Source organism: Stieleria neptunia (assembly GCF_007754155.1).
GTDB classification, from domain to species: Bacteria; Planctomycetota; Planctomycetia; order Pirellulales; family Pirellulaceae; genus Stieleria; species Stieleria neptunia.
In genome coordinates this window covers 7438336-7553678 of sequence record NZ_CP037423.1, presented here as the reverse complement: position 1 = coordinate 7553678, position 115343 = coordinate 7438336, and the positions used below count along the sequence as shown (strand labels likewise).

86 protein-coding genes (2 of these 86 only partly in view) are annotated in these 115343 nt (G+C 58.5%); 52 read left to right on the top strand and 34 right to left on the bottom strand.

Going from position 1 to position 115343, the window contains the following annotated elements; all coding sequences use genetic code 11:
- From Enr13x_RS26275 to Enr13x_RS26255, 5 genes are all read right to left on the bottom strand, one after another.
- On the bottom strand, positions 1-593 hold the 5' portion of the coding sequence (locus Enr13x_RS26275; RefSeq protein ID WP_145389894.1) for a DUF2169 family type VI secretion system accessory protein. Its footprint begins 439 nt before the window's first position; 593 of the gene's 1032 nt are visible here — the first part of the coding sequence; it begins with the start codon at positions 591-593; the stop codon falls past the left edge of the window.
- Positions 594-601: 8 nt separating this feature from the next.
- On the bottom strand, positions 602-1084 hold the full coding sequence (locus Enr13x_RS26270) for a hypothetical protein (protein WP_145389892.1): 483 nt from the start codon (positions 1082-1084) through the stop codon (positions 602-604).
- Positions 1085-1104: 20 nt separating this feature from the next.
- A complete protein-coding gene (locus tag Enr13x_RS26265; protein WP_145389890.1) occupies positions 1105-3090 on the bottom strand; it encodes a type VI secretion system Vgr family protein in 1986 nt (661 codons plus the stop codon).
- Positions 3091-3626: 536 nt separating this feature from the next.
- Positions 3627-4109: an Hcp family type VI secretion system effector gene (locus Enr13x_RS26260; protein ID WP_145389888.1), complete on the bottom strand. Its 483-nt coding sequence runs from the start codon at positions 4107-4109 to the stop codon at positions 3627-3629.
- Positions 4110-4303: 194 nt separating this feature from the next.
- The gene (locus Enr13x_RS26255) at positions 4304-9091 is read right to left on the bottom strand and encodes a hypothetical protein (protein ID WP_145389885.1); all 4788 of its coding nucleotides are present in this window, start codon (positions 9089-9091) and stop codon (positions 4304-4306) included.
- 165 nt (positions 9092-9256) lie between these two features.
- On the opposite strand from Enr13x_RS26255, the gene tssK reads away from it, so the two are divergent.
- From tssK to Enr13x_RS39910, 27 genes are all read left to right on the top strand, one after another.
- Positions 9257-10717: a type VI secretion system baseplate subunit TssK gene (tssK, locus tag Enr13x_RS26250; protein ID WP_145389883.1), complete on the top strand. Its 1461-nt coding sequence runs from the start codon at positions 9257-9259 to the stop codon at positions 10715-10717.
- A gap of 56 nt (positions 10718-10773) precedes the next feature.
- The gene (locus Enr13x_RS26245) at positions 10774-11412 is read left to right on the top strand and encodes a DotU family type IV/VI secretion system protein (protein WP_145389881.1); all 639 of its coding nucleotides are present in this window, start codon (positions 10774-10776) and stop codon (positions 11410-11412) included.
- 22 nt (positions 11413-11434) lie between these two features.
- Positions 11435-13117, top strand: a complete 1683-nt coding sequence (locus tag Enr13x_RS26240; RefSeq protein ID WP_145389879.1) for a type VI secretion protein IcmF/TssM N-terminal domain-containing protein — start codon at positions 11435-11437, stop codon at positions 13115-13117.
- 10 nt (positions 13118-13127) lie between these two features.
- Complete coding sequence (locus Enr13x_RS26235; RefSeq protein WP_145389877.1) at positions 13128-13535, top strand: hypothetical protein; 408 nt, start codon at positions 13128-13130, stop codon at positions 13533-13535.
- The gene (locus tag Enr13x_RS26230) at positions 13532-14254 is read left to right on the top strand and encodes a sigma-70 family RNA polymerase sigma factor (protein WP_197455370.1); all 723 of its coding nucleotides are present in this window, start codon (positions 13532-13534) and stop codon (positions 14252-14254) included. Before Enr13x_RS26235 ends, Enr13x_RS26230 begins: the two co-directional genes overlap by 4 nt.
- A gap of 47 nt (positions 14255-14301) precedes the next feature.
- Positions 14302-15447 (top strand): type VI secretion system protein TssA, encoded by a 1146-nt coding sequence (gene tssA / locus Enr13x_RS26225; protein ID WP_145389873.1) that lies wholly within the window; start codon positions 14302-14304, stop codon positions 15445-15447.
- 131 nt (positions 15448-15578) lie between these two features.
- Complete coding sequence (tssB, locus tag Enr13x_RS26220) at positions 15579-16097, top strand: type VI secretion system contractile sheath small subunit (RefSeq protein ID WP_145389871.1); 519 nt, start codon at positions 15579-15581, stop codon at positions 16095-16097.
- A 67-nt stretch (positions 16098-16164) separates the two neighbouring features.
- Positions 16165-17664: a type VI secretion system contractile sheath large subunit gene (gene tssC, locus Enr13x_RS26215; RefSeq protein ID WP_145389869.1), complete on the top strand. Its 1500-nt coding sequence runs from the start codon at positions 16165-16167 to the stop codon at positions 17662-17664.
- 15 nt (positions 17665-17679) lie between these two features.
- Positions 17680-19257 carry a type VI secretion system contractile sheath large subunit gene (gene tssC / locus Enr13x_RS26210; protein WP_145389866.1) on the top strand — a complete coding sequence of 526 codons (1578 nt, stop codon included), beginning with the start codon at positions 17680-17682 and terminating at the stop codon, positions 19255-19257.
- A gap of 74 nt (positions 19258-19331) precedes the next feature.
- Positions 19332-20138, top strand: a complete 807-nt coding sequence (locus tag Enr13x_RS26205; protein WP_145389864.1) for a type VI secretion system accessory protein TagJ — start codon at positions 19332-19334, stop codon at positions 20136-20138.
- Complete coding sequence (tssE, locus tag Enr13x_RS26200) at positions 20139-20633, top strand: type VI secretion system baseplate subunit TssE (protein ID WP_095736225.1); 495 nt, start codon at positions 20139-20141, stop codon at positions 20631-20633.
- Entirely contained in the window at positions 20630-22471 is a 1842-nt protein-coding gene (gene tssF, locus Enr13x_RS26195; RefSeq protein ID WP_145389862.1) for a type VI secretion system baseplate subunit TssF, read from the top strand. Before tssE ends, tssF begins: the two co-directional genes overlap by 4 nt.
- Positions 22435-23580, top strand: a complete 1146-nt coding sequence (tssG, locus tag Enr13x_RS26190; RefSeq protein WP_145389860.1) for a type VI secretion system baseplate subunit TssG — start codon at positions 22435-22437, stop codon at positions 23578-23580. Before tssF ends, tssG begins: the two co-directional genes overlap by 37 nt.
- 45 nt (positions 23581-23625) lie before the next feature.
- Entirely contained in the window at positions 23626-26451 is a 2826-nt protein-coding gene (gene tssH / locus Enr13x_RS26185; protein ID WP_145389857.1) for a type VI secretion system ATPase TssH, read from the top strand.
- Positions 26452-27052: 601 nt separating this feature from the next.
- A complete protein-coding gene (locus Enr13x_RS26180) occupies positions 27053-28393 on the top strand; it encodes an RHS repeat-associated core domain-containing protein (protein WP_145389855.1) in 1341 nt (446 codons plus the stop codon).
- Complete coding sequence (locus Enr13x_RS26175; RefSeq protein ID WP_145389853.1) at positions 28390-28971, top strand: hypothetical protein; 582 nt, start codon at positions 28390-28392, stop codon at positions 28969-28971. Before Enr13x_RS26180 ends, Enr13x_RS26175 begins: the two co-directional genes overlap by 4 nt.
- 756 nt (positions 28972-29727) lie before the next feature.
- Entirely contained in the window at positions 29728-30165 is a 438-nt protein-coding gene (locus Enr13x_RS26170; RefSeq protein ID WP_145388785.1) for a hypothetical protein, read from the top strand.
- A gap of 608 nt (positions 30166-30773) precedes the next feature.
- Entirely contained in the window at positions 30774-31169 is a 396-nt protein-coding gene (locus tag Enr13x_RS26165) for a site-specific integrase (RefSeq protein ID WP_145388784.1), read from the top strand.
- A 510-nt stretch (positions 31170-31679) separates the two neighbouring features.
- The gene (locus Enr13x_RS26160; protein WP_145388783.1) at positions 31680-32636 is read left to right on the top strand and encodes a tyrosine-type recombinase/integrase; all 957 of its coding nucleotides are present in this window, start codon (positions 31680-31682) and stop codon (positions 32634-32636) included.
- Between the two features lie 25 nt (positions 32637-32661).
- Positions 32662-33828: an RHS repeat domain-containing protein gene (locus tag Enr13x_RS26155; protein WP_145389850.1), complete on the top strand. Its 1167-nt coding sequence runs from the start codon at positions 32662-32664 to the stop codon at positions 33826-33828.
- 1791 nt (positions 33829-35619) lie between these two features.
- Positions 35620-37686: a hypothetical protein gene (locus tag Enr13x_RS26150; RefSeq protein WP_145389848.1), complete on the top strand. Its 2067-nt coding sequence runs from the start codon at positions 35620-35622 to the stop codon at positions 37684-37686.
- Between the two features lie 282 nt (positions 37687-37968).
- Positions 37969-38949 (top strand): tyrosine-type recombinase/integrase, encoded by a 981-nt coding sequence (locus tag Enr13x_RS26145; RefSeq protein ID WP_145389846.1) that lies wholly within the window; start codon positions 37969-37971, stop codon positions 38947-38949.
- A 25-nt stretch (positions 38950-38974) separates the two neighbouring features.
- On the top strand, positions 38975-40204 hold the full coding sequence (locus Enr13x_RS39915; RefSeq protein ID WP_145389844.1) for an RHS repeat domain-containing protein: 1230 nt from the start codon (positions 38975-38977) through the stop codon (positions 40202-40204).
- Positions 40205-40206: 2 nt separating this feature from the next.
- Entirely contained in the window at positions 40207-40866 is a 660-nt protein-coding gene (locus Enr13x_RS26135) for a hypothetical protein (RefSeq protein ID WP_145389842.1), read from the top strand.
- 1306 nt (positions 40867-42172) lie between these two features.
- On the top strand, positions 42173-42568 hold the full coding sequence (locus tag Enr13x_RS26130; protein WP_145389840.1) for a site-specific integrase: 396 nt from the start codon (positions 42173-42175) through the stop codon (positions 42566-42568).
- A gap of 509 nt (positions 42569-43077) precedes the next feature.
- Entirely contained in the window at positions 43078-44025 is a 948-nt protein-coding gene (locus Enr13x_RS26125; RefSeq protein ID WP_145389839.1) for a tyrosine-type recombinase/integrase, read from the top strand.
- Positions 44026-44084: 59 nt separating this feature from the next.
- Positions 44085-45227, top strand: coding sequence for an RHS repeat domain-containing protein (locus Enr13x_RS39910; RefSeq protein WP_145389838.1), 1143 nt, complete (start codon positions 44085-44087; stop codon positions 45225-45227).
- Between the two features lie 1230 nt (positions 45228-46457).
- On the opposite strand, the gene Enr13x_RS38250 is transcribed toward Enr13x_RS39910, so the two are convergent.
- The 3 genes from Enr13x_RS38250 to istA form a co-directional block, all read right to left on the bottom strand.
- On the bottom strand, positions 46458-46610 hold the full coding sequence (locus tag Enr13x_RS38250) for a hypothetical protein (protein WP_197455367.1): 153 nt from the start codon (positions 46608-46610) through the stop codon (positions 46458-46460).
- A gap of 63 nt (positions 46611-46673) precedes the next feature.
- Positions 46674-47456, bottom strand: coding sequence for an IS21-like element helper ATPase IstB (gene istB, locus Enr13x_RS26115; RefSeq protein ID WP_197455366.1), 783 nt, complete (start codon positions 47454-47456; stop codon positions 46674-46676).
- Positions 47449-49020 (bottom strand): IS21 family transposase, encoded by a 1572-nt coding sequence (gene istA / locus Enr13x_RS26110; protein ID WP_261344153.1) that lies wholly within the window; start codon positions 49018-49020, stop codon positions 47449-47451. The genes istB and istA overlap by 8 nt, the downstream gene beginning before the upstream one ends.
- 686 nt (positions 49021-49706) lie before the next feature.
- On the opposite strand from istA, the gene Enr13x_RS26105 reads away from it, so the two are divergent.
- Positions 49707-51410 carry a polymorphic toxin-type HINT domain-containing protein gene (locus Enr13x_RS26105; RefSeq protein ID WP_197455364.1) on the top strand — a complete coding sequence of 568 codons (1704 nt, stop codon included), beginning with the start codon at positions 49707-49709 and terminating at the stop codon, positions 51408-51410.
- 228 nt (positions 51411-51638) lie between these two features.
- On the opposite strand, the gene Enr13x_RS26100 is transcribed toward Enr13x_RS26105, so the two are convergent.
- The 5 genes from Enr13x_RS26100 to Enr13x_RS26080 form a co-directional block, all read right to left on the bottom strand.
- Positions 51639-52868, bottom strand: a complete 1230-nt coding sequence (locus tag Enr13x_RS26100; RefSeq protein WP_145389835.1) for a mandelate racemase/muconate lactonizing enzyme family protein — start codon at positions 52866-52868, stop codon at positions 51639-51641.
- On the bottom strand, positions 52865-53809 hold the full coding sequence (locus Enr13x_RS26095; RefSeq protein WP_145389833.1) for a DUF6807 family protein: 945 nt from the start codon (positions 53807-53809) through the stop codon (positions 52865-52867). The genes Enr13x_RS26100 and Enr13x_RS26095 overlap by 4 nt, the downstream gene beginning before the upstream one ends.
- An 18-nt stretch (positions 53810-53827) precedes the next feature.
- Positions 53828-55162 (bottom strand): Gfo/Idh/MocA family protein, encoded by a 1335-nt coding sequence (locus Enr13x_RS26090; RefSeq protein WP_145389831.1) that lies wholly within the window; start codon positions 55160-55162, stop codon positions 53828-53830.
- A gap of 13 nt (positions 55163-55175) precedes the next feature.
- Complete coding sequence (locus Enr13x_RS26085; protein WP_145389829.1) at positions 55176-56150, bottom strand: DUF6807 domain-containing protein; 975 nt, start codon at positions 56148-56150, stop codon at positions 55176-55178.
- A gap of 322 nt (positions 56151-56472) precedes the next feature.
- On the bottom strand, positions 56473-56982 hold the full coding sequence (locus Enr13x_RS26080; RefSeq protein ID WP_197455363.1) for a response regulator: 510 nt from the start codon (positions 56980-56982) through the stop codon (positions 56473-56475).
- A 400-nt stretch (positions 56983-57382) separates the two neighbouring features.
- Between Enr13x_RS26080 and Enr13x_RS26075 the strand changes: the two genes are divergently transcribed.
- The 5 genes from Enr13x_RS26075 to Enr13x_RS26050 all read left to right on the top strand — a co-directional run bounded on the left by Enr13x_RS26075 (position 57383) and on the right by Enr13x_RS26050 (position 60974).
- Positions 57383-57949, top strand: coding sequence for a type 1 glutamine amidotransferase domain-containing protein (locus Enr13x_RS26075; protein ID WP_145389825.1), 567 nt, complete (start codon positions 57383-57385; stop codon positions 57947-57949).
- Positions 57950-58012: 63 nt separating this feature from the next.
- Entirely contained in the window at positions 58013-58495 is a 483-nt protein-coding gene (locus tag Enr13x_RS26070; protein WP_145389823.1) for a pyridoxamine 5'-phosphate oxidase family protein, read from the top strand.
- Between the two features lie 92 nt (positions 58496-58587).
- Positions 58588-59229 carry a hypothetical protein gene (locus Enr13x_RS26065; protein ID WP_145389821.1) on the top strand — a complete coding sequence of 214 codons (642 nt, stop codon included), beginning with the start codon at positions 58588-58590 and terminating at the stop codon, positions 59227-59229.
- 177 nt (positions 59230-59406) lie between these two features.
- Complete coding sequence (locus tag Enr13x_RS26055) at positions 59407-59751, top strand: DUF4235 domain-containing protein (RefSeq protein ID WP_231743791.1); 345 nt, start codon at positions 59407-59409, stop codon at positions 59749-59751.
- 86 nt (positions 59752-59837) lie between these two features.
- The gene (locus tag Enr13x_RS26050) at positions 59838-60974 is read left to right on the top strand and encodes a carboxylate-amine ligase (protein ID WP_145389817.1); all 1137 of its coding nucleotides are present in this window, start codon (positions 59838-59840) and stop codon (positions 60972-60974) included.
- Here the strand turns inward: Enr13x_RS26050 and Enr13x_RS26045 are convergent.
- Positions 60946-61644, bottom strand: a complete 699-nt coding sequence (locus tag Enr13x_RS26045) for a CAP domain-containing protein (RefSeq protein ID WP_231743790.1) — start codon at positions 61642-61644, stop codon at positions 60946-60948. The two genes, Enr13x_RS26050 and Enr13x_RS26045, sit on opposite strands and share 29 nt — an antisense overlap.
- A 403-nt stretch (positions 61645-62047) precedes the next feature.
- Between Enr13x_RS26045 and Enr13x_RS26040 the strand changes: the two genes are divergently transcribed.
- Positions 62048-63151, top strand: coding sequence for a baeRF3 domain-containing protein (locus Enr13x_RS26040; protein WP_145389813.1), 1104 nt, complete (start codon positions 62048-62050; stop codon positions 63149-63151).
- Positions 63152-63400: 249 nt separating this feature from the next.
- Here Enr13x_RS26040 and Enr13x_RS26035 read toward each other — a convergent pair whose 3' ends face one another.
- Positions 63401-64459 (bottom strand): sodium:calcium antiporter, encoded by a 1059-nt coding sequence (locus Enr13x_RS26035; protein WP_145389811.1) that lies wholly within the window; start codon positions 64457-64459, stop codon positions 63401-63403.
- A 255-nt stretch (positions 64460-64714) separates the two neighbouring features.
- Here Enr13x_RS26035 and Enr13x_RS26030 point away from each other — a divergent pair, with 255 nt between their 5' ends.
- From Enr13x_RS26030 to Enr13x_RS26010, 5 genes are all read left to right on the top strand, one after another.
- Complete coding sequence (locus Enr13x_RS26030; protein WP_145389809.1) at positions 64715-65074, top strand: hypothetical protein; 360 nt, start codon at positions 64715-64717, stop codon at positions 65072-65074.
- A 38-nt stretch (positions 65075-65112) separates the two neighbouring features.
- The gene (locus tag Enr13x_RS26025) at positions 65113-66195 is read left to right on the top strand and encodes an AI-2E family transporter (protein WP_145389808.1); all 1083 of its coding nucleotides are present in this window, start codon (positions 65113-65115) and stop codon (positions 66193-66195) included.
- Between the two features lie 100 nt (positions 66196-66295).
- On the top strand, positions 66296-67354 hold the full coding sequence (locus Enr13x_RS26020) for an NAD-dependent epimerase/dehydratase family protein (protein WP_145389806.1): 1059 nt from the start codon (positions 66296-66298) through the stop codon (positions 67352-67354).
- Positions 67355-67359: 5 nt separating this feature from the next.
- Positions 67360-67992, top strand: a complete 633-nt coding sequence (locus Enr13x_RS26015) for a vitamin K epoxide reductase family protein (protein WP_145389804.1) — start codon at positions 67360-67362, stop codon at positions 67990-67992.
- Entirely contained in the window at positions 67992-68330 is a 339-nt protein-coding gene (locus Enr13x_RS26010) for an SPW repeat domain-containing protein (RefSeq protein WP_145392700.1), read from the top strand. The genes Enr13x_RS26015 and Enr13x_RS26010 overlap by 1 nt, the downstream gene beginning before the upstream one ends.
- Before the next feature lie 13 nt (positions 68331-68343).
- Here the strand turns inward: Enr13x_RS26010 and Enr13x_RS26005 are convergent, their stop codons facing one another.
- The 3 genes from Enr13x_RS26005 to Enr13x_RS25995 all read right to left on the bottom strand — a co-directional run bounded on the left by Enr13x_RS26005 (position 68344) and on the right by Enr13x_RS25995 (position 71374).
- Positions 68344-69936 carry a glycoside hydrolase family protein gene (locus Enr13x_RS26005; protein ID WP_145389802.1) on the bottom strand — a complete coding sequence of 531 codons (1593 nt, stop codon included), beginning with the start codon at positions 69934-69936 and terminating at the stop codon, positions 68344-68346.
- A gap of 282 nt (positions 69937-70218) precedes the next feature.
- On the bottom strand, positions 70219-71181 hold the full coding sequence (locus tag Enr13x_RS26000) for a diacylglycerol/lipid kinase family protein (RefSeq protein WP_145389800.1): 963 nt from the start codon (positions 71179-71181) through the stop codon (positions 70219-70221).
- Between the two features lie 7 nt (positions 71182-71188).
- A complete protein-coding gene (locus Enr13x_RS25995; protein ID WP_145389798.1) occupies positions 71189-71374 on the bottom strand; it encodes a hypothetical protein in 186 nt (61 codons plus the stop codon).
- Between the two features lie 322 nt (positions 71375-71696).
- Between Enr13x_RS25995 and Enr13x_RS25990 the strand changes: the two genes are divergently transcribed.
- The 3 genes from Enr13x_RS25990 (at position 71697) to Enr13x_RS25980 (ending at position 73955) form a co-directional block, all read left to right on the top strand.
- On the top strand, positions 71697-72455 hold the full coding sequence (locus Enr13x_RS25990; protein ID WP_145389796.1) for a phosphatase PAP2 family protein: 759 nt from the start codon (positions 71697-71699) through the stop codon (positions 72453-72455).
- 30 nt (positions 72456-72485) lie between these two features.
- Positions 72486-73403 carry a YihY/virulence factor BrkB family protein gene (locus Enr13x_RS25985; protein ID WP_145389794.1) on the top strand — a complete coding sequence of 306 codons (918 nt, stop codon included), beginning with the start codon at positions 72486-72488 and terminating at the stop codon, positions 73401-73403.
- A 63-nt stretch (positions 73404-73466) separates the two neighbouring features.
- Positions 73467-73955: a DUF1269 domain-containing protein gene (locus Enr13x_RS25980; RefSeq protein WP_145389786.1), complete on the top strand. Its 489-nt coding sequence runs from the start codon at positions 73467-73469 to the stop codon at positions 73953-73955.
- On the opposite strand, the gene Enr13x_RS25975 is transcribed toward Enr13x_RS25980, so the two are convergent.
- The gene (locus tag Enr13x_RS25975; RefSeq protein WP_145389784.1) at positions 73946-79174 is read right to left on the bottom strand and encodes a chemotaxis protein CheB; all 5229 of its coding nucleotides are present in this window, start codon (positions 79172-79174) and stop codon (positions 73946-73948) included. The two genes, Enr13x_RS25980 and Enr13x_RS25975, sit on opposite strands and share 10 nt — an antisense overlap.
- On the opposite strand from Enr13x_RS25975, the gene Enr13x_RS39480 reads away from it, so the two are divergent.
- From Enr13x_RS39480 to Enr13x_RS25965, 3 genes are all read left to right on the top strand, one after another.
- Positions 79173-79295, top strand: coding sequence for a hypothetical protein (locus Enr13x_RS39480; RefSeq protein WP_261344152.1), 123 nt, complete (start codon positions 79173-79175; stop codon positions 79293-79295). The two genes, Enr13x_RS25975 and Enr13x_RS39480, sit on opposite strands and share 2 nt — an antisense overlap.
- Positions 79296-79513: 218 nt before the next feature.
- Positions 79514-87826 carry a tetratricopeptide repeat protein gene (locus tag Enr13x_RS25970; protein ID WP_145389782.1) on the top strand — a complete coding sequence of 2771 codons (8313 nt, stop codon included), beginning with the start codon at positions 79514-79516 and terminating at the stop codon, positions 87824-87826.
- Positions 87827-88354: 528 nt separating this feature from the next.
- Complete coding sequence (locus Enr13x_RS25965) at positions 88355-89542, top strand: Na+/H+ antiporter NhaA (RefSeq protein WP_145389780.1); 1188 nt, start codon at positions 88355-88357, stop codon at positions 89540-89542.
- Between the two features lie 258 nt (positions 89543-89800).
- On the opposite strand, the gene flhB is transcribed toward Enr13x_RS25965, so the two are convergent.
- From flhB to Enr13x_RS25905, 12 genes are all read right to left on the bottom strand, one after another.
- Positions 89801-90868: a flagellar biosynthesis protein FlhB gene (flhB, locus tag Enr13x_RS25960; protein WP_145389778.1), complete on the bottom strand. Its 1068-nt coding sequence runs from the start codon at positions 90866-90868 to the stop codon at positions 89801-89803.
- A 3-nt stretch (positions 90869-90871) separates the two neighbouring features.
- Positions 90872-91642, bottom strand: a complete 771-nt coding sequence (locus Enr13x_RS25955; RefSeq protein WP_145389776.1) for a flagellar biosynthetic protein FliR — start codon at positions 91640-91642, stop codon at positions 90872-90874.
- On the bottom strand, positions 91639-91908 hold the full coding sequence (locus Enr13x_RS25950) for a flagellar biosynthetic protein FliQ (protein ID WP_145389774.1): 270 nt from the start codon (positions 91906-91908) through the stop codon (positions 91639-91641). The genes Enr13x_RS25955 and Enr13x_RS25950 overlap by 4 nt, the downstream gene beginning before the upstream one ends.
- A gap of 15 nt (positions 91909-91923) precedes the next feature.
- A complete protein-coding gene (locus Enr13x_RS25945; protein WP_145389772.1) occupies positions 91924-92649 on the bottom strand; it encodes a MotE family protein in 726 nt (241 codons plus the stop codon).
- A gap of 3 nt (positions 92650-92652) precedes the next feature.
- On the bottom strand, positions 92653-93087 hold the full coding sequence (locus Enr13x_RS25940; RefSeq protein ID WP_145389770.1) for a flagellar FliJ family protein: 435 nt from the start codon (positions 93085-93087) through the stop codon (positions 92653-92655).
- Positions 93084-94385 carry a FliI/YscN family ATPase gene (locus tag Enr13x_RS25935; protein WP_145389768.1) on the bottom strand — a complete coding sequence of 434 codons (1302 nt, stop codon included), beginning with the start codon at positions 94383-94385 and terminating at the stop codon, positions 93084-93086. Before Enr13x_RS25935 ends, Enr13x_RS25940 begins: the two co-directional genes overlap by 4 nt.
- Before the next feature lies 1 nt (position 94386).
- The gene (locus tag Enr13x_RS25930) at positions 94387-95001 is read right to left on the bottom strand and encodes a FliH/SctL family protein (protein WP_145389766.1); all 615 of its coding nucleotides are present in this window, start codon (positions 94999-95001) and stop codon (positions 94387-94389) included.
- 1 nt (position 95002) lies between these two features.
- The gene (locus tag Enr13x_RS25925; RefSeq protein ID WP_145389765.1) at positions 95003-96016 is read right to left on the bottom strand and encodes a FliG C-terminal domain-containing protein; all 1014 of its coding nucleotides are present in this window, start codon (positions 96014-96016) and stop codon (positions 95003-95005) included.
- Positions 96017-96036: 20 nt separating this feature from the next.
- Positions 96037-97569, bottom strand: a complete 1533-nt coding sequence (fliF, locus tag Enr13x_RS25920) for a flagellar basal-body MS-ring/collar protein FliF (RefSeq protein ID WP_145389763.1) — start codon at positions 97567-97569, stop codon at positions 96037-96039.
- 156 nt (positions 97570-97725) lie between these two features.
- On the bottom strand, positions 97726-98049 hold the full coding sequence (gene fliE / locus Enr13x_RS25915) for a flagellar hook-basal body complex protein FliE (protein WP_145389761.1): 324 nt from the start codon (positions 98047-98049) through the stop codon (positions 97726-97728).
- Positions 98049-98480, bottom strand: a complete 432-nt coding sequence (flgC, locus tag Enr13x_RS25910; RefSeq protein ID WP_145389758.1) for a flagellar basal body rod protein FlgC — start codon at positions 98478-98480, stop codon at positions 98049-98051. Before flgC ends, fliE begins: the two co-directional genes overlap by 1 nt.
- Positions 98481-98535: 55 nt before the next feature.
- Entirely contained in the window at positions 98536-98889 is a 354-nt protein-coding gene (locus tag Enr13x_RS25905; protein ID WP_145389756.1) for a flagellar basal body rod protein FlgB, read from the bottom strand.
- A 285-nt stretch (positions 98890-99174) separates the two neighbouring features.
- On the opposite strand from Enr13x_RS25905, the gene Enr13x_RS25900 reads away from it, so the two are divergent.
- From Enr13x_RS25900 to Enr13x_RS25890, 3 genes are read left to right on the top strand one after another with little or no spacing between them, the layout of a single operon-like run.
- Positions 99175-99948: a motility protein A gene (locus tag Enr13x_RS25900; RefSeq protein ID WP_197455362.1), complete on the top strand. Its 774-nt coding sequence runs from the start codon at positions 99175-99177 to the stop codon at positions 99946-99948.
- Positions 99949-99952: 4 nt separating this feature from the next.
- Positions 99953-100606: a flagellar motor protein MotB gene (locus Enr13x_RS25895; RefSeq protein WP_145389752.1), complete on the top strand. Its 654-nt coding sequence runs from the start codon at positions 99953-99955 to the stop codon at positions 100604-100606.
- Positions 100603-101346, top strand: coding sequence for a flagellar motor protein MotB (locus Enr13x_RS25890; RefSeq protein ID WP_145389750.1), 744 nt, complete (start codon positions 100603-100605; stop codon positions 101344-101346). The genes Enr13x_RS25895 and Enr13x_RS25890 overlap by 4 nt, the downstream gene beginning before the upstream one ends.
- A gap of 4 nt (positions 101347-101350) precedes the next feature.
- On the opposite strand, the gene Enr13x_RS25885 is transcribed toward Enr13x_RS25890, so the two are convergent.
- Positions 101351-104665 carry a dockerin type I domain-containing protein gene (locus Enr13x_RS25885; protein ID WP_145389748.1) on the bottom strand — a complete coding sequence of 1105 codons (3315 nt, stop codon included), beginning with the start codon at positions 104663-104665 and terminating at the stop codon, positions 101351-101353.
- Between the two features lie 381 nt (positions 104666-105046).
- Between Enr13x_RS25885 and Enr13x_RS25880 the strand changes: the two genes are divergently transcribed.
- On the top strand, positions 105047-106774 hold the full coding sequence (locus Enr13x_RS25880) for a hypothetical protein (protein WP_145389746.1): 1728 nt from the start codon (positions 105047-105049) through the stop codon (positions 106772-106774).
- 112 nt (positions 106775-106886) lie between these two features.
- On the opposite strand, the gene Enr13x_RS25875 is transcribed toward Enr13x_RS25880, so the two are convergent.
- Both Enr13x_RS25875 and Enr13x_RS25870 read right to left on the bottom strand, forming a co-directional pair.
- Complete coding sequence (locus tag Enr13x_RS25875; RefSeq protein ID WP_145389744.1) at positions 106887-108926, bottom strand: M13 family metallopeptidase; 2040 nt, start codon at positions 108924-108926, stop codon at positions 106887-106889.
- A gap of 278 nt (positions 108927-109204) precedes the next feature.
- Complete coding sequence (locus Enr13x_RS25870) at positions 109205-110632, bottom strand: sulfatase family protein (protein WP_145389742.1); 1428 nt, start codon at positions 110630-110632, stop codon at positions 109205-109207.
- A 371-nt stretch (positions 110633-111003) separates the two neighbouring features.
- Between Enr13x_RS25870 and Enr13x_RS25865 the strand changes: the two genes are divergently transcribed.
- The 3 genes from Enr13x_RS25865 to Enr13x_RS25855 form a co-directional block, all read left to right on the top strand.
- Positions 111004-112830 (top strand): peptidylprolyl isomerase, encoded by a 1827-nt coding sequence (locus Enr13x_RS25865; protein WP_145389681.1) that lies wholly within the window; start codon positions 111004-111006, stop codon positions 112828-112830.
- Positions 112831-113321: 491 nt separating this feature from the next.
- Positions 113322-114317: an IS110 family RNA-guided transposase gene (locus tag Enr13x_RS25860; RefSeq protein WP_145385181.1), complete on the top strand. Its 996-nt coding sequence runs from the start codon at positions 113322-113324 to the stop codon at positions 114315-114317.
- 356 nt (positions 114318-114673) lie between these two features.
- A protein-coding gene (locus Enr13x_RS25855; RefSeq protein ID WP_231743788.1) for an aldehyde dehydrogenase family protein crosses the window boundary here: on the top strand, positions 114674-115343 show its start. 851 nt of this gene lie beyond the right edge of the window; only the first 670 of its 1521 coding nucleotides appear in the window; its start codon is at positions 114674-114676; its stop codon lies beyond the right edge, outside the window.

Here is a 115343-nt window from a genome sequence, read left to right as displayed (position 1 = left end):
GTGCCGGTCGCGACCGGTTCGGGTTGGTCCTCCCAGTTGGTGATCGGGGTGGCGGGATCTTCTAAATTGGGCAGCGGCGACCCGACCGCGCTGTCGCGCGAAAGATAATAGCCGCAACCGTCGGGGTTGTCGGGAAACGGGATGTCCAGTTCATCCCAGACGTCCTTTCCGCCGTAGGCCCGGTTCAGTTCCAGCGGCATCGATTGGAACGGCTCTGGATCACTGGGGACCAGTTCGTCCTGTTGCTCGATCCAGACACGATCACCAAACACCGCCACCGCGGATTGAAACGCATCTCCGACACGGACGACCACCTGGCCTCGCGTCGGATCGTTGCCGAAGGCGGATGCCTGGCCGAAGACCAGGACGTCCACGCCGCCCCGATAGAACACTTCGTCGGAATCCATCGGCCCGCCATGGGGCCCTTCCCAGGGTTCGGCGGAAACGATCCAAGGTTGCTCGTCGGACAGCACCAACCCCTGGGGCGTCAGGTCGTACGTCGCACGACACGTCACCGACGCGCAGAATCGATCTTCGTCGATGGCGCCGCGAAACAACAGCGCCGGAAACCGAGTTGAGTTTTCTAGTTGCATGGGATCATCTAACAATTCACTCGCACGCGTTCACCCGTCAGCCGCACATCATCATTGGCCGTCACTTGAACATCCCCACGCTGTGATTCGATGCATTGGGTGTGACCGCTGGAATGCATCTTGCCGGCACTCTTGAGGCTTAAATCCCCGTCGGTCGACAACGACAGCGAATCGCGGCCATGAATCGCAACGTGGCCGGCATCGAAGGCCAATGGTCCCTCGACGGAGACCTGCAGTCCGGCGCCGCCCAACATCAGCACCGGCCCGGCCTCGGTGATCTGGATTTCCAGCCGGCACTTGCCGTCGACCGACATCAAGTGCAACGTCTGTCGGTCGTCGACGGTTTGCACTTGAATCGACTGGCCGTGCCGCAGCGGCAGGGTCGTTGAATCGGTGGCAGACGCTTGTGCCTCAGGTGCTGCTGGTGCCTCAGACGCTGGCTTGACGGCTGCTCGCTTCGTCGGCGCTGGCTTGGTGGACGTCTGTGTCATCAATTTCGATGCCTGTAATCTTAGGAGTTGACCTTCACGACGGCGCCGGTGATGGTGACCGGGCCGGCGCCCGTGACGTCCACCATCGGCCCGGAGATTTTGATTCCACCCGGTCCGATCTCGATTGCCGACCCGCCGACGATCAGCCTGATCGCGGATCCGGCATTGATTTCCAGCGCCGCTCCGACGTTCAGCGTGTCGGAGGCACCGACGGAGGTCGATCGACTGGTGCCGGTGTTGTTTTCTTGCGACCCACTGACATTCAACGTCCGATTGCCCCCGACGGTGGTGTCGCGATTCGACCCCACGCTGAGCGATGAGTTTGCCCCGATGGAAACCTCTTGGTTGGCCCCCACATTCACGGTGCGGTCGGCGCCGACGTTGATTTCCTGGTTGCTGCCGATGCTGACCGCTTCATCCACCGAGACATCGCGGGTGCGGTTGTTGAGCACATGCTCGCGGAGGTCGTTTTCGATGGTTGAATCTTTATCGAATTGGCCGTGTTCGCGGATCAATTCGTTGCCCTTGGTGTCGTCCATGACGTACTCGTTGTAACCGCCACCGCCCTTGGTGCTGTTTGATTTCAGCCCGCTGATATTCTTGGAATCGGGCAGCCCGTAGGGCGGCATGTTCTGGGCGTGATAAACGCGACCGGTGACCAGCGGTCGATCGGGATCGCCTTCGAGGAAACTGACGACGACTTCCTCGTCGATGCGTGGAATGCTGATGCCTCCGAACCCCGAACCGGCGTGGACCTGTGAGACACGGATCCAGCAGCTGCTCTTGTCGTCATGCTGGCCGTAACGGTCCCAGTGAAACTGGCATTTCACTCGGCCGAATTCGTCCGGATAAATCTCTTCGCCGGGCGGACCGGTGACGATTGCCGTTTGCACGCCGCTGATGATCGGTTTGGCGGTGCTCCGTGGCGTTCGGAAGACGCGTGAGGAGGGCAGACAGGTGATCGAGTTGCGATAGGCCAAACCGCCGTCGCCGCCGGTCTCATAAGCCATTGGCTCGCTGGCGGAGTGCTGGATCGCGGTGATCACCACTTCGGCGCCCTGTTCCTCGCTGTCGCGATGTTGATCGACGGTGAAACGCCCGCCGGCCTGGAACGTCTTGCACAGGCTGGTCGCCGAAACGATGTCGTGACGCGTCTCCTCGGCCTCGATCCGCAACCGGGTTTCGCCGCCGCCGACGCCCTTGTCGGGGTATTCGCCGGGATAGTCGTACATCTCGTAATTGCCGACTTCCGGCAGGTCGACGACCGTGCCCGTGTCGGTGATCAAATCATCGCTGGGGGTTTTAAAGTTGTAGTCGCGCTGCACCCATTTCCCGGGCACAAATTCATACTTGCGTTCCCAGCTCGTCAAGTGGTCGTCGATCGCACGCGAGCCGATGTCGTCGGGGAAATCGACGTCGGCCTCCGGCAGCGTGTAGTAACCATCCTTGTGGTCGGTGATCACCATTTGGTGAGCACCTTCGGAGTGTTTGAAGTAATAAAAGATCCCTTCTTGTTCCATCAATCGCGACAAGAAATTGAAATCGGTCTCGCGATACTGGACGCAATACTCCCATTCTTTATGGTCGAGCAAAAAGTCCGGCTTGTAATCGGCAAAGCTGTACTCGCCGAGCACTTCATCGAGGATGTCGGGCACCTTGGTGTCTTGAAAGATTTTGCAGTCGCTGGTCTGGGTCAGGAACCACAACCAAGGGACGACTTCGACGCGATAGTTGCGCCGGTCCTGTCCGTCGACGTCGCCGCGTGAAAGGCTTTTGACGAAACCGTGCCAGTGCCGCCGCGAGTTGTCGGCCAATTCGATGCTCCAGCCGATCGCCGTGCCGACGATGTCTTGGGGCTTGATGCCGGGGTCGTCGCTGATCATTTCCAGTTGGTAACGAAACAGCCGTCCCATTTCTTCGCTGCCGGTGAATGACGTGAGCAACAGCACATCGTCACCGAGAACCGTGTTGAGATTCAGGAGCCGATTCTGCTGTTGAAGTGCCATGGCTCGGTCAAGGTGTGGTGTGTGATCAGGATTCTGAGGCGACTTGTCAGATCTTGTTCCCAGGCTCCGCCTGGGAACACACGGTCTTGGAGGCTCCGCCTCCAGGGTTCGCCGCGCGAGGATGGCAAGCAGGATGCTTACCCCACTTTACCTTCGCCGGCGGAGCCGGCGAGGGTGGCAAGCAGGATGCTTACCCCACTTTACCTTCGCCGGAGGAGCCGGTGAGGGTGGCAAGCAGGATGCTTACCCCACTTTACCTTCGCCGGCGGAGCCGGCGAGGGTGGCAAGCAGGATGCTTACCCCACTTTACCTTCGCCGGCGGAGCCGGTGAGGGTGGCAAGCAGGATGCTTACCCCACTTTACCTTCGCCGGCGGAGCCGGCGAGGGTGGCAAGCAGGATGCTTACCCCACTTTACCTTCGTCGGCGGAGCCGGCGAGGGTGGCAAGCAGGATGCTTACCCCACTTTACCTTCGCCGGCGGAGCCGGCGAGGATGGCAAGCAGGATGCTTACCCCACTTCCATTCGGGGAGAGCGATCAAGACTCGCCTTCTTCGACCTTCCACGAGTACTCGACGTTGCCCTTCTTCTTGCCCTTGGAATCGTTCTCGGTGTAGGTCACCTTGATCTCTTCGAAGTTCAAGGAGAAGTCTTCGGTCGGCACCGATTCGCTTTGACCGGCACCGCCGATGTTGTAACTGGTCACGAGGACGTTGGTCAGCTCATAGCGGTAGTAGGTCACGCGTCCTGCATCGGTATACGACGCGGTGACGTCGATTTCGACCTTCGGGTAGACCTTGCCCTTGCACACCGATTCGGCGATTTTCGGGCTCGATTTGTCCAGTTCCTTGGTGCACGAGATGTCTTCCATGATGACGTCGCCGCGACGCCGTGTCGCACCGGTGGCCGAGCCGCCGGGTTGATGGACCGCTTGGCTGAACGACAGCAAGTCGCTCCAGCCCTTGTGGTCCTTGTCTTTGCATTCGCCGTCAACGCCATCAAACTTAATGTAAGCAGCCATGGTCAGTTCCTTACGTGGAGAGGATGGAAACCGGAAGTGTTTTGCGTGGGCGAATTGTTTCGCCACGATGCACACTACCGTTCTCGTGGCACCCCCGGATTTGTTGCTTGATTCCGAATTGAAATCTTGGAAATTCGAATTCGCATGTCAATCAAGACAACGCAGAGCAAGCGACGGCGCGCGTTCCGCCACGGCTATTCTGTTTCGGCCTGATCGAGACTCAGCGACAGCGGTTTGGACTTCTTGGGCGTGGTGTCGATCTCCAGATCTTTCCAAGTTAGCGTCACGCTGGTGTTTTGTTTGGTGCCCTTGAATTTCAAGCTGTACTTGCCTTCGGGCAACGGCCCGAAATCGAAACGCTTGTCTTGACCGAGAATCGTTTTCTCTTTGCTGTTCACCGGAGCCGGGGCAGGGCTGAGGAACAACGTCCCGTTCATCCCCGCACGCGTGTCGAGCACCCCGTGTAGCCAGCCCATTTTGACCTTCGGCGTGCCCGTTCCCTCGCCGCCGGGTGTGTCAGCCGGCGGCGGTTTTTTGGTGATCGTGATCGGATACCGATTGCTGCTCTCGTTGCCGGCCGCGTCGATGGCCCGGACGATGACGGCGTATTCGCCGGCGACTTGGAATTTGAACCGTGACTTGCCGGCCGGCAGAACGGCGGGCGACACCGGCGGGTCAAAGACATGATCGTCTTGTTTGGTATTTGCCTTGCCGTCCTGGGTCGTGTCGAGCCCGATTTCCAGTCGTGAAATCCCGGCCGCTTTCGACCCCAGGTCGCTGGCGGTGACGGAGAATTCCAACGTCGACCCGTCGTAGTACGGGCCGCGTTGCCGCGGCGTGATGGCGATCAGATTCTTGTCCGGCGGCGTGGAATCCAGCACCGCCGTGATCGAAGCGTTCTCCTGTTCAATGTTGTCCAATTTGAGCGTGGCGTCGATCGGAATGCGTTCATCGCGGTAGCGGCCTTGGCTGAGTTCGACCTGGATGTCACTGACCTGGGTGGTCAACGTGATCACGCCCTGGTCTGACAACGGGCTGGCAGTGGTTCGAATGAATCGATCGGTCTTGTAGCTGGTGAACCGGCGGCCTTCGACATCCAGCGCGACCTCGGGATCGCTGGTCCGCGTCAGGAAACCGAAATCGGCCTTGATCGTGGCGATCAATTGGTCTCCGTCGCCCTTGAAATAAACGTCATTCTCCGGCCAGTGGTACGACGTCGTCGGCTGCTCGGTGTTTCCCTGTGGTCGCCGGGTCAACGCGATCGAGCCGAATTTGATCTGGTTCTTGAGCTTGGCCGCACCAAGGGCACCCGGTTGGTGTTGGACGACGTGCTGAATCGCACGCGGCCAACCGTCGACATCCAGTCGGCACCAAGATTCTCGATTGCGGCGGACGACGGGCACGCGAAAGAACGCTTGTTTTCTGCCGGCTTGTGGATTGAGATCCACGAACAGGCTGCGCGGCGGATCGCTGGTTTCGGCGGTGAAGTCCGACCACTGGTCGTCCTGGACCCAACGAACGTTGACCGGCACTTTTTCCAGTTGGGGCAAGGCGTCGCGCGAAGCGTCACCGTCGATGTCAAACTCCAGCTCCACGTTGACTTCGACTTCGCCGTCATTGTAGGACACGTTGGTGGTGACGTAATCGCTTGGCGCCCACGGCTTGGCGACCAGGCAGATGATTTGATCTTTTTCAGGCATCACGTTGTCATCGGCGTCGACCAATCGACAAACCAATGCCATGCCGTGGCTGACGTCCGTTTGCGTGTCGCCGGGCGCCGCCGGGGTTGCGGGCACCGATGCGGCTGCGGGCGCCGATGCACCGTCGGTTGACGCGGCGGGGGCCTGGAAGTTCAGCGCGACGCGCTCGCCGTCGGCAGGAATCGCCAGCGTGCTGGGGCCCTTCAAGATCTGAGTGGGCAGCAAGAATTTTTCCAGGATCCGGCCCTTCTCGTCCAAGATGCCTCCCTCGGGGCTGGCGTAAAGATTGGCGGCGAAATCGGGCCAATAGGCGGCGACAGTGTCGGGCATCGGTTTGGGCAGCTTGATCAGCCAGACCTTGGCCATGCAGGCTTTGCCGGATTCGTTGAACAACTCGAATCGAAACGGCGTCTTTCGACGGTTGAACGTCCGCAACCAAAGCCCGCCCGGCAGGCTGCCGTCGTCGCTGAGCACCTCTCGAGAACAGCCGATCCCCGGCGGTGACGAAGCGACCAGTCGCAATCGGTTCTCGCGCGGCAATTCGATCGGCAGGGAGTGGATGCCGACGACGCCTTCGATCTCGTCGCTGACCCGGTCGGCGCGGATCTGCAGTTGAAGCTTCAGATCGACGCCACGCTCGGCCAGCGTCGCCGGACGAATCTCCAGCGGCAGATCGCGAGACGAATCGCCGTCGATGGTGATGGCGATCGATTCTCCCGGACGACTGTTCGCCATGCCGGGGGCTTTCCAGACGACTTCGGCGCGGGGAGGCCCAAAGTCGTTGGAGGAACTGCGCAAACTGGCGCTGACCAACAGCCGAACCGGTCGGTCGCGGCCGGGATCAATTCGCAGCGTCACGTTGCGTCGGTCTTGCATCGTTTCCAAACGCAGCACCGCCGAGTCACCCAGTTTCTGACCGCTGTCATCCAAGATCGTCACACTCGCGATGCGGACGATGGGTTTGGGCGTGATTGCATGCGAGATCGGTTGCTGGTTGGAGACGACGTTGATGCGTGGATCGATCCGCAGCGCCGCGGCGAATCGGTCGGCAAACGCGCCCGGCTGGTCCTTGCCCTGTTGCAGGATGGCTTTCCAACCGGCGGGGCCGGCCTTGTCGACGGGGCCGGCCGTGACGTCACGCGTTTTTTCATATTCCGCCAGCTCGGACCGATACTTCATCGTCACGTCTCGGCTCCGTTGCGACGGGGTGGGCCGGGCAAAGACGACGTCGCTGAAATTCACCGCACGCTCTTGGGTATCGGTCGGATCGATGCGGGCGTTCGTGATCGCCGCCCGCAGCCGTCGCCGCTGGTCGCCGGTCGGCAGCGGGCTTCGCAGCCAGGCCCAGGCGTTGCGATTCAGTTCCCAGGTGCGGGGCGGATCATCGAGGGCAAATCCGGCCAGCAATTGATTGACCGCGCCCTCGACGTTGCGGTCGAACACGTTGATCGCGGCGTGCAATCGGGACAGCTGGCGATCCAACGTCCCCTGGTCGGGCCGCTCCGATCCCTCGCCGGCGGCGAGCACCCGTTCGGCCTGCAGTGCGGCGTCGGCGATCCCCTGGTCGGGAACCGGGCCGCCGGCGATGGCCGCTTGGCATTGGAATTCCAGCCACGACCAGAGCCGTGATCGCGCGACGGCAACGGCGTGTTGCAACGCATCGGCGGCGCGGAGTCGACGATCCGGACGCGTCGACTCTCGCGTCACCCGGTGATCCAAGACCAGCCGTTTCAATCGGCTGACGATGTCATCGGAGATGTTGTCGTTGATTTCGCCGGACGGCGTTTGCCCTTTGATGACTCGCTGCAGTTCCCGCAAATCCTCAGCGACCTGCCGCGGCGTCGGCGTGGGAGACGCCGGGTCAAAATCTTTGATCTGACCGGCGAGCACCAACACCAGCAAGCGCCGCCACAGGTGCGGCGCCAGCGCGATCGGGCTGGCGTCGGGTTTGCCGTCCGAACTGGCCAGGGGAATCGATTCGAATTGGTCACGAATGTCCCAGAACGTCAACTCAGCGGGTGCGTCAACGAGACCTCCGGGGGCGTTGCTTGCCGCCGGTGCGTCGGCAGCCGTTCCGGTCGGCGACGGCGCGGCCGTTGCGGTCGGGGCGGCGGGCGCCCCGGCGTCAGCCGTCGGGGCGTCGGTCGTCTGGCCAGCGGCATCGCCCGCACTGCCCTCGGGGGGCGTCGCCTTTGCCGCTTCGCCGCCAGCGGACTGCAACACGACCGGGGTGATCGGGGCAGAGGTCGGTCGCGATTGAGAGAGTTTGTCGGCAAGGTCGTCAGCGACCGCGCCCGAATCCTCCGGCGTTTCCGCTTCGCCCTCCTCGTCCGCCGGTGGTTCGACGCGCGCGACCCAGACGTCCAAGTCGCCGCGGGACAAGGCGTTGGATTCCACCTGCCCGACACCGCCCCGCAGCAGCATCACGCGGGGGCTGTCGGTTTCGTTGTTGCGCGGCATCTGCCCGTAGCGATCCGAGAGAAAGGCGCACAGTTCATCGAGTTCGATTTTCAAATCGCGGTTCAGATCCGCGCCGCCTTGGATGCCGTCCAACAGCGTCTGTGTCGAAAGCGGCATCTGGGTCGTCGCATCCCAGCCGGCGTTTTGCATCGGTCCACGGGTTAGCAACACCCACAAGCGATCGGCAGACTGGCCGGGCAATTGCCGGATCGTTTCATCCAGTTTGGCAAACACGTCATCGTTCCATTGGCCCAGCGACGGTTGGGCGGCCAGCGGTTCGGCGTCGATCACCACCAGCCGCGTGCCACGAAACGAGCTGGACGCCACGGCGGCCAACGGTTCCAAAATCTCCGTCAGCGGCAACAAGCCGTTGGGGGATTGCGGCGACGATCCGATCGCCAAATCGCTGCACGCCAACGACGGTCGATCCTCTCCGTCGAGCATCAGGTAGCCGCGCAGCACCACCATCACGGTGTCGTCGGGGTCACTCAAGTACTTGGAGACGAGTTCGGTTTGCTGAAAGCTGCTGCGGATGACGTCACAGCTGCCACGCAAGTCATTGGCCTGAAGCTGGGATTTCAACGCCGCACGGGCATTGGCACCGAACATCGGCGGCGTGATCACATCGGTGTCGTAATCGTTGGAAACCAGAATCGTGATCAGTTGCCGGTTGGGCCCCGGCAGCAACATGTACACGAACAGCAACGTCAGGACGATCGCGACCAGAGTCAGCAAGGCTTTGATCGTTTTCCGTTTTCCTGCCTGACCGCTTTCGGCACGCCGCCACGATTGTCGCTCGCCGTATTTGCCTGAGGTGCTCATTGTGATGCGATCCAACGGAAGAAGACTGAACCCTACCGAAAAGTTTACCTAGTGGGAACGATACCCGACACCTGCTAGAGTATCATCGTCGAGTGGAATTGATGGCAACGATGCGATTACTGACGGCAGATTTCTGACAGCCCCGGTGAGGAGAACACTAACGCGATGCACAACGAGAGTGTTGCTTGGTTAGAGGGGATGTTTTTACGGCCCCATCACATGCAGGCCGCCGAACGGAGTATCGACGAGACTGCCAGACAGCACGTTGCGCTCGATCACGGGTACAACTACGGCATTCGACAGATCAGTTTCAGCCGTGAAGCGATCGCCAACGGCCAGTTCGAATTGAGCGAATGCCAGGCCCGGCTTCGCGACGGCACCGTGATCTGGATCGACTCGGCACAACAACCCGATCGTGTGGATTTGGGTAAGACAGGTGGATCTGTCAAGCGAAGTCTTTCCGATGCGTTCGATCAGGTCGAATCGATCGACGTCTTTTTGGCCGTGCCAAAATTGCGACTGGGGCGTCCCAACACGTTGGCCCAGCGCGGCGGCCAACATCGTTTCGTGGGGCTGCCCGGGACCGTCGCGGATGAAAACGCCGGTGGCAACGAGCAAGAGATTTCGTTGCGGACCTTGAACGTCCAAATCTTGCTGGGCACGGACAATCTGGCCGGTTACGAAACGCTGCCGATCGCACGGATCAAGCGTTCCGGTGCCGCCGAGGCCGCGCCGGAGCTGGACGGTGACTACATCCCGCCGGTGCTCGGCTGTGACGCCTGGCCGGAACTGGCGCGCGATTATGTGCGGGCCGTCTACGACATCATCGGCCAAAAGATCGAAGTGCTCAGCTCCCAAGTGATCACGCGGGGCATCATGCAGGGGGCGCCCGAAGCCGGTGACATGAACCGGTTGCTGATGTTGACCGCGCTCAACGCGGGCTACGGTTCGCTGCGGTCGCTGGCGTTTGCCCGTGGCGTCCACCCCCACGTCGCCTACACGGACCTCTGCCGGATCGTCGGCTCGCTTTCCATTTTCCGCTCCGATCGTCGGCCCGGCGAAATCCCGCTGTACGACCATGACGATCTGGCGCGCATTTTCGGCTGGGTGCTCGAAGAGATCCGCTCACTGATCACCGAGGTCCAGGAGTACAAATTCGAACGCCGCGACTTCATCGGTGCCGGAAAAGGCCAAGAAGTCCAGTTGGACCAAAAATGGATGAGCAAGGGTTGGGAATGGTACATTGGGGTGCAGCACGAGCGAATCACGGCGGCACAGTGTCGTGAGTTGCTGGAAATCGGTCGGCTGGATTGGAAACTGGGGAAAAGTGAAAAGGTCGATTTCATGTTCCGTTTTCGACAAGACGGACTGAAAATCACCGAGACGAAAGCTCCACGGGCCCTACCGCAAGGCGATAATTGGCTGTTCTATAGCGTCAATAAAAGCGGACCGGCCTGGGAAGACCTGCGTTCGGACGACTCGCCGCGGTTGGGCGTCCGTTTCAAGGAAGCGTTGATTGCGAACTTGGCGACGCTGCAGGGAAAGAAGGAATTACAAATCAACGTGGACGGAATCGAAGGCACGCTCAAACTGAGTTTGTTCGCCGTCCCCACCGCTGAAGACTGAGACCGTTTGCCGCCGTTACGCTTTTCTCCTTCGCCTCGGATCAACCCTTCTCCTCCATGTCGCCAGAATTCGCCGCCGCCGTTGACCCCGTCTTCATGTACGTTTCATCCGTCGTGGATGAAATCGAGGCGAATAAGAATCCGAGTCCGGAAGACACCAGCGCCAAGATCCGCGGCTTGCTCGACAACGCCGAAAACATGCTCGGACGACGGCCCGATTGGGAACTGGCCAAATACGCACTGGTCGCCTGGGTCGACGATTTGCTGATCGAAGCCGCCTGGGACGGCAGCAAGTGGTGGGAACAGAACCGCTTGGAATTTCAGATCTTCAAAAGCACCAGCGCGTTTTCGAAGTTCTACGAGCAAAGCCAAAAGGCCACCGAGTTGCCCCAGAAGGACGCCTTGGAAGTGTTTTACGTCTGCGTCGTGTTGGGGTTTCGCGGGCTTTACGCCGACCCCGAAGCGACCGCCCAACACGAACACTTCGGCGTGCCGGCCTCGCTGGACGAATGGGCGCGGCGGACCGGCATGGCGATCCAATTGGGACAAGGCCGACCGCCGATCCTGGAACAAGGACGCCCCGGCCAAGGGGCACCGCCGTTGGAAGGCAAGTATCTGTTGATCAGTTCGGTGATCTGTTGCGTGCTGTTGGCCGCGGTCGCCGTCGGGATCGGAAAAATGTTGGTGTGGCCATGAAAGAAGATCGGAGTCGATAACGATGGGCAGCGCGATACGAAGTTTCGTCGACGCGGTCTTGTACCCGTTTCGCATGTTGGCGCGGATCCCCAGCAGCGTGATCAGTTCGCCCAAGCGGATCCTCGGTCTGTCGTTGCAGGCCCGGGCCGCGTGGCTGCTGTTCTTCGGATTGTTGCTGGTCGCGATCGTCTGGGCGATTATTCGTTTTTATACCGACCAGACCGAACAGAAGGCGAGCTTCTACTGGCGTGAGTTGCCGGCGATCTTTTTGCTGGTCATCGCGATCCCGATCGTCGTTTGGTTCGCGCTCAAACTGTGGCTCGAAGGCGAACCGTCGGCGTTTCCAGACATCGATCGCGCCTGGGAGACGGCGCTGGGGGCGATGGAGGAACAATCGATCGATCCGTCCGAGACGCCGATCTTCTTGATCGCCGGGCCGGGGACGGTCGAATCGGTCAATGCCTTCATGACGACCTCCAATACGCAGTTCCCGGTCAGGGCCCCGCTGGGGCCGGCGCCGATCCATGTGTTCGCCAACCAGCAGGCGATTTATGTGGTGTGCACCGAATGTTGCCAGCTGAGCAAGTTGCTCGGTTCCCCGCGAGACGCGACGATCGTCCCCGGGCAAATGCCCGGCGCCCCCCAGCCGTTCCAGGCCGATCGGACGATGGACGTGAGCACGATGGGGCAGAATCCGGCCGCGATGCGTCCGCCCATGCCACCGGCCGGCGGCAACGCTTCGGCGTATTCGGCCGATGTCCGCAACACGATTGCCGGGCTGAACATCCCCGTGCCGCCACAAAACCAGGGCGCCGACATGCGCGGCACGATGATGGTCGGCGACGTTTCCGGCGGTCTGAAAAACCCGACCGCACCGCAGGGCGGCGGCATTGCCAGCGCGATCCTGACGCCCAGCGATGCCAGTCTGGCGACGGCGCGGTTGGCCTACCTGTGTCGTCTGTTTCGCCGCCTGCGCGATCCGCTCTGCCCGATCAATGGCGTCATCGTCTCGACGCCATTCCGTTTTCTGGCCGACGGATCGCAAGACATGGTCAACCAGATCCTGATCGCGCTGAAAGCCGATTTGGCCTGCCTCCGCGGGTCGCTGCGCGTCCGCTGCAGCGTCACCCACGTCGTCGATTCGATGGAACTGGAAACCGGGTTCCGCGAACTCGTCCGACGCGTCGGTGCCGAACGATCGTCGGTGCAACGCTTCGGCAAGGGATACGGATTGTGGAATCTGCCGACGGCGCCGCAGTTGGATGCCGTCGTCAAACATGCCTGCGGGGCGTTCGAGGATTGGTCGTACTTGCTGTTTCGCGAAGGCGACGGGCTGAGCAAACCCGGCAACCGCCACCTGTACTCGTTGCTGTGCCGGATCCGGTCAACGTTCCAGCCCCGCTTGGCGCACCTGATCAAGTCCGCCTATGCGATCAACTCGGCCGGCCCGCATCTCAGTGACGGCGAACCGCTGTTGTTCAGCGGTTGTTACTTCGTCGCGTCGGGTGCGATGCCGGATCGCCAGGCGTTTCTGGCCAGCGTGTTCAAAAAAGCCACCAACGAGGAAGAGGAGTTGGAATGGGGCAGTGAAGCGCTGGCCGAGGAGGATCGGATGCAGACCGGGGTGCGCATCCTGATGGTGATCAACGGGGCCTTGGTGGCCACGATCGTGGGGCTGTTGATTTGGTACTTTAACGCAGAGTGAATGTGGTCCGATGCCTGCCCAGCCCTCCCCGTCACGCCAAACTTACACGCGATATCGTGACGCCGGCGACGCGTCCGATGTTGCCCCGGGTGGCGGTCGATCGGCCGAAGCCGCGGGCACCGGCCAGAGCCAACGCTTGCTGCAAGAGGTGTTGGGCGAGACGCTGATTCGGCACCAAGAGAATTCGGACCAACTGTTGGAAGTGCTTCGCGATGCAAAGCTTCGGCACGTGGACGATCCCTGTGACGAGGCGCTGTTCGTGCGGATCGCCACCGCGGTGCTGCAACATCGCCTGGGGGCGCGGGCGCGGCAGTTGCCCGCCGATCTGTATGATGAAGTCGGTCGGGCGCTGTGGACCAATGACTACAGCCGCCGTCGGATCGAGGGATTTTGGAATTCATTAGGAGCGGAATCGTGAGTGCCCATCCGAGCGACGAGACCTCCGGTGACGGCGAATCGCCCGCCGACCTGATCAACGAAGCTCAGGGTTTGGTCCGTTCGCTTGCGTTGCGGGTGCACCGCTCGCTGCCGATTCCGATGGACCTGGACGACCTGATCGCGTATGGGCAACTGGGCTTGGCCGAAGCGGCTCAGAAATACGATCCCGACTGCGGCGCCCGCTTCACGACGTTCGCCTATTACCGTGTCCGCGGGGCGATCTACGACGGCGTCTCCAAGATGAATTGGACCAGCCGCGCGCGGTTGCGGCGGATGCGATTCCGCGACATGGCCGAGGATGTCTTGCAGGCGGAATCATCCAAGTCGGAAACCCGTGGCGACGGCGCCAGTTCCAACGACGATGCGGACTGGTTGGGTAAGATGGCCGAGCGGCTTGCGATCGTCTATCTGGCCAGCGGTGACGAGGATTCGGAAACGAGCGTCTTGGCACAGGCGGCCGATCAGCACGAGATTCCCAGCAAGGTCGTTGCAAACCGCGAAATGCAAACAACGCTACGCAAATTGGTCGACGACCTGCCCAATGACGCCAAACGATTGATCATCGCCATCTATTTCGAAGGTTTTTCGTTAACCGAAGCGGCCGATCGCGTTGGGATCAGCAAGAGTTGGGCGAGTCGAATTCATGCGAAGAGCCTGGACCAGATGGCCCAGAGCCTGCGTCGCAGCGGCAACGATTAAACGCATTCCCGTGAAACGTCCACCCCGTCGGACACCGAGAGTTCACCATGGCATCTGAACCGACACTTGATTTTGATCAACTGTTAGCCCCGATTTCGGACGAATCCCCGAGCGGGCAGTATCTGCGTCGCAGCGATTTTGATCGATTTCAGCGCGCCAAGGACGCCCGGGCCGAAGCGGTCAATGCGGAACGCAAGATTCGCGAATTCGCGATGTACGACGACGACGAGCTGGCGGCGTTGAGCGAACAGGGGCAGGGGGTCGAAGTGCCCAGTTCGCCCGACTGGAGAACCGTGCTGGATCAATGCGTCGACATCATCGCCCAGCATTCCAAAGACCTGTGGGTCGCGTCCTGGTTGGTCGAGGCCAACACGCGACGCAACGGGTACGCCGGGGCCCGCGACGCGTTTCGGTTGGTCAGCAAGATCTGCGAAACGTACTGGGACGGAATCTACCCGCCACATGACGAAGAGGACGGCTACCTCGATACGGTTTCGCAGCTTTCCAGCTTGAACGGCGTGGAAGGGCCGGGGACGTTGATCGCCCCGCTGGAGGAGATCCCGTTGCTGCCCGAGTACGGTGCGCTGACTTACGCGGCCTACCGCGAGGCGACCACCGGGGGCGGTGGCGGCGAGGTTTCCGAGAATGATTTCGACAATGCGGTCCGCCAGATCGATTTGGATCAATTGCGACAGCAAGAGGAAGACATTGCCGAAGCGATCGAGGCCTACATGGAGATGACCGCGGTGCTGGAATCCAAGTGCCGCGTCGAGGGTGAAGAGGACCACACGCCGCCGAGCAGCCAGATCCGACGCACGCTGGAAACGATTCAGCAGGCGTTTTCGAATCTGACGCGGAACCTGCTGTCCAGCAACGGTGACGCAGAACCCGAAGGCGACGGGGAGACCGCGGCGACGGGATTGACACCCAACGCCGGGCCCAAGGTCGATCTGGCACAGGCCCAGGTCAACAATCGCGAAGACGCGTTTCGGATGTTGATGAAGGCCAGCGAATTCTTTCGCAAGACCGAGCCGCATTCTCCGGTCAGCTACATGCTCCAACAGACCGTCGAGTTCGGACGCATGGACCTGCCGACCTTGTTGCAAAAATTAATCCAAGACTCCAGTGTGCTGAAGAACTTGTCCGAACGCACTGGGATTCCGGTCAAGGACGATGAGTACGACGATGATTGAGATACATTTTCACTAGTTTCTTGACACCCGGTCGCCTCGGAAAGCTTGCCTGGGGGGGACCGGTAACCTAAAACCGAATGATAGAGGGGCTCGTGTTCGAGCCCGCAAATCGCTCGTCTGGAGATAATGAGATGGCCGAAAGCCAACAGCAAAAGTTGAACCGTGTCCGAAAGCCTCGCGTTCACATCACCTACGAGGTGGAAACCGAAGGGGCACAGGTCGTCAAAGAGCTGCCTTTTGTGGTCGGCGTGATGGGCGATTTCTCGGGGGACCCGACGAGCAAATTAAAACCTTTGAAGGATCGAAAGTTTATCCAAATCGATCGTGACAACTTCAATGACGTGCTGCAACGCATGACGCCGGGATTGAACATGCGTGTCGAAAACACGCTGGCCGGTGACGGCAGCGAAATGTCAGTCAACTTGGACTTCAAATCGATGGACGACTTCGAACCGGCGAACATCGTCGACAAGGTCGATCCGCTGAAGAAGTTGATGGCCACGCGAAACAAGCTGCGCGATCTGGCCACCAAAATCGATCGGAGCGACGACCTGGAAAACGTGCTGGAACAAGTGCTCAAAAACAGCGATCAGCTCAAGCAGCTTTCCGGAGAGCTTGGCGTGGACACCGACGAGTCGGCAGCGGAGTAATTCCCCGCGCCCGTTCGTCCTTCAAACTATTCTGAATCAATCCCCCGATGTGAGGAGTCAACTTGCCATGAGTTCCGGTGAGACCGAAGGCCAAGCTGAACAGCAGTCAACGACCGAGACCGAAGAGAGCGTCAGTCTTTTGGAAACCGCGATCGCGGCGACCAAAAAAACCGAGCGCTCGCGTGCCGAAGAGCTGATCAAAACGCTGACCGAAGAAGCCCTGAAGGGGACCGTGACGTTTGACAAGGATGTCATGCGATCGATCAATGCCGCCATCGCCGGCATCGATGCCAAAATGAGCACCCAGCTCGCCGCGATCATGCACAACGAGAAATTCCAAAAACTGGAAGGCTCGTGGCGCGGACTGCATCACCTGGTGCAGAACAGCGAGACCGGTGACTCCTTGAAAATCCGTGTGCTCAACTGTGGCAAACGCGAGTTGTTCAAAGACATGGACCGGGCGGTCGAGTTCGACCAAAGCCAGTTGTTCAAAAAACTCTATGAAGACGAATTCGGCACCCCCGGCGGCGCCCCCTACGGCGCGCTGATCGGCGATTACGAATTCACCAACCACCCCGAAGACGTCGATCTGCTGACCAACGTCAGCGGCGTCGCCGCCTCGGCGTTCTGCCCCTTCATCTCCGCCACCGCGCCGCAACTGTTCGGCTTCGACGAGTGGACGGAACTGTCCAAGCCGCGTGATCTGGCCCGCATCTTTGATTCGGCCGAGTACACCAAGTGGAAAAGCTTCCGCGAGAGCGAAGACAGCCGGTTCTGTGTGTTGACGATGCCGCGAACCCTGGCCCGATTGCCCTACGGTGCGAACACCAAGACCATCGACGAATTCGCCTATGAAGAAGTCCCGGTGGGGAACAAAGGCGAGTCCATCCACGTCGCTCACAACGAATTCTGTTGGATGAACACGGCCTACGTGATGGGGGCGAAATTGACCGACGCCTTCGCCAAGACCGGTTTCTGCACCACGATCCGCGGTGTCGAAAACGGCGGCAAGGTCGAAGGGCTGCCCTCGTATATCTTCAAGGCCGATGACGGCGACATGGACTTGAAATGTCCGACCGAAATCGCCATCACCGATCGCCGGGAAAAAGAACTCAGCGATCTCGGGTTCCTGCCCCTGTGCCACTTCAAGAACACCGACTACTCGGTCTTCTTCGGTGCCCAAACGACCCAGAAACCCAAGCTCTACGATCGCCCCGAAGCGACCGCCAACGCGGCGATCAGCGCACGGTTGCCGTACATCATGGCCACCAGCCGTTTTTCGCACTACTTGAAGGTCCTCGGACGCGACAAGATTGGCTCCTTCATGGAAGCCAGCGATTGCGAAGCCTGGCTGGATCGTTGGATTCACAACTACGTGACCAGCGACCCCAATCCGCCGTCGGACGTCCGCGCCCGCTATCCGCTGGCCGAAGCACGCGTCGAGGTCAAGGAAATCCCGGGCAAACCCGGATCCTACAACGCCGTCGCCTGGATGAGACCCTGGCTGCAAATGGAAGAGTTGACGACCAGCATGAGAATGGTCGCCAGCATCCCCAAGCTTGGCTGATAAGAGCAAGCCACGATGCCGCCTGCCGAGTTCCGCTCCGATGGATCGTATCACACCGAAGTACTCGCGGAGTCTCTGCTTCAGCGAGTCCTGTCGGCTGCGGCGGACGCTCACGACGGCGGTTCGGCGCCGGCGTCGCAACCCGGCCGGTCGGCTGCCACGCCGCTGGCCAAATTTCTTGCCGCTGACGGTGTCGAAGAGTCGCTGGAATGTTGGTTCGGCAAAAGTTGGAGCCAAGATCGGCGGCTGAGAGACAAGCAATCGGTGCTCGCCCGCTTGGCCGCCGACATCGCCGAGATCGATCGGATGCTCAACGACCAGATCAACGCGATTTTGCATCATCCCAAGTTCCAGCGTTTGGAATCCTCCTGGCGCGGGTTGGCGTTTCTGGTCCGCAGAGCGGACATCGAAAGCGATCCGATGATCAAGGTCCGCGTGTTGTCGGCGCGTTGGAAAGAACTCGAAAAAGACTTTGAACGCAACGTCGAATTCGACCAGAGCGCCCTGTTCAAGAAAGTCTACGAAGAGGAACTGGGGATGCCCGGCGGGGAACCGTTCGGCGTCTTGGTCGGGGACTATGACATCCAGCCCCGCGTCTCGGCAGAACACCCGACCGATGACCTGTCGGTCCTGAGAGCCTTGTCGGGCGTGGCGGCCAGCTCGTTTTGCCCGGTACTGTTGGCGGCCAGCCCGGAACTGCTGGATCTGGAAAGCTTTTCCGAGTTGCAGGTGACGCGCGATCATGAATCCCGTTTGTCGCGAACGGATTATTTGAAATGGAACGCGCTGCGTGACGATGAAGACGCCCGATTCGTCGGCGTCGTGCTGCCGAGAATCCTGATGCGTGGGCCCTACGAAGACGACGGCAGCCGGATCGATCGTTTTGTTTTCCGCGAAGACGTCTTCAGCCCCGACGGAAAGGGTTATTTGTGGGGCAATCCTGGCTATGCCTACGCCGCGGTGTTGATGCGTTCGTTTGCGACCAGTGGCTGGCTGGCCGACATCCGCGGGCTGCGTCAGGACGTCGAGGGCGGCGGACTGGTCTCGGATCTGCCCGCGCTGAGTTTTCCCACCGACGCGCCCGGCGTGGTCCCGCGACCGATGACCGAAATCGCGGTCACCGATTCGCTGGAACGACAGCTCAGTGATTTGGGGCTGCTGCCGATTTGCGATTGCAAAGACACGCCGATGGCCGTATTTGCCAGCGGCCAATCGCTCCAGCGTCCCAAGAAGTACGACACCGCCGATGCCAATACCAACGCCAAAATCAGCGCCATGCTGCCGTACATGTTGACGGTCTCCCGGTTCGCCCACTACATCAAAGTGATCGGCCGAACCAAAATGGGTTCGTTCACCACCGCGGAAGAATTACAACGGCTGTTGCACGACTGGATCATCGAGTACGTCACCGCCGACCGCGAAGCGAGTGCCGATGTGAAAAGCCGCAAACCACTTCGCGAAGCCAGCATCACGGTCCAGCCCGACCCCGGTAAGCCGGGCTCGTTTTACTGTATCATGCGGTTGGCGCCGCACTACGAACTCGACGAAATGGTCGGCAGCGTTCGCTTGCAGACCCGAATCGGACGCTCGTAGGATCCGAGCCCACTCAATCACTCCCTTTCAATCAACCCCACTCGCGTTCCACCGTCTAACCGAGGCAATCAACGATGACAAACACTCCGATGGAGCTGTACGAAGCGGGGCGGCTGGACGAGGCGGTGGACGCGTCACTGGCGATGGTCAAAGCCAAACCGGCCGACGTCGGGTTGCGATTTCAACTCGCCGAACTCTCCTGCATCGCCGGAAACTTTGACCGAGCCGACAAACAGCTCGACACCGTGACCAATCAAGACCCGCAAGCGGCGATCGGTGCGGCGCTGTTGCGACAGCTGGTGCGAGCGGAATTGGCCCGGCGAGAATGTTTCTTCAAAGGCCGGGTGCCGGAATTTTTGGGTGAGCCGTCTGATAAACTCAAGGCACACCTTCAGGCGCTCACCCTGTTTCGATCCGGCGACGTCCCCGCCGCCGCCGCGGCGTTGGAACCGATGGCGGAAACCAAGAATCTGAATCAGCCGGTTGAGGTCAACGGCAACGAGGTCGACGAGATCCGAGACCTGGACGATTTGCTGTCGCCGGTCTTGGAGGTCCACACGACGACCGGAAAGTATTTCTGGGTCGACTGGAACCAGATTCTGGAGATGGAAATCCATCCGCCCAAGCGCCCCTTTGATCTGCTCTGGAGGCAAGCGTCACTGTCGATCGAGTCGGGCCCCGACGGCGAGGTCTACCTGCCGGCGATCTACTTGGAACCGGCAGAAGACGGCCCGACCGACGCCAATTTGCAACTCGGACGCGGCACCGATTGGGCCGATTCGGGCCAGGGCATCGTTCGCGGCCGCGGCCAGAAAATGCTGCTCGTGGGCGACCAAGACCTGCCGATCATGGAACTGCAAACGATCCGGCGTGGTGAGTAAATGTCTCGTGTTCCCAACGACCGCCCACTGATCCCCAGCGTGCTCGATCGGCTGATCGACTTGGAACCGCACAATCGGACCGAAGCGCCGCTGAATCGGACCCAGGTGTTGCAGCAGATGAAAGAAAGTGTGGGACGCGACCTGCAAGCGTTGCTCAACACACGCTGTCGCGCCACCAGTTGGCCGGACGATCTGAAAGAACTGGACCGATCCTTGTTTGCCTATGGCATTCCCGATTGCGTGGGCATCAACACGGGCTCGCGGGAACAACAGGAAATGCTGCGCCGGATGATGTTGCGTTCGATCGAGGCGTTTGAGCCGCGATTGATCAACGTGCACGTCCGGCTCGCTGACACCAGCGATCCGACCGATCGGGCGCTCCGCTTTCGCATCGACGGCATGTTAAAGGTCGACCCGGCGCCCGAACCGGTGATTTACGACAGCAAGTTGGACGCAACCAGCGGAGACTTTTTAGTGCGTGGAGTTCGCCGATGACGGATCGATTGCTGCCCTATTACAACCAGGAACTTCAATACCTCCGCCGCTTCGGTTCGGAGTTTGCGCAGGAGCATCCCAAGATCGCCGCGCGGCTGCGGTTGGGCGATGACCTGAGCGAAGATCCGCACGTTTCGCGGATCATCGAATCCTTCGCGCTGCTGTCCGCCCGTACCCGGCTGAAGCTGGACGATGATTTCCCCGAAATCACGCACGCCATGTTGGGCGTGCTCTATCCGCATTACCTTTCCCCGATCCCGTCGACCGCGGTGGTCCAGTTTGCGCTCGACCCGCGGCAAGCGGAATTGGTCGGCGGTTACAAGATCGCGGCCGGCGAAGGCGTGGAAACCGAGTCGACCGAAGACGGGGTCTGCCAATATCGAACCGTCTACCCGGTCACACTGTTTCCCTACAAGGTCGCCGCGGCGGCGTACAAGGGCCAGCCCTTTCAATGCCCCCCGTCGCCGCTGTTGCCCAAGGCCGAATCGGTCTTGCATGTGGAATTGCGAAGCTTTCGCGAAGCCGTCACCTTCGAAACGATGGAGATCACGTCGCTGCGGTTTTTCATCCGCGGGATCTCCCATGCCGCGATGGACTTTTACGAATTGATTCAGAACGACTCGATCGAAGTCTTACTGGCGCGTTCCCCCAGCGATCCGAAACCGATTCGTTTGTCGGCTGATTCCATCCATCCGATCGGGTTCGAGGCCGACGAGTGCATCTTTCCGTCGCAACCGAGAACGTTCAGCGGGTACCGGTTGTTGTCGGAATACTTTGCGGCGCCCGAGAAATTCATGTTCTTCGACGTCAAAGGGATCTCGCAGGAATCGCTCACGGGATTCGGCGGCTCGTTGCACCTGTACGTCTTGATGAAACGTCATGTCGGGGCGGTGGAGCAGTTTGTCGAACCGGAAACGGTTCGGATCGGATGCACTCCGATGGTGAATCTGTTCGAACAGCGTTGTGAACCGATCCGGGTCAGCCATACGATGCCGGAATACCGGGTGATTCCCGATGCCCGCCAGCCCCGGGGCTTTGAAGTTCACAGTATTTCGAGCGTCACGGCGATCGATTCGGAACGCGACGAAAAGGTCTATCACCCGTTTTATTCGGTCCGGCACGCCGGCGAGGAACGGCTGCGGCGAGGATTCTATCATTTGCATCGACGGCGTTCGGGGCAGAGCGGCGGGGCAAAGGATTTGGCGACCGAGGTCTATTTGTCATTGGTCGATTTGGATTTCCAACCCGACCAGAGTGACGGAACCGTGCTCGACGTGCGGGCGCTTTGCACGAGCCGAAATCTGCCACAACGGTTGGAGTTTGGCGGCGGCCGCCCGAAGTTGCAACTGGTTCGCGGTGGACCGCTGGAAGCCCCCAAGTGCGTCACCCAACCGCGGGTGACGTTGCGACCGCCGCTGGAAAAGGGCACGTATTGGCGGATGATCAGCCATTTGTCGCTCGGCCACGTGTCGCTGTTTGACGCCGATGAAGGGGCGACGGCGCTGCGAGAGATTTTGGGACTGTACGATTTCATCGGCAAGGGAGACTCACAACAACGGATCGATTCGATCCGTTCGGTGAAGTGCCGCCCCGGTGTGGCGCGGTGCCAAAATCCGTCCGGCGGATCAACGCTGTGTCGCGGGCTGGATCTGGACATCTTGATCGACGAAGAACGCTTGAGCAGCGGCGGTGCCTACCTGCTCGGCATGGTGCTGGAACGTTTCCTGTCCCTGTACGCTTCCATTAATTCCTTTACCCGTACCTCGTTGCGAAGTAGCCTCCGAGAACAAGAGGTTGCCCGATGGCCGGCGCGATCCGGAAGACAGACGTTTCTGTAAGCAAGCGGCTCGTCGACGAGCCCTACCAATTCAGTTTCTTTCAAGCCGTTCGGTTGCTGCTCTCCGGTGCGCTGGCCGAGATGGATCGCGAATTGTCGCTGGGGTCCAAGGCCCGTCGCGGCCGTCTGGGAACGGTCAGCAATCTCTCCGAGGAAGGCGTCCGTTTTCGATCGGAGGTCTCGTTGAGCTTTTCGCCCAGCGAGATCGTGTCGCTGCAACCGAGACGGAGAATCCGGGACGAGGAGGAGGATTCGGCCGATCAGCCTTGGGAGTTGCAGATTGCGTTTTGGGGATTGATCGGTCCGGCCGGTGCGCTGCCGAATCATTACACCCAATTGGTGATCGACCGCGTGCACAACAAAGACGTTGCGATGCGGGACTTCATGGACATCTTTTCCCATCGCCAGCTGTCGTTTTTTTATCGCGCCTGGGAAAAGTACTTTTTGCCGGCCGGTTTCGAAAACGCGATCAACGAGCGACGCCCCGAAAGCGATCTGGTGCGTGAAGCCCTGTTGTCGATCGTCGGCCGCGGGACAAAGCACGTCCGCAATCGGTTGGAATCGGCCGATGACGCCTGTGTGTATTACGGCGGCCAATTCGTCGACCGTCCGACCGCCGAATCCCTCCGTGCGATGGTGTCGGATTACTTGCAATTGCCGGCCAAAGTGCTGTCGCTGTTCGGCCAATGGCTGGTGTTACCGATCGCCGAACGATCGCGGTTGGGGCGGATCGATGGTCATTGCCGAATGGGCGTCGATACGATCATGGGAGATCGGACGTGGGACCCCAGTTCAAAATTCCGAATCCAGATCGGGCCGGTGACCTGGCAACAGTTCGAAAGCTTGATGCCGACCGGCGAAACCTTGGTACGGATCTGCCAATTCATCCGCAGCTACGTCGGGTTGGAGTTTGATTTCGATCTGCAAGTCATCCTGTTGGCGGACGAGATCCCGGTCTGTGAATTGCTCGCGGAATCCTCCTTCACCGGCCCCGGCGAATCGACCAAGGTGAAACCGCATTTGGGATGGAACACTTGGCTGTGCAGTAAACCGCCGACACGCGACAGCGACGACGCGGTTTTTCACCACGACGGTGCGCCAACACGCTAGAACTTAAGATGTCCTCTTCTCTGACCTTCGACGCTTGACCGAACCATGGCACAAATCAATCTGAAAGAACTCGTCGGGAAACTCAACGACACCTGCCGTGGCGCGCTGGAAGCGGCGGCGGGGCTATGTCTGTCCCGGACCAATTACAACATCGAGATCGAGCATTGGTTGCTGAAGTTGTTGGAGAATGACCAGTCCGACCTGACGATCGCCTGCAAAGCATCGGGCGTGGATGTCTCGCGGCTGATGTCCGATCTGAACAAAGCGATCGACAAGTTCAAAACCGGCAACGGTCGGCCGCCCGCACTCTCGCCCAACGTGGTCGACCTGATTCGTGAATCCTGGTTGTTCGCGTCGGTCGATCACGGCGTCGCCAAGGTCCGCTCGGGGCATCTGCTGGTCGCGCTGTTGACGTCCACCACACTGCGGCCGCTGGCCCGCGACGCCTCGGATCAGTTCGACGAGATCAACGGAGATGCCATCATCCAAGATTTCGGAGTGCTGCTGGCCGACAGCGAAGAAGCGCAGATTCCGATGGCGGTCGGCGGTTCCGGGCCGCGCCCCAGCGGCGATCCGACCAAGCCGACGGCGGGCCCGACCAAGACGCCGTCGCTGGATCAATTCACGATCGATCTGACCAGTCGCGCCGAAGCCGGACAAATCGATCCGGTGCTCGGACGCGATCCCGAAATCCGCCAAATCATCGACATCCTGACCCGTCGTCGACAAAACAACCCGATCCTGACCGGTGAAGCCGGTGTGGGGAAAACCGCCGTGGTGGAAGGCTTCGCGCTCCGCGTGGCCGCCGGCGATGTCCCCGAAGCGATCCGCAACGTTCGCATTCGAACCTTGGACTTGGGGCTGCTGCAAGCCGGTGCGGGCATGAAGGGCGAGTTTGAAAATCGGCTTCGCGGGGTGATCGACGAAGTCAAGGGATCTCCCACGCCGATCATCTTGTTCATCGACGAAGCCCACACGATGATCGGTGCGGGCGGCCAGGCCGGGCAAGGCGACGCCGCCAACTTGCTCAAACCCGCCCTCGCCCGCGGCGAACTGCGAACCGTGGCCGCGACGACCTGGGCCGAATACAAGAAATACTTCGAAAAGGACGCCGCGCTGGCGAGGCGGTTCCAGGTCGTCAAGGTCGACGAACCCGATGAGCCGACGGCGGTCGAGATGATGCGCGGTCTGGTCGACACCCTGGAAAACCACCACCACGTCCGCATCATGAACGACGCCGTCGTCGAAGCAGTCAAGCTTTCCAATCGTTACATCACCGGACGACAATTGCCGGATAAATCAGTCAGTCTGCTCGACACCGCGTGCGCGCGAATCCAATTGAGCCAATCGGCGACGCCGCCGGCGATCGAAGATGCGACCCGCCGCCTCGCTCAGCTGGACGTTTCGTTACGCATCCTCCGCCGCGAAGAACAAACCGGTATGGACCATGCCGATGGCATCGCGGCGGCCGAGGAGGCCAAGGTTGCGGTCGAACAGCGGCTCGAAACACTCAACGAACAATGGGAAACAGAAAAAGAGATCCTGGCAAAAATCATCGACCTGCGAAAACGGCTCGACAAAGACTCGCCCGAGCATTGGAAAGCGGAGAACAAAGAGTCGGGCGAGCAGGACGCGGCAGAGCAAAAACCGAGCGACGCGAAGGCGAAGGCTGAAAAACCAGCGGCCAAGGCAGCAGACAAGCCCGCGGACAAGGGGGATGAAAAAGCTAACGAGGAGACCGCGCCGCCGACCGAAGAGCAACTGCAAGCCTGGCGAAAGGAACTGGTCGCCGGCGAAAAGGAACTGAAAAAGGTGCAAGGCGAAACGCCGCTGCTGTTTCCCTGTGTCGATTCCAGTGCGATCGCCGAAACCGTCGCCGCCTGGACCGGTATCCCCGTCGGACGGATGGTCAGCAACGAAATCAACACCGTGCTGAACCTCAAAGACCTGATGGAAGAATCGATCGTCGGACAATCGCACGCGCTCGATCGCATCGCCCAGAGCATTCGCACCAGTCGTGCCCAGTTGCGTGACCCACGCATGCCGATCGGCGTGTTCTTGTTGGCCGGCACCAGCGGCGTCGGCAAAACCGAAACCGCAATCACATTGGCCAATCTGCTCTACGGCGGCGAGCAGAACATGACCACGATCAACATGTCGGAATTCAAAGAGGAACACAAAGTTTCGTTGTTGATGGGATCGCCTCCCGGCTACGTCGGTTACGGCGAAGGCGGCGTGTTGACCGAAGCCGTCCGCCGTAAACCGTACTCGGTGGTGCTGTTGGACGAAGTCGAAAAGGCACACCCCGGAGTGCAAGACATCTTTTACCAAGTCTTTGACAAGGGCAACATGAAAGACGGTGAAGGCCGCGATATCGATTTCAAGAACACGGTGATCATCATGACCACCAACGCGGGAACGGACCTGATCAAGAGCCTTTGCGCCGATGACGAAACGATGCCCGATCCCGATGGGTTTCTCGAAGCCGTCTTCCCCGAGTTGCTCAAAACCTTCAAGCCGGCGTTCCTGGGGCGAACGAGCGTGATTCCGTTTTACCCGCTCAGCGATGACGTGATGAGCAAAATCGTTCGGTTGAAGCTCGGCAAGGTGCAACGTCGTGTGGCCGACAGCTATGGCGCCAAGTTCACCTACACCGATGACGTCGTCGACGGGATTCGTGCGCGCTGCACCGAAGTCGACACGGGGGCGCGAAACGTCGATCACATCTTGAACAAATCGCTATTGCCCGAATTGTCATCGCAAGTGCTGTCCAGTCTGGCCACCAACGCGTCGATCACCGAAATCGCCATCGACATGAAGGACGACGAATTCGTTTACACCGTCCACAGTGAAGACCCGATCGGCGGGTGAAAGCGGCAACTCTGCGACTACCCATCATCCCGTCAACAAGACGCCCCATCCGAACGACACGGGCTCAAGCAACAGGGGGATTAGCAACGTTGGTGTCCAGCCTTCAGGCGTCCCCACTCGCTGCACAGCAGCGACACCTCCTAATCACGACAGATCGCTTCACCAACGTCTAGCATCGATTAGACTGGGGCAGCGATCGGCAATCTCCGCTACGGTGGGGACGACAACAAACACAGGTTCTTCCGCGAGTTTAGTGGGTGTTCTCGAATACTCGGGGAAGGTTTTTTGAGGGATGACTGCGATGTCCGATGGTTCTGTTCGGTAGGATGGCGAAGCGAGGTGAAGCGGAGGCGGGCTCTGCCGAGGAGCAACCCGCCAAGGAATCACCTGGTCTGCGATGCGCCGAAGGTGCTTCGTGCGCTCCGCCGGCCCCCGTGTCGGCGGAGGGTCGTTTGAACCGAGCGTTTGTCCTCGCTCTCCCCATTCGGACATCGCAGCAATGCCTCGAAAAACCTGGGTCCTGAGCGATTAGCCACTAAAATCCGCGAAGAACCACAAAAACAAGACCAGTGAGAGCGTCACGCACGATGTCAAAGGCAACATGACGGTGATCCCGGTGATTCTCCGTCCCGGCAGCGATCCGCTGACGCTCACCTGGGACTTCGACAACCGTTTGGTTTCGGCTGATGTAGATAACGACAGCACCGACGACGTCTTTTATGAATGGGACGCACTCGGTCGCCGAGTCGCGCGCGACAATGGCACGACGGTCAGCATCTATGTCCAAAATGGCCAGCAGACCGTCGCGGACTACACCTCAGGAACCGCGGCAACCAACCCCACCTACAACGACGTCTACGCCAGCTACATCGACGAACCCGTCGTACGTGACGGCACCGGCGGCCTGCGTTACTACCATCGCACCCAACAGTACAGCGTCACCGCGCTGACCGATTCGAGCGGGGCGATCAAGGAGCGCTACGCCTATGATGCGTATGGCGGGCTGTCGGTGTTCGATGGAAGTGGAACAGCGCGTACGGCGACAGCGGAAGGCAACCGCTACACTTACACGGGGCGAGAGCACGACGACGTCCTTGACCTCTATCACTATCGCGCCCGCATGTACGATCCGATCGCGGGGCGGTTCTGCTCCAGAGACCCGATTGGGTATCGAGGTGGCGGATTTAATACGTATGTTGCGTACTACGTGCCGACGCAAGTTGATCCAACGGGTTTACAGCCGTACATCGGCCCACCATATCCCATCATCTTCGAAGATCCGTGGTACATGTATTTTGGTCCAGGCAGCATGTTTGAGCACTATTTCTATGGAGAAGGCGAAGACTTTGACTTGGGTGACCACGGTTTGCTAGACAACTTCAAAAATGCTGAGCAAATTTCAGAACAAGTGAGCGATTACGAGAACTGGCTTCGGACGTACGCAAACGTAAAATCTAGCAAGCTCTGGTGCAACAAGTACCCAGGTGCGAATAATTCCCTCACCTTTTCGCACACGCAAGACTTTACCTATGAGTTCAGTGGTGATTCTTGGCCCGAAGCCCTTTGGAATGCGGGGCTTGATCCATTGTTTGCTCTTGGTGGCCCAAAGTTCGCTAATAGTTTCTCTGTAACCACAGATTGCCACATCTCACTTGATTCCTGTGGTCCATGCTGCAATTGGTTTACTGGTTTGTTTCTGTCGGATGATTGGCAATATACTTTGACTTGTTCACTTAAGTACAGACTTAGGGATGTGTTTGAACGCCCATATGACGTTTTTGATTCTGACCCTGATTCTACGGGAATGGATCCGCCGTGGTTTTGGCCGGAACCATCCGGCGCCAATCCAACTCCTTTCAACATTGTTGGAAGTTGGGAAACAAGTTTCTCGGAATTATTCTCTCGCCCTTGTCCCGGCAAAGACCGTGCGAGAAACCATTGACAACTACGAACAAAGACGAGACCTCTCCCGAAGAATTGTCGCCTTCTCCTTATAAGCCGCCAGCATTGCAGGCTGGGGAAAGACTAGAGGAGCTTGATCGGCGGACTCTTTGGCGGGGGCTTTTCTGTGGTGTAATTGCATTCGCGCCATTGCAAATCGCTTCCTGGGAATTGATCGTTTTCATTCGGCGTGTCTTGAGTTTGCCTGATTTTGTAGGCGGATTCGGATTTGCAATTCGGATCGGGATACCAACTCTCGTGAATGTCGTTGGGTCCATGGTTCTGACCATCTTGTTCGGCGGCATCGCGTGCCTTAAAGCGAAAACGCGATCGGGGGTTTTTGGCGGCTGGGCGCTCATCGCCTGTGTTAGCGGTGCTCTGCAATTTGTGTTGCTTTGGTCCGGCTTTTCATTTAAGCAATCTAGCGAGATAACTGCCATTGCATTTGGAGCGACAGTTGCTCCAGTCTTTACCACATTATTCATTTGTTACGTGTTGGCGGGAGTGCAGTCCACACCAAGACAGGTTGCCGTTCCATCGTTAGCTTGGATCCTTTTGGTGCTCTGGCTCGTGATTTGAGCGGGCGAAAACAAAGGGGACGGGGGTTTAATGCCGCGAATCAGCGGCGGACGATTGATGTGATCACAGGACCAAGTCGACTTCCGCCGCAATGCGAGGCCGCTTGGTCTTGCCACAAGACCGACCGCGCACCTTCTCGCGGTAAGAAGGCCGAAGGCACGGCGGGTAGGATGCCCGTCGACTGAAACCCGTCGGTGACAGGATGTCAGTCGGAGAACGATGGCAGGAAGCGGGAAGGCAGAGAGGGAGACAAGGAGTGGGGGAGACAAGGAGTGGTAGAGTGATGATGGTCGTGGAGTGAGGTAGCGGGCCATCGTTCGGCGACCGGAGTGAGGGAGGGATCGACCGAGCGGAGCCGACGGTTGACGGAGGTGGTGACAGCGACCGAAGGATGAGGGTAGCGCCGAGCGCGAGCGAGCAGCACCGACGCCGAGGGCGGAGCCCGATAAGAACAGTGCGAGGCAGGATGCCGAACTCCTTATCAAGAAGGGCGAAAGTGACCGCGTCCGAGCCCAAGCGAGGTAAGCCGGGAACGAGACGCTCGGTAAACCGTCATCCGACAGCTTGTCTTTTCGGCCAAAGCCCTCTGCGAATCTCCGACAGGCTCCTCGGCACTGATCCGCCAAGCCACTCGGCCGCTCTCGAACCGAGTCTCATCATCACGGCGAGACAATGGAGACCTGATGCGGTGTAAACTGATGCATCGTCTCCTATGGAACATTCAGACATTCAGTTCACGCGTGACCAAATTCAGCAATGAAACCGGCGAGATACTTCTCTGATTCAATAACCATCGGGGCGAACGAGTACTTGGTTGAAGTTCGCGAGGGCGTCGGTGAAAAGAAATATCTTTGCATTCAGAGGAACCCGTCAATGAACTCTAAAGTGGAGTCGATCGTCGTTTACGAGTCGTCTCTTCCAAAATTCCTCGATACGATCGTTCGGGCAGCTGGCGCAATCTACCATGACGTGCGTGCGCTCAACGACGCAGTCGAACAATCGAGTTACGAAGATCGAGTAAATCAGATACGCGAGCGTTACCCGAATGCCTATACAGCTTGGACCAAGGAGGAAGATCTTCACCTCAGCGAAAAACATCGTGATGGTAAGACGATCGACGAACTGGCGGTGATCTTTCAGCGTCAGCCAAACGCTATTCGATCGCGACTGAAGAAACTCGCGTCCAATGAGTAAATTCGCCTATTGGATCGCGCAAGAGACCGCGTCCGAGCCTAAGCGAGGTAAGCCGGGAACGAGCCATTCGGTAAACCGTCAACCGACAGCTTGTCTGTTCGGCCAAAGCCCTCTGCGAATCTCCGACAGGCTCCCCGGCATTCATGGGCACACCACTCCCCGGGCGTCCGGGACTTCACGTCAAAAGCCGACCGCCCACTCTTCCCAATGTTTTTTGGCTCTCGCCGAGCCGGACTGACGCCGTCACCCGTGACCCTCCGGCGATCAGGCCGAGAGAAGGCGAGAGTCAAAAAACACTCACGTGCGATCGTTAACACCAAGTGCGTTGACTTTAACGATTGATGACGAAGCGGTTTTCTACTTTCGCCGCGGTTGGCGAGTTGCTCTGTTGACAACCAGGCGGAGCTGTCGCGTCATCGAGGTGGCCCACGCTCTCGGGCTCATTGAACTTGATCACCATCGCCACCGATCAAGGCCGCCGCCATCAGTGACAACCGAGAGACACGCAGCGCAGCCGGCCGGATCGCCAAGCCCACGCGACCCCGCCGGCATGGATCTTCCCCAAGGCGTCCGCGCGATCGCAACGCACCAACACAAGGTCACCCCCGATGGCTTCGACATTACCAGCCCTGGTCCAAAGCTACGTCGAATACCTGCAACGATCGGGGCACAAACGACGCATCGTCAACATCACCAGGCAGCAACTGGACTACTTCGTCACCTGGTGTCAAACGCAATCGATCACAGCCAACGACCAAATCAGCGACACAACCGCCGCTGACTATGTTGGTCACCTGCAAAACGAAGTTGACTTAATCAATGGTGCAGCGATTGGGATCCGCATCGTTCGTGAACGCGTCACAAAGCTTCGTCGCTTGTTTGAATGGCTTGCGCGAGAGACCAATTTCTCCAGTGACATCGCAGCGACGGTTCCCCCGATCGATAAACGCGGCAAGGCGAATCTGCCAAGCAACAGCCGCTATGACCAAAAGCTTCCGGCCTAGGACGCCAACCTTCCGGGGCCTGCAGTCAACCTGCCGGGTAGCATCCGGTAGGGTTCCGGTGCCGTCCGGCCCGCTTTCGATTGACGCAAGTCGTTCCCAGTCAAGCAGCTAACAACGATCCAACCCAACCGAACTCCAAAACGTGGCAAGCCACCCCCATTCAAACGCTCAAGAAACGACAACTACAACCAAAACCTCGACCCCCTTGTTCCAGACCTCAACCCCCTGAGCAAGCAAGCTCAACCCCGGCTCTGACGCTGCTCTTCTGCAGCTTCACCCCACCTCACGCAATCAGTAAGTCGTTGTGCGTTGGAGGCTTAACCGCTCTGGCATCGAAACCGGTGCCAAAACCTCGCAAGGCCCCCTCATTAAAAGCCTTGCCATAGCTGCATCACCACGGCCGTGATGCCGCCTTCTTCGGCCGTGGTGACGTTCACCCGGTCGCCTTCACCCTGATCGAGCACGCCCGGCTACCGGTGCGCGCCGATTGCAACCCCAGGATGCAAATCCATGTCAAACCTTCCTACTCCCACCGTCCTGCTGTCTCGTTACTTCAACCACCTCAAGATGAACAACTGGTCGGCCACGACCATCTCGCGCCGCGACTACGTCTTGAACAAGTTCATCACCTGGTCAAGCGAACGCGGCATCGAGTCCGTCACCGAGATCACGCCCGAGTCACTCGCAGCCTATCGTCGTTGGCTTTATCACTACCGCAACGAACGCACCGGCAAGTCGCTCAGGTTCTGTACTCAAGCAAGTTACTTGTCAACGGTCGCACACTGGCTCGCATGGCTGACCGAACAGGGTTGGATCAACAGCGATCCATCAACCGGCATCGAACTGCCCAAAGAAGAACAGCGTCTCCCATCATCGCACCTGACGATCGACGAAATCGAAACGCTACTCAGTTCAGTCGATCTCACCACGCCAACCGGTCTTCGCGACCGCGCGATATTGGAACTCTTTTATGCCACCGGCATGCGACGCGCCGAGTTGATCGCACTGAAGCTCGACGACATCAACCACGAGTCCGGTCTTGCGATGATCCGCCAAGGCAAGGGACGCAAGGATCGCGTGGTACCGACCGGCAAACGAGCACTCGGATGGCTGATGAAATACCTTCACGATGGTCGCCCCGCACTGCTCGACGACGATACGCAAGTGATCTTCCTAACGTCCCGCGGCAACGCGTTTCATCCGGTCACACTCAGCCAACTCGTCAGGAGCTACTTGAGCGCGGCGGGTATCACCAAGCCCGGCAGTTGTCACATGCTCCGCCACACCACAGCGACGTTGATGCTCGAAGGCGGCTCGGACCTGCGCTCGATCCAAACGTTACTCGGTCACGAGCAGCTCAACACCACCCAAATCTACACGCACGTGTCGATCAAACGCCTGCGCGAAGTCCACGACAAAACGCATCCGGGAGCCAAGGACCGCCCACCGCAAAGCGACACCGAATAGCCTGTCCATCAGTTACAATGGCGGGATGCTCTGCAAGCCAACATCCCGTCGTCGAACCCTTCAACGCCGTCTCGCGCGCCGCCGCGCGGGAGGCGTCAAGTCGTGCGCCGATTCAAAACAAATCCGTAGCTGCAAAACGCTTCGTCAACCAACCTGCTCGCCCGACAAATCACGCACTGAAAGCGACAAGTCATCAATCAAGTTGGCGTTTCGCTATCACGGCACCCAACAGTACAGCATCACCGCGCTGACCGATTCGAGCGGGACGATCAAGGAACGCTACGCCTACGACGCGTATGGCAACCTGTCGATCTTTGATGGCAGCGGAACTGCACGTACGACGACGGCCGAAGGCAACCGCTACGCGTACACCGGACGCGAGTGGGATGAAGAGCTGGAACTCTACCACTTCCGGGCTCGAATGTATGATCCGGTGTGTGGACGGTTTTGCGCGAAGGATCTTCTTGGATATGTTGATGGCCAAAATGCTTACGCGAATTATTTCGCAATCTTACGCGTCGACCCTACAGGCCTTTTGTCGCAAGATTTGGTTGGAATTGACGGGCAAGGAAACTTCATTTGGAAACGAACTCCCGAAAACACGTGCTACATCCGGACTGCAACTGGTGAAGTGGATGTTAGGTGTCCGATCACGCCTCCTTCCCATCCGAACAGGATTGACTACTTGGACGGGCTTCGTGGGATCTACAACGGGATTTCGAAGTTGCAAGCCGCATGCAAGAACTGTCAGTGCGATTGTACCGAAGCCGAATGCAACACGGACTCTATTTTGCTTGTAAAGGCATGGCTGTCGGCTTGGCAAGCAAACTTCAGCAGTGTACCGGACAGAAATCCTATCAGAGTTGGTGGTTGGTACTGCTACGACTGGGCACAGATATTCGAATCCGCCTTTGATCGAGTTGGTTCAAAGTGTTTCACAAAGGAGTTGCGTGCAAGTTCACAGGGCAAGCCGCCGAAAGTCTACATTCATGTTTGGCTCACTGTCACAGTAGGATCGACTAGTGCTTCCAATTGCCAAGTATCGCTTGATAACGGATTTGGGCTGATCGAAATGACATATTCGGGCGGGCAGCCAATTGCGCATCCATTTGACCCCGACAAAGAACTTTACTGGAGTACTTGCGATGAGGACCGAGTCTTACCGTTCCCTGTATGGTCAAGCACTTACTAAAGTCTTCGCGTGCCTAATCATTTACATCCTGGCGGCACCGCCGAATGCACCTGCAGAGACTCAGGCAGTCGCCAAATCGCAAAAACTCGTGGTATGTGTGTCTGCAAAATTTGGCGATGGGATTCGCACGGAAACGCTATTGATATCGCAACGAGGTAACGAAACTCGGTGGTCGGCAATTCTTGGCGATGGGCGATTACGTCAGGAGTTAAGCGGAGCAATACAGTTTGGAGAGGGTGAATTCAGGCATTACTTGGAGAGTCTGAGGACCGACCTAGAAGCGCGCAGCGATTTGGGAGGAAGGTTGCATAGTGACGACATCGTCTTCGTTTTTTCGGCAATCGACGGAGACAATATGGCGTGGACGCTGCCTCTCAGGCTCTCCAACTTGGGGGATGGCCTCGAGTCAAGTAAGAAGATTCACGGATTGCTGCACTCGATTCATCAGGCAAAGAGCAATGGAATTGGATTCATGAATCACTTTCTATTGTCAGACTCTCCTACAGGGGCGCAAGCGACTGGTTATGCACCCGAACGTCGTGAGAGAAAGGGGAAGACGCTGAGATCAAAGAACTAGGCCGAGCACTTTGGACGAAGAAAAAGAGTCCAAAAAAATTGGTCAGGATAGATTGGCAGGATATATAATTTGATGGTCACTGTCTCTGAGCTCACGGCGGACGATTGACGTGAACGCAGGACCGAGCCAACGTCCGCCGCAATTAATGGCCGCATTGCCCTACCGATCGACCGACTGCGCACCAGGACGCGCAAAGAACGCCGAAGGCACGGCGGGTAGGATGCCCGTCGACTGAAACCCGTCGGTGACACGATGTCAGTCGGAGAACGATGGCAGGAAGCGGGAGCACAGTTTCAGGTTTCAAATTCCATGCTCCAAGTTGAAAGAGATGAACTTTGAAGTTGAACGAGGTGAGCGGGCCATCGTTCGCCGACCGGAGCGAGGGAGGGATCGACCGAGCGGAGCCGACGGTTGACGGAGGTGCTGACAGCGACCGAAGGATGAGGGCAGCGCCGAGCGCGAGCGAGCAGCACCGACGCCGAGGGCGGAGCCCGATAAGAACAGTGCGAGGCAGGAGGCCGAGCTCCATATCAAGAGGGGCGAGAGTGACCGCGTCGGAGCCTCGGCGAGGTAAGCCGGGAACGAGACGTTCGGTAAACCGTCAACCGACAGCTTGTCTGTTCGGCCAAAGCCCTCTGCGAATCTCCGACAGGCTCCCCCGGCAACCACGGCTATGGATCCAAACCGTTGGTGTCCAGCCTTCAGGCGCCTCTCCACGACGCCTTCGGCGCTCGCACGACCGGACAAGGATCGGCTAAAGCCTAGACACCAACGGCACCGAACCGACCGCCCACTCTTCCCAACGTTTTTTGGCTTTCGCCGAGCCGGACTGACGCCGTCACCCGTGACCCTCCGGCGATCAGGCCGAGAGAAGGCGAGAGACAAAAAACACTCACGTGCGATCGTTAACGCCAAGTGCGTTGACTTTAACGATTGATGGCGAAGCGGTTTTCTACTTTCGCGGCGGTTGGCTGATTCCGTCGCTTGACAGTGAGCGGAAGCTGTCGCGTCATGGAGGGCCGGCCGATCCGTGAGGCGTTGATCCACGTTTCGCCCCTGCACCTTCAAGGCTCTCGACCGCCAACGACAGCCGACAAGTGCGCAGCTTCCGCGGACCCGCTCGGCAACCGCCGACACCTCTCCCCGCCGATCTTCACAAACCACCAAGCAACGACCACGCCACCGGTCTGCTCGCAACCAACGGAGACCAAGCAATGAACGACGACTTCTTAAACGCCATCTTCGTTAACCCGATCAAGGCCATCGCCAAGTTCTACGCGACATGCTTGAACGAAAGCGAGCGAGCCATGGCGTACGTCAACGACGAACTTCATCTCACCACTGAACAGGCAGCCGAGCAACAAATCGGATTTGCCGATCGAACACTTGGCAAGCATATCCCTCAGCGCCGCATCAAACGCGGCCGCGAAGTCCGCGACGCACTCGTCGACGCCGGCCTCTACAAAGCCAACGGACGCGAAACGATGCGCGGGCGCGTCACCGTTCCGATCATTGACAACGAAGGCAACATCATTGGCATTCGTGGTTACAAGATCGATGCGCACGCAAGTGGCGAAGACGTGATCACAGTCGGGCAACCCGAACCCGCCAAAATCCCCGCGGCGCAAGTTCCGGTTGCCACGACGGAAGAACCAACCACGAAACAAACGAAGGACACGAAAACGGACGACAGTGACGAACTGATCATCGAAGACAATCAAATCATCTTCATCCGCGATGACCGACGCTATCGAATCCGCGGTCTTGAAAAGAACAAGTCGACGCTGACACTCAAGGTCAACTTGATGGCTTCGCGCGACGAACTCGTTCACATGGACACGCTTGATCTTGTGAAGGCGCGCTCTCGAATGTCGTTCATCAAAGCCGCCTCGACGGAACTCTACACCGATGCCGAAACAATCAAAAAAGACATCGGCACGTTGCTGCTCAAACTCGAAGCGTTGCAGTCCGATCGCATCGCGGCGCTGAAGCAACCGGCGCGCGTCGAAGTGCAGCTCAGCGACCAAGAGCAACGCGAAGCGTTGTCTCTGCTTCGCTCGCCCAGCTTGCTCCAGCGGATCGTTGCCGACATGGACGCTTGCGGGATCGTCGGCGAATCCACCAACAAGCTGGCGGGATACCTGGCCGCAACCAGTCGCAAGCTTGCCAAGCCGCTCGCTATTGTGATTCAATCATCATCCAGTGCCGGCAAGACATCACTGATGGACGCCGTCCTCTCGATGATGCCATCCGAGGATGTCAACCGCTTCAGTGGCATGACCGGTCAGTCGCTATTTTATCTCGACAGCGATTCAATCCGTCACAAGATCCTGGCGATCGCCGAAGACGAAGGCATCCGAAAAGCCAGCTACGCACTGAAGCTGCTTCAAAGCGAAGGCGAACTGCGTCACGCCACCGTCGGCCGCGGGGAAGACGGACGCAGCCAAACCCAAGAACACCACGTCGAAGGCCCCACGCAAATCTTCCTCACCACAACCGCCCTCGACATCGACGAAGAACTGATCAATCGATGCCTCATCTTGACCGTTGATGAATCCGATTCACAGACTGATGCAATCCAATCGAAACAACGTGAATCGTTCACGCATGACTTCACCGAACATGGTTATCTTGCCGGTCAGTTGAAACGCCTTCACCAAAACGCGCAGCGGTTGTTGCAGCCCGTCGAAGTGTTCAACCCGTTTGCGACGCAGCTGACGTTCCCCAATCACAAAACACGCATGCGACGCGATCACATCAAGTATCTGACGCTGATCAACACCATCGCGTTCCTGCACCAGCATCAGCGGACGATTCATTCGGCACAACAAGGCGACATCTCGACCGAGTTCATCAACGTCGAGCCCGGTGATATCGCGATCGCCAACGGCATCGCGGGTGAAGTCCTCGGACGCAGTCTGGATGAACTCGCGCCGCAGACGCGAAACCTGCTCGGCAGACTGCATGACTTCGTCGACTCGAACTCACGATCGATCGGGCTTCCGCGGGACGCATTCCGGTTCACCCGCCGCGATGTCAGGGAAGCGATCCACTGGAGCGATTCGCAAATCCAAAAGCATCTCGGTCGGCTTGTCGATCTGGAATACGTGCTCGTTCACCGTGGTCGCAACGGCCAACGCTACGTCTACGAACTGCTTTACGGTGGGGAGGGACGCGAAGGCCAACCGTTCCTGATGGGTCTGATCGATCCGGCGAAACTCAAGACACCTGCAACTACAACCAAAACCTCGACCCCCTTGGTCGAAACCTCAACCCCCTGAGCAAGCAAGCTCAACCCCGGCTCTGTCGCCGCTCTGCGGTCGCTTCACCCCACCTCGCACACCCAATAAGTCGTTGCGCCGCAACGACCTAACCGCTCTAGCATCAAACCCGGTGCCAAAACCTTGCAAGGCCCCCTCATTGAAAGCCTTGCCATAGCTGCATCGCCGTGATCGGTGATGCGGTCTTCTTCGGCCGTGGTGACGTTCACCCGGCCGCCTTCACCCTGATCGAGCACGCCCGGCTACCGCTGCGCGCCGATCACACCCCCAGGATGCAAATCCATGTCAATCGTTCCCGCTCCCACAGTCTTACTGTCTCGCTACTTCAGCCACCTCAAGATGAACAACTGGTCGGCAACGACCATCTCGCGCCGCGACTACGTCTTGAACAAGTTCATCACGAGGTCAAGTGAGCGAGGTATCGAGTCCGTCACCGAGATCACCGCCGAGTCACTTGCCGCCTATCGCCGTTGGCTCTATCACTACCGCAACGAACGCACCGGCAAGCCTCTCAAGTTCTGCACCCAGGCCAGCTACCTCTCAACGGTTGGTCACTGGCTCACATGGCTGACCGAACAAGGTTGGATCGACAGCGATCCGTCAACCGGTATCGAACTCCCCAAGGAAGAACGGCGTCTTCCATCTTCGCACCTGACGATCGATGAAATTGAAACGCTACTCAGTTCCGTCGATCTCACAACGGCAACCGGTCTTCGGGACCGCGCGATATTGGAACTCTTTTATGCCACCGGGATGCGACGCGCCGAGTTGATCGCGTTGAAGCTCGACGACATCAACCACGAGTCCGGGCTTGCGATGATCCGTCAAGGCAAAGGCCGCAAGGATCGAGTCGTGCCGACCGGCAAGCGAGCCCTTGGATGGCTGATGAAATACCTTCACGATGGTCGCCCCGCACTGCTCGACGAAGACACCGACGTGATCTTCCTGACGTCCCGCGGCAACGCCTTCCATCCTGTCACACTCAGCCAACTCGTCAGAAGCTACTTGACTGCAGCGGGCATCACCAAGCCTGGCAGTTGTCACATGCTCCGCCACACCACAGCGACGTTGATGCTCGAAGGCGGCGCGGACCTGCGCTCGATCCAAACGCTACTCGGTCACGAGCAGCTCAACACGACGCAGATCTACACGCACGTGTCGATCAAACGCCTCCGTGAAGTCCACGACAAAACGCATCCGGGCGCCAAGGACCGCCCACCGCAATCTGATCCCAACAAGCCCGAAGACAAACCCACCGAGTAGCCGATCGATCCACTACAATATCGGGATGCTCTGCCATCGATCATTCCGCCGCCAAACCCTTCAACGCCGTCTCGCGCGCCGCCGCGCGGGAGGCGTTAAGTCGTGCGCAAACTCAAAACAAATCCGTAGCTGCAAAACGCTTCGTCAACCAACCTGCTTGCCCGACAAATCACTGACTGAAAACGATGCGCCAACTATCAAGTTGGCGGTTCGCTATCACGGCACCCAACAGTACAGTGTCAACGCGCTGACGGATTCGAGCGGAACGATCAAGGAACGCTACGCGTATGATGCGTACGGCAATTTGTCGATCTTCGATGGAAGCGGAACCGCGCGTACATCAACGGCGGAAGGCAACCGATACACGTACACCGGTCGTGAGTACGATGACGGCCTCGACTTGTATCACTACCGCGCCCGCATGTACGACTCGATCGCCGGCCGGTTCTGCTCCAGAGACCCGATCGGATACTGGGATGGGCCAGCGATCTACAGGGGCGTTAGGGCACTAACCGGACTGGACCCAGTCGGGCTGGCGGAAGTTATCGGGGTCAGACCGGATGGACGTCCAATCTATCGGCGAGAGCAGGGCGACCCACCAGGCGTGCGAGGACTTGACTGCTACTACGTTTCGGCACGTGGTCCGTCTTGGATACGCTGTCCAAACCTTCCGCCGAACGACCTTGAGGGCCCCGACTATCTGGTTGGGCTACAGAACATCCGGTCTGGGCTAGCAATGCTGGAATCAATATGTGACCAATGCTGTTCTGGAAACTGTTCGAATACGCAATGCAAGAATGATGCGCAAAGAATCGTTCAGTCCTTTATGCTCGGGTGGCAAAACAACTATTTCCAGTGTCCGGAAGACGATACGGATTGGCCTCACACGCATCCGGATTGCGTGGCCGGTCAGTACTGCTTCACTTGGGCGGAAATCTTTATGGATGCATTCAACAAAGCAATTGGCGAATCCAGTTGTTTCACTGGTGCAATGAGGCATTCAGTATTAGAGGCTGATATCGCCGAGCCCAAACGTCGGAACGGGAGGCGATTTTGGCACGTCCATTGGTATCTTACTATCGAGGTTGCTGGTGGTGGTAATGATTGCTCGATGTCGATTGACGACGGATTCGCTGTTCCCAACACGTGCATTCACAAGAACGTCCCGCATCAGCCCGGGTACATTCCGTTTAGGCCTGGTCAAGGTCCAGGGCGAGGCTATGACGATCATCCCTTTAACCCACTAAACTGGTAGATATGTTTGTTTCGCGAACTCTCCAGGTCGTTGCAGTAGTCGCAATGATCGGAAACTGCGGTGCGGCTTCTGAAACCGACGACATACAAGTATCCATGATTGAAGTAGTTCAATCTGGATTGGAATCGCGTTGCACCACCTTTGCAATTAATTTCTCGCCCTCGAATAGTGTGAGATGGATCTATAACTCTGACACATCCGCACAGGAGTCATTGACCAACACGCTGTCTTTTCCATTTGCAACGGCAAAGGTCTACTACTCCACTTTGCTACACAGCGTAAGACAGACAAGGTTCGCCGAAGGAAAGCTGCTACTCGTGCCAGGGGCAAATTCGGAAATCGACTATACGGGCATTCACAAAGTCACTTCCGTGACGATCGCAGTCTTCCGTATCGGTAACAAAATAGAGGATATCATTCCGATTGAACGTAGCCGCCTAATTGAAGCCTTTGGACCGAATGAGAAAATCAAACCTATTCTGCATGATGTCGCGCGGAGACACCGACAAAAATTCACTGGGCTCGCTTGGTTTCTTTCCTCCCGGCATTTTGAATCAAGTTTACCGCTAGGGTTTGACCCTGATGACAACGAATCTACGAAAGCAGACGATTCAGGCCCCTCGAAATCAAAGGGGGCGGAAAGTAACAGTTTAGTTGAATGATCTGGGGACGGTGGTGTCGGACCACCGCTCGAACTGCGGATCGCCGAAGAATTGGATTCAGCTCTCCCCGCTGTCCGTCATTGGACTTACCGACTGGTTGGCCCATCTGCGCAGCATTGAATAGAAAAGTATAAGAGAAAAAGGGTCAGGAACCGTACCAAACTGGAAGCATAGGCAACCTAGCAATTACGGCCTTTGTGCTCGCGGCGGACGATTGAATTGATCACAGGACCGAGTTGACTTCCGCCGCAATGGATGGCCGCTTGGTTTTGTCACACGACCGACCGCGCACCCTGACGCGCAGAGAACGCCGAAGGCACGGCGGGTAGGATGCCCGTCGACTGAAACCCGTCGGTGACAGGATGTCAGTCGGAGAACGATGGCAGGGAAGCGGGGGAGCGGTTCCATGTTTCAAGTTCCAGGTTCCAAGTTGAAAGAGAAGAGTTGGAAGTTGGGAAGACCGAGCGGGCCATCGTTCGGCGACCGGAGTGAGGGAGGGATCGACCGAGCGGAGCCGACGGTTGACGGAGGTGCTGACAGCGACCGAAGGATGAGGGTAGCGCCGAGCGCGAGCGGCACCGACGCCGAGGGCGGAGCCCGATCAGAACAGTGCGAGGCAGGATGCCGAGCTCCTTATCAAGAAGGGCGAGAGTGACCGCGTCCGAGCCCAAGCGAGGTAAGCCGGGAACGAGACGCTCGGTAAACCCTCATCCGACAGCTTGTCTGTTCGGCCAAAGCCCTCTGCGAATCTCCGACAGGCTCCCCGGCATTCATGGCTATGGATCCAAACCGTTGGTGTCCAGCCTTCAGGCGCCTCTCCACGACGCCTTCGGCGCTCGCACGACCGGACAAAGATCGGCTAAAGCCTAGACACCAACGCCACCGAACCGCCCTCCCACTCTTCCCTACGTTTTTTGGCTTTCGCCGAGCCGGACTGACGCCGTCACCCGTGACCCTCCGGCGATCAGGCCGAGAGAAGGCGAGAGACAAAAAACACTCACGCGTTGGTTAACAGAGCGTGCGTAAACTTTAACGATTGATGACGAAGCGGTTTTCTACTTTCCCGGCGGTTGGCGAATTGCTCTGTTGACAACCAGGCGGAGCTGTCGCGTCATCGAGGTGGTCCACGCTCTCGGGCTCATTGAACTTGATCACCATCGCCACCGATCAAGGCCGCCGCCATCAGTGACAACCGAGAGACACGCAGCGCAGCCGGCCGGATCGCCAACCCCGCGCGACCCCGCCGGCATGGATCGTCTCCAAAGCGTCCGTGCGATCGCAATGCACCAACACAAGGTCACCCCCGATGGCTTCGACATTACCAGCTCTGGTCCAAGGCTACGTCGAATACCTGCAACGATCGGGGCACAAACGACGCATCGTCAACATCACCAAGCAGCAACTGGACTACTTCGTCACCTGGTGTCAAACGCAATCGATCACAGCCAGCGACCAAATCAGCGACACAACCGCCGCAGACTATGTTGGTCACCTGCAAAACGAAGTTGACTTAATCAATGGTGCAGCGATTGGGATCCGCATCGTTCGTGAACGCGTCACAAAACTTCGTCGTTTGTTTGAATGGCTTGCGCGAGACACCAATTTGTCCAGTGACATCGCAGCAACGGTTCCCACGATCGATAAGCGCGGCAAGGCAAATCTGCCAAGCAACAGCTGCTATGACCAAAAGCTTCCGGCCTAGGACGCCAACCTTCCGGGGCCTGCAGTCAACCTGCCGGGTAGCATCCGGTAGGGTTCCGGTGCCGTCCGGCCGGCTTTCGATTGACGCAAGTCGTTCCCAGTCAAGCAGCTAACAACGATCCAACCCAACCGAACTCCAAAACGTCGCAAGCCATCCCAATTCAAACGCTCAAGAAACGACAACTACAACCAAAACCTCGACCCCCTTGCTCCAGACCTCAACCCCCTGAGCAAGCAAGCTCAACCCCGGCTCTGACCCTGCTCTTCTGCAGCTTCACCCCACCTCACACAATCAGTAAGTCGTTGTACGTTGGCGGCTTAACCGCTCTGGCATCAAAACCGATGCCAAAACCTCGCAAGGCCCCCTCATTGAAAGCCTTGCCATAGCTGCATCGCCGTGATCGGTGATGCCGTCTTCTTCGGCCGAGCGACGTTCACTCGGCCGCTTTCCCCTGATCGAGCACGCCCGGCTACCGGTACGCGCCGATCACAACCCCAGGATGCAAATCCATGTCAAACCTTCCCACTCCCACCGTCCTGCTGACTCGTTACTTCAATCACCTCAAGATGAACAATTGGTCGGCCACGACCATCTCGCGCCGCGACTACGTCTTGAACAAGTTCATCACCTGGTCAAGCGAACGCGGCATCGAGTCCGTCACCGAAATCACAACGGAGCTACTTACCGCGTATCGTCGTTGGCTCTATCACTACCGCAACGAACGCACCGGCAAGCCGCTCAAGTTCTGCACCCAGGCCAGCTATCTCTCAACGGTTGGTCGCTGGCTCGAATGGTTGAGCGAACAAGGTTGGATCGACAGCGATCCATCAACCGGCATCGAACTCCCCAAGGAAGAACAGCGTCTCCCATCATCGCACCTGACGATCGACGAAATCGAAACGCTACTCAGCTCAGTCGATCTCACCACGCCAACCGGTCTTCGCGACCGCGCGTTGTTGGAACTCTTTTATGCCACCGGAATGCGCCGGGCCGAGTTGATCGCGCTGAAGCTCGACGACATCAACCACGAGTCCGGTCTTGCGATGATCCGTCAAGGCAAAGGCCGCAAGGATCGAGTCGTGCCGACCGGTAAGCGATCCCATGGATGGCTGATGAAATATCTTCGCGATGGTCGACCTGCTTTACTTGACGAAGACACCGACGTGATCTTCCTGACGTCCCGCGGCAACGCGTTCCATCCGGTCACGCTCAGCCAACTCGTCAGAAACTACTTGACTGCGGCGGGCATCACGAAACCCGGCAGTTGCCACATGCTCCGCCACACCACAGCGACGTTGATGCTCGAAGGCGGCGCGGACCTGCGCTCGATCCAAACGTTACTCGGTCACGAGCAGCTCAACACCACCCAAATCTACACGCACGTGTCGATCAAACGCCTGCGAGAAGTCCACGACAAAACCCACCCGGGAAGCCAACGACCGACCGCCGCAATCTGATCCCAACAAGCCCGACGACAAACCCACCGAGTAGTCGATCGATCCACTACAATGACGGGATGCTCGTCCATCGATCATCCCGCCGTCAAACCCTTCGACGCCGTCTCGCGCGCCACCGCGCGGGAGGCGTTAAGTCGTGCGCCGATTCAAAACAAATCCGTAGCTGCAAAACGGTCAGCCCATCATCTTGCATACGCGGCAAGTCACGTACTGAAAGTGACGCATCATCAATCAAGTTGGCGTTTCGCTATCACGGCACCCAACAGTACAGTGTTACCGCGCTGACGGATTCGAGTGGGACGATCAAGGAACGTTACGCGTATGATGCGTATGGCGGGTTGTCGATCTTCGATGGGAGTGGAACCGCGCGTACATCAACGGCGGAAGGTAACCGCTATACCTACACGGGCCGCGAGTGGGACGACGTCCTTGACCTCTACCACTATCGGGCGCGGATGTATGATTCTGTAAGTGGGCGGTTCTTGAGTCGTGATCCGATTGGGTATTCAGGTAGCACCTGGAATCTCTTCGAATTGGTTCAATCAAGTCCGCTTGATTCACTTGATCCGTCTGGCCTAGTCCAACTGTGCAGTGAATTACTATGTGCTAAAAAGCGATGCATCGACAAGTCATCGCTATCCGATTCCTCTAAGACTCTTCTGAAGACGTTCGCAGACAATTCTTTTCAGGAGTGCAATAACGAGCTCGCTCCTTATGCCGTGGCAGAAGCTGTCAGGCTAGCGTTGCTTGAGCTAGGGCTTGATCTACAGCCTGACCCGTTTCGCGTGGATGAGGACAAAGCGGGATTAACAATACACCAGATTCTTCAAATCCTGGGGTCCGGTATCAATGCTACGCCATCAGTAACGATATCTGGTTCGCGTGCATGGACGATCAGGCTACCCAGTGGCTGGGAACTGAAGATCTACGAGCAACCAGGTGGGTCTTTTCGTGCAGCAGTCGGGAATCCGACATTCAGCGCTTCGCATGTCGTTGATGCAGCATGTTGGTTGTCGGGAGTCAGCCCCAACGGAGCAAACTCGGAATCCTACGGGGGTTTCGTCGTTCATGACGCAGGCTATGCAAACCAACTCGAGAAGCTGCGGAAGGCGGGATGCGGATGTCTCAACGCAAGCTTGTTTTCTCAATTGCTGGCAAACCCAAATTTTGGTCCAGGCCCGACAATCGCCCCTCGGAACTGACTCAACCGTGACAACGAACCCGTACAAGCCAAGCGACCTTCAGAACATTCTACTTCGTCGCACTTCATGGTTGCGAACAAGTTCCGTACTATCCGTTTATGCAATTGTCGCATCGCTGTTCGCCGCGTTGTACCTTAATCGCCTTGACATTGGACTCAAACTCTTCGTGCGGAACTGCCTGCGAATGCTCTGTGGTCCGTTAGGTGTGCCAATTGACATCACATTCGTACCGCATGCAGGTGTGAGTTTTCCGTTTCTGGTCTTTGTCGTTGGTGGATGTTGTCTACTTGGCTTCCTTCTTCGGTTTACGTACTTAGGTCAAGTTTCGATTTTTGTTCACGGTGGATTTGCGTTTGTTTGGTTTGCAGTGGGCTTTATTTCATCACTGGCAATTTAGGACTTTTCAGGGTATCAGCTGTCAGGTACCGAAAAGTGAGACTGGGCAAAACAATGTCAGCGGCTAATGACTGATCAAGCGGCGGACGATTGACGTGATCACAGGACCGAGTTGACTTCCGCCGCAATGGGAGGGCGCTAGGCCTTGCCATAAGATCGATCGCGCACCTTCGGACAAGAAAGAACGCCGAAGGCACGGCGGGCACGATGCCCGTCGACTGAAACCCGTCGGGGACAGGATGTCAGTCGGAGAACGATGGCAGGGAAGCGGGAAGGCAGAGAGGGAGACAAGGAGAGGGGGAGACAAGGAGTGGTAGAGTGATGATGGTGGTGGAGTGATGTAGCGGGCCATCGTTCGGCGACCGGAGTAAGGGAGGGATCGACCGAGCGGAGCCGGCGGCCCGCGGAGGTGGTGACAGCGACCGAAGGATGAGGGTAGCGCCGAGCGCGAGCGAGCAGCACCGACGCCGAGGGCGGAGCCCGATAAAAACAGTGCGAGGCAGGATGCCGAGTTCGTTATCAAGAAGGGCGAAAGTGACCGCGTCCGAGCCCAAGCGAGGTAAGCCGGGAACGAGACGCTCGGTAAACCGTCATCCGACAGCTTGTCTGTTCGGCCAAAGCCCTCTGCGAATCACCGACAGGCTCCCCGGCAGTCACAGGCATGGCGTCCGAACCGTTGGTGTGCAGCCTTCAGGCGCTCTTCAACGAAGCCTTCGGCGCCCCCACAGCTGAACGAGGATCGGCTGAAGCCTAGACACCAACGGCTCGTACCCGCCGGTCGTCCCAGCGAGCAGGGCACACCTGGGCAGATGGAACGGTTACCTTCAATTCATTTTACCATTCTTGATCGTCGCGTTCGGTCTCACCCGCATCGGCGAACAGCCGATGCTTGCGTAGCCTGCCTTCGATGGATTTGGCCAACATCGAGCACGAGACGGCGATCAGCGACGGTATCAAATTGTCACGGGGCGCTTCAAAAGGGACCACCGATGGGCGCTTTTGGTCCCTTTTGAAATTGGTGGTCGAGATGTCGGCGATTGATCGCCGCGTCTATGGTTTCTTTTCGGCTTCCGAGCCGGTGGGCGCTTTGGCCCCTTTTGAACTTTCTGGACCTTTTCCGAGGCGGTAGCTCCGCCCCGTGATTTTCATGATCTCAGCCGACTGCAAAAATCGGTCGAGGATCGCGCTGGCGCTCGGTACATCACCGATCAGTTTGCCCCAATCTTCCAAGGGACGATTACTCGTCATCATGGTGCTGCGGACTTCGTGGCGGCGCATGATGATCTCGAACAGGTACTCGCCGCTTCGCTTGGGAAGCTGCTTCATTCCCATGTCATCGATGATCAACAGATCTGGTTTGAGATAGCGGTTCATCACCTTCTCTTCACCACCGATCGCTTCGTCGTGCAGGAAGTCACGTACGACATCAAAGATGCTCCGGTAGTACACCGATGCGCCACTACGGATCACCGCATGCCCGATCGCTTGGGCGAGATGGCTTTTGCCAGTACCGGGAGGACCGCACAACAGAACGTCACGTGATTGACGCAGGAAGTGCCCACTGGCCAAATCGAAGATCCTCGTTCGATCGATGCTTTTGTTGAAGGAGAAATCAAAATCTTCCAAGCGACGGACATCGCGAAAGCCGGCTCGCTTGACGCCCCGAGCGATACGTCGATCACCACGCACAAGTGACTCGTCTGCGAGCACCAGTTCTAAAAACTCCAAGTGCGTCAGCTTGCTCGAGACAGCTTCGGCCAGACGCACTTCCAGCGTCTCGGCCAAGCCGCTCAAACGAAGTTCGCGAAGCGTCCGGGTCAATGATTCATTCATCACTCTTTCCTCCTTGAGATTGATACAGGTTCCTTTGCACACACTCGTGTACGAATTGGTCATAGCTTGCCAACGGACGGATCAGTTCATGATCTTCTAAGAATGGCATCAGTTGCTGGACGGCTTCCTTGCGCTTGATCAACCTCCGAAGCGTTCGGAGGTGGAAGTCACCGTGTCGCCAAGCGATGTCGCACGCCTGTTCGATTTTGTCGTAGCGATGTTTGTTCGCAAGTTGGATCAGCCCGTGCAGCACGCGATGTCCGGTGATGCCACGCTGCTCCAGCATGGCCTCACTCCAGCGGGCGCTAAAATTGCCGATAGCCGAGGCTTTTCGCAGTAAATACCCCGTCCCACGCTCAATCGAATTGATTTTTTCGCTTGCTATATGTTGTGGATTTGTGTTGTGCTTTCCGGCGACGCTACGTGCGAAAATCGCGATCTGCTTCAAGTCATTGTCAAGTAATCGAACCGTGCGCGAATCCCAACGCACCCAGACGGAGTAACCAACGTATTCAGGTGGCGCGCTGTAGTAGGCTCGTTCCACCGCCACGTGACCATCGCGACTGACCTTGCGCCGACCCTCATAGAAATTCGGGAATCGATCGATCCGAAGCGGCTGCAATGTCGGCTTTTCGGTTGTTTCGAAATGCGTTCCGACTTGCTTCTGTGTCGTGCCGTGAATGCGTTTGTCGGCGACGTTCGATTCCCAATTGGCAAGGTAGTCATTCTGTTCACAGAGTGACGTGAACGACTTTCCTTTGAGTGCGTTCTCCTGGACGTAGTCGACGCCACGCTCAACCTTGCCTTTGTGCCTTGGCGTGTAAGGACGCGTCGGCAAGACGGTGGTGTTGTAGTGATCGGCGAATGCCTGGAGCTTGGGAACCAACTCGGGGTCGTACCAGTCTGGATTCTTGACAGCCGCCTTGAGGTTGTCGATCACAATCACCTTGGGCACTCCACCGAAGGCCACGAAAGCGTTCTCCAGTGCGGTGATGAACTCATCGGTGGTTTGGCGGTAGACGACTTCGGCATACCCCTTTCGTGAATGACTCAGCACGACGCGCAGTACATGGGTTTTCCGTCGTCGACCGTTCTCATCGATGACCGGAGCGCCGGTTCCAAAATCGACTTGCGCTTCGAATCCAGGCTCGACTTCGAGACGGCGAAACGCTTCGGGTTTTTCGGTGCGGAGTTTCTTGACGAATCGACGGACGCTGTAGTAGCTGCCCTGGTAAGCGTGCTCTGTTTGCAAGTCTTGGAAGACCCGCTGAGCGGACAACCCTGCGCTGAGCATCTGCTCGATCGCCTGGCGAAATGGCTGGCACTGGCTGGGCGAATAGGGCACCAACTGCTCGCTTTGCTTGTCCAACTCGGTGACCGGTTCACCCGCGGCAATCCCGGTGGGCGCGCTGGTCCCTTTTGGATCCGAATTGGGGGCAGCTTCTGCCGGGTTACCGGCCAATTGCCGTCTGACGGTCTTGCGATCGACACCGACTGCTGCAGCGATCTGCCTTTGAGACAATCCCTGTTGATGTAACTGCTTAATAGAATTGGACTTAGTCACGCTTAAATGATTGGCCACCGGATACCATTTCTCCGTTTCGCGGGATGCAAAACGAGATACGGTAGTTCGGCCAATCCCCTCACAGTGTGGAGGACTTTGAAGCGCCCATTACTGGTCCCTTTTGGGCGCCCCGTGACAATCAATACGTCTTCCCAGGTCATCTTATACGTTCCTCGAGTGAAAATCGGATCCAGCGAAAGCCTACGTCGACGGACGCTCCAATCCGCTCACCAGACGACGGATGTCGCGCAGTCCTCGTGAGACCTGTGCGGTTCAGGTGGACTTTGCAGAATGCACGCGTGAGGACAGAGATCAACGGGGCATGCCGGGCGATCCGGCTGAGACAGCGGGCGCGCGGGCTGCCAATGTGTGTCGCGGGGGGCGGGATGGTGTATAAAGATGAGACGCGGGTGTGATCGTGTCGATCGCGCGCTGCGAGACACATCCCATTGCCCAACGGTGCGAATTCACTGCCAAGCGTTGAATCTCGGCATCGAGCATTGCGGTGGCGCGAATGTTGCAGGCAAGCGGTGTTCCAAAAGCAAGCTAAGTTCCCTCACGCAAGGGGCGATCCGATGGACCGCAGACGTTGTCATTCTCTCTTCCAGGCGTCGTGTGTTCTGACTGCCATACCACTGTCCCTGGTGTTTTGTTCCTCAAGCCGCCTTTTCGCCGGGGACGGCAAATTGAATTCCGGCTCGCTGGTTCAAAAGGCCTTGCGGGCCGAATTGGACGGCGACAATGAAAAGCGCGAGATGTATTTGGTCAGCGCGATCAAGCAAAACCCCAACGATCCGGCTGCGCGAGGACTGGCCGGGTTTCTCAAACAGGATGATCGATGGATGCCCGCCCAGCGATCGGCATCACTCAATGCGTCAGACGATGTTCTCTATCGATACAGTTTTCTGAGGGATCGATACGCCGGCACAATGGCTGGCGAGATTGCGTTGGCGCATTGGTGTCGCATCAACGAAATGGAAGATCGAGAGCAGCTGCACTGGAGAAACGTCATCGCAAGCGATCCCACCCATGACGAAGCACGGAAACGACTCAAACTGCGGGAATTCCGTGGCACATTAATGACCAAGGAAGAAGTGGACGCCTACAAGCAATCGTTAATCGATGACAAGCGGGCACTTCGCAAGTGGGAACCGACGCTCAATCGATTGCGGAGAGAACGGGATGCGTCTTCATCGGACCGGGATCCGGATGCCTGGAAGGGGTTCGCCGCGATCGATGATCCCGAGGCTGTTCCTGCCATGGAAAAACTGGTGCGACGTGTCGACACCGACTTGCAGTATCGTCTCGTCGACACGATCGGCAGCATCCCAGCCCAAGTCTCCGCCGACGCGCTGGTTCGACTTTCGCTGGAATTGAAAGATGCCGACGCCAGACAGGCTGCGGCAAGAAAGTTGTCCGAGCATCCGGTCCATGCCTATGCACCGCAGTATCTGAATCGATTGGAGTCACCGATCCAAGCGGTGTCCAGCCTCAACGCGATCGGAGACACAGTGATCAGCCATACGCGATTGCGACAAGAGAGGCCCGACGACGCGATCAACCTGTTCCAATCGACCAACGCAGCCTTGACGGTCCAAGACCCGCGATTCCGCGCCACCCCCGCGTATCGGCAAATTGTTGCCCGTGAAGTGGCCTTGCATCGTCGTAAAATTGCCGCGACCGAACGCGTCGTGGCGCAGAAGAATGCACAGACCAAGCAACTCAATGGTCGGATCTTTACCGCGCTGCGCAATGCCACAGGTGAAGAGATGGACGATGTTCCGAGCCTGTGGTGGGATTGGTGGAAGCACTACAACGAGTACTTGGTCGCCGATCACAAACGAGAATACTACTTTACGAACACGGATTATCGTCGGCGTACGATTCGCGCGCCTCGACCGCGTCGCTGTGAGTGTTTTCCGGCGGGCACCCTGGTCCACACCGAAACCGGAAAACGAGCCATCGAAGGCATCCGTCCGGGCGACAAGGTGCTTTCCCAGGATCTGCAGACGGGAGAATTGTCGTATCGGCTGGTGCTTCAAACGAGCATTCGACCGCCGAGCGACACGATGCAGATCACGGTCGGCGGGGAGCAGATCACCGCAACGGTGGGCCATCCGTTCTGGGTCGTCGGGCGCGGATGGACGATGGCGAAAGAACTCAATCCGGGAGATCGCCTTCGCACGATTCAGCGGTCGACTCCGATCGATGTCACCGAAGGAGGTGTCGACAGCGAAGCCCATAATCTGATCGTCGACCAGACCCATTCGTATTTTGTCGGGGACGCAGGCTTTCTGGTCCACGACAACATCATTCGCGAAGCATCGAGATCCCCGCTGCCCGGCTGGAACTCCAACGATTTAGTTCACACAACGGCTCTCGCCCGATGACAGATTCTGTGCGGGTTGTCGAGCTAGTCGAGGTTCCGAAATTAACGCGTCCATGCCAGACGCGACGCGTGAGCAACGAGTGGAATATGAGTGTCGGATCTCTTGCAGTGGGATAGGCTTCCAGCCTGTCATTCCAGCATCGACAGGCTGGAAGCCTATCCCACATGTTTTCCGTGCGTCGAGTGGCCCCTTGCATACGCATGCGGGCTTCGATCGACCGGCCGATCGTTACTTCAGCAGTTTGTCTCCGCCGCTGCGTTTCATCAGTTCGAGCAGCTGTTGCTCATCGACTTCGATGCCCAGGCCGGGGCCGGTCGGGACGTGGACTTGATCCTTTTCGATTCGCAGCGGCACCCTGAGGACGCTGGCGGTTAGAAACTGGTCGCCATTGAGTGCGGCGGGCTTGTTCAACCCGTAGGCTCCGTAGAGTCCCAAGGTTGCGGCCAGTGAAATGTCGGGATCGGTCAACCCGCTGCCCAGCCAAATCAAGTCGTGTTGCTGACAGAATTCAATTTGTTGCCGCGCCGAATGCAAGCCGCCGCAGCGAGACGGTTTCATCGCGACGCCATCGCACATTCCCGCTTGGTAGAACTCGCGCAGATCGGTCGGACTGATCACCCCTTCGTCCATCAGAATCGGCAACGCGGCTTGCTGTTTGAGTTGTTGATAACCGCTGATCTGATTCGGCTTCAGCGGTGCCTCCAGCACATCGACACCGGCATCGGCCAATCGCGGCGCGGTGGCCAGCGCGGCGGCCGGATCGTAGCCGCCATTGGCGTCCGCCCAGAGAAAGCCCTCGGGGGCGTTTTTCCGCACGCGTCGGGCCAACTGGATGTCGAATTCAGGATCGGGCGCCACCTTGATGTTGAAATGGCGGTACCCGCGACGACGGCCCTCTTCCATCACTTGATCCACATCGGCCAGTCGCTTCACGTTGACGGTCCAGCTGAGCGTGATCGGTCCACCGGGTTCGCGCCCCCACATCTGCGCCAGCGATTGACCGCGCACCTTGCCCATCAAGTCATGAAGCGCCAGGTCCACGCCGGCGCGGGTGATCGGCATGCCGGTGGTAAATCCGGGCGCGATCACCGAGTCCATCGCCGCCAGGGCGCCGTCGATGTCGGTCGGATCGCGGCCGACCATCGCCGGCGTAAAATACTCGCGCAGCACGATCGTGGCCGTCTCGAGGGTTTCGTAACTCCATTTTGCGATCGGAATGCTCTGGCCCCAACCCACCGTTCCGTCGTCTGCGGTGATTTTGATCACGATCGCTGCACGCCCCAGCGAACCGTGCGGCCCGGTAAAGAACTTGAAGTAGCCGGTCAGCGGATAGCGCAAGGGGAACAGCTCGATGCGATCGATCTTCATGGTGGCGGGTTCCTGCCCACGGGCGAATCGAACAACCGGGGCAGCCGCCGCCGCAACCGCCGCCGCGAACTCGCGTCGATGTAGTTTCACAGTTTGTCCTCGACGTATTGGCGGTAATGTTCCGCAACCCGGCCCGACTTGGCATCGCCACGATGAACGAACACCCCGACGCGACCGTGCAAGGACTCGCCGGCGCGGAGTGTGAACTTTGTTCCGCTCCACTTTTCCGCGCGACGTGGTCCGAACGTGCCGTACTCGCGCGTCAGCCACTGAGGCGGGGTGTCGTCAGGATAGACGAAGAGGGCCAAACCCTCGGTTTCGCCCGCGACGGTGTTGGAGTAATCGATCCAACGAGCCGTCTGGTCGTTCGTGCCGGCCTGCCCGCGTCGCCCTTCGTCATTGGTCAACACGCCACCCTGTTCGCCGCTGAATTGGGGATGCATCCGAACATACGGCCAAGCGTAGTGCACGCCATCGCTCAGGAACTTGACGTCACCCTCGTGCGGCTGCAAGTTCCAAGTCAAATCGAAGAAGTACGCACCGTTACCGAGGGCGACGAGGCGCAGTTTTCGATGCTCATCGAGTAGGGGCCTGTTGTCATCGACGATCCACTGCAATTCGATCTCAATCAGCGCCGTCGCGCCTTCCGTTTTCATTTCACTGAAGCGTTGGTGACGAATGAAGTGACGAAACCCATCGGCTGGTTTTGACGGACGCCGCAAGTTTTTCCAGCTGTGGTAAAAATCCACTACTGGACCGTCACCCATCTGCACTTTGTCGGCAATCCACAGTGATCGGTGGTGCGGATAGGGATCTGGTCTTTGGACGGTCAGCAGTTTTTCCGAGGGACTGCGAAGCGGCCAAAAGTGCGGCAGGGCAAATTCATCGCCGAACTGGTACGCCATCGCCGGCTGGCCTTCGACCCGGACGACCAACTGCTTGGCCTCGTCCTGCAATTGCAGTTCGACCGATGGTGGTGCGGCAGTCGCGACGACGACCGTCAGCCATCCTGCGAGCGACAGAAATCTCATTCATCTTGTTCCAGCGAGTCAAACGGTCCACGGTTTACGATGTTCATAGTCCAGCATGTCGTTGGCCGCTTGATCGTCGACGAACCGCTCGGTCACCGGGTTCCAGCGAAGTTTTCGTCCCAGCTTCATGGCCAGATGCGTGATCACGCAAATGCTGTTGGAGCGATGTCCGACTTCGACCGGACAGATCGGCTCTTGGTGTGTCCGCATGCACTGGAGAAAGTTCTGCATGTGGTTGTCACTGTGGTAGAGATGCACTTCACCCTCACCGATCGGCTCTCGCAGAATGCCACCCGGCTGGGCGGTCAAACTGGAGCGAGTGACCACAATCGATCCGGCATCTCCTTCGAACGTCACACCGGCCGGTGTGCCCGAACTGGCCAACAGGTTGACCCCGTCGGCATAGCGTCCTTCGGCCTGAAACTCGGTGTGGACGTTGAACAATCCGCGGTCGGGGAATTCACCACTCGCCTCCATCTCGACCGGTCCGGAATCATCGGAGTCATGTCCCCATTGGGCGATGTCAAACATGTGCGCGCCCCAGCCGGTGATCATGCCGCGGCAATAGGATTCGATCTGCAGCCAACCCGGTCGACTGAAGTCCGATTGCGGATGCACACGATGTTCGGTGTAGGGCATCCGGGGTGTCGGGCCGAGCCACATGTCGTAGTTCAGTTGCTCGGGAACCGACATCGTGACGTCCTCTCCCGTTCCATGATCGGTCGGCAGTTGGACGCGAATCGTATGCAGTTTGCCGATGCGTCCGCTGCGAACCAGTTCACAGGCCAAGCGAAATCGGTGATCGGAACGTTGCTGCGATCCGGTCTGCAAGATGACATTGTTTTTTCTCACTGCCGCGACCAGTTTTTGCCCTTCGGCAATCGTATGGGTCAACGGCTTTTGCAAATAGATGGCCTTGCCGGATTCAGCCGCGGCGATCGCGACCAATGCGTGCCAGTGGTCCGGCGTCGAAATCGTCACGCCGTCGATGTCTTCGCGTGAAAGCAACTCGCGATAGTCGTCAAACATTTCGATCGTCGGTCCGGGACGATCGGTCAATTTGTCTGAATAAATCTCGTCGCATTGCTGTCTTGCGTGCTCCACCCGCCGCCGATCGAGGTCGCAGACGGCCACGATATGGGCGTTGGTCTGCGGGTCCAAACCGCTGCGCAAACAGGCATTCATGTCCCCATGCCCCATCCGTCCGGTACCGATACAGCCGATCCGCAACGTATTGCTGGGCGCGTCCTTGCCCAAGACGTAGGACGGAACGATGGTTGGAACGCCGATGCAGGCGATCGACGCGGCGGATGCTTTGAGGAAACCGCGACGGCGGATCGATGTCGTGCCCATGGGAGTCTGGCTCTCAAAATGAAGGGGAAGATTGTAGGAACCTTGTTTGTTCTGTTTTCAGGCGTGCCGCGTCCCAGCGAAGCGGATGCACGATCACTCGATAACGCAGCGTCATGCGTCCGCCCGGTTCGATCGTCATCGGTTCATCGTTCAACAGGGCAGCGTTCATGTAGCCCGTGACGGGGCTGCGGATGATGTACCAGGGCGTGGGGTGGCGGGGATTATCGGGATGATCCAGAATCGCCATCCCAACCCGATCACCGTCGATGACGCCGCTGTAGTCGATTGAGCTCGCTCGGCTGCGGTGCCGGTCGCCAGGTCCGAACTGCACCGGACCTTGATCACTGGATGCTTGACGATCACCCAACGCTTTGGCGAAACGGACCGACAACCCCGCATAGCCGCCCCACGATTGTTCCTTGGGCGGCGTGCGGTCCAATTCCACGCTGCCGTTGCCCGCGGTGAACTGGGCCGTCCAATCCAAGGTGTATTCGTCGTGGGCATTCGGGGCGGAGATGTCGATCCGTCGTCGTTCGCGAAGCACGACTTCCTCGTCGCCACCGGCATGGTAGGCCAACGCAAGCAAGAGGCGGGCCGAATGATCATCACGCGTTTCGACCTGGACGCCAGTCGTCTCGGTGCGTCCGGCCGGCTTGCCCGTTTGTCGGTCATGTTCCCAGTAGTTGACACCATTGATGTATTTCCAACCGAACCACAAACCGTGATGCCATGCATGATCGGGTGGCTGATCCCAGGTCAGCACGCGGCCGCCCCCGGTGCTCAACGGGTGAAAGTACGGAACATCCAAAGTGGCGCCATGATTGAATTGCCAAATGATCTGTTGCCCACGAACGAGCGCGACCGACGACTCCGAGCGATCCCAACGCAGCGGTGACGGCTCGGCAGTGACGACGTTCGTGCACAGGACCAGAGTCAGCGCCATGGCCAGAGTCAGCGGTAGAGAATGCGAGACGGTTGCGCGCGGCATCGACGACTCCTCTCGAGGTGGACCTTTCAATGGTGTTCAAACGAGCCGCAAACGGCGTGCCGTTTGAACGGCAGGCTCCCACCCGACTCAGGGCAGAAGATGGCAAACCAGCAGCCCTTCACCCCCAGAATGATCGGACAACACCGCTCCAGGGAAAAAATCGGAAACGGAAAAAATCCTAGCGGCCGCGAGCCGGACACATGCACCGCATTGATCGACCCGTTCGCCCGTGCGGATACGCTCGGATTGCAGGCGGAATTCGAGTCGTCGGACAAAGCCGAAATGACGCCAAACCTGCCCGAGACGAGCTGTGGCAAATCGGCTATCGGGACGGTTCACCCTTGGCGACAGTCTTGAGGAGTCGTCGGAGCGTGGGTGAAATCACTCCATCGCTCCTCGGTATGGAATCCTCACCTGACACATTGATCTGTTGTAGACATTGCTTGCCCGCGATCAAGTCAAGGATGACTGATAGAGTCGTCTCCTTGTCAAGTGGTTTTTGAAGCAACCCGTCGCCACCCAATTTGCGGACAACGTTCAGCGTCTGGCCGTCAAGCAGACTGGTCATCACCAACACGGGCAATTGACGGATGCCCTCATTGCCGGATTGGCGAATCCTCTCAAGGAGTTCCAGTCCACACAATCCAGGCATCTCGAGGTCGGTGATCAGCAGATCGGGCGGATGGTTTTGAATCGATCGCCACGCTTCCAGCCCGTTTTCGGCAAGCACGCAATCGAATTCGCAATCATCGAGCCAGGTTCCAACCTTTGCTCGGGAGGAACGCACGTCATCCGCAATCACACATCGTTTGGGGAGGGCATCGTGCGTCATCACAGCGTGAGGGAGAGAGGAAATGAGCGTGGTTTTGATCGAGGCATCAAGAGTGCAATGATTGTGCCCGAGACAGACCTCAAATGCTCGGCACACCAATCGAGTGCATCCTATCTCAGCAGCAAACCCGCGGGTGGAGGATCTCGTCCATCCCCTGGGCAGACGGCATGTCGTGACAAGCTCTTTTCCTGACTGATCGTTCGCCGCTGCGTGCGTCCATGGCAATGTCATCTGTTCGGGAAAGTCTCACGCTGGTCACTGATCGACCGGCGATGCGGCGTTGTCTTCCACAGTGATGGCTCCTGAAGCCAAAAGCCGTCGTTGGCATGGAAACTGCAACGTTCACATCGAACCCAACCGTTTCAACATGAACCATGACGTTTCCGTTCAGGAGAGCAGAATGAGTAAGCAGACGCTCAAAGAAAAACGAATCGCCTTTCTCGCAACCGACGGCTTTGAGCAAGTGGAGCTAACCGAGCCATGGGAGGCGCTGCAAAACGCGGGCGCCGAAGTGGTGCTGGTGTCGCCGAAGTCCGGTGAAATCCAGGGCATGAACCATGATGAAAAGGCTGACACTTTTAAAGTTGACCAGTCCGTCCACTCGGCCTCTGCTGAAAACTTCGACGGACTCGTGTTGCCCGGAGGCGTTGTCAATCCAGATGCGTTGCGGATGTCGGAAGATTGCGTCCAGTTTGTCCGCGACTTTTTCAAACAACACAAGCCGGTGGCTGCGATCTGCCACGGGCCTTGGACGTTGATCGAAGCCGATGTCGTCCGCGGGCGCAAGGTCACGTCGTGGCCGAGCTTGAAGACGGATCTAAAGAACGCCGGCGCCGAGTGGGTCGACCAAAAATGCGTCTGTGATCAGGGCTTGGTGACCAGCCGAAACCCCGGCGATCTGCCCTCGTTCTGCGACAAAGCGATTGAAGAGTTCGCCGAAGGTCGGCATGCCAAGCAAACCGCGTAGGCGCCACTCGCAACCGTCATCGATTAGCAATTGACTCACAGAATAGACAGCAAGGACAAGTACATGAACACTCACAAGAAACTGATCGACCTACTGAAGGACTTCGACACGGCGATGCTCGTCACCCGCGGAGTGGATGGATCGATCAACGCTCGACCGATGGCAGTCGCTCAAGTAGAAGAGGACGGCCAACTCTGGTTCGTCACCGAACGCAACTCGGGCAAGGTTTCCGATTTGATGCTCGATTCAGAGGTCGCAGTGACCATGCAATCGTCAAGCAAATTTGTGTCGCTCTCGGGGACTGCGCATCCGAGTGACGATCAAGCGAAGCTGGACGAACTATGGAGCGAAGGCTGGAAGGTTTGGTTTCCCGAGGGCAAGTCCAGTGACACGATCTTGTTGTTGCGGATCGAACCCTCACAAGGCGAATACTGGGACCACTCGGGTTTGACCGGCGTGAAGTATCTGTTGAAAGCCGGCAAGGCCTATCTGCAAGGCGAACGGCCCGCAACAGACGCCGAAGCCAATGCCTCTGTTTCGATGTAGTCACCCTCCGACGGCTGTTCAGATCGGACCAGTCTGCCGTCCGGCCGACAACCGCATCGATTTTTCCACCACCTCCAAAGACCGAGAGAACCATGCGACTGGCTGCCTTTTTCCTAACGACACTGTTCGTCACTATCGCAATCGCCGACGACGGATTGCTGGACGACGATGACAACACAACCGCGGCGGGCGACATCCTAGAATCGCGCGGCGAATTGGCGACCGGCTTGGGAAAAGGGGCATACCTAAGATCCTTGTCGGCTGAACAACTGCAACAAGCGCTTGCCTTGCGGCTCAAGAACCGCAAGGAACGGGTCGAGCAATACTACGAACTGCGTGATTTGCGGGACGAGGAAATTGCCGAGGAAAACGAACCCCTGTCGGAAGAGAAGCGTCGAGAAATCGGAAAACGAATGGCCCCAGATCGTTTGAGCGAGAACCAAATCGATCGGCAATCTGGCGAACTGTATTGGCCTCGGCCGTTAGACCATCGCGCCCTTGGACCGTACCGCCGGCCCATCGAAGAGACATTCGCAAAACGCTCCAGTCCCGGTGAAGTGTATCGACGCATGGACTATGCCAAGGTCCATCGAATGGTCAACTTGATTCACGAAGCGGTCGATTCGATCAAAGACAAATTGGATCCCCAGGAATTCAGCGCGTTGAAATCTTACCTTCGGCAGATCGACTATGAAGCTCGGTTCAACGGGGCCGACGAGAGGGTGGACTACTGATGCCATTCGACAAGAACGCTGCGCCGTTGAACGTGATTCCCTGTCCCGGCTGCGGAGCTGATGTGCACGATCGTGCCGTCGCATGCCCAAACTGCGGCGAAAAGATCTACGTCAACTCGCCCGCTGACATCACGCCGACCAGGCACCCGCCTGATTCACCCTACCGAGGAAATAAAGATGATTGACCAGATGCAAGACAAGTTGAGTGATCTGCGCGAGACGGCGACGAACCGCTTTGGCGATGAGCCGAACGAACGCAATGTCGGGATCGGAAAGACGGAAAACTTGCTGGCCTACGCCGCTGCGATAGGCGCCACGTTGGTGGCACGCAACGCGCTTCAGGCCGGTTGGCGGACGACGCTCGATCGTGATCCCCCCAAGAACCCCGCGTCATCGGAAGTTGACTGGAAAGACGCCTTGTTATGGGGCGCCGTCTCCGGCGCCCTCGTCGGCATCGTGCGAATCGCGTCGCGGCGTGCCTCATCAAGCGCCTACAACCGTTACCTCTCGAAGAAACGCTGAAGCGCGCAATTTTCACTGGTCCGACATTCCGGCAACTGCGACCTCTTCTGATCACAGCTCGCCTGATTACACAAGAAAACGACGTGATGGACAACTTCATCCCTTCGATCGGCGTCGAAGAAGAGTACCAGCTTGTCGATCCCGAAAGCGGACGATTGCTGCCCAATTGCAAGCGGGTGATCGAGCAAATCGGCCAACAGACGGCGGCGGAAATCCAGCACGAGCTTCACCTCACTCAAATTGAAATGGCGTCAAAGGTTTGCAAGACGCTGGATGAGGTGCGTCAAAATGTGCGTCACGTGCGCGGCGTTCTGATCGTTGCCTCGCAAAACACGGATACCGCTCTGGTCGCCGCCGGAACCAATCCGTTGCCCGTTCCCGCTTCGGACTCATTCACCCCCAAGCGGCGATACCAGGTGATGAGCCAGCGATTCCAACAGATCGCCCGCGACATGCTGATCTTTGGATGTCACGTCCATGTGTCGATAAAAGATCGCTTAACGGGATTGCGAGTGATGAACCGCTGCCGCCGTTGGCTGCCGATTCTGCAGGCTTTGTCGGCGAATTCACCGTATTGGGATGGAGAAGATACGGGCTACGCAAGTTATCGTCGTGAGCTTTGGGCACAGTGGCCCATGGCCGGACCGCCGCCACACTTCGATGACCTCGCGGACTATCGCGCATGCGTCAATGACCTGGTGCGTTCCGGGGCGATCAAGGACGAAAGCTTCATTTACTGGGACATTCGCTTGCCGACCAAAGTCCCGACGATCGAATTTCGCGGCGCCGATGTGATGCTGTCTGTCGAAGAAACCGTCGGCTATGCAGGTCTGGTACGGGCGATCGTGATGCAGGCGATGCGGGACATCCAATCGAATCGCATCACCCGCCCGATACGCTCGAGTTTGCTGTCGTACGCGACGTGGCATGCCGCACGTTATGGCATCAGCGAGGATCTGGTGGATCCACTGAGCTGCGAAAAACGGCCCGCCAAAGCGGCGGTACTTCGCTTGCTCGAAGAGGTACGCCCGGCGTTAGAAATCACCGGTGACCTGCAGTGCGTCCACGAGTACGTGCATCGGTTGTTTGATCGAGGCACAGGGGCGGATCGACAGCGGGGAGCAGCCGGTCCGGATGGAGACGTGCGGAGAATCGTCCACCATGCGATCGGCGAAACGGCGCGGGATGCGGTGGTCAGCGAGTCGTCAGACCGTCGTCTGTGATTGCCAATTCGATGGACTTTTTGACTTCGATTTTCGAATCGGAATCAATCAAGCTTAACATGGCCGGGAAACATCGCCTCATCGTGATGATTGAACGCGATGGCAGCTCGACCTCGTCTTCGCTGTCGTTGGACGTGACGACCAGCGTTCGAGTTTGTTTGGTCTTGTTGGTCACTCGGACTTGGATCGCAGAGGATTTCGGCCGCCCGAACAGTTGGACAGCGTAATACGTCACGCCATCGGTGGATGCGACGGAAATGCCCGTTTCGGTGACGAAGTCGGCCAACAGATTTTCCCGGTGTGGCGGAGAATCGATCCAGCCTTGCACAAAGACGTCGATCAGCGACTCGGCCGTCAGCTCACCGGTGTTCGTACGGTAAGCGATATTTTCACGCACAACGCAGTACAGATACCCGGCGTCTTTCGCTCGTTGAGCCGGTGTTCGGCCGTCGGCGTTGTGCCCGTACTTTCCCGACTCAGCCATAAAGGTTGCAAACCTAGATGCTGTTGCGTCCAACGCTTTATCCGAACTGACCGGCGGCAAGTCATGCTTTTTCCGAAAGTCATTCGTCTGATTCAGGATCGCCTGTTCCACTTCTCGAATCAATTTGGTCTCGGAATCGTCAGCGCTCGCCAGCGTGCTCATGATGGCCAACATCAGGAGTGTCATGGATTTTCGCATTGTTTCGAACAAGTAGACGACACCCTTGGCGACATCCCCTGACCGTCCAAAGGATTCAAGCCGAGACGGGACTTCGGGCGTCGAACGGGGCTCATTTCCGTACCATGATGGACTGTTTGATGCGCGGGACGCGGCAGCTCGATGAATCGACATGAGGCGAATCTCAGCAAGAAGAGAGGATGGTTGACGTGTCACGGTGGCGGTCGTGCATGATCCATGCCATCGATGGTCTGCATTGGATCATCCGGTCCTGGCAATCACGGTGTGTTGTTTAGGTGGCTCGAGCGTGCTCGCGGCATGCATCAGTGAATCCGCTGGAAGGCATTCGGCATCGCGTTTGCATCTGAGTTGCAAGAAACAGAACGTTTCCTCCTTCCCAAGCGAGATCGCGATGTCCACGATCACCAACAAACTCTCACCACGTCGTCTGAAAGCGGGCGATTTAAAAGAACTGGCCGATACGAGCGCGAATCCCTGTGTGTCGATCTTGATGCCGACCTACCGCTGCGGCCCCGAGACTCAACAGAATGCGATTCTGTTCAAAAATTTGCTCGGCGAAGCGACACGGCAACTCGAAGAAGCCGGGCATGACTGCGCGATGATTGAACCCGTTGAATCGCTATCCACCAATTTTGATTTCTGGCAACATCAAAGCGAAGGGCTGGCGATTTTTTTGACCCCCGACAAAGCCCGTGTGATCCGCGTCAACCGAGCCATTCCAGTGCGTGTGTTCGTCGGAGATTCGTTTTGGTTGTTGCCGTTGGTGCGTCAGCGGACGACAGGCGACAGTCAGTTTGTACTCGCGTTGACCTGGGACAGCGCCAGTCTATTCCGATTTGACGGCGAATCGCTCAGCCTGATTCAAACCGAGGTGCTTCCGGCCACCTTTCACGATCTCGTTTTGCCGCGTGATCCCGAAGAAAGCCTGCAGAACACCAGCCACCGCAGTCACGGAGGCGTCGGGGCGACGTCGACGGCGATGTATCACGGGCACGGCGAGGGAGAAGACAAGATCGCGGCGGATCGCGATCAATACCTTTCGCTGGTCGGTGATCAGGTCGGCGCGGTGGTTTACAACACCGGAATCCCGCTGGTATTGGTTGCGACAACCGAAGTGGCCGGGCATTTCGAAGCGACGACGGATGTAGGTGTCGATGCGAGGGTGGAAGGAAGCCCGTCGCAATGGAGCGATCATGAATTGCGAGAGCGAGTCCGCCAGGCGGTGGCCGACCAGCAGAGCGGTGACGGCCAGAATGATCTGGAACCATTCGCCAACGCCATCGCGCAGTCCCAAGGTTCCGATGACGTCTCTGAAATCATCGCAGCGGCCTCCAACGGTCGCATCGAGTCGTTGGTGATCGCCGGCAGTCAATCAGAGGCGGAGCATTTCAACTCGACCGTGATCGAGACTCTACGTCACGGCGGAGAGGTGTTCCAATGCGAGGCGGAACAGATGCCGGGCAACTCAACGCTGCTGGCGATCTTTCGTTACTAGGGACCGTCGGAAGAACAAGTGGGATAGGCTTCCAGTCTGTCGACGCTGGAATGACAGGCTGGAAGCCTATCCCACGCTGGAATGACAGGCTGGAAGCCTATCTCACTCGCAAGACCCGACACTGAGATCGCCCAAATCCCAGGCACCGACGGCTGTCGCTCATGCACCCGGTTGGTCGATCGTCAACCAAATCGCGCGGTGGTCGACCACGGTGATTGCGGACGGGATGTTCGGTTCAGGGCAGTGACTTTACAGTGTCGAATAGATCGCCAATCCGATTGCGTACACCAGCAAGACGGCGAAGGAGTCGCTGCCCATGCCTAAAATCGTGCGGTCACGCCGTTCCAAAATTCCCCACAGGTACAAACTGGTGACGACAATCCCCAAGGCGGCGAGAAAACCGGACGATGGGGTCATGGCATCAAAAATCGCACCGTCGCGATAGGTCAGGTCGGCCGGCAAGAACAACGCGATTTCGATCGAGTTGGTCCCCAGGATGTTCGCCGCCGCCATGCTGTAGGCACCGAATCGAACCGCGGAATACGTCGTGCTGACCTCGGGCAGGCTGGTTGCCAACGCGACCAACGTCGCGCCGACAAAACTCTGGCCGATCCCGGTTTGTTCCGCGATCGCTTCACCGGTTTTCGCGACGAAGAAGCCTCCGATGAGCACGGCGAGGGAGGCGACCGTGAAGAATCCGACCAACGCCTTCGTCGAGGTCTCTGCGTAGTCGGCATGGTAGGCGTCCTTTAGGTCTCGGGCCGATTCGGGCGGCTGGGCCAGCTCTCCACTCGGCTTCCAGCGTGGGTCGCCTTCGTAGCGATAGATCACCCACACGGAAAAGACATAGAAACCGAACAACACCACCGGCCAGACGCCAAGGTGGGCGATCGACCACAATTCGCCGCTGCTGAGCGCGGCGGAGGCGAGCGCAATGAGCGCAATCAACATCACACCGACCATCAGCAAGGAGGATTGCGGCGAGAACAGCGTCAGCGGTCGGCCTCGCAACACCACCGCGTCGATGATTGCCAGCACGGCGATTTGCATGGTGACTCCGCCAAGCAAGTTCGCTCCCGCCAACTGCGCCGCGCCTGAGTATGCGGCGGTGCAGGTCGTTGCCAATTCCGGCAGGCTGGTCGCCCCACCGAGCAACAAAGCACCGGCGAATGCTTTACCGATCCCTGTTCGATCGGCGAACAGATCGACGTAACGACTGAGTTTTGTGCCTGCCAACCAAACGAGGATCGATCCGGCCGCGAAGATCGCGACGTTGGCCGGCAGCGGTAGTTCGGTGAATTCAATCATCTTCGATCGCCGATGCAACGAACATGCCATTCAGACCGCGCCGAAAGTCCTGGCGATCATTCTCACGCAATTCAATGGCACGCTTTCACTGAAGCGGGCGCTGTTCGGGATGGCCCCGGGGAGGGGCACGCCGGGTCGCGACGCTTTGGCATATCGATTGCTGCCCCTTTCAAACGCTGCAGCCATTCGACGGCGATGGAGTGGGCCACAGCAGATCATCTGTTTATCAACGAGCTTCAAACTGAAAAACGAAACATGAGTAAAACAAATCCGCAGATCGAAAAACAGCTCGACAAGCTTGCCTCGATTTGCTGCACGCGGCTTGAGAACACTTCGTCGGATCCGACGATGGACGACGCGGCGGTTGACGAGTTGCTGAAGGCGCTGTTGATGAGCGGCTATGCTCGCCAGGCCGACCGGACGTTGCAAGTCGAGTTAGAAAACCGTGTCAAAGACATGTGCCGCGACCCCGCGATGCATCGCGGTGGAGCATTGACGGGCCTGACCGAGCAACTGCAAAACAAGTTTGACCAACTGAAAAGTTGGGAGTCGCGTCAACCCGGCGAGACGAGCACGGCGAAAGCGGCCAACATCAGTTCCGCCACGGACGCGTGACCAACGAGCCCGGAACAACGAGCTAGGAGCAGCCAGACATGCCACGTCATCTTTCGTTCTGGCTTTTGATCGGCACGGTCGCACTGTCCGGGCTGCTGTTCTTCCATGTCATCAAGCCGTTTCTCGTGGCGATCTTCGTGGCTTTGGTGTTGACGGTCTTGTTTGCCCCCTTGCACCGTTGGTTGACCGATCGGTTGGCCGGTCACATCCGAATCGCGGCCGGTGCGACGACGTTGCTGGTGGTCGTCGCGGTGTTGCTGCCGATCGGCGTCACCCTGCTGATGGCCGGCACACAAGTCATGCAGATCGGAACGGACGTCGCGGAGCGATTCGATGCGCCGTCAAACAACGGGATCGACCAAACGGTCGAGATCATCGAAGAAACAAGGATCGGCAGTGCGATCGAGCAGCTCGACAACCACTTGCCGCGGGGGCATCGAGAGCAATTGAGGCGAGCGGCTTCGCGGATCACCGACGGCGTGGCGGCGGAGTTGTACAACAAGACTCGCGGGTTGCTCTCGGATTTCTTCACGTTCGCCGTCAGCTTGGCGATCATGATGCTGGCTCTGTACTATTTCCTCGCCGATCGCGATGTGTTTTTGCGGGAATTGCATCGCATGATGCCGCTGAAAAACCAGGAGGAGCGACGGTTGACCGATCGTTTCCAATCGGTCTGTCGCGGCGTTGTATTGGGGACCGTGGTGGCGGGCGTGGTGCAAGCGACGTTATCGGGCGTTGCATTCGCGGTGTTAGGCGTTCCGAACGTTTGGCTGCTGATCGTGCTGACGATGTTCTCGTCATTCGTCCCGGTGCTGGGATCCGCCGCCGTCTGGGGCTGCGTCGCGGCGTGGCTGTTGTTCGATGGGCACTACGCGTCCGGAATCGGGCTGGCAGTGTACGGCGCCGCGATTGTCTCGTCATCGGACAATCTGGTTCGTGCCTATGTGATCGGTAACCAAGCAAAGCTGCATCCGTTTGTCGCTTTGGTGACCGTGCTGGGAGCTCTCAAGTTGATGGGGTTGTGGGGCATTTTTGTCGGTCCGATGGTCGCAGCGTTTTTTTATGCCCTGTTGAACATCACCAGGGATCGCGTTGCGCAGCAACGACAGATGGCCGCATGACGCGACGTTGTCATCTGTGGAGGCGTCTTCGGGGGTTCGCAGTGGCATGCTGTTTGCAGAAACAAATTGCGAACGATTTTTTTTCCAAGCGGAGTGATTCATGTCTGTACCACGTCCTGCCGTCCTCGTCACGGGAAGCTCGGGTCTGCTGGGCCAACCGGTTTGCCGCGAACTGGCCGATCGCGGCTATGAAGTTTTCGGATTCGATCGAGTCGGGTTGCCCGAGCCGCCGAAGCGTTGCGCCAACGTGCATGACATTGAGTGCGACCTGACCAGCTACGAGAATGTCCGCGGCGCGGTCGCGGATGTTCGACGGCGCACCGACGGCAAGCTCGCCAGCGTTGTTCATCTGGCGGCGTATTATGATTTTTCCGGCGAAGACAGCGAAGCGTATGACGAAGTCACGGTCCATGGCACCGATCGGTTGCTCAACGCCTTGAACGAGTTTGAGCTGCAACAATTCATTTTCAGCAGCACGATGCTGGTGCACGCACCCTGTGAACCGGGCCAACACATCAGCGAAACCGATCCGCTGTTGGCGAAATGGCCGTATCCGGAAAGCAAAATCCGCACCGAACGGCTGATTCGTGAAGGCCACCCCGGAGTGCGATCGGTGTTCTTGCGGATCGCCGGTGTCTACACCGATGACGGACGTCAACCGACGATCGTGCAGCAGATTAAACGCATTCACGAGAAGGATTTCCAAAGCTATTTTTTTCCCGGCGACACCGAGACCGGACAAGCGGCGGTTCATCTCGACGACGCGGTCGATGCGGTCGTGGCGACCGTCGAGCGACGCGATCAAATCGAAGCCAAGACGGCCATTTTGATCGGCGAGCCCGATCCCCCCTCCTACGAAACGCTTCAAGATGAAATCGGGCGACTGGTTCACGGCGAGCGGTGGACGACGCTGTGTGTTCCCAAACCGCTTGCGAAAGTCGGCGCTTCGGTCACCGACACGCTGTCCGATGGCGAAGCGTTCATCAAGCCTTTTATGGTCAACATGGCCGATGACCACTACGCACTGGATCTCTCGCGGGCCAAACAGCTGCTCGGTTGGGAACCAAAGCGTCGGCTGATCGACCGGTTGCCGACGATCATTGACGGCTTGAAGCAGGATCCCGATCAGTGGTATCGCAAGAACGGCCTGAACCGGTAACACCGATGTCGCACGCAACACTCCCTGTCGACGACTTGGACCGCAACGTCCCGCCCTATTCACACAACCCGTCGGCGTGGTCACAGCGGATTCCGATTTGCATTCTGGCATTCGTCGCCGCGGTCATCTCCACGCACTTGTCGCTGTACCAATGGGGGCTGATCGAAACCGCCTGGGATCCGTTCTTTGGCAGTGGCACGGCGGAGGTCTTGAAGTCGAAGACGGCCGGGCAAATGTACGGCATCCTCGGCATCCATGATGCTGCGCTCGGAGTACTGGCCTACCTCGGTGACGCGATTTTGGGATTGGCCGGGTCCACGCGGCGGTGGCAGTACCGCCCCTGGTTGGTGATCCTGTTCGGCATCGATGTGATTCCGCTGGGGATTGTCAGCGTCGTGTTGGTCCTGTTCCAGGCGTTCATCGTCGGTTCATGGTGCTTTCTGTGCCTGGTGACGGCGGTGATCTCCTTGATCCTCGTTTACTGGGCGTGGGATGAGGTCCGGGCGTCTCTGACCTACTTGTGGATTGTTTGGCAACAGAACCACGATCTACGAATCGTGTGGGATGCATTTTGGGGCAATCGCAGTGACGCGATCGATCGCGCGGCGGAAACCTTGTTGTCACGGGGGACGGCGTGATGTGGGGACGGGTCGTTGAAATCATGACCGCGGTGTGGCTGGCGGCCAGCCCGTTTGTGTTTCGGGTCCAAGACAGCGAATCGTTTGTGCTGGTCGACTCGTTGATCGCGTTGCTGGTTGCGATACTTGCCGGGTTGTCGTACTGGTCCCCGACGCGGCATGCGCACGTGTTGATTCTGGTCGTCGCGACCGGGCTGACATTCTGGGGGCGTTTTGCGGAACTTCCCCCGCCCCCGATTCACCAAAACCATATCGTCGTCGGTCTGTTTCTGATCATGATCGCGATCATTCCGAACGACGCATCACGTCCGCCCCGCCAGTGGCGATCATCGGCTTGATCGCTTGCATCGGTCACCCGCTGGCCAGGTGCTCGTCGGTTTGGTTTGGCGGCGCCAGTCGATCCAATTGGATCTCGGAAACCGTCACCTCTGCGGTCTCCAAATAGACCCCCAAGTTTCCCGTTTCAAAACTTTGGTCTGCCAAGGACAACACGACTCGTCCATTGACGGACAATTCGATGTAGCTTCCGAAGACGATCAATTGCACCGCGATCGCGTCTCGAACCTGGGAATACCAGAAACCGGATTGCAGCGGATGAAACTGCATCATCTGTTCGCGACTGCCGTCCTCGCCGGTTCCCCAGGCCCGCAGTTGGACCACTCCCTTGAGCATGTCCAACGAAATGTAGTAACCATCACGTGATTCGGGATCGAGGCGGAAGACCAGACCGCACTTTCCGAGGCCCTGCATTTCCAGTTTGGCCTGGAATCGAAAGTGATCCAATCGGTCATCGAACAGGAAGGCTTGAAATCCACTTTCACAGGCCAAGTCCAGATGTCCGCCGTCGACGCGACATTGTCGCATCTGGGGGCCCACGTCTTCGATCAGGCTGTGAATGCACTTTGCATCGAGCGATTCCACCACGAATTCCGCGATCCCTTCAAATGTCACCGCGCGGAGCAGTCCGTGTTCGTTCTTCACCAAACGTTTCGGCGGTGGCATCAAGTTTTCCGCCGTCCTGTCCTCCCGGTTCATCGAATAGAAATTCCACAACAACCACCCCTGTTGATCACGACAAACTCGCCCCGCATAGTTGCCTTGGGGCAGCAACACGTTGTCGTGGTAGCTTTGCCAACGGTGGCCGATCTCGTCGGTGTGCCAATAGCGGATTTTTGCATCTTCACGAATGCTGCCGATCAAATAGTGGTCGTCGTCGACGACGATCAGATTCGGCACTTCGATGTCATCGTACAGACGCGGATGATGCAGCGGCGGGTGCGCGACAAAGTGGTTGGGTTCGACTTCCTTCATCAACGCGACACAGCCGCGGCGAACGACCGGTCCCGTGTTGACTCGCCCGGCCGCCATCAGCCAGCCATCGTTTCCGTCATGGTGGTAGAACGGATCGCGAAAGCTGACCCAGTGTCGCCCCTCGTCGAGTGACGCTTCGTAGTACTCGGGATCCGGCTCCAAGGGAAAACAACTCGTTGGATCGAACATGGCGTGACGGGGGTCCGCCGATGTGGCTCGACTTTGCTGCAGCGCACGTTTGACACGTTCGGGGTCCCTCGGGCCGCGGTGATCCTCCCACCGCACGGGCGCCTTTTCCCAATGAAACAGATCGTCGCTGACCGCCATCCCCAGCCGTTGAAAGTTGCCTTGATCTCGCCGCGACAGACCGGTGTAGAACATTCGCCAGCGACCGGAATGATGGGGATCGGGCGAAACATGCATCGTCCACAGCATCAAGTCGTCCCAGCTGCCGGGATCGCCGATGAACAACGCGTTGTTGACTCGCCGCCAATTCAATGCGTCGGTGCTGACGGCGTGTGCGATGAAGTCATGGTTGGGCAGGACGAGGTGGAATAAGTGGTAGAGCCCGTCGTGAAACAAGACGTCCACGTCGCCGATCGTTTTTCTACTGCCGTCAGTTTCTGTAAACATGGTCGATAATGTACACCAAGTTCGTCACGACGCCCCACCCCAATTGGCCGCGAGATGCAGCGCGGAGAAGGGGTCAGTGCTTTTCCGCGGTACGCCCACGATAAGAACCGACACTGGGTTTCCGAGTCGATCCTAACCGAGATCAACGCGTCCCCCCTCGGTAACGCTGTGAAGCATTTTTTCCCTACGCTTCTTTAGGTTTTAGCGGCAGGGCGCGAGCCCTCCGGTTGTTCATCGTTGCCACAACACCGGAGGGCTCGCGCCCTACCGCTAAAAAATGGTTCACAGCGTAGCCCCGTCGGGCTGAAACCGTTTGCCGACAAACATTTTGATCGCCGCCGGTTCGATGCAAAACCGGATCGGTTCCGCGTCCACCATTTCACCGTCGAGTGTGAAACGCATTGCCGGGCTTGATCGAAGTTCCAGGCACTTTGCCTGTCGATGAATCACTTGATCACAGCGACCGAAGGATCCGGTCAGGTTGCGTGTCACGATCTCTGCCATGTCCGCCACCGTGCCATCCTTGATCAAAACGATATCAAGCAACCCGTCGGTCGGTGACGCCGCGGGCGCAATTTCAATGCGTCCCGCATTGGTACGGCCGTTGGCAACCAGAATGGCCCAGCTGTCAAGTTCCAGTTGCTCACCGTCCATGTCGACTTGAACCCGATAGCTCAACATATCCGCCAAAACGGAAACCGCCCCCCGGACGTAACTCATCGCCCCCCAGCGCTGCTTGATCTCGTCGGTCATCACTTCGGACACCCTGACGCAGTTCCCGCCGGCGGCAACGTTTGCAAAGTACTGCTGAAACCCATCGGCGTGGACTTGCACGATGTCGATGAAGTGCGGCTCGCTTTTCCGCATCTGCTGCACCGCTTCAACGACGTCATCTGAAACTGCCAACGTACCGGCGAAGTCGTTGGCCGTTCCCAGAGGGATAATGGACAGACTGGGACGCGAGCGAGCGTCCAGCCCCATCAAAGCGTTCACGACGGCGTTCACCGTGCCGTCGCCGCCGGCGGCGATGACGGTGCGGCAACGAGATTCGGTCATCGCCTCTCGCAAATCAACGTCGCGACGGATTTTTGTCCACCGCGTCGCGAAACCAGCCAACAATCGTCGAAGCTGGACGATCTGATCCGCTTTCCCGGACCCTGCATTCCAAATGACATGGTAGTCCAGTTCTAACGAGGCCTCTTCAGGCGATTCGTCTTGGCGCACAGGGTTCGTGCTGACGGTCATCCGTGATTCAATCCTCTGATGCATCCGACGATTGATCGGACTCGGCCGCCTCGGTGCTGCGTCGGAGTCGCTCGGCCGTTTCTTCGCGATACCTGTCGGTCGACGGTGCGCCGGCGTTTCCGATCAGCGGAGGGCCGGCCACAATCGGGTGCGTGATCCCATGGACTGTTTGGATATTCGTGTGATTCGTCATTGTCAAATAATTTGATGTTGAAGTGTGATGAAAGGTTTTCAGCGGGGTCTACATGCAGATGCCGTGCCATTTCAATGACGGTCGCTACGGTCCCGTCCGTTGCTCAGCGACCGACTCAGCGACCGATGGAGAATGGCACGTCGGCGCACTGGATGAGGAGACAAGGAGACAAGGAGACAAGGAGATGGGGAGATGGGGAGATGGGGAGATGACTTGCGGAGCACCATTCTGCCTTCCGCTCTCGCCGACGGCCCCCGACCGCTACGTGGTAGGCGACAGCGCCCCCGGCTGATCGGCATGCGAGTTGCCAAACGAATCGAGCATGAAGCCCTTCCGTGATCGAAACGTTCATCGGCACCTCGTCCGATTGGTCCGCTTTTTACGTGATCGCGAACCCCTCGCGCTGCTGGGGCTGCTGGTCGTCGTGCTGGCGGCTTGGGGGTTTATCGAATTGGCCGACGAAGTCCTGGAGGGGAGCACCGAGACGTTTGATCGATGGGTGGTCCGCAGCCTGAGAGATTCGAGCGATGTGTCTGATCCGATCGGGCCGACCTGGATGGAGGAAGCGGGGCGCGACTTGACGGCGCTTGGTGGAATAGCGGTCATGTTGATCGCCGTTGCATCAGCAGCCGGGTTCCTGGCGATCAATCGTGCTTATCGCACCATGCTCGTCTTGGTGGTGTCGACGTTGAGCGGAATGGGCGTGAGTTTGTGGATGAAGTCGCTGTTTGCTCGGCCGCGGCCCGACTTGGTCCCCCATCTGTCGCATGTCTACACGAGCAGCTTCCCGAGTGGGCATTCGATGATGGCGGCCCTTGTCTATCTGACACTCGCCGCGTTGATCGCTCCGGTGCTGAGGAACATCTGGTTGCGATTGTATGCCCTCGCCGTCGCGGTTGCGTTGACGGTGCTGGTCGGAATCAGTCGCGTTTACATGGGTGTCCACTATCCCACCGACGTCTTGGCCGGATGGGCGGCCGGATTGGTGTGGGCGTTGGCGTGCTGGCTGATTGCTCACGGGATCAAGTTAACGGCCCGCTGGCATGGAACTTGCCGTTCCCCAGAGAAACCGATTTCTTGAACCGCGAAACTCACGACCACCGCCAACACGATGGATTTTCTCAAGCACACCTTTGACGAGTTTGCCAAAGATCGCTGCACCACCATGGCGGCCGCACTCGCCTACTACACCGCATTCGCGTTGCCACCGTTGCTGTTCCTGTTGTTGACCGTGCTGACGTTCGGAATGTCGATCGCGTATGAATCCGAAAACGCCAAGCAGCGGGCGCAATCGGTGCTGGAAGAACAAGCCACGGAAATGCTCGGCAATCAATCGGCAGCGGAGGGGATCACCAAGATTCTGCGCAACAACCGAGAATCCGGCGGGACATGGTGGAAATCGCTGATCAGCTTTGCCGGCATCATCGTCGGGGCGACCGGAGTCGTCGGGGCGCTGCAAGATTCGTTGAATCGAGTCTGGCAGGTCAAACCCGACCCGGACACATCGAGCATTCTGACGGTCTTGGTCAAACGCATCATCTCGTTGGCAATGATTCTGGCGCTCGGATTCTTGCTGCTCGTTTCCATCGTCGTTTCATCGGTGCTCTCGACCGCCGGGGAACAACTGGGTGCAATCCTGGGCGTGGACGGCGGAGTGGCTGCGGTGATCAACTACCTGGTGCAGGCTGCGGTGGTTTTCGTCGTGTTCGCAGCGATCTTCAAGTTCATGCCTGATGCGGTGGTGCAGTGGCGGAACGTGTTTGCCGGTGCAGCGATCACGACGGCGCTGTTTCTGGCCGGCCGATTTGCGATGCAGGTTTACTTTTCGTTCAGCGAGCCCGGGGCGGAGCTGGGGACGGCGGCGGCGTCACTCGCCGTGATCCTGGTCTGGGTTTATTACTCCTCGATGATCGTGCTGTTGGGCGCCGAGGCCACTCAAGTGTACGCCGTCCGCTTCGGAAACGGCATTCAACCGGAAAGCAACGCGGTCCGCGTGGTCGAGGAAATCCGTCGTCCGGAAGCGGGTTGATGACGAACGATCACTGATCCGCCGACCAGACCTTTTTATCGCTAAACCAAAGGAAACCGTACCATGACCTCAAATTGCCTGATTGCCGAATTCAACAACGAACAAGACTTTCGAACCGCGATCGAAGTGCTGGAGAAGGCACATTTCACCGAAGACGAAGTGTCGACGGTCAAGCACGCCGACGACGAGAGTTTGTCCGAGCTTGACGCCGCCGAAGACACGACGCCGGTTTCGCCGTCGAGTGAGAAAACGGCGGCCGCGTCGACCCTGGCGGGTGGAACACTCGGCGCTGCACTGGGTTCCATGACGTTGATGGGACCATTGCTCGTCGCCGGACCGATTTTCGGGATGGCCGCGGGCGCCGTCGGCGGCGGACTGCTCGGTGCGGTCGAAAGCTGGGGCGTCGACGACCGAGTCGCCGAGAGCTACGAAGCCAAAGTTCGCAACGGGGCGCGGCTGTTGATTATCACAGGGGACGACATCCGATTGGCGGACGCCGAGAGCATGCTGAAAACGACCGGACCGACATCCTTGGAAACGTTTCAACGGTGATTCGCCTTGGTGCAGCCTGACGGCGAATCAACCGACGTCGCCTCTCCTACGACGCGGATCATCTTTGCCGCGTCGATGGGTTTGGAGAGGTAGTCATTGCAGCCCGCTTCCAAGCACTTGTTCATGTCTCCCTGCATGGCATCGGCCGTCAATGCGATGATCGGACCACGGTATCCGATCTCGCGCAATTTTTTTGAGGTCGAGTAGCCGTCCAGATTTGGCATTTGCATGTCGAGTAAGATCAGGTCGGGACAGTCTCCCGTTTTCAAACACGCGCTGAGATGCTCGACCGCCTGCACGCCGTCCTCGCACTCATCCACCGTCGCGCCGGCCTTGGTGAGAATGTGTCTGCTCAGAAAACGGATGTCTTGACGGTCGTCGACGATCAGCACATGGCAGGAGAGTTTGCCCAGGGTGGAAGTCGGGGGCGTCGGGCCGGAGCCGCCATCTGAACGGGGTTCCAGATAGCGAACCAGATCCGACGGAGAGACATCGCCCGTCGCGATACGCAGAGTGAAGGTACTGCCGACACCTTCGGTACTGCTGGCGGAGATGTTGCCACCGAGCATTTCAGCCAACCGTTGGCTGATGGCAAGGCCCAGTCCGGTGCCGCCGAAGTGACGCGTCACGCTGGCGTCGCCTTGTGAAAACGGTTTGAACAGTTGCGACATCTGTTCCGCAGAAATGCCGATCCCCGTATCAATCACGTCGAACTGCAATTGTTGCGAGGAAACCTCGAACCGAATGCGAATCTTGACCCCGCCTTGCTTGGTAAACTTGATCGCGTTTCCCACCAGGTTGATGAGGATCTGTTTAAGCCGCTTTGCATCGGACAGGATCATCCGGGGCAGTTTGCCGTCATACTCGATTTCGAGGGTCAGGCCGCCCTCTTTCGCGCGGACTTCCATGATGCTTCGGACATCTTCGATCAACCGGCAGGGTTCGAAACGTTCTTGTTGGACATCCAGTTTCCCGGCTTCAATTTTGGACAGGTCCAGAATGTCATTGATGATTTCCAGCAGGTAATCTCCGTTGCGTCGAATGGTTTGCAGGTATTGCTGCGACTCGTGGTGATCGACCAGATCCTTGAGCAGTTCGGCGTAGCCCAGGATGGCGGTCATCGGCGTCCGGATCTCGTGCGACATGTTGGCCAGGAACTCACTTTTTGACGCACTGGCTTGATGAGCTCGGCGTTCACTCTCGCGGAGAGCCTCGGCCTGCAAGTGTTCCTCGGTCGAATCCCAATTGACGCCGTACATTTGGATGACTTTGCCCTGGTCGCGAACGACTTCGCCGAGTCCGTTCATCCAGCGAATTGCACCGTCGGGGCGAATGATGCGGAACTCGCTATCGTAGGTATCTGAGCCCTCGATCGCATCTTGCCACGCCTGTTTGAGCGGCTCGACGTCGTCGGGGTGCACCAAGGAGAAGAACAGATCGGAGCAGGCTTCCTGGTCGGAGTCGATGCCGAGCAGCTCGTACAGTTCGGGCGTCCAGATACTTTTTGTCGGCGTCCATTCCCACGCCGCCATGCCGCCGGCACGCAACGCCATCTCCATCCGCCGCGTCACCGACCGTTGTTCTTTCTCGATCTTGACGCGATCGCGGATGTCGACGCCGGATGGGATCAAGAATTCGACATTTCCGTCGGCGTCAAAGACGGGCGCGATCATGAAATCGATCATCACCCCGTCGCTGCCGTGTGCGAACAGTGACACGTCATACCGGACGACTTCACCGGCAAAGGCCCGAGCCATGGCCGCTCGCGTCTGTTGAACCACTGCGGGGTCGTAGTTCCACCACGGCGCTTCGGCAAAGGGTTTGCCGACCACGTCTTCCCGCCGCGCCCGGGCGATCTGCAGTGATCCGTCGTCGATTTCCAGCAACCGTCCCCCGCGGTCGATCACACCGACCAAACCGAGTTGGTTGTTGATGACGCGACGCAAGTGCGCTTCGCGGTCGGCAAGGTCCAACTCGCGACGTTTACGGTCGGTGATATCGACGACGACACCAAAGAAATCCTCGGCCACACCGTCTGCGGACCTCCTCACGCGGCCGCGTGCGCGGAGGTGTCGCACCTCCCCGCTGGGCAAACGGACCGGATATTCCTCGTCGTAGATGTTGCCCTCGGCGATCGCATTTTGGATCGCCGACGAGATGTGATTTCGAACGGATGGATCGATACGTTCGAGAAAGTCATGGAGCGACGGCGACTCGTTTTCGGCAAAACCGAACAACCGGTTCAGGATCGGATTGCTGATCGGCTGTCCCGAACGCACGTCCCAACTCCAGGGAGCCACATCGGCGATCTGCAATGACAATTCGAGCCGATCCTTGGCATCGGCCAGTTCCGTTTCAGCGCTGCGACGCTCGGTGATATCGATGAAGGTGACGACACAGCCTACCGTTTCACCGTCTCGGATTTGCGGGTGTGACCAGTACTCCACATCAAACGACGATCCATCGGTGCGCCAGAAACATTCGTCATCGACGTGCACCGGTTCTCCGTTGCGAAAGGCTCGCGCGATTCGGCATTCGTCGGCACCATACGTTGAACCATCGCGACGCGAGTGGTGAATCATGTCATGCATGGATTGCCCCAGAAACGCGTCCGCGTTTTGATAACCGAGCAACTTGGCACAGGCGGCGTTGGCGAACGTGCATCTGCCATCCAGGTCGATGCCGTAGATCCCTTCCGCGGTCGAACTCATCAGCGACGCCAACATGGCCTCGCGCTCGACAAGTTCAGAGACATCGACGAAGGTCACGACGATGCCGTCGGTCAGCCCGCCGCGGGATCGGTAGGGCGAAACGCGGCGAATGTAGGAGCGGCCGGATTCGCCGACCACCGTGTCTTCGATGACACCGGTGGATTGAATCGTTGCCGGATCGGGTAGCGGTGGCATGTTGCGAACGCGGGGGACAAAATGCTCCAGCGGCCTGCCGACGTCGGTCGGAATCAGTGCGTAGATTTCCTTGATCGCCGGCGTGAAACTTCGAATCCGTCGTTCGTTGTCCAGGAACACGGTTGCGATCTGCGTGCTGCGCAGCAGATTCTCCAGGTCGGCGTGGGCGCGTGCCACGGCATCACTGCCGGCACGGATCTCCTCCTTGGACGTTTCCAACTCTTCGTTGGCCGATTGCAGCTCTTCGTTCATCGACAACAGTTCTTCGTTGGACGATTTCAGCTCCTCGTTGGCCGCCTCCATGTCTTGGAGCGTGCGTTCCAGATCACTTCGAGTCGATTCGAGTTCACGTTCCAATTGGGCGATGATGACATCGGCGTCGTGATCGCCGGTGGAGCTGGCGTCCGGGGGGTGATCAAATTCTTCACGCCGCATCGGTTCGCCGACGTCATGGAAGACGACCATGAATAATTCGGCGTCCTCTCCCAACTGGGGCATCGGCTGGACGGTCAACATGACCCGTTGGATCAGCTCCCCATCACGGATTGACAGATGGTCGTGCGTTACCCGTCGACGCGCCTTCTTGGCCTCGCTGAGGGCGGCTCGCAAACCGATCCTCAAACTGGGCAGGGCCATCTTGATAATGTGATTGTGAAAATCCCCGCCGGAGACTTCCAGATACTTCGAGACGCCGTCCGAGGCGTTCAGGACCGTACCGGTCTGGTCGATCACGACGGCTTTGGGTGTGAACTCGTCCAACAGAATGCGTTGGCGGATGACATTCAAATCGATCGTCGCATCGGACTGTGTTTCGCCGGCGTGAACCGGTTTGACCTCCCCGCGGCGTGTCACCAGCGCACTGATCGACCCCGTCGCTGTGCCTTTGCGTTGTGAAATGCGGCACTTGGTGTCGAATGACTTGAATAATTCGCCGTGCGTCGAAATGGTTTCGCTGGGACCGAGAAAGAGGAAACCCGCGGGCCGCGTGGCGTAGTGAAACAGCGGAATTAATTTTTCTTGTAAATGTTCACCCAGGTAGATGAGCAAGTTGCGACACGAAATCAGGTCCTGTCGCGAGAACGGTGGGTCACTGATCAGATTGTGCTTGGAAAAGAGAACGAGTTCGCGGACCTCTTGGGTGACTTGATATCGTTTGCCGCGTCGGACGAAAAATCGCTTCAAACGCGCCGCGCTGACGTGATCTTCAATGCCGGTCGGGTACGACCCCGTCCGTGCGATCTGCAACGCACGATCGTCGATGTCGGTCGCAAAAATCCTGACTTCGGGCGGATCCTCCATCGCGTCGACCTGCTCGCGACAGAGCATCGCCAAGGAATAGGCTTCTTCACCGGTACTGCACCCGGCCACCCAGATGCGGACGACGTCGTCGGGACGTCTGCCGTCAAAGATTTGCGGCAGCACCGTCGTTGCGATCGCGTTGAAGGCCTCGGGGTCGCGGAAAAACGCGGTCACGCCGATCAACAGTTCTCGAAACAGCGCGTGTGTTTCCTCCTCGCTCCGTTGCAGGTGGGACAGGTACTCGGCGGCGGATGCAATCTTCAGAACGTGCATTCGCCGCAGCAGACGACGCGTCAGCGTGGTGATTTTGTAGTGCTGGAAATGATGGCCGGTCACCTCGAAAAGGTGCTCTGCGATTCGTGGAATCGCTTCGGCAATTTGGTTTTGAACACGACCGACGGACTGCTCATCGCCGTATCGATTCAGGTGATCGGTGTACCGTCGCAGTTCGTCCGCCATCTCGCTCGGACGGCACACGTGATCGGCCGCCCCAAGCGTGGCGGCGCTGCGAGGCATGCTGTCGTACTTTGCCGACGCGGTGTCCTGGGCAAACGTCAGCCCTCCGGCGTCCCCGATCGCCTTCAGTCCGACGGTGCCGTCGCTACCGGTTCCCGAAAGAACGATTCCGATGGCTCGCTCGGCTTGATCCCGGGCCAACGAATGGAAAAAGTGGTCCACCGAGTTCAGCGGACTTTCATCGCTGCCGGGAACCACGGGCAAAATGCCGCCGTGCTTCACGTCCAAAAAGCGATTCGCGGGAGCGAGATAAACGACGCCGGGTCGGAGTTTCGTTCGTTCGGTGACTTCGGCCACCGTCATCTCCGTCGCCGCATCCAACAGGTCACCGAGTAGCGGTTTGCTGGACGCATCGTGATGCAAGACGAGAACGATCGCCAGATCCTGGCACCTTCCCAGATGTTGCAGGAACTCGCGAACCGCTTCCAGTCCGCCCGCCGACGCACCGATACCAACGACAAGTGGCGTTTCTTTCACTTTCGTCGTCTCGTTAGTCATGATCGATTTCCAAACCGTCGGCAAGACTGCCGCCGGCTGTCACTTGAACACCATCAAAACGCTCCCCAACGTCTTTCACACTGCCCCGGATGACCTGCATTGGCAATCGCTCCAAATCTGACAAAAACCACCTGTTGGTCAAATTGGAAGCGACACAAGCGGTTTGGTCAATCTGGAAACAGGCGATCCGCGGCGACTGCCGCTGAGAATGTTTTTACAGTTGGTTTACAACCCTTCGGTTCGTCGCTCCCGGGGGATGGGTTAGAGTAGTGGAAAACCTTGTCGTGCCCGGGACGTTGATCCGATCGGCGTCCGGACGCTTGCTACTGTGGAGTATCGATGATGGCTCGATTCGGCTCGAACCTGTTGCGTGGGGTGTTCTTGGTCTCGCTCGTGTGGGGTGGCTTCGGGGATGGCGTCGCCGCCGACCCCGGCGGTCCGGATGACTCTGTCCGGCGCCCTTCCATCAGCGGCGTAGTCGGTATCCCGGCGGCCGTTCACGACGCGATGCAAGCGAGACGGTATCAGGACGCCGTCAAGGCGATCGAGTCAGAACTACAGAACGACGCTGTCACCGCGGCGGATTACCTGCTTTATCTGAAAGCGCTCGCGTTGTCGCACGCGGATCAACGGGACGATGCCGTCGCGGCCTATCTGGAACTGGAAAAACGGTTCCCCAAAAGCGAATGGGTCAGCCGGTCCAGGTTCGGGCGTGCGGCCGTCGCGGTGATGAATCGCCAGTACAACGTTGCCGGCGAAATCTATCAGCGCGAAGCCGAACGATTGCTCTCGCGGGGCAGAAAAGACGAACTCGCAAAAATCTACCTGGAGTTTGCCGATCGCTTTTTCGAGGGCGTCCCCGCCAATGATCCCTCGCGCGCCAAACAACCCGATTACAAACAGGCGTTGGAGTATTATCGCGAAGCCAACAAGCTTGGACCGACCATTCGCCGCCGGCAACAAATCGAGTTTCGCGTGGCACGCTGTATCGAAGAACTGAAACAGCTCGATCAGGCGACGCAAGCCTACCAAGCATTTCTCGCCCGGCACGGCGATCCCGATCCGAACTCAGGCGTGTCCGCGTCGGTCGAGTTGCAGTCCGATGCGATGTACCGGCTGGGGGTGGTCCAGCTGGAAAACAAGCAGCCTTCCGCCGCGCGTCGGACTTGGCAAGACCTTCTTTCTAAACACGATCCACCGCTCGACCCAAGTGAGTCCTTGGCCGACCGACTGGCCAATGCAACGTATCGACTGGCCCACACCTACGGGCTGCCGAACCCGGCAACCGACGGCAACCTCGAGCTGGCCGTCACCCTGGCAGAACGGTTTCTCAAGGCGTACCCCGACCACCCACTCGCTGCCAAGGCCGAGCTGGAGATTGCCCAAGGTTATGAATCGCGGCGACGCAACGTCCAAGCGATCGACCGACTGGAAAGCTTGATCGCCAATCCGATCTATCGCGAATCCGACCAATTGGCGATCGCGCGACGGATGCTCGGGCAATCGTATTTCGCCCAGAATGAGTTTGACAAAGCGATCGAAGCGTGGAAGGAATTCCTGGAAAATCATCCGACCGATTCGCAGTGGCCTGACGTTCAACAAAAAATCATCGGGGCGGAATTTGCCGCCGCCCAATACGCACTCAACGAAAAAGACTTTGCCAAGGCCAGGGCGCTGTGGCAGACGTTCCTCAACAAGTATCCGCTGGACCAACGGGCGCCGAACATCTTGTTGCAATTCGGCGAAATGAATCGGCGCGACGCGCTGGACCGACATCAACAGCGTGTCGACGCGGCGATCAAAAAAGGCCGATCCGGGACCGAGATCCGACTCAATCAAACCTGCCGAGAGTTGCTGGAGGACGCGATCGCCGATTGGCAGCGTCTGGTCGACAAGTATCCCGATACGGCGCAGGCTTCGTTGGCGTCGTTGCGGATCGGCATCACGTTGGAAGAACAACTCCAGCGCCGCGAGGAAGCGCTCCAGTCGTACAAGAAGGTCAAGGGGGCCAGTGAGTCAGCTGCCAAGCAGCGGATCGCGCGGCTGACCCGCCCCGAGTTGCAGGTGATGACGAAACGCAAATTCCGCAGCGACGAACAGGCCGGGATTTTGCTGACCACGCGAAATCTGGAGAAGGTTTCTGTGGCCGTCTACACGATCGACATGACGGACTACTTTCGAAAGATGCACCTGGCCACCGGGGTCGAAAAACTGGACATTGCTTTGATCGACCCGGACCAGCAGTTTGAACATGCGGTCGATGATTACGAACCCTTCAAGCAAATCGAACAGGAGGTCACGATTCCGGTCGATGGGCCGGGCGTCACCGCGGTCACCGTCAGCAGTGACAAGATGGAAGCCACGACCATGGTCGTCGTCAGTGATTTGGACATCCTGGTCAAATCGTCTCGCAACGAGTTGTTTTTGTTCGCGCAAAACATGCGAACCGGAAAACCGGCCGAGGGAGTCAGTGTGCTGGTCAGCGACGGTGCGTCGGTGTTCGAGGAATTGGTGACCGATGCAGAAGGAATCGTACGTTCGCAGTCGAAGCGATTGCGTGACATCAAAGATTTGCGTGTGTTTGCGGTCCACCAAGGCCAGATCGCATCGACGGTGACCAATTTGAACGGCCTGGACTTCGCCGTCGGTTTGGTGCCCACGGGATATCTGTTTACCGATCGCCCCGTCTATCGGCCGGGGGAATTGGTCAACATCAAAGGCATTGTGCGGTGGGTCGATCAAGACCGATTCACGTTTCGCAAGGGTGAGAGGTTCGTGTTGGACGTCTACGATGCCCGCGGCCGAAACTTGAAGACGGAGACGGTGACGCTAAACGCATTCGGTTCTCTTCACACCAACATGGTGCTGCCGTCCAGCGCGGTGCCCGGACGATGCCGCATCCACCTTCATCGACGCTCGACACCGAATCAACCGGAACTGTCGTTTGAATCGCAGTTCGAGGTCAAACAATTCAAGTTGGAACCGGTACAGCTGACGATCCAGACCGACCAAGACGTCTACTTTCGTGGCGACGAAATCACCGCCACGGTTTCGTTGGAGTATTACTACGGCGCCCCGCTGCCGGGCGAAGAAATCAGCTACTCGATCGGCGGTGAAAGCGAACGCGAGACGGCGAAAACCGATGCGGACGGAAAAGTCGAACTCAAGTTTCCGACTCGCCGATTTAGCGAATCACAAGCGATCGCGATCGATGTCGCCTGCCCCCAACGCAACGTCAGACAATCTCAGACGGTCTTTCTGGCCACACGTGGATTCAATGTCAACGTCACCACGGGGCGATCGGTCTACATCGCCGGTGAAACCTTTGATGTGAACATCAACGTGGTCGACCCGGCAGACAAACCGGTCGGTACCGCGGTCCGGTTGGAGGTGTTTGAAGTCACTCGGCCGGACGGCGCGTCCGGGACAGGCAGCCGATTGACGACACGACGCATTGGGAGCGGTCGCACGGGAGAACGACGGATCGAAGTATTCGACGTCACGACCGATGCCGAAGAAGGGCAAGCCGGCAAGACGATCCAGATCGAGCGAGGTGGAACCTACATCGTGCGGGCGACCGGCAAGGACCGTTTCGGGAATTCCGTCAGCGGCCAGACTCGGTTACAGATCTCGGGCGACGACGACACCACGCGTCTGCGGATCTTGGCCGATCAGCACAACTATCGGGTTGGGGACAACGCGGGCGTGCGATTGCACTGGCGAGATGCCCCCGCGTTGGCGCTCGTGACGTTCGATGGAGCGTCGGTGCTGGGACACCGATTGGTGCAACTGAAACAGGGCGAAAACAAGATCGACATCCCGATCGACGCGGATCTGGCGCCGAATTTTTACCTGTCCGCCAGCGTGATGCAGCGCAGCAAGTTACATCATGCCGTCAGTGGTTTTGTCGTCGCCAAACGATTGCAAGTCAAACTGACACCATCGACGACGGATCTCAAACCGACCGATCGCGTCAAGGTGGGCATCGAAGTGACCGACTCGAGTGGCCGTCCGGTGGCCGCCGAACTGGCGATGTCACTGGTTCAGTCGAATTTGCTCGATCGATTCGGGGCCGATGGGCAGAAGATCGTCGCGGCTTTTACCAGCGGGCTTCGCCAACGACGGATACGACAAACGTCCAGCTGCGAATTCAGCTATTCGACCCAAACGCGATCGATCAACGAAGCCTTGCTCGTCGAATCGGAACGACGATCGCGGCGGCTGGCCGAAGCGGATGCGGCGGCAAACGTTTTCGCCGACGGCGAGGTTTCGTTGAAATTCGCGGAGATTGCAGGAGACGTGATCACCGAGGATGAACCGTTCGGAGCCAACCAAGCCGAGGATTTCGCGTATTCCGGAGACGTCAGTTCTTGGCAATCGCTCGGTGTCCATTTCGACGTGGACAACGACGCCCTGGTGCAGCGGATGCAATCGCAGATCAGGATGCAGCAACAATCGACCGGTGGGACCACTGCGACACGCCGGGCGACGTCGATGTATGCGCAAACGGGACCTCTGTCAGGCAATCGCGGCGTTCAAGCGGGCCAGCTGGGCGATCGACAATGGGCTCAGGATTGGTCGTTCTGGGGTGCAAAGGCCCCCGCATCGATTAGCAAACTCGGTCGTGTCGACAGCAAGTCGTTGCAACGCCGTGACGTCACCATCAACGGTTTAACCCTGGACGGAAAACTGCTGGTGATCAATGGAATGAGTGACGACGAAGTCAATCAATTGAACCAACTCACCGGCGTTCGAATGTTCGGTCAAGCGATCAGTGGCGAAACCGGTTTTTGGGACCCCGTCATCGTCACCGACCCCGACGGCAAGGCTGAGATCGAGATCACGATGCCGGCCGATTCAACGGCCTGGAAACTCAGTGCGAGTGCAATCAGCACTGACACGCTTGCCGGTTCGCAGTCGGTCGATCTGGTCACGCGAAAGTCGTTGTTCGGCCAGCTCCGCGTGCCGCAGGCGTTTACCGTCGGCGACAAAGCGGACGTTCGCATCGAAGTCCACAACTCGCTGGAAGGCCCGCGGACAATCAACGTCGCGCTCAAAGCAGCCATGGGAAGCCGGTCGCTGGAACAGAACAAGACCCTCGAAGTCAAGGATGCGGGGATCGAAACGCTGACGTTTCCCGTCGAGATCGCCGAGTCGGATCAAGTGCAGTTTGAATTGACGATCCGAAGCGAAGGCGTCGCCGGGGACACCGACGTATCGACGGCGGAGGTGCTGCCCTATGGGTTCCCGGTCTATCAAACGGCAAGCGGCGTGGCGTCCCAAAACACGCTGGCGTTGATTCAATTGGAGCCGAACCAAAAAACTCGCGGTCAGTCGCTGGAGTTGATGATCGGCGGTGATCGACAGCAGTCTCTGCTGGACAGCCTGGTGCGTGCCGAGACGTATTTGCCGCTGCGTTGTTTCCCGACCAGTTTGCTGGACCGCAGCGCGTCGGATTGTTTGGGAGGCGTCGCGGTGTTGAACCATCTCCGCCGATCCGCACAGCCGGATTCACCCGAGGGCGCGCAAGTCAGCGGGATCATCGCCGGTGCGGTCAGCCATCTGATCGCGTCGCAACGCGACGATGGCGGTTGGAGTCTGGCCGGTCATTCGGCCGGCCCGGCTGATCCGATCAGCACGGCACGGGCGATGGGGGCGCTGGTCCATGCTCGCCGCGCGGGATTCGCGGTGCCGGAGCGACAATTTGAATTGGGAGTTGCGTCGCTGAAAAAGGCGTTCGCCGGAGCAACCGACTTGAACCGTCAAGCGGTGTTGTTGGCGGCGCTGGCCGAATGCGGGGCCGGCGATTTTGCCTTGGCCAATCGTTTGTATCGGGAACGCAATCGGCTGGACGACTATGGCGTGGTGCAATTGATGTTGGCCCTGACGTCGCTCAACCACAACGAGATGGCGGCGGAACTGGTCTCCCTGGTCAATCTGGACAGAGCCGGCGGACGATCGAGTGTCGGCCGGACGTCGGTGGAAATCGCCGCGTTGGAATTGATCGCTTTGCAACGGATGAACCTGCGGCCGGAACTGCGAGCGAAACTTGCCGAGCGTCTGATGGCCGCACGGGCCGGTTCACGCTGGCCGGTGGAATCGGATAACGGTCCGGCGATCGCGGCGCTGTCGGCGCACTTCGGTGAAAACCCGCCGCAGCGTGAAAGGGTCGCCCTGACGATTTATGTCAACGGTGAAGAGCTGGAATCGCTGACGCTGGAGCCCGGTGCAGAGAGTCGTCGCATCCAAGTGCCCGACGAGTTGCTCGTTGACGATCGGCAACGGATTGAGTTTGAACTGGACGGTCGCGGCGAGTTCTCCTACAGCGCCGTCCTGACCGGTTTTTCAGACGCCGATTCAATCACCAGCACGACGACGGACTGGTCGGTCGGGCGACGCTATGAACCCGATCAAATGCGCGTCGACGGTCGGCCGATTCCGCGCGGATACCGTGTGATCGACGGCAGCCACTCCTGGTCGCCGAACAAATTGACCGAGCTTCCCGTGGGCGAGCGTGCGCTGGTCACGCTAACGCCACGAGTGCGTTACCAGAATTCACGTCCGCTGCGGACGTATTTAATGTTGGTGGAACCGATTCCGGCGGGTTGCACGATCTTGGAGGAAACGATTAGCGGCGTGTTTGATCGCTACGACATCACCCCCGGTGCGATCACCTTCTACATCGGCGATGCGAAGACCCCCGGCGACATTCGCTACACGTTGGCCGGGTATTTGCCGGGAAATTACCGGACGGCTCCCGCCGTGTTGAAAAGTTATTATTCACCCTCAGAGATTGCCGTCACCAAGCCGGGAACGCTTCGCGTGCTGTCACGCGGTGAGACATCCGGTGACGAATACAAGCTGACGCCCGATGAGTTGTTCGAACTCGGCAAAGTCCACTTCGCCAAGGGGGAATTCCAGAAGGCCTACGATTCACTGCGGGAACTCCATGAGAACTGGCAGCTGCATTCGGATCCCTACAAGGAAACGGTGTTGTTGCTGTTTCGCGCCTCGATCAAATTGGGAAGCCATGCGGACATCGTCAGGTTTTTTGAGATCGTGAAGGAGCGGTTCCCCGAAGTCGAGTTGTCGTTTGAGGAAATCCTGACCGTCGCGATGTCGTATCGAGAGATCGCCGAATACGAACGCAGTTACTTGGTCTATCGGGCGACGGTTCAAGCGAGTTTCGAAAAAGAGAATCAGGTCGCGGGATTCTTGAACGCGCGCGGCGAGTTTCTGCGAAGCGTCCAAGCGATGGAGTCATTGCTGCGTGACTACCCCGCTGAATCCTACGTCGCCACCGCCAGTTATGCGCTCGCCCAGGAGGTCTATCGGCGTGCCGAAACGGTCGCCGAGGATAAGACGTTGATGGAGTCAGGGATCACACGTGTCGATTTGATCGCCAGTTCGATTCGCATGCTGGACGATTTTGTCACCAACTGGCCCGAAGACCCGTCGAGTGATCAAGCCAGTTTTGCGCTCGCGACGGCGTTGATCGATCTGGAACAGTACGAACGGGCGATCCGGCGGGGCCGGCAATATGCACAGCGCTACCCCGACAGTCGATTGCTGGATTCGTTCTGGTACATGATCGGATTTTGCTACTTCGAACTCCAGGATCACGAGCAGGCGCTTCAGATGTGCCGGAAGGTTGCCGAGGCAACGTTTACGGATCCCAAGACGGGGGCGTCGCGTCAAGCGGATAACAAATGGGAGGCCGTTTACATCATGGGGCAAATCCATCACAGCCTCGGTCAGGCGGCCAAGGCGATCGATCAGTACGCCAAAGTGAGCGACCGATTCAAGGACGCCGCCGAGGCGATCGAATTCTTCAGCCGAAAGTCGGTTTCGTTGCCGGATGTGACGACGCTGTTGGCCAAGGACGAAAGTGAGGTGTTGCTGCAGCACCGAAACGTTTCGTCCGTGTTGATCAAGGTGTATCGGATCGACCTGATGAAGTTCGGATTGACGCAGCGGAATCTAGACCGGATCACCGCGATCAATCTGGCGGGAATCAAACCGTATCACCAAGAGACGGTTGAACTGGGCGACGGAAAGGATTACCGAGACCGCGAGACGAAAATCGCGTTGCCACTGAAAGAGCAAGGTGCGTATTTAGTCGTCGGACGATCCGACAATCTTTACACGTCGGGTCTGATGGTGGTCAGCCCGCTGGCGTTGACGGTGGAAGAGGACTCCGTGTCGGGACGGGTCCGCGTCAGCGTCAAGGACAAAACGAAGGATGCGTTTGTCGGCGACGTGCACGTCAAGGTGATCGGCTCGGCCAATGACCAGTTTGTCTCCGGGCAAACCGATTTGCGCGGCTTGTTCGTCGCCGACGGGATCGAGGGAACCGGCACGGTGATCGCGGTCGGTCAAAACGACCAGTACGCGTTTCACCGCGGATCGGTGTTTCTGCAGCAGGCTCGTGGACAAACGCTGGATCGCCAACGGGCTCAGACCGACGACATGTTCGGGCTGCCCGCCGATGCCTCCCAAGAACCCGCCGCAGGTCAAAGCGTGAAAGGCGGCAAGGCGTTGCTGAACAATTTGTTCAATCAGAATGGCGTCTTCCAGCAGGAGCAGAAGATGAACTATGAGGGGTTGATGAACAATCGCCGGGACGGTGTGCAATCCAAAGAAGCGTATTGATCACGCGCTGGGGTGCAGGATTCAGCCCCCTGGGTTCGCTGCTTGGGACGTCGATTGTCTTACTGCAGGATTTGGCAACCGATTTAGACTCTCTCCCTCTGGGAGAGACGGCGTTTGCGCAGCAAGCAAACGCCAGAGAGGGCCGGCGGCTCGCGTAAGTCTTGACGACTTCCGATACGATCAACTCCGCCACTTATACAATTGACGTCCCTCGCAGCGAGCGGGATGCGCCTGAAGGCTGGACACCAACGTGCGCTGATTTCCCATTCAGGCTTTCCACGCCAATCACGGCGTGTCTCAGTGGTGGCCGTTGTCCCTCAGTTCTGGCGATGCATCGTCAGTGGACTGCAGATGAGGGTGAATCGCCAGTCTTGCGGGTGAACTTCTTGCTCCCCGCTTTAACCGCGAACTACGCTTGCGAGACTTCCAAGATAGTGTTTCCAAACCAAATAGATGATAGGGCAATGCCTGATGGCGACAGCATCGACGAATGCGAATCCGGTTCGATCTTTCCTCTACAACAACTCGATGTTTCTCGTGTTGGGCTCGCTGGCCGCGTTGTTATGGGCCAACGCTGATGGATTGTTTTCCGGGCATTCGTATCATAACTTTGTGCACGTCAACCTGTGGCCGCTTGCCGGATCGGGGCACGGCGATCACGGCGGTCATGGTTTGACATTCCACTTTGTCGTCAACGATATCTTGATGGCGTTGTTCTTTGCGATCGCCGCCAAAGAGGTATGGGAATCGATCTTGCCGGGCGGTGCACTCTCGAATATGCGGACCGCGGCAACGCCTTTGTTGGCGACTGCCGGCGGTGTCGTCGGTCCTTCGGTCGTCTATCTGGTAGGTGCCGTTGCCGTGGGACAATACTCCGAGCTTGGCAACGGCTGGGCGATTCCCTGTGCGACCGATATTGCGTTCAGCTATCTGATTGCCCGATTGATATTCGGCAACGGTCATCCGGCCATTTCATTCCTGCTGTTGCTGGCGATCGCCGACGATGCGCTGGGGCTGGCCATCTTGGCGGTGTTCTATCCGTCCAGCGAGGTCAGTCTTGCCTGGTTGGGGCTGACCGCGATCGCCGTCGCGACGGGCTTGGGTTTCAAACGCAGCGGCATACGCAATTTCTGGTGGTATTTGGCGATCCCGGGAATCATGAGCTGGGTGTCGTTTTACATGGCCGGCATACACGCGGCACTGGGTTTGGTTCCGATCATCGCCACCTTGCCCCATGCCAACACCGACGCGGGGATCTTTGCTGAAAGCGGCGAAGAAACGGATACGTTGAACCAGTTTGAGCATTGGTGGAAAGAACCGGTCGAGCTGATTTTGGGTCTGTTCGCCCTGGTCAACGCCGGCGTCGTGTTGTCGAGCGTCGGCGCGGGAACCTGGCTGGTGACGATGGGGCTGTTCGTGGGCAAACCCCTGGGAATCTTCGCTTTCAGCTACTTTGCGGTTCGGGTGTTGAAACTCGATTTGCCCGGCGGCATGAATCTCAAGCACGTCGCGGTGATCGGTTGCATCGCCAGTTTAGGGTTCACCGTGGCCCTGTTCGTCTCGACCGCTGCGTTCCCCAATCCCGGACCGATCCAAGACTCCGTCAAGATGGGCGCGTTGCTGAGTTTTCTGGCCCCGGTCAGTGCCTTGGCAACGGCCTGGTTGATGGGCATTCGCCCGGCGTTCTTGGGCGGTGAAGAAGAGGGCAAGGTGTAACCGGGGTGCCAGTGCTTTGTCTGGGTTTAACGTTACGGTTGCTCTGAAGGTGTTAGCGGAACGGCGCGAGCCGTTTGTCGATTTAATCGGGATCTGCTGAGTCAGTGGTGAGCCGCTGGCCGTAAGGCCTCGGGCGGGCGCTGGCCGTAAGGCCTCGGGCGGGCGCCGCAATGCCCGGCCGCTTACGCGTCGCGGCTCACAAAATCGACAGGCCGCGAGCCGTCCGGTCTGATCCTCAGTTCAAAGGTTGACAATCCGCTAGATCGCCGAACGCATGCGATTGACGAAGTTCAGGATTTCGGCGACGGCCTGGTACAACTCGAACGGGATCGGGTTGCCGATTTCGACGTTCTTGAACAGGAAGCGTGCCACCGGTTTTTTTTCGACCACGGGGACGCCATTTTCTTTGGCGATCGCGATGATCTTTTTGGCGACGAAGTCCGCCCCCTTGGCGATCACGATCGGGGCGTCCATGTTGTCGCGGTCGTACTGAACCGCGACGGCAAAGTGGGTCGGGTTCGTGATCACGACGGATGCCTTGGGGACATCCGAGAGCATTCGCTTGCGTCCCATTTCGGCTTGCAGTTGTTTGATCCGCGCCCGAACCATCGGGTCTCCCTCGCTGGACTTGTGTTCCTCCTTGATGTCTTGCCGGCTCATCTTCATGTCTTCGAGGTGTTTCCATTTTTGGAACCCCAAGTCGACCATGCCGATGAAGGTGATCGTGGCGGCGATGGCCAGTGAGCATTGGATCAACAGTCCGCCCAGAAAGAACATCAGCTCTTGGATCGAACCGAATCCGGAGGTCGTGATCTGGTCGATTTTGGATTGACCGACGAAGATCGCGATCGCGACGATGACGGCGGCCTTGGCGAGTGAGAGCGCCCCGCGGACGGCACTCTGCATCGAGAAGATTTTCTTAAACCCCTTGATCACGCTCAGCTTGTCGACGTTCAATTCCAGGGGTTTGAAGCTGAGGTTGAAACTGGTTTGCAGCAATCCGGTGGCCGCGGCGAGGATGCCCAAGGGAGCGACAATCGCCATCACGGCCGCACCGATGCGGAGGGTTTCATCGATGAAGGCTTTGACCAGCAAACGGGGATCGACCACGACTTCTTCGAATTCGGTCACGCGGTGTTCGATGGATCCGGTGATGGTGCCGAAGAACCAATCGCCCAAGGACCAATAGAAAAACGCGGTCGTCGCCAGGATCACTCCCCCGACCAATTCCGCACTGAATCCGATTTGGCCGTCCTCGCGGGCTTTGCGCAGCCGCTGCGGTGTTGCCTCCTCGGTCCTCTGATCGCGATCTTGATTCTCGGCCATCGATCACCCCAACAAGGATTGCATCAGGTATTCGATGTCTTCTTGCACGCGATAGAAATAGATTTCGATCGCACCGAACAGGATCGGGCAAAACAGAAACAGCAACAGACCGCCGAAGCCGACGCGGATCGACATGCCGACCGAAAACAGATTCATGGCCGGCGCGGCGCGATTGAGGAATGCCAGGACCAGCGTGACCAGCATCAGCAGCACCAACAACGGGGCGACGATCAACAGCCCGTAATCGCTGGTCCGATTGAACGCCGCCGCCAATTCTTCGGTCGGCAATTCGAGCAGGCCCACTCGGGTCATCGTCTCGTTGAACGAAAGGTGCAGGGAGAGGATGATGAAGTGGTGCAGGTTGAGCGAAAAGAACACCAGCATCGAAAAGGCTTCGAAGATACGTGAGACCAGTGTCGACGAATCCTGGCTGCCCGGATCGCTGATCGCAGCGAGGGACAGCCCGAGTTCCTGGGCGATGTAAGACCCGGCGATTCGCGCCGGCCAGAAGAACAGCCCCAGCACCAGGCTGAGCAGCAGACCGATACAAATCTCTTTGAAGACCAGGAACAAGAACAGCAAGCTGCCCACGTCTTCGAGTGCCAGTTGGGGCATCACGTTCTTGGCGTCGGCCAGCCAGAAAACGGACAGCGCCGTGGCCAGCCCCGCTTTGACCTGGTTGGGCAGTTGTTTTTTGCTGAACAGCGGAAAAAACGCAACGAAGACCGAGACGCGGGCGAGCACCAATAGAAACAGGACGACGTCGCCGATCATTTCACAAATTCGACCATTTGTGTCATCAAGCCCAGCGTGTAATTCTGGAGCGTGACGAGGTACCAATTGGACAGAAAGATCAGAATGAAGACCACGCAGATGATGCGTGGTGCGAACGAGAGCGTTTGTTCCTGAACACTGGTGACGGTTTGAGCGATGCTGATCAGCAAGCCGACGACCAGGCTGACCGCGACGACCGGCGCGGTCAGCAGCAACGCCATCGCGAAAAATTCTCGACCGATCAGTACGACGTCTTCAATTTCCATCCTTGGATCCGGTTGCTATTTGTTGGTCAATGCTTCGATCAACTGGTTAACCAGGATCGGGTCGTTCATGGCGCCGAGAATCTTCGATTTCTGGCGGTCGGGCATCTTTTGCAGCAGCGAGGCGGCGAAGCCCATCTTGCCGTTGTTGGAAAACTCGCGAATGTATTCGGCGGCCTGTTCGGGTTGCAGGCCCTCGAACCAGCCTTTGACTTCATCGGCCTGGGTGTCGGCGCTGGACACCGTGTTGACCTTTTTGGTGTCTGACTTTTTGGTCAGCTTTTCGAGCTCCGCCTTTTCCTGTTCGACGTCGGACAGGGTCGATTTCAGTTCTTCGGTCATCCGGCTCAGCAGGTCCAATTTGGTGTCGATGCCTTCGCTGAACGCCCGCAATTCGTCCTGTTCGGTGGCCAGGTCATCGAAGATCAATTTGACCCTCATCTCGTCGCGTTTGACGCGTTCTTCGCGTTCGGCGAGTTCCTGTTCCATGCGTTTGATCGAATCGCTCATCTGCAGCACCGCTTCGACCGAGACGTTGTTGTCCGGGCGAAACGAGACGGGCACGGCATCGCCCTGGGGGTCGATCGCTTCGTCGGTGGCGAATTCGCCCTGCGGATCAGACCCATCGCCCGGGTCGGTGGTTTCCAGGTCGGCGGGTGTCTTTTTCAGCAGGAACTGGGTCGCACCGGCCGACAAGCCGAAAATGACGGCGCAGGTCAACATCGCCGTGATGATCGCTTTCATGTTCTAATTCCTTGCGTACTTTTTAAGCGCGTTTTCATCTGCCAATAACATTTGTTGCGTCATGGCGTCTGCATCAAATTCGAGCCTTCGCTGGTCCATCAGGATTTCCAGCCCGCGAACCCGCGCGCGTTGATCCATCACGCGTGAACGCGCCTCGGCACGCTCGGATTCGCACTTGGAGAGGACTTCGCGGACGATTTTGATCGAGCGATCGATGCTGTCGATCCAGAGGTTGGTCTGGGTGAGCGATTCGATCGAACAGGCTTGGTCGATTTCCAGCCCCTGCCGTTTGAGCGCTTCGAATTCATCGAGTCGTTGTTGGTGCGACGCCAACATCGCGTCGATCCGAGCGAGTTCTCCGATCAATACGTTCAGCTGACTGGTTTCCAGCGAGTGAATGCGACGGATGCGATCGATCTTTTTCTTCAATTCGCTCATTGCGGCAGCCCGATCAATTGGTGCAGCCGATTGAGCCCGGCTTGGGTCGACGCCAGTGTGCTGGGGGCGTCCATGGCCTGGCGCAGGAACTTGTTGACCTCGGGGTAGGTCTCGATCGCGCGATCAGAATCCGGCATGGCGCCTTTTTGGTAGGCGCCGATTTGGATCAGATCCTCGACTTCGAAGTATTTTGCCAACACCCGTCGGACGCTGGCGGCTTGTTGTTGATGCGGTTTGTCGGTGACCTCTTTGAACAACCGACTGGCGCTCTTGAGCACGTTGATGGCGGGAAAGTGACCTTCGTGGGCGAGTTTTCGATCCAGGACGATGTGTCCGTCCAGGATGGCCCGCGCCGAATCGGCGACCGGTTCGTTCATGTCGTCGCCGTCGACCAGGACCGTCAGCAGGCCCGTGATCACGCCCTTGTCGCTGGTCCCGAGTTGTTCCAGCAGCTGCGCCATTTTTTGGAACACGCTGGGGGTGTAACCGCGCGAGGTGGGCGGTTCGCCGAGCAGCAGTCCGAGTTCGCGTTGTGCATGTGCCAACCGGGTCAGACTGTCCAGCATGAACAGCACGTTCATTCCTTGCGAGCGAAACCAACTGGCGATCGCGACGGCGGATTCGCTGGCACGGATCCGGGCCAGGGGTGGCTGGTCGGAGGTCGAGACGATGACGACGGATCGAGCCAGGCCTTCTTTTCCCAATGTGTCTTCGATGAAGGGACGGACCTCGCGCCCGCGTTCGCCGATCATGGCGACGACGTTGATGTCGCACAACGCGTGTTTGGCGATCTCGCCCAGCAGCGTGCTCTTGCCCACACCGCTGCCGGCGAACAGTCCGACCCGTTGGCCTTGGCCCATCGTCAGCAATCCGTCGATCGAACGGACACCGGTGACGAAGGGCTGGCGGATCAGGGGACGCGTCAGTGGATCGGGCGATTCGAAGTGCAATTCGGCCGTCGCGTCGCAATGGATCGGACCGAGCGAATCGATCGGGCGTCCCAGGGAATCGATCACGCGTCCGAGCAGTTGGCGACCGACGGGGACACGCATGCGTTTGCCGGTGGAAACCACGACGTTGCCGCGTTGGAAATCGACGCCGGAATGATATGGCATCAACTGCGCTTTGTCGTCGTTGAATCCGATCACTTCGGCCAACACGCTCTGGCCGGTCGACGAGGTGATTTGGACCAATTCCCCCAGACCGGCATCGATGGTCGCACACATCCGGCCTTCGACGCTTTGCAGTCGCCCGGTCGTTTGAAGCCATTCGTCGTTTCGCAGCGTCGACATCAGCATGCTAGGACTCTCCCCTGGCCGTCGACATTCGTTTGGCCGCGGCGTCGAGGAAGGATTCCAGTGAAGCCAGGAAACCCTTGCCATTGGATTCGATGCGGCAGTCGCCCGGCTGGACCGTGGCATCGGCCTGAATCTCAATCGCCTCGTACTCCACTTGGGACAACCAGGATTCCAGCGGCGTGACACAGTCCGGGTTGACGAAGATGACCGCGGATTGGCTGGGGTGCACCTGACGCAGCAAGATGTTAGCGAAGTGGGCGACGCGTTCTTCGACCAGGCTGCTGTCGCTGCCGAGGGCCTGTTTGGCCAATTGCGTCGCCGCCGCGGTCAGTTGCACACCGATCGACGAGAACTCTTCGTCGAGTTTGGCGTCGAGGTGTTGCAGCTGTTGCTCGATCGATTGCAGCGTCTTGAGCGCGGACGCGGCGCTTTCGTCCCGTGATTCGGCAGCGGACCGGGCGCTCGGCTGCGCCGCCGCGTGCCCATTGATTGGGGGATTGGCTGCGGCACCGGCTGCTGCATCGGTTCGTGCAGTCGTCGGCGGCATCGCCAGGGGGCCGCGGGCGACGGTGACGTTGGCCAGGGATTGATCGAAGGGGATTTGAATCACAGCCATGTCAATCGATTTTCACCTCACCGGCTTCGCACAGGCCGGCCAAGATTTTGGCAATCGAGCCCCGTGCCTCGTTGATTTCCTCTTCGGTCGCGTTGGTTTTGAATTCCATTTCCTCTTGCAGCGACTCTTTGGCCCGCTTGGACATATTGGACAAGATGAACGTCAGCAGCGATTCATCGACCTGCTGGAGGGCACAGACCAGGGCATCGGTTTGGCATTGTCCGAGCAGTTTTTGCAGGTCTCGGTCACCGAGCTTTTCGATGTCTTCGAAGCGGTAGAGTTGATTTCGAACGGTTTCGGCCAGGTCGCTGTCGCGTTTTTCCAGTTCGTCGAGCATCGGCTTGCGGAGCGCCCTGGGCAGCGAACGCATCAGGTTCGCCATCTGGGAGGTGGTTTCCTGTTCGGTTTCGCGCTCTTCGACTTGGAGCGACAACTGGAGTGCTTTGGCGAGAATGCGTTCTTGGATCAACGGTGAAACGGACAGCGGCTGGGCCAGTTCCAGGAACACGTTGGGGCGGACGGCTTCGGGCAGAAACTCGAGTGTTTTCGCGGCGTGTTCGTTGGCCAGTTTTCGCAGCACGATCGCGGTGGCGACGGGGTTTTCATGCTTGAGCGCCTGGGCGACTTGATAGGGGTGCATCAAGTTGAGATCGCGAACGGTGTCGCCGGTCAGTTTTGGCGGGGTGAAGCGTTTGGTCGGTTCGATTTCGACGTCAAAACTTTCTTCGGCAATCTGCAGGATCTTGGGGCCATCGTCGTCCTGTGGGTCGTCCTCGCGCGTGGGGTCTTTTTTGTCGACGGTCTGCAGCGCCATGTGGAAGTAGTCCTCGAAATCGCCGAGGACCATATCGACTTCTTCCTGACTGGGCGGATAGGACTCAAAGTCCTTGAGCGCCTGATCGAGTTCGTCCAACGCTTCGCCGGAGAGATCTTGCCGCGCCATCGCGGTGGCCTCGTCCCCCATCAGGTGCAAGAGCAGCGCGAGACGCTCGGGCCGAGTCAACATCATCTTCATCGTTGCCAACCCTCCTGTGATCACGCGGCGTTGCGTTTATCGGAATCTCGATCGGAATCCGCGCCGGACCAAGATCGAACGACCTGTGCAAACACTTCGGGGTTTTCTTTGATCATCCGGGACAATTCGCTGACGTTTTCCAGGCGGGCACCATCGATTTGTTGATTCTCGCCGATGCCGCCCGGTTTGCTGGCCGGTCCGAACCGGCGGAGCAGCATGAGGCCTAACACAAAGGCCAGCAGGGCGGCAATCGCAAGTGATGCCTTTTCAACGATCGAGGTGATCTTGGTCCAGTCAAACGTAGCTTCCGGGGCGGACACGTCGAGCAACGGTTCGGTGAAAGGTAGGAATTCGACGGTGATTTGATCGGTGTCCTCACGATAGCCGACCGCATTCTTGACCAGTGCCGAGACGCGTTCGTCCAGCCCGGGAATCAACGTCCCATCCTCCTGCTTGACGCCTTGCGTTTCGGAATTGACCAGGACGCTGACGGAGAGGAAATTGCGGATCGGAGTGGAGTTGGCCTGTGTCTCTTCGGTGATCGGCACCAGGTAGCTGGTTTTGACGTTTTCGGTTTTGTTGAGGATGTTGCTGGTGGCGGACGCCCCCCGGCGCGAATTCAAATTGGAAGCCACTCCCGCGGCCCCGACGGCGGGCGACGCGGTGTTGGTGGTGGTTTCGGAGACCAAGTCTTCCTGGCTGGGGACGGCGCCGTCGGCGTCGTATTTGGTGGTTTTGGTCGAGCCCTGGGTGAACGTCATGTCCAAACTGACTTGGACGCTCGCGTTGCCGTATCCCAGGAACTGGGACAGTTGCGATTCGACTTTGTGGGCCAGTTTGCGTTCGGCTTCGGCGATGTACTCGACTTGGCTGCCGATTTGTTGTGCCTGTTCGTCGGGCACGGTGTAGCTGCGACCGTCTCGGTCGGTGATTTGGACCGCTTCGGGACGCAGGTCTTCGACGGCGTAGGCGACAAAGGAGGCGATCGACGCGGCTTGATGGTCGTTCAACCGGGCTCCATAACGCAGGGTCAGCATGACGCTGGCCGAGGGCGGAGAGGTTTTGCGTTCGAACGGGCCCTTGTCAGGAATGTTCAAGTGGACGTCGGCGTTTTCGACGATCTCCAGTTTCTTGATCGTCGCCGCCAGGCTTTGTTGTTTTTGCAATCGGGCCCGGTTGCGGCGTTCGGTGGGGCTGCCGAAGGCACCCCCCATGGGCAGGTCGGCGACGGCCCCGGCGTCGGCGACACCATTGGTGCGCGCCAACAGGCGGGCTTTGGCGAAATCGCGTTTGTCGACCAACAGGTTCCCGCCGGCCCCGGAGAGCTGGTAATCGATCCCGGCCTTGTCCAGGGCATTGATCACGCGATCGACTTGGTCCCCTTCACCCTGGCTGACCAGCACGACGTAGCTGGGTTGGACCGACCAGTAGCCGACGCCACCAACGGTGACCACGCACAGCACCGCCAACAGCAGGATTCCGATCCTTGCCGAAGGAGAGCTTTGCCGCCAGATATTCAGGAGGGCATCGATATAGGGCTGGATAACGTTCAAGGCAAATCAGGCAAGCGAAAGTCGCGTTTGGGAGGTAACACGAGGGTCGTCGAAAGCTGCAGGGGGCCGCGGAAAAGGGGGCAGGTACCAAAAATGCGAAGCACCCGTTGGGCCATTTGGTTTTTGGTACCTGACCCCTTTTCCGCTCGCAGAGCACTAAAATTGCATTCGCATCAGTTCGTTGTAGGAATCGACGATTTGGTTGCGGACTTCCATGAAGATTTGAAACGACATCTCGGCCTTGACGACCTCCATGACGACTTGCTGGACGTCCTGGTTTTCACCGGAGACCAGGCCTTGGATCGCCTCTTCGGATCGGATCTGGTCTTCGTTGGCACGGGCCATCAGGTCCATGAACAGATTGCGATCCCCCGCTTCGGGCTTTTCAGCCGCGGTGGGCAAGGCGATGTTGGGCGATCCCGTCGTGGTGACGGGATTGGTGGCCAAGGGATTCGGACCGATGGGGGGCAGGGCAGACATCACTGGCCTCCTTGGAGCAGTGTGAGCGTTTGTTCGACCATCTCTTTAAAGACGCTGATCGCTTTGGAGTTCGCTTCGTAGGAGCGACTGGCCGTGATCAGGTCCACCATTTCTTCGGGAATCTTGACGTTGGAGAGTTTCACGAAGCCGTTCTCGTCGGCGTGTGGGTGCGCCGGGTTGTAGATCGTCGGGAATTCGCTGGCGTCGCCTTCGACGCCGACCACCTCGACCCCGTGCATCGCCGCACTACCCTGTTTGCCGTGGGCCTGATCCAGGCCGGCGGAAAACACCACCGCCTGGCGACGGTAGGGCTCGCCTGTGTCCGTCATCGTGGTGCCGGCATTGGCGATATTGTTGGCCGTCACCTCCATCCGAAACCGCTCGGCGGCGAGGCCGGAGGCGGCGATGTCAATCGTTGGAAATCGAACCATCAAGACGTTCCTTCGTCACTGTGTTTGTTTGTCGGGGGGACTCTCAAAATCACCCCTAGCCGGAAATGGCACGCCGCATGGTGGACACCCTGGATGCCAGCAGGTGCGAAAAGGCCTGAAACGCCAACGCGTTCTCCTTCAATTCCGCCACTTCCTTCTCCAAGTTGACATTGTTCCCGTCCACCCGCTCTTCCAATCCTTCCAAATCCTTGACCGGCAAGCCGCTGCCGGCCCCGTCGTTGGCGTCGGAGGATTGAAGCTGAGCCAACAAACGCTCAAATTCCAACCGCTTGGTTTTGTATCCAGGCGTGTTGACATTAGCGATGTTCTGGCTGACGACGCGATGGCTTTTTTCCGACGCGCTGACGGCCGAGCCCAACAGATCCATTTGGTAAAATATTCCAGACATACCGTTTGTATCGGCCTGTTAAGCTGTCCGGGTTAAGGACAACTTGCGGAGAATAGTGGCGAAACCCCGTCTCAGTGCCGCCAGTCGGTGAGGGTGTTCCCTCAATTAGGCCATCCCGTGCCGCTGAGTCGATGCCAATTCGGTCGATCTCTACCGGTGAACTAAGAATCGAATGACGGTGTTGATACTCGATTCGAACGCGCAGTCCAGCATGCCTCCGCACGGGCGCTGTCTGCGAACACTATGGGGCGGCCAATCGGTGTCGCGGGGGAGAACTCGGCTGTAATGGATATCGCAACAATCATCGGACTGATCCTCGGGTTCGGTTTGATTCTAGCCTCGATCGCGATGGGGGGAGGCGGACTGGGGCCGTTCATCGATCCCCCCAGTATGATGATCGTGTTCGGCGGTGCGACCGCGGCCTCGCTGATCAACTTCCCACTGAAGAACAACCTCGGCGCCTTCGGCGTCGTCTTGAAGTGCTTCCTGTTCAAATTGCCCAGCGCTCAAGACACCATCGCGCAATTCAAGAAGTTTGCCGAAGTCGTTCGAAAAGACGGCTTGCTAGCATTGGAGGACCAAGCCGCCGAGATCAAGGACGACTACATGCGACGGGGATTGGAATCGCTGATCAGCGGCGTCCCGGCCGAAGACGTCGCGCGGACGTTGGAAACCGAACTGGCGTATATCGAGCAACGACACGTGACGGGCAAAAAGATCGTCGACTCGGCCGGTGCGGCGGCGCCCGCGTTCGGCATGATCGGCACCCTGATCGGGCTGGTCCAGATGCTGCGTTCGTTGGACGACCCCAGCAAGATCGGCGGCGGGATGGCGACCGCGTTGTTGACCACGCTTTACGGAGCGTTGATCGCCAACGTCGTCTGTATTCCCTTGGCCGGGAAGCTGGAAACACGAAACCAAGAGGAAACGATGATTCGCGAGTTGATCATTCGCGGCATCGCGTTGCTCGGCGAGGGCGAGAGTCCACGGGTGGTCGAAGAAAAGCTGCTCGGATTCCTGTCTCCGAAATCTCGCCGATCGATCCTGGCAAAGGCTTAGTCCGATGGCGAACGACACCCCGGACGACCCGCCGGAAGACATCCCGGCGTGGTTCATGACGTACAGCGACGTGATCACGCTGTTGATGACGTTCTTTATTCTGTTGTTGACGTTTGCGACGACGGAGCCGGAGCGGTTTGAAAAGGTCACCGCCAGCGTGTTCGGCGCCGCCGGGGCGACCGGTGTGGCGGGCCACGAGCACGACAAGTTGGATCGCAACTCGTGGAGCCAGCGGATCCGTCCGCGGGCGGCCCGGATCGCGATGCAGGGCAGCGAAATGCCGCCGATTGAAAAGGAAATGACCACCAAGGCGATCGGACGCGGATTGGAAGCGGTCAGCGAACTGGCCAGCCAAAAGGACGTCATGAAGTCCTACGCCTTTGAGATGCCGCTGGACAAACTGGTCGATCGCAATCTGAAACTCACCCAACGCGGGATGCAGGTCGCCGCCAAGTTGTCTGCTCAATTGAGATCGCTCAGCATTCACTGCACCTTCGAAATCTCGGACCGTGACATGGACGATCGGGTCTGTGCCCTGGCCGATCATCTGTACCACGTCGAACGCGCCCGTCCGGGACAGATCGGAACCAGCGTCACCGACAACGTGACGTCGCGAATGGTTCGAATCGTGATCGAAAAGTACGAGGGCAACCGATGAGCAAACGGAAAAAACTGGCGCCGAGCGTTCCCAGCAAGGCCTACTTGGTTTCATTCGGCGACACGATGACGGCGCTGTTGGCGTTTTTTATCGTGCTCAATTCCCTGGCCAAAGAACAGACCGGGGCGAACATGCACTCCGGAACCGGTTCGTTCGTCAACGCGTTCTCCAGCTCGGGCCAACCCGGTCACCTGAGCGGCAGTCGTTCCAAGGAGGTGATTCAGCAAGAATCGCAAAAGCCGATTTACGCCTTGGCCGAGAACATGGAAGACAAGTCGGACAAGAATGTCGGTCCCGACGACGTCAATGAGCACCAGCGGGTCATCGATCGCGAGAAAGAACAATTTCAGAAGTTTCTCACCGAGTTGGAATCGCAACTGGATCTGGACGCGCTGCCGAAGATCGAGGACCAGGTGGTGTTCGATTCGTTCGAGCCGCCGGATTCGGCCACCGGAAAACTCAGCCTGCATGCCGTCCAGCTGATTTCCGAAGCGGTGTCGAAGCTGCGTGACCCCGGCGTGACGCTGGAAATCGTCCTCTGGGCGGACATGCCCCGGGCGTCCAGCTTAAAACGAAAGCTGGACAAATCCGTCGAACTGCGTCGTGAAGTCGAGCGAACGTTCTGGATGAAAGCCAACCAGAAGACACGGATCCGCTACCGCGTCAAACCGTGGCTGTTCGCCGACGCCAAACGGCCGTACCTGTCGGTGATCCTGGGCAAGAGTTCCGAGGCGTCCTGATCCGCTACTGCGACGTATCGAGCAAGGTGATCAGCTCGTCGATGGCTCGCGTCAGTTCGGGGTTCTGGTCATCGCTACGGATTTCGTGCAGCCAATCGGTTGCCTGGACCGCTTGCCCGTGCGTCAACGTCGCGTCGCCGGCGGTGGAGAAAATGGACCGATTGGCGGACGTACCGCTGACCGCGGGGGCATCGTTGATCGGTCCGCCGTCATTCTGGTTTTGGCTGTTGCGAGACTGGTCATTCAGCGGGGCGTCAACCAGTGGCGTGCTTTGCAAGGGAGAGCCGGACAGATCCGCGTCGGCGGGTGAACCGTCGGCGGAATCCTGCGTCGTTGAATCGCCGGCGTCTTGATCGGTCGCGGGATTGTGGTTGCTTCCTCCGACGGTTCCGCCGTTCTGGATCGTGTTCAGAATATTGATGACCAGCAAGGCATCCAGCGCGGTGACTTGGCCGTCGCCGTTGACGTCGTACCCGTAGCCGGGGTCACCGGGTCCGACCGGACCGGGACCGTAGATGTTCAGGTAATTGATGATCGCCAGTGCATCGCGCGGCGTGATGGTGCCGTTGCCGTCGACGTCGTAGGGATTGTCATCGTTATGGAAGGGCGTTTCATTCTCCAGGACTTCGATCACAAACGTGGCCGTGACGGCATCGAAGACGGCGGAGGCGTCTTGAGCGGTGATGGTCAGTTCGATTTGTTCGGCGGCGGAGCGTCGGACGAACCGATCGTCCAGCAGTTTCAGCTGTGATCCGTCGATTTCAAAACGCGGGTCGTCGACGGTCAATTCGTAGCTGTCTGCGGCCGCAACGCCATCGAGTTGGACGTCCCCGACTTCGGCGCCGGATTCGAGTTCCAACACGGTTTGGTTGGTCAAAGTGATTTCGGTGACCGCTTCGGGGACATCCGCGATCGGGACCCGCATCTCGATCGATGCCGTGCTTCCCGCATTGTCGCTGGCGGTGACCGTCAGGACGACCACGGATTCGGATTCGTAGTCGAGCGATTCGCCTTGCTTGAGCCAAATTCGGTTGCCGTCGGTGACGAATCGATCGTCATCGACCGAATAGGTGATGGTCTGACCGAAATCTTCATCAAACGCGTCCAGTTCCGCGACGAAGGCTTGGACGTCGTTCTCAAACACCGTGGTGTGGTAGCCCGTCAGCTCGATGACCGGATCGTTCTCGTCCAGGACCGGGACCACCAGTTCGTGGCTAAAGTACTGTCCGGCGTCGCGGTCGAATCCCGACACGTGCAGGTAAATCTCGGGCTCGTACTCATAGTTCAGGCCTCCGGTGACCAACACCAACGTGCCGTCTTCAATCGCGAAACGCGTGTCGTAGACTTCCAGGTCGTAGTGGTTGTTGATGTCGACGTCGTCGATGAGCAGCGCACCGACTTCGTAGCGCCCCCGGGCATGTTCGGGGACCCCGTCGCCGTGCAACCGGATGCCCCGGGGAAGATCCGGTTGGGCGACGATCGAAACGCTGAATTGAATCGGTTGGGAGGGGGCTTGTCCGTCGTGGAACCGGACGGCGAAGGAGTCGATGCCGTTGTAGTCGGCATCGGGCTGGTATTTCAATCCGCCGTCGGGGCGGAGCGTGACCGAACCGTGTGCGGGTTCTTCGACGATCAATGAAATCAGGCGGTCCCGGTCAGCGTCGGCAACCAAGGCGGCGATATCGGAGGCATCGATTTCCAATGTCGCGTCTTCGTCGACCGTCGCGCCGTAACGATCGGGGACGATCGGATGATCGTTTTGGCCATCGACTTGCACGCCGAATTCGATCTCGACCTCTTCGTCGTCGCGTTCCACCACGACTCGGTGCGCCACCGGTTGTTTCCACTTGACCGACGAGGTGCCCGAGACGCCCATCAGGAACAGCGAATCCAGCGTTGGGCCGGGGACGATGGCGATCGGATTGCCGATCGATCCGGTCTCGATCGGAAGGCTCGTCAACAACTCGCCGTCACGGATGTCGTGCAACAGCAACACGAAACCCGAATCCTGTGCCGTGACCGTCGCAATCGCTTCCTGTCCCGGAATGAAACTCGTGGGGCCGGGCATCGGGGCGAACTGGTGCAGGGGAGCGAAGCCGGCGTCGACATCCAAGATCCCCACGTCGCCCGCGGCGTAACGCACCGCCAAGAGCCCTGTCGCATCATCGAAACTGAGCAATTCCGTCGCTCCGACGATCGACGTTTCGGTTCCAGAGATCCAGTTTGCCGCATCGTTGCTCCACAGCGTCGTCTTCAGTGCCGGGGTAGACGCGTCCTCGCCTGTCTCCATCGATTCGATCGTGACGTCCTCGCGCCATGCGATCACGCTGCGGCTGCCGAGTTCCCAGGGATGGGCCGATAGATCGACCGAGTGGACCGACGCCAGCACTTGGGTGTCGGCCGGGACGCTGACCCGGGTCGGTGTGACTTGGGCGTAAACCGGCAGATCGCCGGAACTGGCCGGCGTGATCCGAATCGAATGAATGATTCCGGGGGCGCCCGGTTCGCTGCCGGCGGCAATCACCACCCCATTGCCATCGGCCCCGACGGCGGATTCGGGGGCAGCGAAGGCATGCGGATCGGCGGAGTATTGGATCAAACGCGGACGTTCGCCACCGGCCGGTACCAGCCAGATCCCTGAACGCTGCTGCCCGACTTCGGTAAAGGTGCCGCTGATGACTGATGCCGAAACCCCGCCGGTCGGGCCGTTGGAGGTGGCGGTGACCAGTCCCGTCGCGTCAAAATTCAAGGGAACTTGCGACGTTCGCGTGCCGGAGGTCTCGACGTGCAGCAGGGCGTCCTCGGTCAACACGCTGAGCTGATTGCCGGCCAGGATCGCATCGATGGGCGATTGAAAGGACGCCGGCAACGGCGTCTGCTGGGCGCCCACCGGAAAGGTTTGACGCTGCCGGTCCGAACCGTCGAACAGCCGCACCGGATACGTCCCGGCCGGCAAATCCTCAAACCGAAATTCACCCTGGTCATCACCAATCGCAAAGGTTTCGCCGGGATCCAGACTGGCATTCTCGTTGGAATCGATGTACGCCAGCCGCGAATCGAGCCGCACTTCCGAGGGGTCGGGGCGCATCGAGCCGTCGAGGTCGTGATAGACCGACCCGCTGATCACCGCCAGCAAACGACGCTGTCCCAAGCATTCGAAAATCAGCCGGCGACGACGGCGCGAGGACCGTGCGGTTTGGTGATCGCGTTCTCCGGCGGCTGATTCGTCGCCGCCGCGCCGCTGGGAAACCCCAGCATCCAGCGGACGCGGACGATTGCCCGCGTTGCTGTCGTTCGTTGATCGCCGGCGTGATCCCATTTCGTTCCGGTGAGTTCCTGGAGGGTTGAAGGTCGACACACGTGACGCGGGGTCAGCCACCCGCAAGCCCAACGCGATGCCGAGCCCTCAACGTTGACTTCGACTGATCGATCGGAGATTGGTTCCCATCGAGGGGGGTGTTTTTTTGCACATTGGGAAACTTTTTTACATTCTCCCAACTTGGTGGAGATGCAACACTCGCCGCTGAAGGCGTCTATGATACGCTGTAACCGGCAATCGCGGTCGGAAAACTGACCGCTTTTCACCCGATTCACACGCCAATCCAGACGCGTGATCGGTGCAACAGCCCCGCAGACTTCAGCCCCGCAGAGAAGGGACGGTCGGCCGTCTCCTTCGTCGCAATTTCTGACGAGATCTCCAATGGCTACTCATTTGATGAACGTCCCGCAACGGTTCGGGTACCTGTTTTGTTTGCCCCTGTTTTGCTTGCCAGCGGCGGCGGTCAAGCCACTGGTCGTGATCACCCTCGCGCTGGCCGCGATTTCCTGCTCCGCCCCCCCCACCCACGCCCAAACCGAAGGCGATGGCTATGAGGGCGAGATGGACATGGAGATGGACATGTACGAGGGCTACGAGGACGAGATGAACATGGACATGGATATGGACATGGGGTACGGCTACGGGTCGTCGGGGCCCGGCGGACGCTCCCGGTCGGGACGCGGCATGGCCACGCAAGACCTCGTTGCCTCGCGGCTTTCCGAGTACCTGACTTCGGCGTTTGAATCGACGAGCTTCGCGACCTTGGCAGATCCCGCTGCCGCGCCGCCGGTTCAATCAGGCCCCGTTTTGCTCAACGATGCCATCGTGGCCTACGCCAAAGGGCAACACGAATTGGCCATGCGGCTTTACTTCGGCCACATCGTCGCCGAATACGAATCCGCTCAAAACCAGCTTCAACTGGTCAAATACAGCTCCCTGATGAAACGCCCGACGTGGCAATTGCGCTGGGGCATCTCCTACGCCGTGCGCGGCGACGCGACGGACCCGCAACCGATCGGTGACGTTAATCCCGCCGGACGCGGCGGGTTCGACGGCGGCTTCGGCGACGGCGGGATGGAAGGCATGGAAGAAGAATACGCAATGGAGCAGGAGTTTGGCGGACCCGGTGGCGGTCGTGGTCCAGCCGGTCGTGGTCCAGCGGGCGCTCGGGGCCCCGGAATGGGCGACACCGACGGCATGGAGTACATGGAAGGCATGGACGAGATGTACGAGCAGGACATGATGATGATGGGCTCCGGCCGCGCACGAGGACGTGCCGCGGCCCCGGCCGGCCCGCCGACTCCGGCCGCCCGACTGGCGGCCCTCGACGCGACGATGCTCAGCGAAGAAGCGGAGACGAGCCTGACCAACACGCTGGGCATGGTGGCCACCATCCTGGGTGAAGAATTTGATAAACGCTACACCCAAGGCGACTTCGGTCGAGCGATGACGGATGTCACCGCCGAATCAGGAAGCGTTGAGACCGTTTCCGAAGAGTTTGTCGAACTGATCGAAACCGCCGGCGACGCCCTGCCCCTGTGGCGGCCGGGAATCGTTTTTCTCGGCGAAGGCGACTCGTCCGACAACATCCGACGCGCTCAAAAGGCGGGCTTGGACTTGGTGATCCATTTCGATGTCCTGCTCAAGCCGCTGCGTGGCGAGTACACGCAGAACATCAGCCTGTGCCGACTGTTCCATGTGCCCACGGGCAAATCGCTGGGTGCCTCGAAAAAGATTGATTCACTCGAATTCGCCCAAAAATCCCGGCTGAAGAATCTTGCCTCCCGAGATTACATCAACGAACAGTTGGCCAATTTTTTGGGAATCATCGACCGGGGGACCCTCACCACGGAACTCCCGGCGTTGACTCCTGCAATCGCCAGCAAGCGAATCGGTTCGCTGTTGGCCAGCGGCGGCGGGGCGAATTTGCGAACGCTCGCCGAAGTCCGCTTGTTCCAATCCCAGCAATTGCTCAACGAAGAGGAAGTGCTGACCGCCTTCGATATCGTCGGCGGCGAGGAAGCGTTGGGGCTGATCTACGGATCCGAAGAAGAACGCCTGCGGATCGTTCGCCAATGGGCCGCGGGACGCACCGGTGATGCAGAGTAGGTCACGCTGTGCGTGACAAGTCGGCATGCACAGCATGCCCCACCTCGCTTTTCGCACGTACGACGGCCCTTCCGGGCCGTCGTCGGTAGGGCTCGCCCGGACGACCTTTACGCTACCAGATTCGCACGCGGTCCTTGGGAGCCAGGTACAGCTCGTCGTCTTCGCCGATCCCGAACGCTTCGTACCAGGCGTCCATGTTGCGGACGATCCCGTTGACGCGGAATTCGCTGGGGCTGTGGGGGTCGACGTTCAGCCGTCGCACCAATTCGGGGTCGCGATACAGCCGCCGCCAGATTTGGGCCCAGCCGAGGAAGAAGCGTTGGTCGCCGGTCAGGCCATCGATCACGGGAGCGGGCGAGTCGCCGAGGGACAATCGATAGGCGGCGTAGGCGACACTCAGTCCGCCCAAGTCGCCGATGTTTTCACCCAGCGTCAATTCGCCGTTGACGTATTTCCCCTCGATCGCTTCGAACCCGTTGTACTGCTCGACCAGCCCGCCGGCGCGTTTCTCGAATTCCGCCCGGTCTTCTTCGGTCCACCACATCCGCAGGTTGCCGTTGCCGTCAAACTTGCTGCCCTTGTCGTCGAACCCGTGGCTGAGTTCGTGACCGATCACGGCACCGATCCCGCCGTAATTGACCGCATCGTCGGCGGCCAAGTTGAAAAAGGGCGGCTGCAAGATCGCGGCGGGGAAGACGATTTCATTCATCGTCGGGTTGTAATAGGCGTTGATCGTTTGCGGCGTCATGTGCCATTCGTTGCGATCGATCGGACCGCCCAGCTTGTTCAAATCCCGCTCGTATTCAAAACGCGCCGATGCCAGCAGGTGATCGCCCAGCACGCCGTCGCCGATGGTCAGTTTTTCGTAATCCTTCCACTCGTCGGGGTACCCGATTTTGGTTGTGAACTTGGACAGTTTTTCGAGTGCCTGTTTCTTGGTCCCTTCGCCCATCCAGTCGCGCGACTCGATGCGGCCGCGGAAGGCACGGATCAGGTTGTCGACCAGTTCGTTCATCCGTTTTTTCGCGACGGGTTTGAAATGTTTTTCGACGTACAACTGGCCGACCAATTCGCCCAGCGCCGCGCCGGTGACGTCCACGCCGCGTTTCCACAACGGTTGTTGGACGTCGATCCCGCTGATCGCCGTGTCGTGGAAATCGAAATGGCGTTTCTCCAGTGCTTCGCTCAACCCCGACGCCGACCCGTCGATCGTGTGGTAGGTGAAGTAATCTTTCCACTGCTCGACCGAAAACTCGTCGAACAGCTCCGCCAACGCTTCGATGTAAGACGGCTGGCGGACGACGACGCTGTCGAGGGAATCGATTCCGGCCGCTTGGGCGTAATCGAACCACTTCATCGTCCCCAGCATCGCGTCGATTTCCGCCTGCGTCCGCTGGTTGTAGGTGGCGATCGGATCGCGATTTTCCGTTTTGGTCCAATGAATCTCGGCGATTTTACTCTCGATGTCGACGATCGATTTTGCCGCGGCATCGGGGCTGGGGTGATCGACGAACTTCAGGATGTCGGCGATGTACGTGTGCAGCGTTTTCCGCAGCTCGACGTAACGCTCTTCATCCAGCAGGTAGTAGTCACGGTCGGGCAGCGACAGGCCTGACTGTGTCACGTAGACGGTGTAGGCATCGCTGTTTTTGGCATCGATGGACACATAAGGCACCAGCGGTGCTCCGATGCCAGCGCGGCGCAGCGAGCCGATCGTCGTTGCCAGCGAGGTTTGCGAATCGATCGCCGCGATTTCGGCCAGCAGCGGTTCAATCGGGGCCAGGCCCGCGGCGTTTCTCGCTTCCACGTCGAGCACGCTGCCGTACAGATCACCGACCTTCTGTTTCGGTGTGCCCGGCGCCGCGTTGGACTCGGCCGCCTGTTCGATCAGCGTTCGCACCTGGGCACGCGTGTTGTCGTCCAGGACGGTGAAGATTCCGTAGTTGGATTTGTCCGAGGGGATCTCGGTTTCGGTCAGCCAGCGATCGTTGGCGTAGCGATAGAAATTGTCACCCGCAGCGACCGCGTCGCTGAAGATCGACAGTTCGATGCCGGAAACTTTTTCGGCAGACGATTCCTCCGCGACAACAGGTGTGAACGAGGCACAAGCGGCCAGCGTCACGACCGACAAACTCTTGGCGAAAAAACGCATCGGGAACTCCATTTACGGGGCGAGTCGGGGTGCAAGGCAACGCTGTGAAGCATTTTTTAGCGGCAGGGCGCGAGCCCTCCGGTGTTTTGGCAGAGAGGAAGAACCGGAGGGCTCGCGCCCTGCCGCTAAAACCTCAAGCAACACCTGGAAAAAATGCTTCACAGCGTTAGGTGCAAGGGTTGCGAGGCGTGATTCTACGCAGAATCGAGGCCGGCTCGTACCCGCACCGCTGGAGGCCCCCCGGTTTTTTGACGCGCCCGTTGGTGTCCAGCCTACCGTTAGCGATGGTCGCGGCACCAATCTTTGGTGTGCACGCCGCTGCGGATTCGCCATTCACGCAACTCGTCCAGCAGGCGTCTCTGGTGAGATGCCGCCGAGGGGGCGTCCCAGAGGTTGTGCCGTTCGTCGGGGTCGGCGACCAGATCAAACAGTTGCCCATGGGGTTCGTCGAGAAAGTGGACCAGCTTGTGGGTCTTGTCGCGCACCATCGTCATGAATTCGCAACCGGTCAGCACCGCATCTTTGACCTGTTCGCAGTACACAAACGGTCGCCCATGGAAGGAGTCCGGCTGTTCCAGCGCGGCGGCCAATGAGACGGCTTCCAGGTCCGGGGGCACGTCCACACCGGCCCACTCCAGTATCGTCGGCCCCAAGTCCATTTGCTGGACCAGCCCCGCGACCCGCCGGCCTGGATCGAACCGACCGGGGGCCCAGACGATCATCGGGACGCGCGTGATCTGTTCGTACATCGTCCACTTTTGGCTTTGTCCGTGATCGGTCAAGCAGTCCCCGTGGTCGCTGGTGAAAATCACGATCGAATTTTCCGCGTACCCGCGGGCTTCGAGTGCCGCCATGATCTGGCCGATCTTTTCGTCAATCATCGTCACGTTGGCCAAGTAATACGCCCGCTGGCGCTGACGCTGTTGGGGCGTCACGTCCAAGGGCATCAGCACCGAATCATGGTCGACCTGCGAATTGTGAACCCGCAACTCCTGAAGCGCCGGAGGTTGCCCGTCCAGTTCCTCTCGGGTGACCGGCAACAGCGGCAAGTCTTGATTCAGATAACGTTCGGCGTAACGCGGCACCGGATCATAGGGTGGGTGCGGCCCCGGAAACCCGATCTGCAAAAACAGCGGATCTTTCTTGGGCGTGGACTCGATCCACCATTTGGCCATGTCCCCGACGAAGAAGTCCGGGTGGGTGTCTTCGGGCAATTCCCAGTCGAACGCGCCGAGCGACGATTGGTAATCGGGAAGCTTGCGGTATTGCTCGCGCTGTTGCTTGACCAGCCCGCGAAAGCGAAGTGCCTTGTCCCATTCGTCAAAGAAGTAGCGGCCTTCCAGGTAGCGGTCTTTGTTTTCGACGACAAATCGCTCGTGAAAGCCCAGTTCGGTCAGAAACGGCCACGTGTGCATTTTGCCGACGTTCGCACAATAATAACCTGCATCGTTGAGCCGCTCGATCCAGCTCCTTCGCCAGCGATCGGCGTTTTTGAGGATTCCGGTCGTGTGCGGATAATATCCCTTGAACAGGCTGGCTCGGGCGGCGGCACAGGACGCGGCGGAGACGTGGCACTGATCAAACGAGACGCCTTCGCGGACCAGCCGATCCAGGTGGGGCGTGTGCACGTGCGGAGATCCCAGCGCCGCGATCGTGTCATAGCGTTGCTGGTCGGTGATGATGAAGATGATGTTGGGGCGTTGCACGTCGGGGAGTCTTTGTCGGGGAGTCTTTGGCGGGGGGATTCGATGGGGACGCGAGCGGATCTGTGATGCAGCCTGAGCAACGAGCAGAATACCAGTGTCGTCTCTCTTGAAGTGGGATAGGCTTCCAGAGAGTCATTTCAGCATCGACGGGCTGGAAGCCTATCCCACTTGATTTCCGTGCGGTGCTTGATTGTCGAGCGTGACCGCGAGTCTTACCACCCGGAGGGCGGCGTGTCGGCAGGATCGGGATTCGGCTTGAGTCGAAACGGAAATTTTTCTACTTTCGCGGGTCAGTCGACCGGACCGAGTAGTTTTCCGGGTCGATTCCCGCAACGCATGACCCGTGCGAACGATTCAAAGGAGTGATCGCCATGGTTTCTACGAATAGGCAACGCAACATCCGTTTTGCCGTTGGCTCAACCTTTCCCGTCCGAGGATCCTTCACCGCCCTCGTTTTCTCTGCCGTCCTGGTTTGCTCGGCGGCAGTGCCCGTTTGGCCAGCGGCCGCCCAGGAAAGCAACTCGGTGGTCGCGGTGGTCAACGCCGATCCGATCACCCGCCAAATGCTTTCCACGGCAACCTTGGAACGTTACGGCGAAACGGTGTTGGACAACGTGATCGTCAACCGCCAGCTGATTCTGCAGGCCTGCAAAGACCGCGGTCTGGAAGTGACTCAGGCCGAGGTCGGGCAGGAAATCCAGCGTTTGGCGACCAAATTCGGCTTTAGCGTGCCGGACTATTTGGGGCTGCTGCAAGAAGAACGCGACATCGATCCGGGCCAATACGGCCGCGAGATCGTGTGGCCGATGTTGGCGCTGCGAAAACTGGTGGCCGACCAGGTGGAGCCGACCGACGAAGAATTCAACCGCGCGTACTTGGCCCAGTATGGCGAGGCGGTCAAGTGCCGCATGATCATGGTCGCCGACGAACAAAAAGCACGCCAGTTGCATCAGCAAGCGACCACCACGCCGGCCGCCTTCGGGGCACTGGCCAAAGCGCACAGCGAAGACGAGGTCAGTGCCAGCGTCGGCGGTCTGATTCCTCCGATTCGACGTTACACCGGCGACTCACGCCTGGAAGACGCCGCGTTTGCCTTGGCCAACGACCAAATCTCCCCCGTCATGCAACTGGCCGATCAATGGATTTTTCTGCAAGCCGTCCGACGCATCCCGGCCACCACGCCGCCGATGACCGCGATGCCGACGATTCGCGAACAGATCAGCGACCGTATTCGTGACCAGAAAATGAAGGGCGCCGCCAGCGAGCTGTTCGCCAAATTGCAACGCGATGCCAACCTGGTGAAAGTCATCGGCAACGCGGAGTTGATGCAACAGTACCCCGGAGTCGCGGCGATCGTGAATCAGCAACGCATCACCCTCGCCCAATTGGCCGCCGAGTGCGTGAAACGACACGGCAAAGACGTCTTGGATGGTGAAATCAACCGAAAACTGCTGACCCAAGCCCTCTCCAAAGCCAAAAAGACGGTCGCCGAAGCGGACTTGCAAGCCGAGATCGCCCGCGCGGCGAAAAGCTACGGCTACATCCGCAGCGATGGATCGGCCGATTTGGCGGCGTGGACCGAATCGGTCACCAGCGACGGCGATACGACCTACGACATCTACGTCAAGGACGTCGTTTGGCCCAGTGTTGCACTGAAAAAGCTGGTCGAAGATCGCGTCGCCGTCACCGAAGAAGACATGCAGCAGGGGTTCGAATCGAATTTCGGTCCCCGCGTGGAAATCCTGGCCTGTGTCTTGAGCGACCAACGGACCGCACAAAAGGTCTGGAAGATGGCCCGCGATAACCCGTCCGAAGAATTCTTCGGACGCCTGGCCGAGCAGTACAGCATCGAACCGGTTTCGGCCAGCAATAGCGGCAAGGTCCCGCCGATCCGCAAGTACAGCGGCCAGCCGACGATCGAACGTCAAGCGTTCGCTCTCAAGCAAGGTGAACTCAGCGGGATCATCGCGACCGGTGACAAGTACATCGTCATGAAGTGCCAGGGGCGGACCAAACCGATCGTCGCTGACATCGAAGCGGTTCGCGGTGAACTGGTCCGTGACTTGACGGAAAAGAAGTTTGCCGCCGAGATGGCCAAGGAGTTCGATCGACTCAAGGATACCGCCCAAGTCGACAACTTCTTCGTCGCCGCCAAAGAGATCGCCACCGCCGCACAAAGCGGCAAAGCGACTCGGTAACGAAAGATTCGACTTGTTCCCAGGCTCCGCCTGGGAACACACGGTCTAGGAGGCTCCGCCTCCGGAACGCGCCGGCGGGAGGCGTCGATTCTTTTACTGTAGGATTTGGCAACCGATTTAGATTCTCTCCCTCTGGGAGAGACGGCGTTTGCGCAGCAAGCAAACGCCAGAGAGGGCCGGCGCTGCGAAAGGCTTAGCGACTTCCGCGACGATCGATGTGGGCTGCAAAACCGATCACCAGCCCCCTAGTATCTCGCCTGACTGGCAATTCCAGGCGATTTGATCATCGTTTGGGCTGTCGATGTTGGGTGGCTGCCTGCAGCGGTTTCCCAACACTGCTGTGTAGATCGTAATTTCCCCTAGGTGGTATTCAACGCCGTGGATGAGCTTGAGTCGCACAGCAGTTCGTTTTGAACCCGAACCGTCGCTTGATCGACCCAATCGCGTTATCGCATGTGGTCAGATCGTATTCACTAGGATGGGACTTAACTATGAAACAGAAGTACAACCGTGTCATTGGTATTGACGTCGCGTCAGACAAAATTGATGTCAATGACTCCGCAGGAAAGATTGCCAAACAATTGCCCAACACGATTTCAGCGATCAGCAAAAAGCTGTTCAAGAGAATCCAAGACACTGAAAATACATTGGTTGTCTGTGAAGCAACTGGCGGCTACGAATATCTGATTGTGGAGGCTGCTCACGACGCTGGTGTACCGATTTGCGTGGCCAACCCGAGGCAGGTCCGTGACTTTGCCAAAGGGCATGGCTATTTGGAGAAGACCGATGTGATCGATGCATTCATGATCCGCCGTTTTGGCGAAGATGTGGAAATCCATCTGACACCTCCTCGCACGGCGCAAGAGAAAGAATTTCTTTCAACAGTGCGGCGTCGAACCCAAGTGAAAGATTTGCTCTCCCAGGAGCAAAACCGACTCAGTCAAACCCGTGACAAGTTTGCCGCTCAACAAATCAAGGAAACGATTTCGCACCTGAAAAAGCAGCTAAAAAGCCTCGACAAACGCATCGAAAAGATGCTCAAGGACCTCAGTAAAGTCGATCCCAAAGTAGAAATCTTGTTCAGCGTCAGTGGAGTTGGTCCAGTCACCGCTGCGACACTCCTGGCCGAGCTGCCAGAACTGGGACAACTCAACCGAGGTCAAATTGCCAAACTTGTCGGTGTTGCTCCGTTGGCCAACCAAACAGGCAAGAGCGACAAGAAACGAAAGGTCCGAGGTGGACGTTCACAAGTCCGAAGCGTGCTCTACATGGCGACACTGGTTGCAACGAAACACAACCCAGTCATCAAACGTTTCTACGATCGGCTTATCGCCAAAGGTAAAATCAAAAAGTTAGCTTTGGTAGCGAGCATGCGCAAACTCCTGACGATTCTCAACAACATGATTCACTGTGGCGAATCATGGAAGAACCCTCAGGTCAATGCGAAGAAGGAGCAAAAGGCGACTACGGCACCGTCGCTAAACTAGGACCGTAGTCGCCATACGTGCTCGATGCGTCATTGACACACCGGCGACTGAGTTATCCCTGGCACGGTTGCATCTCTGCAGAGCCCTGTTGCGTTTCACCCAGCGGCTCAAGTTTACTGCTGCGCAACAATCGCGTCACCCAAATTTCCAAAAATCATTGAACACCGGCGCAATGCCTAAGAAAATCTCGGGGGTTCGGGGGCTGGCCCCTGACCACACTGGATCTCGGAATCGAAAAATCCAAGATTTTCGATCTGACCTCTTGCCACAATTTAAGACCGTCGCTCATCCCCAGCCCTTCTCCCCCACAAATCGACAAGCAAGCTTGTTACGATTTGTGGGGGAGCAAGGGAGCCATGAATCTTGCAGTAATAGAATTGACGTCCCGCGCCGGCGGAGCCGGCGTGGGTGGCAAGCAGGATGCTTACCCCACTTGGCGACACCCTTCGAACACCAGGGCGTGTTCGGCTACAGTGGGCGTCATGTGGGAACAACTCTCTGCCAGAAAACGATGCCAAATCGTCGGCTCGGTCGCCGCGGCCCTCTGTGATCGGTCGGACGAACTGATCCAGGCTTGTGCGTCGCCGCAACGAACCGATCCGGTCGAAACGATCACCAGCGAGCTGTTGCCGCTCTGCGCGGCGCTGCGGTTCTTGGCAAAGCGTGGCCCCAAAATCCTTGCGTCACGGCGTGTCGGGATGTGGCGACGGCCGGCCTGGCTGATCGGCGTGCATTCGGTCGTGCAGCGCGTCCCGCTGGGCAAAGTGCTGGTACTCGGCACCTGGAACTACCCGCTCCTGTTGCCGGGAGTTCAGCTGGCCCAGGCACTCGCCGCCGGCAATCAGGTCCAGCTGAAACCGGCCGCCGGTACCGAACAGGCCTCCCAAATCCTGGTCGAGTGTTTTCATGCCTGCGGCGTCCCGGCCGACCAATTGGGGTTGCTCGATTCAGACACCTCCGCCGCGGTCGGCGCGATTGCCGATGGGATGGATCTGATTGTCTTGACGGGGGCGGCCGAGACGGGGC

Excerpts from the sequence above, each read along its gene's own strand:
- Enr13x_RS26050 (WP_145389817.1), top strand. The coding sequence starts at position 59,838 with ATGGACAACTTCATCCCTTCGATCGGCGTCGAAGAAGAGTACCAGCTT.
- Enr13x_RS26035 (WP_145389811.1), bottom strand. The coding sequence starts at position 64,459 with ATGATTGAATTCACCGAACTACCGCTGCCGGCCAACGTCGCGATCTTC.
- tssB (WP_145389871.1), top strand. The coding sequence starts at position 15,579 with ATGGCCGAAAGCCAACAGCAAAAGTTGAACCGTGTCCGAAAGCCTCGC.
- Enr13x_RS25985 (WP_145389794.1), top strand. The coding sequence starts at position 72,486 with ATGGATTTTCTCAAGCACACCTTTGACGAGTTTGCCAAAGATCGCTGC.
- Enr13x_RS26065 (WP_145389821.1), top strand. The coding sequence starts at position 58,588 with ATGCGACTGGCTGCCTTTTTCCTAACGACACTGTTCGTCACTATCGCA.
- Enr13x_RS25990 (WP_145389796.1), top strand. The coding sequence starts at position 71,697 with ATGAAGCCCTTCCGTGATCGAAACGTTCATCGGCACCTCGTCCGATTG.
- Enr13x_RS26145 (WP_145389846.1), top strand. The coding sequence starts at position 37,969 with ATGTCAATCGTTCCCGCTCCCACAGTCTTACTGTCTCGCTACTTCAGC.
- Enr13x_RS25895 (WP_145389752.1), top strand. The coding sequence starts at position 99,953 with ATGGCGAACGACACCCCGGACGACCCGCCGGAAGACATCCCGGCGTGG.
- Enr13x_RS26015 (WP_145389804.1), top strand. The coding sequence starts at position 67,360 with ATGTCGCACGCAACACTCCCTGTCGACGACTTGGACCGCAACGTCCCG.
- Enr13x_RS26240 (WP_145389879.1), top strand. The coding sequence starts at position 11,435 with ATGGGCAGCGCGATACGAAGTTTCGTCGACGCGGTCTTGTACCCGTTT.
- Enr13x_RS25900 (WP_197455362.1), top strand. The coding sequence starts at position 99,175 with ATGGATATCGCAACAATCATCGGACTGATCCTCGGGTTCGGTTTGATT.
- Enr13x_RS26205 (WP_145389864.1), top strand. The coding sequence starts at position 19,332 with ATGACAAACACTCCGATGGAGCTGTACGAAGCGGGGCGGCTGGACGAG.
- tssC (WP_145389869.1), top strand. The coding sequence starts at position 16,165 with ATGAGTTCCGGTGAGACCGAAGGCCAAGCTGAACAGCAGTCAACGACC.
- Enr13x_RS25890 (WP_145389750.1), top strand. The coding sequence starts at position 100,603 with ATGAGCAAACGGAAAAAACTGGCGCCGAGCGTTCCCAGCAAGGCCTAC.
- Enr13x_RS25970 (WP_145389782.1), top strand. The coding sequence starts at position 79,514 with ATGATGGCTCGATTCGGCTCGAACCTGTTGCGTGGGGTGTTCTTGGTC.
- Enr13x_RS26160 (WP_145388783.1), top strand. The coding sequence starts at position 31,680 with ATGTCAAACCTTCCTACTCCCACCGTCCTGCTGTCTCGTTACTTCAAC.
- Enr13x_RS25950 (WP_145389774.1), bottom strand. The coding sequence starts at position 91,908 with ATGGAAATTGAAGACGTCGTACTGATCGGTCGAGAATTTTTCGCGATG.
- Enr13x_RS26070 (WP_145389823.1), top strand. The coding sequence starts at position 58,013 with ATGAACACTCACAAGAAACTGATCGACCTACTGAAGGACTTCGACACG.
- tssE (WP_095736225.1), top strand. The coding sequence starts at position 20,139 with ATGTCTCGTGTTCCCAACGACCGCCCACTGATCCCCAGCGTGCTCGAT.
- Enr13x_RS26245 (WP_145389881.1), top strand. The coding sequence starts at position 10,774 with ATGTCGCCAGAATTCGCCGCCGCCGTTGACCCCGTCTTCATGTACGTT.
- tssK (WP_145389883.1), top strand. The coding sequence starts at position 9,257 with ATGCACAACGAGAGTGTTGCTTGGTTAGAGGGGATGTTTTTACGGCCC.
- tssC (WP_145389866.1), top strand. The coding sequence starts at position 17,680 with ATGCCGCCTGCCGAGTTCCGCTCCGATGGATCGTATCACACCGAAGTA.
- Enr13x_RS26040 (WP_145389813.1), top strand. The coding sequence starts at position 62,048 with ATGTCCACGATCACCAACAAACTCTCACCACGTCGTCTGAAAGCGGGC.
- Enr13x_RS39480 (WP_261344152.1), top strand. The coding sequence starts at position 79,173 with ATGATCGATTTCCAAACCGTCGGCAAGACTGCCGCCGGCTGTCACTTG.
- Enr13x_RS26030 (WP_145389809.1), top strand. The coding sequence starts at position 64,715 with ATGAGTAAAACAAATCCGCAGATCGAAAAACAGCTCGACAAGCTTGCC.
- Enr13x_RS25955 (WP_145389776.1), bottom strand. The coding sequence starts at position 91,642 with ATGATCGGCGACGTCGTCCTGTTTCTATTGGTGCTCGCCCGCGTCTCG.
- Enr13x_RS25905 (WP_145389756.1), bottom strand. The coding sequence starts at position 98,889 with ATGTCTGGAATATTTTACCAAATGGATCTGTTGGGCTCGGCCGTCAGC.
- Enr13x_RS26125 (WP_145389839.1), top strand. The coding sequence starts at position 43,078 with ATGTCAAACCTTCCCACTCCCACCGTCCTGCTGACTCGTTACTTCAAT.
- fliE (WP_145389761.1), bottom strand. The coding sequence starts at position 98,049 with ATGTCTGCCCTGCCCCCCATCGGTCCGAATCCCTTGGCCACCAATCCC.
- flgC (WP_145389758.1), bottom strand. The coding sequence starts at position 98,480 with ATGGTTCGATTTCCAACGATTGACATCGCCGCCTCCGGCCTCGCCGCC.
- Enr13x_RS26080 (WP_197455363.1), bottom strand. The coding sequence starts at position 56,982 with ATGACGCACGATGCCCTCCCCAAACGATGTGTGATTGCGGATGACGTG.
- Enr13x_RS25965 (WP_145389780.1), top strand. The coding sequence starts at position 88,355 with ATGTTTCTCGTGTTGGGCTCGCTGGCCGCGTTGTTATGGGCCAACGCT.
- Enr13x_RS26265 (WP_145389890.1), bottom strand. The coding sequence starts at position 3,090 with ATGGCACTTCAACAGCAGAATCGGCTCCTGAATCTCAACACGGTTCTC.
- tssA (WP_145389873.1), top strand. The coding sequence starts at position 14,302 with ATGGCATCTGAACCGACACTTGATTTTGATCAACTGTTAGCCCCGATT.
- Enr13x_RS25885 (WP_145389748.1), bottom strand. The coding sequence starts at position 104,665 with ATGGGATCACGCCGGCGATCAACGAACGACAGCAACGCGGGCAATCGT.
- Enr13x_RS39915 (WP_145389844.1), top strand. The coding sequence starts at position 38,975 with ATGCTCTGCCATCGATCATTCCGCCGCCAAACCCTTCAACGCCGTCTC.
- Enr13x_RS25925 (WP_145389765.1), bottom strand. The coding sequence starts at position 96,016 with ATGAAGATGATGTTGACTCGGCCCGAGCGTCTCGCGCTGCTCTTGCAC.
- istB (WP_197455366.1), bottom strand. The coding sequence starts at position 47,456 with ATGAATGAATCATTGACCCGGACGCTTCGCGAACTTCGTTTGAGCGGC.
- Enr13x_RS26075 (WP_145389825.1), top strand. The coding sequence starts at position 57,383 with ATGAGTAAGCAGACGCTCAAAGAAAAACGAATCGCCTTTCTCGCAACC.
- Enr13x_RS26260 (WP_145389888.1), bottom strand. The coding sequence starts at position 4,109 with ATGGCTGCTTACATTAAGTTTGATGGCGTTGACGGCGAATGCAAAGAC.
- Enr13x_RS25880 (WP_145389746.1), top strand. The coding sequence starts at position 105,047 with ATGGCTACTCATTTGATGAACGTCCCGCAACGGTTCGGGTACCTGTTT.
- Enr13x_RS25945 (WP_145389772.1), bottom strand. The coding sequence starts at position 92,649 with ATGAAAGCGATCATCACGGCGATGTTGACCTGCGCCGTCATTTTCGGC.
- Enr13x_RS26255 (WP_145389885.1), bottom strand. The coding sequence starts at position 9,091 with ATGAGCACCTCAGGCAAATACGGCGAGCGACAATCGTGGCGGCGTGCC.
- Enr13x_RS39910 (WP_145389838.1), top strand. The coding sequence starts at position 44,085 with ATGCTCGTCCATCGATCATCCCGCCGTCAAACCCTTCGACGCCGTCTC.
- Enr13x_RS25860 (WP_145385181.1), top strand. The coding sequence starts at position 113,322 with ATGAAACAGAAGTACAACCGTGTCATTGGTATTGACGTCGCGTCAGAC.
- tssH (WP_145389857.1), top strand. The coding sequence starts at position 23,626 with ATGGCACAAATCAATCTGAAAGAACTCGTCGGGAAACTCAACGACACC.
- Enr13x_RS26165 (WP_145388784.1), top strand. The coding sequence starts at position 30,774 with ATGGCTTCGACATTACCAGCCCTGGTCCAAAGCTACGTCGAATACCTG.
- tssG (WP_145389860.1), top strand. The coding sequence starts at position 22,435 with ATGGCCGGCGCGATCCGGAAGACAGACGTTTCTGTAAGCAAGCGGCTC.
- Enr13x_RS26270 (WP_145389892.1), bottom strand. The coding sequence starts at position 1,084 with ATGACACAGACGTCCACCAAGCCAGCGCCGACGAAGCGAGCAGCCGTC.
- Enr13x_RS26010 (WP_145392700.1), top strand. The coding sequence starts at position 67,992 with ATGTGGGGACGGGTCGTTGAAATCATGACCGCGGTGTGGCTGGCGGCC.
- Enr13x_RS25865 (WP_145389681.1), top strand. The coding sequence starts at position 111,004 with ATGGTTTCTACGAATAGGCAACGCAACATCCGTTTTGCCGTTGGCTCA.
- Enr13x_RS26090 (WP_145389831.1), bottom strand. The coding sequence starts at position 55,162 with ATGGGCACGACATCGATCCGCCGTCGCGGTTTCCTCAAAGCATCCGCC.
- Enr13x_RS26095 (WP_145389833.1), bottom strand. The coding sequence starts at position 53,809 with ATGAGATTTCTGTCGCTCGCAGGATGGCTGACGGTCGTCGTCGCGACT.
- Enr13x_RS25930 (WP_145389766.1), bottom strand. The coding sequence starts at position 95,001 with ATGGCTGTGATTCAAATCCCCTTCGATCAATCCCTGGCCAACGTCACC.
- Enr13x_RS26025 (WP_145389808.1), top strand. The coding sequence starts at position 65,113 with ATGCCACGTCATCTTTCGTTCTGGCTTTTGATCGGCACGGTCGCACTG.
- Enr13x_RS25995 (WP_145389798.1), bottom strand. The coding sequence starts at position 71,374 with ATGACGAATCACACGAATATCCAAACAGTCCATGGGATCACGCACCCG.
- Enr13x_RS26180 (WP_145389855.1), top strand. The coding sequence starts at position 27,053 with ATGACGGTGATCCCGGTGATTCTCCGTCCCGGCAGCGATCCGCTGACG.
- Enr13x_RS26235 (WP_145389877.1), top strand. The coding sequence starts at position 13,128 with ATGCCTGCCCAGCCCTCCCCGTCACGCCAAACTTACACGCGATATCGT.
- Enr13x_RS26155 (WP_145389850.1), top strand. The coding sequence starts at position 32,662 with ATGCTCTGCAAGCCAACATCCCGTCGTCGAACCCTTCAACGCCGTCTC.
- Enr13x_RS25935 (WP_145389768.1), bottom strand. The coding sequence starts at position 94,385 with ATGCTGATGTCGACGCTGCGAAACGACGAATGGCTTCAAACGACCGGG.
- Enr13x_RS26150 (WP_145389848.1), top strand. The coding sequence starts at position 35,620 with ATGAACGACGACTTCTTAAACGCCATCTTCGTTAACCCGATCAAGGCC.
- Enr13x_RS26130 (WP_145389840.1), top strand. The coding sequence starts at position 42,173 with ATGGCTTCGACATTACCAGCTCTGGTCCAAGGCTACGTCGAATACCTG.
- Enr13x_RS26135 (WP_145389842.1), top strand. The coding sequence starts at position 40,207 with ATGTTTGTTTCGCGAACTCTCCAGGTCGTTGCAGTAGTCGCAATGATC.
- Enr13x_RS25975 (WP_145389784.1), bottom strand. The coding sequence starts at position 79,174 with ATGACTAACGAGACGACGAAAGTGAAAGAAACGCCACTTGTCGTTGGT.
- Enr13x_RS25875 (WP_145389744.1), bottom strand. The coding sequence starts at position 108,926 with ATGCGTTTTTTCGCCAAGAGTTTGTCGGTCGTGACGCTGGCCGCTTGT.
- Enr13x_RS26005 (WP_145389802.1), bottom strand. The coding sequence starts at position 69,936 with ATGTTTACAGAAACTGACGGCAGTAGAAAAACGATCGGCGACGTGGAC.
- flhB (WP_145389778.1), bottom strand. The coding sequence starts at position 90,868 with ATGGCCGAGAATCAAGATCGCGATCAGAGGACCGAGGAGGCAACACCG.
- Enr13x_RS26085 (WP_145389829.1), bottom strand. The coding sequence starts at position 56,150 with ATGCCGCGCGCAACCGTCTCGCATTCTCTACCGCTGACTCTGGCCATG.
- tssF (WP_145389862.1), top strand. The coding sequence starts at position 20,630 with ATGACGGATCGATTGCTGCCCTATTACAACCAGGAACTTCAATACCTC.
- Enr13x_RS26170 (WP_145388785.1), top strand. The coding sequence starts at position 29,728 with ATGAAACCGGCGAGATACTTCTCTGATTCAATAACCATCGGGGCGAAC.
- Enr13x_RS26045 (WP_231743790.1), bottom strand. The coding sequence starts at position 61,644 with ATGACACTCCTGATGTTGGCCATCATGAGCACGCTGGCGAGCGCTGAC.
- Enr13x_RS26055 (WP_231743791.1), top strand. The coding sequence starts at position 59,407 with ATGATTGACCAGATGCAAGACAAGTTGAGTGATCTGCGCGAGACGGCG.
- Enr13x_RS25940 (WP_145389770.1), bottom strand. The coding sequence starts at position 93,087 with ATGAGCGAATTGAAGAAAAAGATCGATCGCATCCGTCGCATTCACTCG.
- Enr13x_RS25980 (WP_145389786.1), top strand. The coding sequence starts at position 73,467 with ATGACCTCAAATTGCCTGATTGCCGAATTCAACAACGAACAAGACTTT.
- Enr13x_RS26000 (WP_145389800.1), bottom strand. The coding sequence starts at position 71,181 with ATGACCGTCAGCACGAACCCTGTGCGCCAAGACGAATCGCCTGAAGAG.
- Enr13x_RS26020 (WP_145389806.1), top strand. The coding sequence starts at position 66,296 with ATGTCTGTACCACGTCCTGCCGTCCTCGTCACGGGAAGCTCGGGTCTG.